Below are 110222 nucleotides of genomic sequence, written 5' to 3'. Positions count from 1 at the left end.
GACCATGCTCGTCATGCTGCTCTGGCGGCGCGCATCGGTTGGCGAGGCGCTCCAGTCGCCGCTGCTCGGCGCGATCTATCTGCAGGTGCTGGTGATCGGGGTGATCATCCACACGGCAATGTATCTGCTTTTCCGCCCCGCCGCCGATCCCGAACCGACGACGGCCCCGGTGGCTCCGCCCACGCCGAAACCCGTCGCCGCGAATGCCGGGGGCGGCGCTGCTGCACCGACGGCGCCGACATTGCCGCTCCCGCCCGGCTTCGGTCCAGTGCGCGCTCTGAAAGGCGAGGATCATTATGTCCGCGTCATCGGCGACGGTCGCGAAGAGCTGATCCTGATGCGGCTGCGCGACGCCATCGAGCGGCTCGGCCATGCCGACGGCCTGCGCGTCCATCGCAGCTGGTGGGTAGCGCGCGGCGGGGTGACCGCGGTGCGCCGCGACGGACGGACCGCGATCCTGACGCTGGCTGGCGGGCAGGAGGTGCCGGTATCGCGCGACATGATGCCGCAGCTTCGCGCCGCTGGATGGCTTTAAGCTCTTCCCCTATCGCCCCCCGCTGGCTAAGGGGCGCGCAATCCTATCCGCCGCGAAAGGGCCGCGCACCCCATGAAACTGATCTCCGGCAACAGCAACCTGCCTCTCGCCCGCGCCATCGCGGACTATCTGGAACTGCCGCTGACCGACACCAGCGTGCGCCGCTTCGCCGACGAGGAAGTGTTCGTCGAGATCCATGAAAATGTTCGCGGCCAGGACGTGTTCATCGTCCAGCCGACCAATTTTCCGGCCAACGACAATCTGATGGAGTTGCTGATCATCACCGACGCGCTCCGCCGCGCGTCGGCGAAACGCATCACGGCGGTCATCCCCTATTTCGGCTATGCCCGCCAGGATCGCAAACCCGGCCCGCGCACGCCGATTTCGGCGAAGCTTGTCGCCAATCTGATCACCACCTCGGGCGCCGACCGCGTCCTCGCGATCGATCTGCACGCCGGGCAGATCCAGGGCTTCTTCGACATTCCGACCGACAATCTCTACGCCGCGCCGGTGATGAGCGCCGACATCCAGGCGCGCTTCGGCGACCGCAATCTGATGGTCGTGTCGCCCGACGTCGGCGGCGTGGTCCGCGCCCGCGCGCTCGCCAAGCGGCTCGACAATGCGCCGCTGGCGATCGTCGACAAGCGCCGTGAACGTGCTGGCGAATCCGAAGTGATGAACATCATCGGCGACGTGTCCGGGCGCTTCTGCATCCTGATCGACGACATCGTCGATTCGGCGGGCACGCTGTGCAACGCTGCCGGGGCGCTGAAGGCTGCGGGCGCCGAGGGCGTCGTCGCTTATTGTACCCATGGCGTCTTGTCCGGCGGCGCGGTCGCGCGCGTCGAAGCGAGCGAGCTCACCGAACTCGTCATCACCGATTCGATCCAGCCGACCGATGCGGTCAACGACAGCAAGAAGGTTCGCGCGCTGACCGTCGCCCCGCTGCTCGGCGAAGCGATCAAGCGCATCGCCGACGAATCGAGCGTCTCGTCGCTGTTCGACTGATCGCATGACGCTCGAATCCGACATTGCCATCGCCCATCGCCTCGCCGATGTGGCGGGCGCGGCCATCCGCCCGCTGTTCCGTTCGGCCTGGGCGCACGAAGCCAAGGCCGACGCCTCACCGGTGACCGAGGCCGACCGCGCCGCCGAAGCCGCGATGCGCCGCCTGCTCGACGCCGAAGCGCCGCGCGACGGGATCATCGGCGAGGAATATGGGACGGAGCGCGCGGAAGCGTCGCGCCAATGGGTGCTCGACCCGATCGATGGCACCGTCAGCTTCATGGCCGGACGCCCGATCTTCGGCACCCTGATCGCGCTGCTGCAGGACGGCTGGCCGGTGCTGGGCATCATCGACCAGCCGATCGCGGGCGAACGCTGGGTCGGCGCGGTTGGACAACCGACCTTGTTCAACGGCCAGCCGGCGCGGGCGCGAAGCTGCCGCTCGCTCGGCGACGCGGTGCTCGCCACCACCGGCCCGCAATATTTCGACAATCATGACGCCGAACATTTCATGGCGCTCGCGGCGAAGACCGCGCACAAGCGCATGGTCTTCGGCGGCGACTGTTATAATTATGGCCTGCTGGCGAGCGGTCACATCGATCTGGTGGTCGAGGCTGGCCTCAAGCTCCACGACTTCGCCGCGCTGGCACCGATCGTCGAGGGTGCGGGCGGGACGATGTGCGACTGGAACGGCGACCCGTTGAGCGCCGACAGTGCGGGCCATGTCATCGCGCTTGGTGATCCGGCGCGGCTCGAGGATGTGATCGAAGGGCTCGCCTGCCATCATTGAATGCGCGCCCGGCGCTGCGACACCTGCAACGCTTGCATTTCCGCGCGAATCCCCCTAAGCGCGCCGCTTCCGATTGTACCGGCTGGCGACAAGGGCTGCCAGGCCGATACGCAAACGGACTTCAAAAGGAGACCAAAATGCCCAAGATGAAGACCAAGAGCGGTGTGAAGAAACGCTTCAAATTCACCGCCTCGGGCAAGGTGAAGCACGGCGTCGCCGGCAAGCGCCACCGCCTGATTTCGCATAACGCGAAGTATATCCGTACCAACCGCGGCACCAGCGTGCTCAGCGATTCGGACGCAGCCCATGTGCGCCTCTGGGCGCCCTACGGCCTGAAGTAAGGAGCGCTAGACCATGTCACGCATCAAACGCGGTACGACGACGCACGCCAAGCACAAACGGATTCTGGAACAGGCGAAGGGCTATTATGGCCGTCGCAAGAATACGATCCGCATCGCCAAGCAGGCGGTCGAAAAGGCCGGCCAATATGCTTATCGCGACCGCAAGGTTAAGAAGCGGAGCTTCCGCGGCCTGTGGATCCAGCGCATCAACGCGGCGGTCCGCGCCGAAGGCCTGACCTATTCGCAGTTCATGCACGGCGTGAAGCTGGCCGGGATCGAGCTCGACCGGAAGGTCATGGCCGACCTCGCGATGAACGAAGGCGCGGTCTTCACCGCCATCATCGCCCAGGCGAAAGCGGCGCTGCCCAAGGCAGCCTGACGCTTTTCGGCCGAACGGCACGAAACAAGGGCGGTCCCGGCGGGGCCGCCCTTTTTCGTTGGGGTTTGGGCGGCTGGGATGTCGGCGGGGGACAAAACTGGCCGTCGCCGCCGCTCAGGCGGGGGCCGCTGTCGGTTTACGCAGCAATGCAAGAGTAGACGACGAGCGGCCCCCGCCTGCGCGGCGGCGACGATTCCCATCAACGTCCGCTTCTCACCCCGAACGAAGAAGCGGCGCGAAGCTTTCGCCTCGCGCCGCTTCGACAATGGTTCCAGTGGGAAACCATCGCCCCCCCGCCCGTTCCGAAAAGCCGTGGGTCGCAGAAAGCTGCCGGCCGGGTGAAGTTTGCAAATTTTTGCCCGTCGGAGAGCACCTCCAAAGGATGATTGGCGCAACTATGAAGAAGTTGGAACGTAGAAAATTGTACAAACCCGACAGAGAATAGCGTCAAAATGTTGTTTTTCGTCGTTAATGCTCGTTAGATGGATGTCGATGCCCGAACGCAGCGCGCCCGATGCCACCCCGTCCGACGTCCGAATCGCCACCCGGTTTTTCGCGGTGTCGTCGGCGCTGCGCTCCTATCTCAGCACCATCTATCTCACCGAAGTGTCGGTGCCCGCCGGGACCCGCGTCGACGACTATCTTCACCCCGAATGGGCCAATTTGCGCTTCGTCGACGGCGACGTCCCGTTGGCGTCGGTCGGCGGCGCCCCGGCGGTCCCGACGCCGCACTTTATCGCGACCGGCCCTACGAGCACCGCCACCTATTTCGCCGTCGGCAATATGCGCGTCTGGGGCATCGGCATCGTGCCACTGGGGTGGGCAAAGCTCATCCCGCTGCCGGCCGACGAAATGGCCGACCAGTTCTGCGACGGTGCCGCGCACCCCGCCTTTGCCGCATTCGTGCCGCTGGGCGAAAAGTTGCGGGGGGTGAACGATGTCGATGCCGCCGCCGCCATGATCGACGCCCATTTCTGCGCTTTGTTGGGTGACGCCCCGCCCGACGATCCCGCGATCCTCGCGGCGCACCGCGCGCTTGTTGACGACGACCTGTCGACCGTCGCCGACCTGTCGGCCAAGCTGGGGCTGTCCGAACGCTCGATCGAACGCCTCAGCCATCGCGCCTTCGGCTTTTCGCCCAAGCTCCTGCTGCGCCGCCAGCGCTTTCTACGCTCGCTGGCGCGCTTCATGCTCGACCCGTCGATGGCGTGGATCGATACGATGGATCATCATTATTATGACCAGGCGCAATTCACCCGCGACTTTGCCAAGTTCATGGGAATGAGCCCGCGCGAATATGCCGCGCGCCCCAAACCGATCCTGGGCGCCGCCGCCAAGGCGCGCGCCGCAGCAATCGGCGCGCCGGTCCAGGGGCTGCACAAGCCCGGCGGATAGCCCCGGGGCTTGACCCACGCATTGCGTTCGGTGCAAGCGGCGGCGCGGCTTTTGGTCGCCGCTGCAGGACGAATGATGATGAGCGATATTCAGGCCGTTCAGGCCCGGCTGGTGGACGACATAAATGCGGCGAGCGACCTCGACACGCTCGAAGCGCTGCGCGTCGCCGCGCTCGGCAAGGCAGGCAGCATCACTGCGCTCCTGAAAACACTGGGGGGGATGAGCCCCGAAGAGCGACAGGCGCAGGGGCCGCAGATCCACGCCCTGCGTGAAAGTGTCACCACCGCGATTGCCAGCCGCAAGGCGGCGCTCGACGCAGCGGCGCTCGACGTCAAACTCGCCGCCGAAGCGATCGACATGACGCTCCCCGCCGCCGAAACCCCGCGCGGGAGCGTCCATCCGGTCAGCCAGGTGATGGACGAACTCGCCGAAATCTTTGCCGACATGGGCTTTGCCGTCGCGACCGGTCCCGAGATTGAGGACGACTGGCACAATTTCACGGCGCTCAATATTCCGGAGACGCATCCGGCGCGCGCGATGCACGACACCTTCTATTTCCCGGAAGTTGGCGAAGGTGCCACGCAGCGTATGTTGCTGCGGACGCACACATCGCCGGTGCAAATTAGGACGATGATGTCGGAAGCCCCGCCGATCCGCATTATCGCGCCGGGCCGCGTGTATCGCAGCGATAGCGACGCGACGCATACGCCGATGTTTCATCAGGTCGAAGGTCTCGTCATCGACCGCGGCATCCATATGGGGCATCTGAAGTGGACGCTCGAGACGTTCCTGAAGGCCTATTTCGAGCGCGACGACATCGTGCTGCGGCTGCGCCCGAGCTATTTCCCCTTCACCGAACCCTCGGCGGAAGTGGACGTCGGCTACCGCCAAGAAAAGGGCCGCCGCATCGTTGGCGGACACGGCGACGATGACGGCCATGCGTGGATGGAGCTGCTCGGTAGCGGGATGGTCAACCGCCGCGTCATCGCCAATTGCGGGCTCGACCCCGACGAATGGCAGGGCTTTGCCTTCGGGGTGGGGGTCGATCGGCTGGCGATGCTTAAATATGGCATGGATGACCTGCGCGCCTTCTTCGACGGCGACCTGCGCTGGCTCAGCCACTATGGATTCGGCGCGCTGAGTGTCCCGACGCTGAGCGGGGGGATTTCGGCATGAAGATCACCCTCGAATGGCTCCGCGAGCATCTGGACGGTGATTTCACCGTCGCCGATGTTGTCGATACCCTCAACCGCATCGGCCATGAGGTCGAAGGCGTCGAAAATCCGGCCGACAAGTTCGCGGGCTTCCGCGTCGCCAAGGTGCTGACCGCCGAGAAGCATCCGCAGGCCGACAAATTGCAGGTGCTCACCGTCGATAGCGGTGACGGCGGCGCGCCGCTGACCGTGGTGTGCGGCGCCCCCAATGCGCGCGCGGGGCTGGTCGGCGTGCTTGGACTGCCCGGCGCGGTGGTGCCTGCGAACGGGATGGAGCTGAAAGTCGCCGCGGTGCGCGGGGTCGAATCGAACGGCATGATGTGCTCATCGCGCGAGCTGGAGCTGGGCGACGACCATGACGGGATCATCGAGCTGCCCGCCGATGCGCCCGTGGGCACCAGCTTTGCCGATTACAGCGGCGCGGGCGATCCGGTCATCGACATTTCGATCACCCCGAACCGGCAGGATTGCATGGGCGTGCGCGGCATCGCGCGCGACCTGGCCGCCGCGGGGCTCGGCACGCTCAAGCCGCTCGCCGTTCCGACGATCGCGGGCGAAGGCGCCCCCGCAACCGAAATCCGGACCGACGATCCCGAAGGCTGCCCCGCCTTTTACGGTCGCACGATCAGTGGCGTCGCCAACGGCATCGCCCCCGAGTGGATGCGCCGCCGCCTCGAAGCGGTCGGGCAGCGCTCGATCTCGGCGCTTGTCGACATCAGCAATTATGTGATGTTCGACCTGGGCCGCCCCAGCCACATCTATGATCGCGCCAAGCTGACGGGCCCGCTCGTCGCGCGCCGCGCCAAAGCGGGCGAGACGGTCACCGCGCTCAACGGCAAGGATTATACGCTCACCGACACGATGACGGTGATCGCCGACGACATCGGCGTCCACGACATCGCCGGGATCATGGGCGGCGAGCATAGTGGGTGCAGCGAGACGACGAGCGACGTGCTGATCGAGGTCGCCTATTTCACCCCCGAGCGCATCGCGCTGACCGGACAGGCGCTGGCGCTGACCAGCGACGCGCGCAGCCGTTTCGAGCGCGGGGTCGACCCGGCGTTTCTGGACGATGCGACCGCGATCGTCACTGCGCATGTGCTGGCGATCTGCGGCGGCACTCCCTCGGCGGTGACCCGCGCCGGAACCCCGCCCGCCGAGGTGAAGACGGTCGATTACGATCCCACGCTGTCGGCGACGCTGGGCGGCATCGCCATCGCCCCGGACCGGCAAAAGGACATCCTGACCGCGCTGGGCTTCACCGTGATCGAACAGGGCAGCCGCTGGCAGGTCGCGGTGCCAAGCTGGCGCCGCGACGTCGACGGCGCGCCCGATCTGGTCGAGGAGGTCACGCGCATCACCGGTTTCGACGCGATCGCGTCGGTGCCACTGCCGCGCAGTGATGGCGTCGCCAAACCGACCGCGACCCCCGAACAGCTGACCGAACGCCGTATGCGCCGCGCCGCGGCGGCGGCGGGCTTCCATGAAGCCGTCACCTGGTCGTTCATCAGCGAGAGCGACGCGGCGCCGTTCGGCGGCGGCGACTGGTCGCTCGCCAATCCGATCAGCGAAGATTTGAAGGTCATGCGCCCGTCGCTGCTCCCCGGCCTGCTCGCCGCGGCGCAGCGCAACCAGAACCGCGGCGCGGACAGCATCCGCCTGTTCGAAATCGGGCGGCGTTATCTGGCGGGCGCCGAGCATCCGACGCTCGCCGTGCTGATGGCGGGCGACAAGCGCGCACGCGGGTGGCAGGCGGGCAAGGCGGCGCCGTTCGACGCGTTCGACGCCAAGGCCGTAGCGCTGGCGCTGCTCGAAGCCGCGGGCGCCCCCGCCGACCGCTTGCAGGTCATGGAAGCGGTGAGCGAAGGCAGCATCTGGCACCCCGGCCAGTCGGCGACGCTGCGGCTCGGCCCCAAGGCGGTGCTCGCCGAATTTGGCGCACTCCACCCGCTGCTGACACGCCATTTTGATGTCGACGGCCCGGTGATGGCGGTGCAGATCTTCCTCGATGCCAATCCCGCCAAGCGCGCGAGCGGTCCGGCACGCGCCGCCTTCACCCCGCCCGCACTGCAATCGGTGCGCCGCGACTTCGCGTTCCTGGCGCCGACCAGCCTGACCGCCGCCGACTTGGTCCGCGCGATCCGCGGCGCCGACAAGGCGAGCATTGTCGATGCTCGCCTGTTCGACCGCTTCACCGGCCAAGGCGTGCCCGAAGGTCAGGTGAGCCTGGCGGTCGAGGTCGAATTGCAGCCGGTCGAAAAAAGCTTCACCGACGCCGAGCTGAAGGCGATCGCCGACAAGGTGGTCGCAGCAGCGGCGAAGGTGGGGGCGGTGCTGCGCGGGTGATGCGCGCTTGGCCAACGGGTCTGCGATGAAGTTCACGGCCCGGATCGAGCTGCGGGGTATCAACCCCTATGTGATGGTCAGCGAAGCGCGGGCGCAGCAAATCCGGCCCGACTGGAAACGGCCGATCCCGGTTACGGTACAGGTCAATGGTCAGCCTGAGCCGCCCGCGCGCGTCAACATGATGCCCGCGGGGGACGGCGGCTTCCTGCTCTATCTCGATGGTTCCATTCGCAAGGCGTCGGGTACCAAGGTCGGCGACACCGTGGACGTCACGGTGGCGTTCGACGACCGTTATCGCGGTGGCCCCGCGCACGCGATACCGGCCGAATTTGCGGCGCGCCTTGATGCCAATCCGGTCGCCAAGGCGCGATGGGACCAGCTGGCCCCGAGCTTGCAGAAAGAGATTTTGCGTTATTTTGCAAGGCTGAAGTCCGATGCGGCCCGCACCCGGAATATCGACCAGGCGCTGAACGTGCTGAACGGCGCGAAGGCGCGTTTCATGGCGCGCCCCTGGAACTGACCGACTGTCCGGACGCGGACTGCGATCAATTTGACGCAACCTACCCTTTCTGAGCAGCCCACCGGCCCCGCCTTGACCGACCTGGGCGCGCAATCGCTGCGCCGTATCGCAAGCTGACCCATCGCTATCCAGCGATCGCGCTAGGTGATCGGGCGATAGCGGTATATTGAATTCCGATTGACGGCCTGGCGCCGCCGCCGAGCGGAGTTCCGCCTATGCGCATCACGATCTTTGCTCCCGGTAAGGTGCATCTGCTGGAGATCGCTGGCGTGCGCGACGCGCTGTTCGAGGCAAACTGCAAAATGGGGCCGGGCCACTCCTATCGCGTCCTGCTGGTGACCGAGCAGGGCATCGCCGAGGAAAGCGCCTCGGGCGTAACCTTTGTCCCCGACGCGGGGATCGCCGATGCGATCCAGGCCTGTGACACGCTGATCGTCGTCGGACCCTATGGCCTTCCCACCCGTCCGAGCGACGACGTCATAGGGTGGCTGCGCAAGCAGGCGCTGAGTTCGCGGCGCTACGGCTCGACCTGCACGGGCGCGTTCCTGCTGGCCCAGGCCGGGCTGTTGTCGGGACGCCGCGCGACAACGCACTGGCAATATGCCGAACGCCTGGCCAACGATTTTCCGGACATCCGGGTCGAGCCCGATCGCATCTTCGTTCGCGATGGACCCGTGTTCAGTTCTGCCGGGGTGACGGCGGCCATCGACCTCGCCTTTTCGCTGATCGAAGAGGATCATGGCCGCGCGCTGGCGTTGTGGGTGGCACGCCGGTTGGTCGTCTTTCTGAAGCGACCCGGCGGGCAGTCGCAATTCAGCGAGGCCTTGACCTCGCAGGGCGCGGGCACCGGCCCGATCGATCGGGTCAGGCTGCACATCCTGGAAAGCCCGCGCGCGAATCTGGGGCTCGAGGCGTTGTCCGACGTCGCCAGTGTCAGTCCCCGCCACCTCTCGCGACTGTTTCGGGCCGAACTGGGCATGAACCCGGCCGCCTATGTCGAATTGACCCGGGTCGATATGGCCCGGCACCTGCTGGAAAACAGCAGTGCGCCGATCAAGGCGATTGCCCACGCCGCCGGTTTTGGATCGACCACCACGCTCCGGCGGGCCTTTTTGCGCATCATCGGCGTCACCCCGGTCGATTATCGCCAGCGCTTTCAGACCACCGAGTCGGGGGATACGCGCGCGGACGAAAGTGACTCTGTTTTGTCCTGAACTGTCGCACGGCCGCCGTTGAAGCCTTGGCAGCGGTGCCGCATCGTCGCGCCGGGAGACGATGATGCGAGTGACCCCTGACGTACTTGGCGAAGTGAATATCGAACATCGGCTGACGGATCGGATCGGGCTGATCACGCCGCGAACGCCCCCCGCCGATCCATATCGGCAGGTCGCGCATTAGATGACGATTTGCGTAGGCGACCGTAAGTTGGTCGTTCGTTTGACGCTTCCCGGCGAACCGTCGCCGTTTACCGCGACGCTGGCAGTGCAGATCGACGCTACCAGCCCGATCGATCGGGTCAGACGCCACATTCTGGAAAATCCGTGCGGAGACCTTTGTCTGACGGCGCTGGCCAGTGTCGTCGGGGTCAGCCCCCGCCATTTGTCGCGCCTGTTTCGCGCCGAGCTGGGCATCAGTCCGACCGCCTATGTCGAATGCGCGCGGATCGACATCGCCAGGCGCCTACTGGAAGAATGTTCATTGCCGATCAAGGCGATTTCGCATGCGGTCGGATTCGGATCGACCGCGACGCTCCGGCGCGCGTTCCAGCGCCGGATCGGCGTCTCCCCAATGGACTATCGTCTGCGGTTCCAGGCGGCAGGATCGCCAGAAGTAGGGAAAGACTAAAGTGCCGCCATTTTGTCCTGAAATGCTGCCCAACCGACGTTGAAGCGCCGGGGAAGGGGCCGCATCCTCATATGCGGAGGCCATGACATGCGACTTGATCCTGCCGCACATCGAGCGGTGCAAAATCGGAAAAATGCGTTTGTTCTGCCCGCGCGCAGAACGTGGCCACACCATGACGCCTGAAATCGAGCCGGGCCGTCGCCCGGTCGGCAATGCCGGGGCATTCACTCCTGCGCGGTGGCCCCGGTTGGCGTGGCGCCCGAGCGAGCCGGCGGAACTTTCTCTCGTCTCCTTGCTCGCGCTCGACCATATCGGCGACGGGGTGCTGGTGGCCGACATGCGGCAGCGGGGACAGCCGATCGTCCAGGTGAACCCGGCGTTCGAGGCGATCACCGGCTATTCGGCGGCCGAGGCGATCGGCAAGAATTGCCGCTATCTGCAGGGCAACGACCGGCTTCAGCCCGAGATCACCGAAATGCGGGCCGCGCTGGCCGAAGGTCGCGAATGTTCGGTGACGCTGCGCAACTATCGCCGCGACGGGACGATGTTCCGAAACGCACTTCGCCTGATGCCGTTTCGCAATGGCGGCGGACCGGTAACACATTTTGTCGGGATCATCCGCGATGTGACGCACGCGCCCGGCATTGATCGCCTGACCGGCCTGCTCGATCGCTATGGCCTGCTCGACCGGCTCGCCGCGATCGACGTCCCGGCAAGTTCCCCGGTGCTGCTGGTCAAGCTCGACATCCTGCGGTTTCACGATGTCAACAACGGGTTCGGTTACGACGTCGGCGACGCGCTGCTGCGTTCGGTAGCGACGCGCCTTTCGACCCGCACGGCCGCGGCGATCGCCCGCGTCGGGACGAACAGTTTCACGCTCGCCTTCGAACTCGGCGATGTCGAACATGCGGGGAGCATCGTCGATGACATTCTCGCGCTGTTACGGCCCCGTTTCGTCCTGCCCGGCGCGTCGATTGCGGTCCAGTTCGCCGCCGGCTTTGCGCTCGGCTTCGCCGGTCTCGATCCGCTCCAGCTGGTGCGCCAAGCCGGCGCGGCGTTGCAGCGATCGAAGGCGATGCCCGGTCATCCGCCGCATCCCCTATGCCGCGGCGGACGAACGCGATGCGCACAATCGCATCCGGCTGGCGAGCGACCTGCAGACCGCCGTGGCGAACCAGGAACTGCTGTTTCATTATCAGCCGCAGATCGACCTGGCCTCCGGCGACGTGGTTGGCGCCGAAGCCCTGCTGCGCTGGAATCATGGCGCATTCGGGCTGCAGCCGCCCGACCGCTTCATCGCGGTGGCCGAAGAAACGGGCACAATTCTGGATATCGGCGCCTGGGGCTTGCACATGCTCACCGCGCAGGCCGCCAAGATCAACCGCGGTCGCCGCATCCCGATCCGCTTTTCGTTCAATGTCTCGGTCGTCGAGTTCACGCGGCGCGACATGGTGGCCTTTGTCGAGCGGGTGCTGGACCAGACCGGCTGTCGCCCCGAATGGCTGACGCTGGAGCTGACCGAAAATCTGATGGTCCCCGAACCGGGGCAGATTCGCTGCGTCTTCGAAAAGCTGCGGCGGCTGGGGGTCGGCATCTCGATCGACGACTTCGGCACCGGCTATTCCAACCTGCGCTATCTGGAAAGTTTCCCGCTCAGCGAAATCAAGGTCGATCGCAGCTTTGTCCACGATCTGGCGCATAGCGCGGCCAAGCGCGTCATCGTCGAAAGCATAGTCAAGCTGGGCGCGGCGCTCGACATTCGCGTTGTTGCCGAGGGGATCGAGACCGAGGCCGAGCGCGCCATCATGCGCGCGCTGGGGTGCTCGGTGGGCCAGGGCTATCTGTTCGCGGCGCCAATGGACGATGTGGCGTTCCAGCGGCTGCTCGACGACGGGCTGGCGCTGCGCGAGGGATGGGACGCGCGGCGCCTGCTGACCATGCTCGACGGCTCCGGCGCATAGGTCGGCACGGCAGATCGGGGTGAATGCGGACCAGAACGCCCGATCGCGAGCATCCTTTGAGGGATTTGGGTCGCATGGTTGGTCCCCTGCGACCCAATAGATGCCCCGGCGCCCCACCGCCGGGGCATCGCCACCCCCTAAGCCGCCACCGCCTCCTCGCTCGCGCTCGTCGCCGCTTCGAGCAGGCGTTTTTCCAGCGACTTTACCCGCGCGGCGCTGTCGATCTTGTCGCCGATCAGGTCGGTGACATAGAAGGTATCGACGGCGCGCTCGCCATAGGTGGCGACATGCGCGCTGTGCACCGTGACCTTCGACTGGAACAGCGCATAGGCCAGCTGGTTGAGCAGCGCGGGGCGGTCCTGCGCATTGACCTCGATCACGGTGAAGCGGTTCGACGCCTTGTTGTCGACGAAGACGCTGGGGGCGATACGGAACGCCTCGGCGCGGGTGCGCGGCAGTGCGCGGGCTTCGAGTTTGGGGAGCAGTTTCTGACGGTTGGCGAGCGCGTCCTCGATCGCCCGCGTCAGGCGGCCGATCTGCCCCGGCTCGTCGAACGGGCGGCCGATCGGATCTTGCACCAGGAAATTGTCGAGCGCGAGGCCGTCCCTTGTGGTGTGGATGCGCGCATCGATGATGTTGCCGCCCGCCAGATGGATGCCCCCCGCGATACGGTAAAAGAGCCCCGGATGGTCGGCGGCGAGCACCATCACCAAGGTCGCGCCGCGATCGTCGTCGGGGACTGCGGCGATGTGCAGCGGCGCATCGCCCGCCTGCCGGATATGAACAAGGTTCGCGGCGATGACTTCGATCGGCTCGGCGATCCAGTAGCTTTCGGGCAGCCGCTTCGCGACCTTGTCGAAGCTTTTCTGGTCGAAACCGAACTGCGCCGCGACGGCTTCCTTCTTGCTGGCAATGCGTTGTTCGCGGCCCTTTTGCTTGTGGCCGAGGCGCAGCACCTCCTCCGCCGCGTCATAAAGTTCGGTGAGCAACTGCCGTTTCCAGCTGTTCCACACGCCGGGGCCGACTGCGCGAATATCGACCACGGTAAGCACGAGGAGCAGGCGCAGGCGTTCGGGGCTTTGCACCTGTCCCGCGAAGTCGAGGATCGTCTTGAAATCGGCGAGGTCGCGCTTGAATGCGGTTGCGGACATCAGCAGGTGGTAGCGCACGAGCCACGACACGGTTTCGGTCTCGGCCTCGTTCAGTCCCAGCCGCGGGCAGACGCGCAGCGCGAGCTCGGCGCCGAGTACGCTGTGATCGCCGCCACGCCCCTTGGCGATGTCGTGGAGCAGCACCGCGGCATAGACGGTGCGGCGCGAATGGATCTGGCCCATGATCGCGGTCGAGAGGGGATGATCGTCCTCAAGCCGCCCTTGTTCGATGTCCGCGAGCAGGCCGATGGCGCGGATCGTGTGCTCGTCGACGGTGTAGTGGTGATACATGTCGAACTGCATCTGCGCGACGACGCGGCCGAAATCGGGCACGAAACGGCCGAACACCCCCGCCTCGTTCATCCAGCGCAGCACCGTTTCGGGATCGCGCGGAGACGTCAGCACGTCGAGGAACAGCGCGTTGGCGCGCGCGTTCCGGCGCACCCCCTGCGTCTCGATCAGCTTCGCATCATGGCGCGCCTGCCGCATCGCCTGCGGATGGATTTCAAGGCCGTGGCGATCGGCGAGCGCGAAAATCTCTACCAGCCGGACGGGGTCGGCCTGAAAAAAATCATCCGACGGCAGCGCGAGTCGTCCGCGGTCGAGAACGAAGCCGTTGAGCTTGCCCGGCCGCCGCCGGATCGTCGGCAGGAAGCGCCGCCCGCGCGCCGCGAGCTGTTCGTCGAGATGCGCGAGAAAGGTTCCTGTAACGTCGCCGACGCTTTTGGCGTGGAGGAAATAGAGCTGCATGAACCGCTCGACCGCGCTTTTTCCCGGCCGGTCGGCGAAATGCATCCGCCGCGCGATTTCGGGCTGGAAATCAAAGGTCAACCGGTCCTCGGCGCGCCCGGCGAGCGTGTGGAGGTGGCAGCGGACCGCGAGCAGGAAATTTTCGGCGCGCTCGAACTGGCGCAGCTCGCGCGCGCTGAGCAGCCCCGCGTCAACGAGCTCGGGGACGGTGCGCACGCGGTGGATGAACTTGCCGATCCAGAACAGCGTGTGAAGGTCGCGCAGGCCGCCCTTGCCCTCCTTCACATTGGGTTCGACGACATAACGCGAATCACCCATCCTTTTGTGGCGCTCGTCGCGCTCGGCGAGCTTTTCGGCAACGAAGGCGCGCGCATTGCCCGCGACGACTTCGGCATCGAAGCGCGCTGAGGCCTGGTCGTAAAGCTCGCGGTCGCCCCAGATGAAGCGGCCTTCGAGCAAGGCAGTGCGGATGGTGAGGTCGTCCTTGGCGGCGCGCACCATCTCGTCGAGCGAGCGCGAAGAATGGCCGACCTTCAGGCCCAGATCCCACAGCGTGTAAAGCTGTGCCTCGATCACCTGTTCGGTCCAGCTCGTCTGCTTGAACGGGGTGAGGAAGCCGATGTCGATGTCGCTGTGCGGCGCCATTTCGCCGCGGCCATAGCCGCCGACTGCGATCAGGGTGATGCGCTCGCCTGCCGAACGGTTGTTCGCGGGATAGAGATGGCCGACGGTGAAATCATGGCCGAGACGGACGATCTGGTCGATCAGGAAGGCGGTCGCCTGCGCCGCGACGCGCCCCGCCGAGGGGCGTTCGCGCAGGCGGCGTTCGACCTCTGCCCGGCCCGCCTCGAGCGCATCCTTGAGCAGTGCGACCATCGCGCGGCGGCGCGCGCCCGCATCGCTGGTTTTGGCGGCGATCTCGTCGAGCCGACCCGCAAGCGTGCGGCGATCGATGATCGCGCGGCGCTGGTCGAGATTGTCGAACAAATTGCTCATGCCTCGTCGGCCATCAGGCGCTTGAGCGTGTAGAGCGCGTCGAGCGCCTCGCGCGGAGCGAGCGCGTCGGGGTCGATGGCGGCAAGGGCGTCGCGAAGCGCGTCCTTTGCCGCGGCGGGAGCTTCGGCGAGGGTTGCGGCGAACAGCGGCAAATCGTCGAGTCCCGCGGCGAGCCCGCCGGTCGCCTCGCGCCCCGCCTCAAGCTTGGCGAGCACGGCCTCGGCGCGCTTCACGACCTTTGGCGAGACCCCCGCGAGCCGCGCGACCGCGAGGCCATAGCTACGGTCGGCGGGGCCGTCGGCGACTTCGTGGAGCAGCACCAGATCGCCCTGCCATTCGCGCGCGCGGACATGGTGGAGCGACAGCGCGCCCAGCGTTTCGGCAAGCCGCGTGAGTTCGTGATAGTGGGTAGCGAAGAGGCAGCGGCACCGGTTGACCTCGTGCACCGCCTCGACCACCGACCAGGCGAGCGCGAGGCCGTCGTAGGTCGAGGTGCCGCGCCCGACCTCGTCAAGAATGACGAAGCTTTGCGGGGTCGCCTGTGCGAGGATCGCCGCGGTCTCGACCATTTCAACCATGAAGGTCGAGCGCCCGCGCGCGAGATTGTCGCTCGCCCCGACGCGGCTGAACAGGCGGTCGACGAGCCCGAGCCGGGCTGCCGCGGCGGGGACGAAGCCGCCCGCCTGCGCGAGCACGACGATCAACGCATTCTGGCGGAGGAAGGTCGATTTGCCGCCCATGTTCGGACCCGTCACGAGCCAGAGGCGGTCGGCTTCCGACAGCGACACATCGTTGGGAACAAAGCGCTCGCCCGATTTGACGAGCGCGGCTTCGACCACCGGATGGCGCCCGCCGGTGACGTCGAGGCACGGCGTGTCGGCAAGGTCGGGGCGGCACCAGTTGTGGCTCATCGCATGATCGGCGAGCGCGGCGGCGACGTCGATGCGCGCAAGCACGTCGCACGACGCGGCGATCGCCTCACGCCGCGCGATCGCGGCGTCGGTGAGGGCTTCGAGATGCGCGGCCTCGGCGGCGACGGCGTGGACGCCCGCCTGCGTGACGCGGCTCGCGGCTTCGTGGAGATCGGACGAATTGAAGCGCACCACGCCCGCGAGCGTCTGGCGATGGGTGAAGCCCGATTCGGGCGCCATCAGCGCGTCGGCGTGTTTCGCGGGCACCTCGACATGATAGCCGAGCACGCCATTGTGGCGGATCTTGAGCGACGCGATGCCGGTGCGGTCGCGATAATCGGCCTCGAGCGCGGCAATCGCCTTGCGCCCGTCGCGCGCGGTCTCGCGCAAGGCGTCGAGCGCATGGTCATAGCCTTCGGCGACATAGCCGCCCTGCGCGGCATCGACCGGCGGGGTTTCGATGAGCGCGCGCGTCAGTTCGTCGACGAGCGCGCCATGCCCGTCGAGCCCGGGAAGCAGGCGCGCGAGCAAAGGCGGCAGGTCGGCGCGGCGCGCGAGGCGTTCGCGGAGCAGCCGCGCGCCGCCGAGCGCATCGCGAAGCTGCGCCAGGTCGCGCGGTCCGCCGCGTCCGGCGACGAGGCGCCCGAGCGCGCGACCGGCATCGGGAAGCGCGCGCAGCGCCGCGCGGAGCTCGCCGCGCCACAGCGCATCACGCGCGAGCGCATCGACGAGGTCGAGCCTGTCGAGGATCGCCGCCTTGTCGGTGAGCGGGCTCGCGATATCGTCGGCGAGCAGCCGCGCGCCAGCCGCGGTCACCGTACGATCGATCGTGCCGAGCAGGCTGCCGTCGCGCGTCCCTGTCATCGTGCGGACGAGTTCGAGGCTTTCGCGCGTCGCCGCGTCGATCGCCATGCGGCCCGACGCGAGGTGGCGCAGCGGCGGCTGGAGGAAGGTCGGCGAGCCGGTGCCGACATGGTCGAGATAGGCGACGAGCGCACCCATCGCCGCGACCTCGCCGCGCGAAAACGCGCCGAAACCGTCGAGCGTCTGGACGCCGAAAAAGGCCTCGAGCCGTTTCTGTGCGCTTGTGCTGGCAAAGTCCGACGGCGGGCGGCGCACGATCTGGCGTGCCGACGAAATCGGCAGGTCGCCCGCGCTCTCGCTGAGCAGTAGTTCGGACGGCGCGAGCCGCGCGAGTTCGGCATCGACCGCGTGCCGCGCGACCGCGACGACCTCGAATCGCCCGGTCGAAATATCGGCGGCGGCGATCGCGACCTCGCCATCGGTGCCGACCTCGGCGAGCGCCGCGAGCCGGTTGGCGCTACGCCCTTCGAGCAGGCTTTCCTCGGTCAGCGTTCCTGCGGTGACGAACCGCACGATGTCGCGCCCGACGAGCGCCTTCGACCCGCCGCGCGCCTTCGCTTCGGCGGGGGTTTCGACCTGTTCGGCGATCGCGACGCGGTGTCCCGCGCGGATCAGCCGCGCGAGATAGGCTTCGGCGGCGTGCACGGGAACCCCGCACATCGGCACCGGCTGTCCGCCATGTTCGCCGCGCGAGGTAAGCGCGATGTCGAGCGTCGCCGCCGCCGCCTTGGCATCGTCGAAGAACAGCTCGAAAAAGTCGCCCATGCGATAAAAGAGCAGACAGTCGCCCGCCTTGTCCTTCAGCGACCAATATTGCGCCATCATCGGCGTCGCGGCGGGGGCGGCGTTGTTGGAATTGGCAGCGGAGCGGGCAGTGGCGGGCATGCGCCCTGCTTAGTGATTGGGGGCAGCAAGGCAAGGTCGGAGCGGGAATGCGGGCCGAATGGCCGATATGGGGTGGTTTTAAGCCATTCCCCTCCCTTTCAGGGAGGGGTTAGGGGTGGGTGCGAGCGAAGCGAGCCGAGGCAGAATGCCGCCTTCGGCGGCTACCCACCCCCAGCCCCTCCCTGAAAGGGAGGGGAGAAGACACGTCCGCAATCGGTCGCATCCGGACACGCAGCATCTCGGACTCTATCCGGGATGCAAAAGCCGGAACCGTTCGGCGGACCGCCGCTCGATAACATTGGCGGGGTTACAATCGACGCCCGCGACGTTAGGGAAGGGCTCGGGCGCGCGTCTGATGCGATTGGATAGGGGATAGATGATGGACAGCGGCAGCAAGGTGCAGTTTTCGGACCGCGAGGCGTTGCTTTACCATGAATATGGACGCCCCGGGAAAATCGAGATCGTCGCGTCGAAGCCGATGGCGACGCAGCGCGATTTGAGCCTTGCCTATTCGCCCGGCGTCGCGGTGCCGGTGAAGGCGATCGCCGAAGATCCCGCCAAGGCCTATGACTATACGATCAAGGGCAATCTGGTCGCGGTGATTTCCAACGGAACCGCGATCCTGGGGCTCGGCAATCTCGGCGCGCTCGCCTCGAAGCCGGTGATGGAAGGCAAGGCGGTGCTGTTCAAGCGCTTTGCCGACGTCGATTCGATCGACCTTGAGGTCGATACCGAAGATCCGCAGCGCTTTATCGAGGCAGTCGAGCTGCTCGCGCCGAGCTTTGGCGGCATCAACCTCGAAGATATTGCCGCGCCCAACTGCTTCATCATCGAGGCCGCGCTGAAAGAGCGCATGAACATCCCGGTGTTTCACGACGACCAGCACGGCACCGCGATCATCACCGCGGCGGGGCTGATCAACGCCTGTTACCTGACCGGGCGCGACCTTTCGACGGTCAAGGTCGTCGTCAACGGCGCGGGGGCGGCGGCGATCGCGTGCACCGCGCTGATCAAGGCGATGGGCGTCCGGCACGAAAATGTCATCATGTGCGACCGCAAGGGCACCATCTATCAGGGCCGCACCGAAGGCATGGACCAGTGGAAATCGGCGCACGCCGTGCCGACCGAGGCGCGCGACCTAACCGAAGCGCTCGTCGGCGCCGACGTGTTCCTGGGCCTCTCCGCCGCCGGCGCGCTGAAGCCCGAGATGGTCAAGGATATGGCGCCCGCGCCGATCATCTTTGCGATGGCGAACCCCGATCCCGAAATCTCGCCGCCCGACGCCCGTGCAGCAAGACCCGACGCGATCATCGCGACGGGGCGGTCGGACTATCCGAACCAGGTCAACAATGTGCTCTGCTTCCCCTTCATCTTCCGCGGCGCGCTCGATGTCCATGCGACCGCGATCAACGAGGAGATGAAGATCGCGGCTGCATACGCCATTGCCGACCTCGCGCGCCAGCAGGTGCCCGAAGAGGTCGCCGCGGCCTATGGCGGCCGCGCGTCGAGCTTTGGCCCCGAATATATCATCCCCTCGCCCTTCGATCCGCGGCTGATGGAAATCGTGCCTGCGGCGGTCGCCAAGGCGGCGATGGAGACGGGGGTCGCGCAGCGGCCGATCGCCGATCTGGACGCCTATCGTACATCCTTGCGCGCGCGGCTCAACCCGACGACCTCGGTACTGACGCTCGCCTATGAAGCCGCGCGCAACAATCCGAAGCGCGTCGTCTTTACCGAGGGCGAGGAAGAAACGGTGCTGCGCGCGGCGATTCAGTTCCGCGACGGCGGCTATGGCACGCCGGTGCTTGTCGGGCGCGAAGGGCTGCACGACAAGCTCCGCGCGATGGGGGTCGCCGATGCCGAGAGTTTCGAGGTCCACAACAGTGTCAATTCGCCGCATGTGCCGGCGATGGTCGACATGCTGTACGAGCGGCTGCAACGCCGCGGATATTTGCGCCGCGACGTCGAGCGCATGGTCAACCGCGACCGCAATATCTTTGGCTCGCTGCTGCTCAAGATGGGGCTGGGCGATGCGATGATCACCGGCACGACGCGCACCTATTCGCAGACGATGCGCGAAATCCGCCGCGTGATTGACCATGCCGAGGGCAAGACGCCGTTCGGTATTCATGTGCTCGTCGACCAGCATCACACGATCTTCATGGCCGACACAACGGTCAACGAGCGGCCGTCGGCCGAAATGCTCGCCGACATCGCCGAGCGCACCGCGCAGGTCGCGCGGCGCATGGGCCACGAACCGCGCGTCGCTTTCCTGTCCTATTCGACCTTCGGCAACCCTGAGGGGAGCTGGCTCGAGAATATTCGTGAGGCGGTGGCGATCCTCGACCGGCGCCAGCCGGCGTTCGAATATGAAGGCGAAATGGCGCCCGACGTCGCGCTCAATGCCAAGGTGATGAAAAACTACCCCTTCTGCCGCCTGTCGGGCCCCGCGAATGTGCTGGTCATGCCGGGGCTGCAATCGGCGAACCTGTCGGCAAAGCTGCTGCGCGAGCTCGGTGGCGGCGCGGTGATCGGGCCGATGCTGGTGGGGATGGAGCATCCGGTGCAGGTCGCGACGATGGCATCGACCGCGTCGGACCTGGTCACGCTCGCGGTGCTCGCGGCGGGCGGGATCGCGCAGTAGAATAAGGGCGCGTCGCCCCCGCGAAGGCGAGGGCCGTTATCGGGGTAGCGCGAGGCCGCCAGCGGCCCCCGCCTTCGCGGGGGCGACGGCTCGAACCTATTTCCAAATATTACTGCCCGCTGGGCGCCCCCGCGCCCGGTGCGCCGACCGCGCCGATATTGCCGAAAATATCTTCGAAGAAGCTGCGTTCGCGGCCCAGCGTCGGGGTCTTGTCGCCTTCGGGGCTGATCTTGCTCACCAGTTCCAGTCCGGTGCGGTCGACCGCGGCGACATTGCCCGCGGCGTCGAAGCGGACGCGCAGCACCTGCTGGTCGACCGGGCGCGGCTTGGCGAAGGCGAGCTGGCGCGTTTCGCGCGAGACATAATAATATTCATTGTCACTGAACTGGCCGACGAAGGTCGGACGGCCGAGCGTCTTTTCGACCGATTCGCGGTTGTCGACGCCGGGGGTGATCGCGGTGGTCAGCAGCGGATCGACGACATAGCCCTGTCGGCCCTTGAGCTGCGCGCAGCCGCTAGCAGTCAGCGCGACGGCAAGTCCAAGAACGATCAGGCGCGCGCGCGGAGCGGCAGACGAAAGCTTGAAATTCGGCATCTATAATCTCCGTTGCGCCTGTCGCGGCCTTTGCCAGCGGTCGGCGCTCGCTCTCGCGCCTCTTAACCGCAAGCAGATGCGGCGCACAAGCTGCTTGTGGCGCGACGAAGCTTGCCAGAAGCTGACCGTGCGGCGGACCGGCGCCCCTTTTCGGCGGCACGAATTGCGCCTAAGCGGTGGGCATGTTCTCGCTCCGCAAACTCTTCCGTTCGCAGCCCGACCCGCGCGAGGCGCGTCGCCCGCTGTGGAGCGCCGTCGTCGCCGCCGCGCGCGCGCCGCACTGGTATGCTGAGGGCCTGGTCCCAGACACGCTCGACGGGCGTTTCGACATGGTCAGCCTGGTCCTCGCGCTCGTCCTCCACCGGATCGACGAAGATCCCGCACAGGCGCGCGCCGGAGTCGAACTGACCGAATTGTTCGTCACCGACATGGACGGCCAGATGCGCCAGATCGGGTTTGGCGACATGGTGGTCGGCAAGCAGATCGGCCGGATGGTCGGGGCGCTGGGCGGGCGATTGGGCGTTTATCGTGCCGCCGACGGGTCGGAGGAGCTCCGCGCCGCGCTGGTCCGCAATCTGTGGCGCGGTAGCGCACCCGATGCGGCGGGGCTGGCGCATGTGATGGCCGAAGTCGCCAAGCTGCGCGCGGCGTTGACAGCAACCCCGGTGGCCGAGCTGATCGTCGCGGACCGGCTGGGCGGAACGACGGCGTGAGCGCGGCGAGCGAATTTTCGCTGATCCTGACGCTGGCCGATGCGGCGCAGGGGCGCGCCGTGGCGGTCGAAGCCGATGCCGAGGCGCGCGCGCGAATCGCAAAGCGACTGGGGTTGATCGCGGTCGATCATTTTTTCCTCACCGCCGAAATCCGGTCCGTTGCGGGCGGAATCGGCGCCAAGGGGGCGGTGCGCGCGACCATCGTCCAGTCGTGCGCCGCGACCGGGCTGCCCGTTCCGGCGACGGTGGACGAACCGTTCGATCTGCGTTTCCTGCGCGATGTCGACGCGCCGGTCGACGCCGAGGAAGAGATTGAGATCAGCAGCGAGGATTGCGACCTGCTGCCGCTCGAAGGCGATCGGATCGACCTGGGCGAGGCCGCGGTGCAGACGCTGTCGCTGGCGCTCGATCCCTTTCCCCGGCACCCCGACGCCGACCGGATTCTGGCGGAGAAGGGCGTGTTGAGCGAAGAGGCGGCGGGACCGTTTGCGGCGCTGGCCAGGCTGCGCGGAACGCCGGACGCTTAGCGCCGACCCATTCATCTCAAACCGTTCGTGCTGAGCTTGTCGAAGCACCGTCCTTCTTCTCACGACGCCAAAAGAAAGGGCGGCCCTTCGACAAGCTCAGGGCGAACGGATCATATTTTGTCGTCTGCGCTTAGCGCCCGCCTTCGGGTTCAGCCTTCGGCGCGTCCTCGACCAGATCGGCGACCGCGGCGTCGAGGCCCGGCTCATCCTCAGCGGGCGGGGTTTCGGCGGCGGGCTTGGCAGTCGCAGCGGCCGCAGCGGCCTTTTCCTCGCGGCTCGGTGGCAGCGCGCCGCCGAGCGCATTCGCCAGTCCGATCAATTGCTCGCCGATCACCTTGTCGACCGCGGGCGCGATGTCGGCGACCTTGAAGCGCATATAGCCGCCGACGACATAGTCGAAGCGTAGCGCGCTGCCGGTGGGGGTGGCCTTGATCTGGATCGTCAACGTGCCGTTCAGCGCTTCGCCCTGCAGCGGACCGAAGGCGCCCGACAGGCGGAGCAGCTGGCCGGGCTTGGAAAACAGCACGCGCGCATGCTGGACGCTGCCAACCCCGGCGCCGGTGTCGGGCAATTTTTCACAGAAGCAGCCGCCCGCCTGCGAATCGAGCCAGAAGTTCGCGGCGTCGCCGGACCAGCTGTGATCTTTCGACCACCAGTTTTGCGGCATACGCAGCATTTTCCACACGTCGGCGGGGGTCGCGGCGACCTGGGCGGTGTGCGCGACGGTGAAGCCGGCCTCGCTCTGGTCGACGACCTTGGCAGTCGCGGCGGGCGCAAAGGTCAGCGCCGCAATCATCGTGGCGCCTGCGAAATATCCGGAAATTGCCATCAGCCTGTCCCCCCTTGGTGCCTCAATAACCGGCGCCGAGGGAGCTGACTAGCCAGCAGGGGCGAGGATCGCCTCGATCGCGTCGTTGACCTGATCGATCGGCGCCATCCCGTCGACCCGCGTCACGATGCCGCGCGCCTCATAAATCGGCAGGATCGGTGCGGTCTTGGCGCGATATTCGGCCATGCGGGTGCGCACGGTTTCTTCATTGTCGTCGGGGCGGCGCTTGAAGTCGTGACTGCCGCAAACATCGCAAACATCGGCCACCTTGGGGAGCTTGTAACGGTCGTGATAGCCCGCGCCGCAATTGCCGCACGAAAAGCGTCCGGTGATGCGGTCGACGAGCGCGTCTTCCTCGACCAGCAGCTCGATGACATGATCGAGCTTGCGACCGCGGTCCGACAGGATCTTGTCGAGCGCGTCGGCCTGTGCCGCGGTGCGCGGGTAGCCGTCGAAGATCACCGAGGTTTCGTTGCCGAGCGCATCGAGCCGTTCACCGATCAGCCCCGAGACGATTTCGTCCGACACCAGCTCGCCCGCGTCCATCACCGCCTTGGCCTGGACGCCGATCGGGGTTCCCGCCTTGACCGCCGCGCGCAGCATGTCGCCGGTCGACAGCTGAACCATGCCATGCTCGTCCTCGAGCCGCACCGCCTGCGTTCCCTTGCCCGCTCCCGGCGGACCGAGCAAAATGATATTCAGCGTCATGGAAGCCCCTGTTGCCTCTGCCGTGTCGCAGTTGCCGTAGCGGGCGCTTTAGCGCCGCGCAACGCCGCCTTTCAATTTCGCCTTTTTGATCAGGTCGCCATATTGATGCGCGAGCATGTGGCTCTGGATCTGGCTGATCGTGTCGATCGTCACGTTGACGATGATCAGCAGGCTGGTGCCGCCGAGCGCGAAGGGAAGCCCCGATTGCGCGATGAAATATTCGGGGACCAGACAGATCGCCGCCAGATAGGCCGCACCCAGCACGGTGATGCGCGTCAGCACATGGTCGAGATAGGCGGCGGTATTCTTGCCGGGGCGGATGCCGGGGATGAAGCCGTTCTGACGCTTCAGATTGTCCGCGGTTTCTTCGGGGTTGAAGACGACCGCGACATAGAAGAAGCAGAAGAAGATGATACCCGCGGCATAGAGCGCCATGTAGAGCGGCTGACCGTGCGCCAGATACTGGTTCAGCGTGATCAGGAAATCGCCCATCGCGGTATCGCCCTGGACATTATTGCCCATCATCTGGGTGATCGTCAGCGGCATCAGCAACAGCGACGAGGCAAAGATCGGCGGGATGACGCCCGCGGTGTTGACCTTGAGCGGCAGATGGCTGCGGTCGGCCTGCATCCCGCCGCGCTGCGTCGCGCGCTTGGGATATTGGACGAGCACGCGGCGCTGGGCGCGTTCCATGAAGGCGATGAAGGCGATGACGAGGATGGCGCCCGCGAACACCGCGACCACCGTGCCGCCGCCCATCGATCCTTCGCGGACCTGGGTGAACATCTGGGCAAAGCTGCGCGGCAGCTGGGCGAGGATGCCCGCCATGATGATCAGCGACACGCCATTGCCAATCCCGCGCGCGGTGATCTGCTCACCAAGCCACATCAGGAACAAGGTACCGCCGACAATGCTGATCACCGCGCCGATCCGGAACATCATGCCCGGATCGACCACCGCGGCGATGCCCTGGCTGGCGCCGAGGGTTTCGAGGCCGACGGCGATGAAATAGCCCTGGATCGCGGTCAGGAACACCGTGCCGTAGCGGGTATATTGGTTGAGCTTCTTGCGCCCGCTTTCGCCCTCTTTCTTGAGCGCGGCGAGGCTGGGCGACAGGGCTGCCGCGAGCTGCACCACGATCGACGCGGTGATGTAGGGCATGACGCCGAGCGCGATGATGCTCATGCGCTCCAGGCTGCCGCCCGAGAAGGTGTTGAAGATGTCGAGGACGCCGCCCGATGCCGCCTGGCTGTAGAGCGTCGACAGCGCGACCGGATCGACGCCGGGCAGCGGGACGAACGACAGGAAGCGGAAGACGATCAGCGCGCCGATCGTGAACCAGATGCGGTTCTTGAGTTCGGTCGCCTGACCGAATTTCGAGAAATTGAGGTTGGAAGCAAGCTGGTCGGCGCGAGAGGCCATGGGTAGTTTCCTCGAGGATATTCCGGACCGCGCCCCCCGCGACCCGGCGCCTATGTGCGTTCGCCGGTCACGAAGCGCAAGGGGAAAGGCCTATTTTGCAACGCAGCTGGTCGATACCGGCTGCTTCATCCGTTCGTGTCGAGCTAAGTCGGGACACGAACGGGGACAGGGTGTGTTCAAATGACAAAGGGCGGTTCCGGAGGAGCCGCCCTTGTCTGAATTATTCAGCCTTGGCTTTGGCCCGACGCTGGGCCTTCTTGCCTTCGGGCGCCGCTTCCTTGACTTCGGGAAGTTCGACCTTGCCACCGGCCTTTTCGACCGCTTCGATCGCGCCCTTCGACGCACCGGCGACCGCGAAGTTCAGCTTGGCGGTAAATTCGCCCTTGGCGAGGAGGCGGACGCCGTCCTTGCCGCCGCGCGCCACGCCAGCGGCCTTGAGCGCGGCGTGATCGACAACAGCCTTGGCATCCAGCTTCTTCGCGTCGACGAGCTTCTGGATCATGCCCAGATTGACGATCGCAAAGTCTTTGCCAAAGATGTTGTTGAAGCCGCGCTTCGGGATGCGCATGTGGAGCGGCATCTGGCCGCCTTCGAAGCCGTTGATCGCGACGCCGCTGCGGGCCTTCTGACCCTTTTGGCCGCGGCCGGCGGTCTTGCCCTTGCCCGAGCCGATGCCGCGTCCGACGCGCATGCGGCCCTTGCGGGCGCCGTTGTTGTCACGAAGTTCGTTAAGCTTGATCGTCATGTTGCACTCGCTTTCGCTGTGGTCGCGCTATGGACTGCCGTTTTTCCGAGGAAAGACGTTCAGTCCGGTTCAATTTCACTCGATGGCTGAAAACCGGGATAGGGTCCGGCCTTTTCCATCACGATGGCCTGGGCGACATAGCCGCGGCCATCGACTTGGGTGATCGAGGGGCTGCCATGAAGCTGCCACCCCCGGTTGAGCAATCCTTCGACCCGCGCACAAAAGGCGCTGTCGTCGGGACCGGTCAACAGGCGGTAGAGCTTCATCGCGCCTTTAGCCCTCGACGACTTCCACCATGTGCGGAAGCTTGCGGATCATGCCGCGCACTTCGGGGGTGTCGACCAGTTCGACCTCGCGGTGCATCTTGCCGAGGCCGAGGCCCGTCAGGATGGCGCGCTGGCCCTTGGGACGACGGATCGGCGAACCGATCTGGCGGATCTTGATCTTCTTGTCGGCCATGATCTTACTCCGTCACCGCTGCCGCTTCGGCTTCGGCTGCCCGGTCGGATGCACCGCCGCGCTTGATCAGATCCGACACCTTCTTGCCGCGACGCTGCGCGACCGACTTGGGGCTGGTCTGTTCGCCGAGCGCCTCAAAGGTCGCACGGATCATGTTATAGGGGTTCGAGGTACCGTTCGACTTGGTCACAACGTCGGCCACGCCCAGCGATTCGAACACGGCGCGCATCGGACCACCGGCGATGATGCCGGTCCCCGCGGGTGCCGAACGCACGGTCACCAGACCGGCGCCGAAATGACCGCGGCCATCATGGTGCAGCGTGCGGCCATCGCGCAGCGGAACGCGAATCATCGCCTTCTTCGCGGCAGCGGTCGCCTTCGAAATGGCTTCGGGCACTTCGCGCGCCTTGCCATGACCGAAACCGGCGCGGCCCTTGCCGTCGCCAACAACGACGAGCGCGGCGAAACCGAAGCGCTTGCCACCCTTCACGGTCTTCGAAACGCGGTTGATGTGGACGAGCTTTTCGATCAGCTCTTCGCCGCCATCCTCGTCGCGCGGGCGACGGTCGTCGCGGCGACCACGGCCACCTTCACGACCACCGCGGCCACCGTCGCGGCCGCCACGGCCACGGCGCGGCGCGCCGGTGTTTTCGGTCGCTTCGACAGCGCCTTCGGCGTTCTGTACTTCGTCAGCCATATTAGAACTCCAATCCGCCTTCGCGAGCCGCGTCGGCCAGCGCCTTGATGCGCCCGTGGAACAGGAAACCGCCGCGGTCGAACACGACCTGGGTCACGCCGGCCTTTTTCGCGGCAGCGGCGAGGCGCTTGCCAACGTCGGCAGCCGCCGCGGTGGTCGCGCCGGTCTTGCCGCGGACATCCTTGTCCAGCGTCGAGGCGGCAGCCAGCGTCTGGCCGGCGGCATCGTCGATAAGCTGGGCATAGATATGCCGGCCCGAACGGTGCACCGACAGGCGCGCGCGCCCACCAGCCCGCTTGCGAAGGGCAGTACGAACGCGCTGGCGGCGTTTTTCGAATGGGGTAAGATGTGCCATGGCTTACTTCTTCTTGCCTTCTTTGCGGAAGATGTACTCGCCGCGATATTTGATGCCCTTGCCCTTATAGGGCTCCGGCTTGCGCCAACGGCGGATTTCCGCCGCGACCTGGCCGACCTTCTGCTTGTCGATGCCGCTGATCTCGATCGTCGTATTGTCCGGCGTCTTGATCTCGATGCCTTCGGGCACCGCAAAATCGACATCATGGCTGTAGCCAAGCTGCAGCTTCAGCGTCTTGCCCTGCGAGTTGGCGCGATAGCCGACACCGGTGATTTCGAGCACCTTGGTGAAGCCCTCGGTCACACCGGTGACCAGGTTCTGCACCAGGGTGCGCTGCATGCCCCAGAACGCGCGCGCTTCGCGGGTTGCGTTCGCGGGCTGCACCGAGATGCTGCCTTCGCCGACTTCATAATTGATGAGGTCCGAAAGCGGCATCGCGAGGGTGCCCTTGGGACCCTTCACCGACAGCTGGCCGCCGTCGATCGCGGCGGTGACACCGCCGGGGATCGCTACTGCCTTTTTACCAATGCGCGACATCAGAACACCTCCGCCAGCACTTCGCCGCCGACATTTTGCTCGCGGGCTTCGGCGTCCGACAGGACGCCGCGCGGGGTCGACACGATGGTGATGCCCAGGCCGTTGCGCACGATCGGCAGGTCCTTCGACCCCGAATAGATGCGGCGGCCCGGCTTCGAAACGCGCGCCACATGGCGGATCGCCGGCTGCCCTTCGAAATATTTCAGCTCGATGCGGATGCCCTTGTGCTCGCCCTTGGCGCCCAGCGCTTCTTCGCTGTAACCGCGGATATAGCCTTCGCGCTGCAGAACATCGAGAACGCGGACGCGCAGGGTCGACGCCGGCGTCAGGACGCTGTCCTTCTTCGCCGTCTGGCCGTTGCGGATGCGGGTGAGCATATCACCCAAAGGATCGGTCATTGCCATCTTGTCTGTCCCTTACCAGCTCGACTTAACAACACCGGGGATCAGGCCCTTGTTGGCCAGATCGCGGAGCTGAATACGGCACAGCCGGAATTTGCGATAATAAGCGCGCGGGCGCCCGGTCATCTCGCACCGGTTACGGATGCGGGTCGGGTTACCATTGCGCGGGATTTCCGCCATCTTGAGGCGCGCGATCAGACGCTCGCCATCGTCGAGCGAGGTGTCCGCAGCAATCGCCTTCAGCTTCGCATAACGGCCGGCATATTTCTTCACCAGCTGCTTGCGACGCTCATTTTTGTTCGTCGAACTCAGTTTCGCCATGACTTAAGTTCTCTTTCCTTCTTGAAAGAGCCGGCCTGGTCCCGTCGGGGACTCAGGCGGCTGCCTTTTCTTCGGCTGCGATCGGGAACGGGAAGCCGAACAGCTTGAGCAGTTCGCGGGCTTCGTCGTCGGTACGCGCCGTGGTGGTCACGATCACATCCATGCCGCGCACCTGGTCGATGCGGTCATAGTTGATTTCGGGGAAGATGATCTGCTCTTTCAGGCCCATGGCATAGTTGCCACGACCGTCGAAGCTGGTCGCCGACACGCCGCGGAAGTCGCGGATGCGCGGCATTGCGATCGTGATCAGGCGATCGAGGAATTCATACATGCGTTCGCGGCGCAGGGTGACCTTGCAACCGATCGGCATGCCTTCGCGCAGCTTGAACTGGGCGATCGACTTCTTCGCCTTGGTCACGACGGGCTTCTGGCCGGCGATGAGTTCCATCTCGGCAGCGGCCGCTTCGACCTTCTTCTTGTCCTGCGTGGCTTCGCCGACGCCCATGTTGAGCGTGATCTTTTCGATCTTCGGCACTTCCATCGCATTCTTGTAACCGAATTTTTCGGTCATCGCCTTGACGATCACATCGTCATAGCGCTTGCGCATGCGGGGGGTGTAATTGTCAGCCACTGATGGTCTCCCCGGACTTCACGGCGACACGCACCTTCTTGCCGTCCTTGGTTTCAAAACGCACGCGCGTCGGCTTGCCGGTCTTGGGATCGGCCAGCGCAACCTTGCTCGCGAACAGCGGCGCTTCCTTGCGTTCCAGGCCACCCTGCGGGTTGGTCTGGCTCGGCTTGCGGTGCCGCGTGATGATGTTGACGCCCGCGACGACAACCTTGCCGTCTTTCGGCAGGCTCTGCGTCACTTCGCCGGTCTTGCCCTTGTCCTTGCCGGACAGGATGACAACCGTGTCGCCCTTCTTGATCTTGTTGGCCATGGTCAGAGCACCTCCGGCGCCAGGCTGATGATCTTCATATAGCCACGGCCGCGCAGTTCGCGGACGACGGGGCCAAAGATACGCGTGCCGATCGGCTCTTCATTCTTGTTGACGAGCACGGCGGCGTTGGTGTCGAAACGGATCACCGAACCGTCGGCGCGGCGCACATCCTTGCGGGTGCGGACGATGACGGCGCGATGCACGTCACCCTTCTTCACCTTGCCGCGCGGCTGGGCTTCCTTGATCGACACGACGATGACGTCGCCGACGCCGGCGGTGCGGCGCTTCGATCCGCCCAGCACCTTGATGCACTGGACGCGCTTGGCACCGCTGTTGTCAGCGACTTCCAATTGTGACTGCATCTGAATCATCGATGCACTTCCTTCTCTTTTGGCCTACCGGGCAACCCCGGCGGTTCCGTGAAACTCAGCTCAGGCGTCAGCAGCGGGAGCCGTCGGGCTCTGGGGCTTGCTGTGGGTGTCGACCTTGTCGAGCACCTTCCACGTCTTGAGCTTCGAAATCGGCTTCGTTTCCTCGATGCGGACGGTTTCGCCAGCCTTGATGGCATTGTCCTCATCATGGGCGTGATATTTTTTCGAGCGGCGGATGATCTTGCCGTACAGAGGGTGCTTCACCTTCCGTTCGACCTTCACCACGACGGTCTTGTCGCCCTTGTCGGACACCACCGTACCGGTCAGAATGCGCTTCGGCATCGATAGTCTCCTTACTTCGCGGCCGAGCGCGCGCGCTCGGTCTGCTGCGTCTTGATACGGGCGATCGAACGCCGGACTTCCTTGACGCGCGATGCTTTTTCAAGCTGGCCGGTGGCCGCCTGGAAGCGGAGGTTGAACGCCTCGCGCTTCAGTTCGCCAAGCTGTTCCGACAGTTGGTCGTCGGTCTTGGCCTTGAAATCTTCGGTCTTGGCCATGGCCCTTAACCCTCCAGGTGCGAGGTGTCGCCGAGACGGGCGATCACCTTCGTCTTGATCGGCAGCTTCATCGCCGCGCGTTCGAACGCCAGCGCGGCCACCGGGCCGGGAACGCCGTCGAGTTCGAACAGGATACGACCCGGCTTCACGCGCGCGGCCCAATATTCCGGCGAACCCTTGCCCTTACCCATGCGGACTTCGGCAGGCTTCGACGACACGGGGACGTCGGGGAAGATGCGGATCCACAAACGGCCCTGGCGCTTGATCGCACGGCTGATCGCACGGCGAGCCGCTTCGATCTGGCGCGCGGTGATGCGCTCGGGTTCCATCGCCTTCAGGCCGTAGGAGCCGAAGTTCAGGCTGGTGCCACCCTTGGCATTGCCGTGGATGCGGCCCTTGAAAGCCTTGCGGAACTTGGTTTTTTTCGGTTGCAACATGTCAGTTGTCCTTAGCGGCGATCTTCACGAGCCGGACGGACGCCGGTCGTCTGTGCATCGAGCATCAGACGGTCGGTCGCCATCGGGTCGTGGCCGAGAATCTCGCCCTTGAAGATCCACACCTTGATCCCGCACACGCCATAGGCGGTGTGCGCGGTCGATTCGGCATAGTCGACATTGGCGCGCAGCGTGTGCAGCGGCACCCGGCCTTCGCGGTACCATTCGGTGCGCGCGATTTCCGCGCCGCCGAGACGGCCGGCGCAGTTGATGCGGATGCCTTCGGCGCCCAGACGCATCGCCGACTGCACCGCGCGCTTCATCGCGCGGCGGAACGCGACGCGGCGTTCGAGCTGGTCGGCAATGCCCTGGCCGACGAGCTTGGCGTCGACTTCGGGCTTGCGGATTTCGACGATGTTCAGCGACACGTCGCTGCCCGTCAGTTCACCGAGCTTCTTGCGCAGCTTTTCAATGTCCGCGCCCTTCTTGCCGATGATGACGCCCGGGCGGGCGGCATAGATCGAAACGCGGCACAGTTTCGCCGGACGCTCGATCACGACCTTCGAGATCGCGGCCTGCGGCAGGGTCTTGAACACATATTGGCGGATCTTCAGATCCTCGACCAGCATGCGGCCATAGTCCTGGCCTTCGGCGAACCAGCGGCTGTCCCAGGTGCGGTTGACCTGCAGGCGCAGGCCGATCGGATTGCTCTTCTGGCCCATCTTACGCCTCTTCTTCCTGTTCGCGCACGACGATGCGGATGCGGCTGAACGGCTTGACGATCCGGGTCGACTTGCCGCGGCCACGCGCATGCCAGCGCTTCATCGACAACGACTTGCCGACGCTCGCTTCCTTGACGACGAGCGCGTCGACGTCGAGGTTGTGGTTGTTTTCCGCGTTGGCGACGGCGCTGGCGAGAACCTTGCGCACGTCAACCGCCATCGCCTTCTTCGAGAAAGCGAGGACGTTCATCGCGTCTTCGACCTTGCGACCGCGGATCAGCGCGGCGACGAGGTTCAGCTTCTGCGCCGACCCGCGGATCTGCGTGCCGACCGACAGCGCCTCGTTATCCGCAACGCGGCGGGGGGACTTTTCCTTGCCCATTAGCGTTTGCCCTTCTTGTCAGCCGCGTGGCCGGGGAAGAAGCGCGTCGGCGCAAATTCACCCAGCTTCATGCCGACCATGTCTTCGTTGACCGATACCGGCACGAACTTGCGGCCGTTATAGACGTTGAAGGTCAGCCCCACGAACTGCGGCAGGATAGTGGACCGGCGCGACCAGGTCTTGATCGGGGCAGAGCTGCCGCCGTCCTGGGCCGTTTCGGCTTTCTTGAGCAGATGGAGGTCCACAAAGGGACCCTTCCAGACCGAGCGAGCCATGGCTTACCTCTTCTTCTTCGCGTGACGCGACCGGATGATCATCTTGTCGGTCGACTTGTTGTGGCGGGTACGGGCGCCCTTGGTCGGCTTGCCCCACGGGGTCACCGGATGACGGCCACCCGAGGTGCGGCCTTCACCACCACCATGCGGGTGATCGACCGGGTTCTTCGCAACACCGCGCGTCAGCGGCCGCTTGCCGAGCCAGCGGCTGCGACCGGCCTTGCCGATGTTGGTGTTCTGGTTGTCGGGGTTCGACACCGCGCCAACCGTACCCATGCACTCGCCGCGGATGTAGCGCTGCTCGCCCGAACCGAGACGCACGATCACCAGGCCGCGGTCGCGACCAACGACCTGGGCGTAGGTGCCTGCCGAACGGGCGATCTGGCCACCCTTGCCCGGCTTCATCTCGATATTGTGGACGATCGTGCCGACCGGCATCTGCGACAATTCCATCGCATTGCCCGGCTTCACGTCGGTCTTCTTGCCCGCGACGATAGTGTCGCCGACCGCCAGACGCTGCGGCGCGAGGATATAGGCGAGTTCGCCGTCCTCATATTTCACCAGCGCGATGAAAGCGGTGCGGTTGGGGTCATATTCCAGACGTTCGACGGTGGCCGACATGTCCCACTTGCGACGCTTGAAGTCGATGAAGCGGTACTTCTGCTTGTGGCCGCCGGCGATGCCGCGCGAGGTCACATGACCCTTGTTGTTGCGACCGCCGGTCTTGCGCTTGCCTTCGGTCAGCGCCTTGACGGGCTTGCCCTTCCACAGCGCCGACTTGTCGACGAGGATCAGGCCGCGCTGTCCGGGGCTGGTCGGATTATAGGATTTAAGTGCCATTTTCTCTGCCTCTTCCTACAATCAGACGCCGGTCGTGACGTCGATCGACTGGCCTTCGGCCAGGCGAACGATCGCCTTCTTCACGTCGCTGCGGGTGTAGGGCTTGCCCTTCCAGCGCTTGGTCTTGCCCTTGGTGACGAGCGTGTTCACGCCGATCACCTTGACATCGAACAGCGCCTCGACGGCGGCCTTGATGGCGGGCTTGGTCGCGTCGTTCGCGACCTTGAACACCACCGCGTTGTTCTCGCTGAGCAGCGTCGACTTTTCGGTGATCACCGGAGCGAGGATCACGTCATAGTGACGCGCGTCGACTGTTTTTGCCTTAGCCATTGAAACGGGCCTCCAGCTTTTCGACCGCCGCGCGGGTCAGGACCAGCGTGTCGGCACGGATGATGTCATAGACGTTGGCGCCAGCCGCCGGCATCGAGTCGACACCGATCAGGTTGGCCGATGCCATGGCGAAGCTTTCATGGACCGCATCGCCGTCGATGAAGAGAGCGCGGTTGCCGAGTTCGAGCTTGCCGAGCTTGCCGGCGAGCGCCTTGGTCTTGGCATCCTTGAGCTCGAGCGTGTCGAGAACGACGATCTTGCCGCCCTTCGCCTTGTCGCTCAATGCCATCTTCAGGCCGAGCGCGCGGATCTTCTTGTTCAGCGAGTGGCCGAAGGTGCGGGCCCGGGGGCCGTGCGCCTTGCCACCGCCGATGAAGATCGGCGCCTTGCGATCGCCGTGACGCGCGGTACCGCCGCCCTTCTGGCGACCGAATTTCTTGCCGGTGCGCGACACATCGCTGCGTTCGCGGGCGGCGCGGGCCGGGCCACGGCGCTTTTCGAGCTGCCATGCGACAACGCGGTGCAGGATGTCGGCGCGGGCGTCGACGCCGAACACATCGTCGTTGAGATCGATGTCGGTGCCGGCTTTACCGTCGAGGGTTTGAACCTTGACCTTCATGATCAGGACTCCTGTGCGCCGTCGGTGGCGGCGGTGTCGACCACGGTTTCTTCGACCGGGGTTTCGACCGGCGCATCAGCCGGGGCTTCGTGATTGGCGTTCGCGGCGCTCTTGATGCCCGCCGGATAGGGGGCTTCGGGGTGGCGCGGCAGCTTGACCGCATCGCGGACCATCAGCCAGCCGCCCTTCGAGCCAGGGACCGAGCCCTTGACGAAGAGAAGGCCGCGCTCGGCGTCGGTGCGGACGATTTCGAGATTCTGCTGGGTGCGGTTGCGCGCGCCCATGTGGCCGGCCATCTTCTTGTTCTTGAAGACGCGGCCCGGATCCTGGCGGTTACCGGTCGAACCATGCGCACGGTGGCTGATCGAAACACCGTGGCTCGCGCGCATACCGCCGAAACCCCAGCGCTTCATCGCACCGGCAAAGCCCTTACCCTGGGTCACACCCTGGATGTCGACGATCTGGCCGGCGACGAAATGGTCGGCCGACAGTTCGGCGCCGACGTCGAGCGTCGCGTCGTCAGCGACGCGGAATTCAACGACCTTCGCCTTGGGTTCGACTTCGGCCTTGCCGAAAGCGCCACGCTGCGGCTTCGCAACATTCTTCGCCTTCGCCGAGCCGGCACCGAGCTGGACGGCAACATAGCCGTCGCGTTCTTGTTCGCGCACGGAAATGACCTGGCAGCCTTCGAGGCTCAGGACGGTGACGGGCACATGGCGGCCGTCGTCCTGAAACAGGCGGGTCATCCCCATTTTCTTCGCGATCACGCCAGTCCGCATGATCAATACTCCTCAACAGAGGCCGGGCGGACCATTCCGCACGGCTTGCGGGACCCATTGGGACATTGCCCCGACGGAACCCTCCCAGCCCAAATTTTTATGCATCGCCCCGTCCGGGCTGAGGTGCCGCCTTCCCGAAGGAGAAGCGGCGAGACGGGGGACGCAGCCCGGACCCTGATGCTTCGAAGAAGCGGTCCGGCGGTATCCACCCTATCGTCGGTCCGGATCACTCCGGACAAATGCAGCCACCGAAGCAGCTGCCGATAGAGACCCTCGCTATTGCGAGGGCTGCGTTGGCTTAGGCCAACTTGATTTCGACGTTCACGCCCGCGGCAAGGTCGAGCTTCATCAGCGCGTCGACCGTCTGCGGGGTGGGCTGCACGATGTCGAGCAGCCGCTTGTGGGTACGCACCTCGAACTGCTCGCGCGACTTCTTGTCGATGTGCGGGCCGCGGTTCACGGTGAATTTTTCAATGCGCGTCGGCAGCGGGATCGGGCCGCGAATAAGCGCTCCGGTACGACGCGCCGTGTCGGCGATGTCGGTGGTGGCCTGATCGAGCACGCGGTGATCAAAGGCCTTCAGGCGAATGCGAATATTCTGCGTTTCCATGACTGTTCCAGTCGAATCCCGTCTGACGATGCGAAAGAGCCGAAATGGCCTGTACCGGCCCCCTCGAGGAAGCCGGTCCGGCCATCAAAAATCTTTAAGCTACGAGCCGCGCGAATCGGTCCGAATCGCGCGGCTCGCGGCCCTATATTACTTTGTGATGGTCGCGACAACCCCTGCACCGACCGTGCGGCCGCCTTCGCGAATCGCGAAGCGCAGACCCTGGTCCATGGCGATCGGGGCGATCAGCTTGACCGACAGCTGGACGTTGTCGCCCGGCATGACCATCTCGGTGCCCTCGGGGAGGATGACCTCGCCGGTGACGTCGGTGGTGCGGAAGTAGAACTGCGGACGATAGTTCGCAAAGAACGGCGTGTGACGGCCACCTTCGTCCTTCGACAGGACGTACACTTCCGAGGTGAACTCGGTGTGCGGGGTGATCGAGCCGGGCTTCGCCAGAACCTGGCCACGCTCGACTTCTTCACGGCCAACGCCACGGATCAGCGCACCGATGTTGTCGCCAGCCTGGCCCTGGTCGAGCAGCTTGCGGAACATTTCGACGCCGGTGACGACGGTCTTCTTGGTGTCCTTGATGCCGACGATTTCGACTTCTTCACCAACCTTGACGATGCCGGTTTCGACGCGGCCGGTGACAACCGTACCACGACCCGAGATCGAGAACACGTCTTCGATCGGCATCAGGAAGGGCTTGTCGAGCGGACGTTCCGGCTGCGGGATCCATTCGTCAACGGCAGCCATCAGCTTCAGGATCGCGTCCTTGCCGATGTTGTCGTCGCGACCTTCGAGGGCGGCGAGCGCCGAACCCGGGATGATCGGAATATTGTCGCCGTCGAAGTCGCGCTTCGACAGTTCTTCGCGGATTTCCAGCTCGACGAGTTCGAGCAGCTCGGGATCGTCCAGCTGGTCGACCTTGTTGAGGAAGACGACCATGGTCGGAACGCCGACCTGCTTTGCGAGCAGGATGTGTTCCTTGGTCTGCGGCATCGGGCCGTCAGCGGCCGACACGACGAGGATCGCGCCGTCCATCTGGGCGGCACCGGTGATCATGTTCTTCACATAGTCGGCGTGGCCCGGGCAGTCGACGTGCGCATAGTGGCGGCCATCGGTTTCATATTCGACGTGCGCGGTCGAAATGGTGATGCCGCGCTCGCGCTCTTCCGGAGCCTTGTCGATGTTGGCGAAGTCGACGGCGGCGTTGCCGGCGACGTTTTCGGCGAGCACCTTGGTGATCGCTGCGGTCAGCGAGGTCTTGCCATGGTCGACGTGACCGATGGTGCCGATGTTGCAGTGCGGCTTCGTCCGCTCAAATTTAGCCTTGGCCATGATGGTATAACCTTCTTGTTCAATGTTTGCGTTGATCAGTCCTGGACGAGCCTGCTGAATCAGGCGCCGCCCTTAGAGGGTCTTGCCGCGCGGTGCAAGCCCGCGCGGCTTCAACCCCATCAGGCCATCTTGGCCTTCACTTCTTCGGCGACGTTGGTCGGCACTTCTTCATAATGCGAGAATTGCATCGAGTAGCTTGCGCGACCCTGGCTGAAGCTGCGCAGCTGGTTCACATAACCGAACATGTTCGCCAGCGGCACGATCGCTTCGACGACCTGGGCGATACCCCGGCTGTCGGTGCCCTGAATCTGCCCGCGACGGCTGTTAAGGTCGCCGATCACGTCGCCCATGAATTCCTCAGGGGTAACGACTTCGACCTTCATCACCGGTTCGAGCAGCTTGATGCCGGCCTTTGCCGCCACTTCGCGCATCGCCGCACGGCCCGCGATTTCGAACGCCAGCGCCGACGAGTCGACGTCGTGATACGCGCCGTCCGTGAGCTTGATTTCGAAGTCGATGATCGGGAAGCCGATCATGTGACCGTTTTCGGCCGACTCGCGCATGCCCTTTTCGACCGACGGGATATATTCGCGCGGAATGTTACCGCCCTTGATCTCGTCGATGAAGGTGATGCCCGCGCCGCGTTCGCCCGGCGAAACGGTGACCTTGACGCGGCCGAACTGGCCCGAGCCGCCCGACTGCTTCTTGTGGGTATAGTCGACGTCGACCGCCTTCGCGAGCGATTCGCGGTACGCCACCTGCGGCGCGCCGACGTTCGCTTCGACCTTGAACTCGCGCTTCATGCGATCGACGAGGATGTCGAGGTGAAGCTCGCCCATGCCCTTGATGATCGTCTGGCCCGATTCATGGTCGGTCGACACGCGGAACGAGGGATCCTCGGCGGCCAGGCGGTTGAGCGCGATGCCCATGCGTTCCTGGTCGGCCTTGGTCTTCGGTTCCACCGACAGCTCGATCACCGGCTCGGGGAATTCCATCCGCTCGAGGATGATCGGCGCGTTGGTCGCGCAGAGCGTGTCCCCGGTGGTGGTTTCCTTGAGGCCGGCCAGCGCAACGATGTCGCCCGCATAGGCTTCTTCGATGTCTTCGCGGCTGTTCGCATGCATCAGCAGCATGCGGCCAACCTTTTCCTTCTTGTCCTTCACCGAGTTCAGATACGTGCCCTTGTTGAGCGTACCCGAATAGATGCGCGCGAAGGTGAGCGAGCCGACGAACGGGTCGTTCATGATCTTGAACGCGAGCAGCGACAACGGCGCCGCGTCCGACGTCTCACGCGAGTCGGGCTGGTCGGTGTCGGGGTTGATCCCCTGAACGTCAGGAATGTCGAGCGGCGAAGGCAGATAGTCGACAACCGCGTCGAGCAGCGTCTGGACGCCCTTGTTCTTGAACGCCGAACCGCAAAGGACCGGAACGAACGCCTGCGCCAGCGTCCCCTTGCGGATCAGCTTCTTGAGCGTCGCGACGTCGGGGACGGTGCCGTCGAGATAGGCTTCCATCGCCTCGTCGTCCTGTTCGACGGCGAGTTCGACGAGCTTTTCGCGATATTCGGCAGCCTTGTCGGCGAGGTCGGCGGGGATGTCTTCATAGAAGAATTCGGCGCCGAGGCTTTCGTCCTTCCAGATGATCGCGCGTTCGTTGACGAGGTCGACGAGCCCCTTGAAGCCGCCTTCCGAACCGATCGGCAGATACAGCACAGCCGGGGTCGCACCGAGGCGATCGATGATCGTCTGGACGCAATAATAGAAATCGGCGCCGGTGCGGTCGAGCTTGTTGATGAAGCACATCCGCGGAACCTTGTACTTGTCCGCCTGGCGCCACACGGTTTCCGACTGCGGCTCGACGCCGGCAACGCCGTCGAACGCGGTGATCGCGCCGTCGAGCACGCGCAGCGAGCGCTCGACTTCGATGGTGAAGTCGACGTGGCCGGGGGTGTCGATGATGTTCAGGCGGTGTTCCGGACCCTGACCTTCGTCGGCTTTCCACAGGCAGGTGGTGGCGGCCGACGTGATCGTGATGCCGCGTTCCTGCTCCTGCTCCATCCAGTCCATCGTCGCAGCGCCGTCATGGACTTCGCCGATCTTGTAGGACTTGCCGGTGTAGTAAAGGATACGCTCGGTCGTGGTGGTCTTGCCGGCGTCGATGTGCGCCATGATACCGAAATTGCGATAGCGTTCGAGCGGATGGCTGCGTGCCATGGTCTTTTCCTTGGATTTGGGGGGAGGCCTTTGGAGCCACCCCCGATATAGGAACGATTGTTACGATTGCGAGACGTCCCCTTACGCAGGGAGCGCCCCCGCAATTACCAGCGGTAGTGGCTGAAAGCGCGGTTGGCTTCGGCCATGCGGTGCGTGTCTTCGCGCTTCTTGACCGCATTGCCGCGGTTGTTCGACGCGTCGAGCAGTTCGCCCGACAGACGTGCGGCCATCGTGGTTTCGCTGCGGTTGCGCGCGGCGGTGATCAGCCAGCGGATCGCGAGCGCCTGCGCGCGGTCGGGGCGGACTTCGACCGGAACCTGATAGGTCGCACCGCCGACGCGGCGGCTGCGGACTTCGATGTTCGGGCGAATGTTCGCGAGCGCTTCGTGGAACACGCCGAGCGGTTCCTTCTTGGCGCGGGCTTCGACCGATTCGAGCGCACCGTAAACGATGCTTTCGGCGACGGACTTTTTCCCGTCCAGCATGACGCTGTTCATGAATTTCGACAGCACGACATCCCCGAAACGGGGATCGGGCAGGATTTCGCGGCGTTCAGGACGACGACGACGAGCCATGGGTAATTCCTTTTACAACAGCATCCCGGCGCATAGGCGGCTCGGGATGATCAAATAGCCGAAAAAGCGGTCCTTACTTCGGACGCTTCGCGCCGTACTTCGAACGGCTCTGCTTGCGGTCCTTCACACCCTGCGTATCGAGCACGCCGCGCAGGACGTGGTAACGCACACCGGGAAGGTCGCGGACACGACCGCCGCGGATCAGCACGACGCTGTGTTCCTGGAGGTTGTGGCCTTCGCCGGGGATGTAGGTGATGACTTCGCGGCTGTTGGTCAGGCGGACCTTGGCAACCTTGCGGAGCGCCGAGTTCGGCTTTTTCGGGGTCGTCGTATAGACACGGGTGCAAACGCCGCGCTTCTGCGGGTTCGCGTCCATCGCCGGGACTTTGGACTTCACCTTCTGGGGAGTCCGGCCCTTGCGGACCAGCTGGTTGATCGTGGGCATGAATGCTTCACCTTTACATGTCCGCCCATCGGGGCGAACGGTTACTGTACCGCGGTGGATGAAGCATCGGTCCGAAACCCGCAGAATTCTGCGGAAAACAGGCGACCTTGTAACAGCAAAAGACCCCGGTCGATCGCAATTGATCCCCGGAGGCTCCATCCGCGCCAGCAATGTTCAAGCGCTGTTGCAACTGAAAAAGGCGGCAAACCGCCCTTTTCGGTCGAGCGCGCCCCTAGACCCGATTCCCGTCGCGGTCAAGGGGTGGGCAATATTGTTGCGCCGGTTCGCGCGAGCTATCGACCGCGCATGACCCTCACCCGCCACGCCAGCTTCGCTCCCCATGTCGCGCCGGACACGCGGCTGCTGATCCTCGGCAGCCTGCCGGGCGCACGGTCGCTCGCCGCGCGGCAATATTATGCCCATCCGACGAACCAGTTCTGGCGCCTGCTCGGTGCGGTGATCGAGCAGCCACTTGCCGACCGGAGCTACGACAACCGGCTTGCCGCGTTACGCGCGGCGAAAATCGGGTTGTGGGACGTGATCCGTTCGGCGGCGCGCCGGTCGAGCAGCGACAGCGAGATTCGCGAGGTCGAAGCGCACGACCTTGCGGCGCTGATCGCCGGGCTGCCTGAGCTGCGCATGATTGCGTTCAATGGTGGCAAGGCCGCGGCGATCGGGCGGAAGCAGTTCCCGGTGATCGACGACCTCGCGCTCGTCGATCTGCCGTCGAGCAGCGCCGCGAATACGATCGGCTATGCGGCGAAGCAGGAGCAGTGGTTGGCGTTGCGCGCGGCGTTGGCGAATTAGACGATCCTCCCTGTCGCGCAGCGATGGGGAGGTGGCAGCGCGAAGCGCTGACGGAGGGGCCATGGCGCGACGTTGCCGCCCCTCCACCACCCGTTTCACGGGCGGTCCCCCTCCCCACCGCTACGCGGCAGGGAGGATTTTGGGCGGTCACTGGACCACCGCTCCCCGCGCCATCACGAAATCGACCTTTTTCAGCACCCGCACGTCGGCCAGCGGATCGCTCGCCACCGCGATGATGTCGGCGCTCTTGCCCACGGCAATGCTGCCGATCTCGTTCGACAGGCCGAGCAGGTCGGCGGCGTTGACCGTCGCCGCCTTGAGCGCTGCGACCGGGGTCATGCCGTGCTGGACCATCAGCTCGAACTCGTCGCCGTTGCGGCCGTGCTTCGACACCCCGGCGTCGGTTCCGAAGGCGATCTTCACCCCGCGCGGGACAAGCTGTTCCAGGCTCTTGCCGGTGATGCCGATGCGCCACTGGATCTTCGCCAGCACATCGGGTTCATACGCCGCGGCATTGGCGGCGATGCGTTCCTTGTAGCCGTTCACGGTCGACAGCGTCGGGACATAATAGGTCTTCGATTTCGCCCACGCAGCGATCGTCGCTTCATCGAGGATCGTGCCATGTTCGATCGAGTCGGCCCCGGCATCGATCGCAAGGCGAATACCGTCGGCACCATGCGCATGGACCGCGACCTTTTTCCCGAACAATTGCGCGGTTTCGACGATCGCCCTCGCTTCATCATCGAACATCTGTTTGCCAAGGCCCGCGCCGATGCGGCTGTTCACCCCGCCGGTCGAGGCGAATTTGATGACGTCGGCGCCGCGCCCGACCTGGAGCCGCACCGCGCGGCGGCAATCGTCGGCGCCGTTGCAGGTGTTGCCCGCGCCTGCGAAAAAGGGCCGCAGCTCGCCGCGATAGCCCAAGGAGCCGTCCATATGCCCGGCGCTGCCCGAAATGCTGGCGCCCGCATCGACGATGCGCGGCCCCTGCACCTTGCCCGCCAGGATGGCATCGCGCAGCGCGAGGGTCGCGCCGTCGCCATCGCCAAGATTGCGGACCGTGGTGAAACCGGCGCGCAGCGTCTTCATCCCGTTGACCTGCGCATTGAACGCCTGCGCTGCGGGGCTGAGCGTGACATCCTCAAGCTGCCCGGCGATCCCGCCTGCATCGCTGGTCAGATGGACATGGCTGTCGATCAGGCCGGGCAGGACATATTTGTCCTTGAGATCGATCAGCGTCGCGCCGGGTTCGGCGGGTTGATAGCCGTCGGTTACCGCAATGATCCGGCCATTTTCGACGACAATCGTCGAGGCGCCGCGCACCGGCTTGCCCGGTTCGGCGAGCAATTGTCCAGCGTGAATCACGGTGCGCGCGGGCGTCTGCGCCGCAAGCGGCGACGCGAGCGCGGCGCCGAGCAGCGCGAGCGGAAGGCAATGGATCGGTTTCATTCTGGCATCCCCTGATTTGCGTTTGGGGAGTGTTAGAGCCGATCAGAAGCCCAGCGTAAAACGCAGCGCCGCGCCCTTGTCGTCGGGCAGCGCCGCGATGTGGCCCGGATCGCGGCGGATCCATGTGTTGGCGATCAGGTCGCCGCCGAGCAGCGACAGCGCATAGCTCGCCTCGACGACCAGTTCACGCCCGGTGGGCGCGAGATTATAGGGGCGACGGGCGAAGTCGGTGCGCCCGCTGGCATAATCATGCGCGACCGGCAGCATCAGGTCGACGCCGCCGCGCGCGACACGCAGCGGCTGGGCCATGCGAAGCGCGGCGCGGTCGCCGGGGCGGAACAATCCCGCCTTGGCGATGTCGACCGAGAAGGCCGACGACCACAGCGCCCCGCCCGCAACCAGCCCGGCGCGATCGGGACGGGTCCACATTTGTCGCCAGGCACCCGTCAGGCTCCAGCCCTTTGTCAGTGTGACGCCCAGGCTGGCATCGCCGACCAGGCTGGTTGCGCCGCGAGACCCAAACACCGGGCCGAGCCGCGCGCCGAGCAGGCTGTCCGATTCGCGCAGCCAGCTGCCGCCGAGCACGGCGCGAGCGGAACCGAAGCGGGCGTCCCACGCGGCGCCGACCCGCTGGTACCGGCTGTCGCGAGCAGAACGGTAACGGAGCAGCGGATCGTCCTGCCAGCGCGAACCCGATACCCAGCCGTCTTCCAAGACGATGCTGACATGGTGATTGGCCGCGATATTGTGGCGCAGCATCGATCCGATACCCGGGCTGGCGGCAAAGCCCAGCCCATCGTGCGCGCCGTCGCCGATCAGCATCGCATGGCCGCTTTCACCGCGTTCGCCCGCGAGCAATCCGCTCGTCCCGCGCCCCGCCGCAAAGCCGATGCGCGTCCGCGCGTCGAGGGGCGTCACCACCGATGCGGCAAGGGTGCGCGCCGCCTGCGCGTCGTGAAACGACAGCCCGGCGAGCGCGTCGCCCCTGCCCGTCCCCGTCGCGGTCACCAGCGACAAGGCAGTGGCCCGGCTGGCGGCGCTTTGCTGGCGGATCAACCCGCCAAGCGCGCCCGACAATTTGAAATCGGGGCGGCGCGGCGCCAGCGACTGGCCGAAATCGACGTTGAAGGCGCGGCCGAAACCGTCGGTGACCAGTCCGACCGTCGCCCCGGTGCCGACCGCCCCCGCGTCGCCCATCGGCCCGCCAAGCACCCCCAGCGCGCTGCCCAGATTGACCGCCGTCGCGGTCCCCGCCAGTGCCGTCGCCCCCATCGGCTGGAACGCGCGCGCGATGTCGAGAATGCCCTGCCCGTACACGGCGTCGTCGCCCGCTGCGCCCACATCGCGCGCCGATTGATAGAGCAATTGCACGATCTGTTGGCTCGACAGGTTCGGAAATGCCTGCGCCAAGAGCGCCACCGCGCCCGCGACTTGCGGCGCCGCAAAGCTGGTCCCGCTGATGACGAAGACAAAATTGCCCTCGGTTTCGATCACGCCATCCTTGTAGGCGCAGCAAACATCCTCGCCTAGCGCCGCCAGATAGGATCCGGCGTAGATCCCGGCCCGGTTGCTGAAGTCCGACCGGACGCCATTTTCGTCGACCGGGCCGACGATGATGACCAGGCCGCCACCGGCATCGCGCATCCCCTGCGCAAAAGGTTCCGGGTTGTCGGGATCGTTGCCGCCCGCGGTGGTGTCGCCTTCATTCCCCGCCGAAAGGACGACGATGATGCCGGCGGCGGTGGCGCGTTGCACCGCACCGCGCAGCGTTGCGCCGGGCGGATCGTCGCCCCCCAGCGAGATATTGACGACGCGCGCGCCCGCGCTGATCGCGCGGTCGAGCCCCGCGGCAATCGCGCTTTCGGGAAACTGGCATCCGCTTTCGTCGTTGGCCGGATCCTCGGTGGCGCAGCTTCCCGGCCGGTCGGCGCGCAGCACGAGCAGATTGGCGTTGTAGGCGATGCCCATCGTCCCCGCGTCGTTTTTCGCCCCGAGCAGGATCTGCGCGACATTGGTGCCATGCGTGCCTTCGCCATTGATTCCGCGCGATCCGGCAAGATCGGCCGAGAAGGACGAAATGCGCCCGGCGAATTCCGGGCTGTCTTCGTCGATACCGTCGTCGATGACCCCCGCCAAAATGCCCTGCCCGCTCGCCCCCGCCTGATAGGCCGTGATCGCGCCGTGGAAATTCACCCCATCCGATCGCCGCGTTTCGGGGGTGTTGAAATTACCCGTCGGCGGCGTGGTCGGGGTGGGTGCGGGCGTCGGAGTCGGCACGGGGGTTGGGGTCGGTGCCGGAGCCGCGGGCGGCGCCGGGGTCGGCGCAGGCCGCGCCCCGCCCCCGCCGCCACAACCGGCGAGCGACAGCGCAGCGATGCTGAGCAAGGCCGACAAGGGACGGCCAGACATCCGCCGGATATTTTCGGGTCGGTTCGCTTGGGCCATCGCCATTCCCCTGACTTTCGTCATCCCGGCGAAGGCCGGGATCTCGCCCTCTGACTTCGACGCGTCGTTGCGATTCCGGCCTTCGCCGGGATGACGGTCAAGCTAGCATCGTCCCATCTATATCTACAGATATTGCAGTCCGGTAAAACGCTCGCGCTTGCCGCCGCCCACCCCAGCCCTTATGCGCCGCCACGCCATGTCCGTTCCCCTCGATCATATCGACGCTTGGGTCTTCGATCTCGACAACACGCTCTATGCGCCGTCGGCAAAGCTGTTCGACCTGATCGACGCGCGGATGGGCGCGTTCATCATGCGCTTGCTGAATGTCGACGCGGTCGAGGCGCGGCGGGTGCAAAAGCAATATTTTCATGATCATGGCACGACGATGGCGGGGCTGATGCGCCACCATGACGTCGATCCCGAGGATTTTCTGGTCGACGTCCATGACATCGCGCTCGACCGGATCGCGCCCGATGGGCGGCTTCGTGCAGGGCTTGAGCGCCTGCCGGGTCGCAAGCTGGTCTTCACCAACGCCGACGCCGATTATGCCGCGCGCGTGCTCGACGCGCGGGGCATTGCCGACCTGTTCGACGGCATCTGCGACATTCGCGCCACCGCCTATACGCCGAAGCCCGATCCCGCGGCCTATGCCATGATGACCACCCATCTGGGTATCGACCCGGCGCGCAGCCTGTTCGTCGAGGATATGGCGCGTAACCTGACCCCGGCGAAGGCGCTGGGGATGACCACCGTCTGGCTGGACAATGGCAGCGAAAGCGGCCATCGCGACCACCTGCCGGATCAGGTCGATTTTCATGTGAACGACATCACCGACTGGCTCGACAGCCTGCCTTTACCATGGGGAATTTCATGACCAGCGACCTGCAAAGCACGATCGAAGCCGCGTGGGACGCGCGCGACACGCTGGGCCTGACGACGACCGGCGCGGTGCGCGAGGCGGTGGACACCGCGATCGCCGGGCTCGATGACGGCAGCTATCGCGTTGCGACACGCGACGCGGACGGCGCGTGGCAGGTCAACCAGTGGCTGAAAAAGGCGGTGCTGCTGTCGTTCCGCCTCAACGACATGGCAATCATCGATGGCGGCCCCGGCGGCGCGACCTGGTGGGACAAGGTGCCGTCGAAATTCGCCGGCTGGTGCGAGAATCGTTTCCGCGACGCCGGCTTTCGCGCCGTCCCCGGATCGATCGTCCGCCGCGGTGCCTTTATCAGCAAGGGTGCCGTGCTGATGCCGAGCTTCGTCAATATTGGCGCCTATGTCGGCGAGGGGTCGATGGTCGACGCCTGGGCCACCGTCGGCAGCTGCGCCCAGATCGGCGCCAACGTCCATCTGTCGGGCGGCGCCGGCATCGGCGGGGTACTGGAACCTCTTCAGGCCGGCCCGGTGGTGATCGAGGACGGCGCCTTCATCGGCGCGCGCGCCGAAGTCGCCGAGGGGGTGATCGTGCGCGAGGGCGCGGTGCTGTCGATGGGGGTCTATCTCGGCGCCTCGACCAAGATTATCGACCGCGCGACGGGCGAGGTCTTCATGGGCGAGGTTCCGGCCTATTCGGTCGTCGTGCCCGGATCGCTGCCCGGCAAGCCGCTGCCCGACGGGACGCCGGGGCCGTCGCTTTACTGCGCCGTGATCGTCAAGCGCGTCGATGCCAAGACGCGCGCCAAGACCGGGATCAACGAGCTGCTGCGCGATTGAGTTTCGCGGCACACCAGCCATCGCGCGCTGTGTACGTCGAGGTACCGGTGCAACGTGCTCGTCGAAATTCGCGCGGCGTTGGTGGATAAGCTTTTGACTTCCAGCCCCTGAAAACGATCGCCGCGGGTGCTGTGTCGAAGCGACAGCGCCGAGGGAGGGATTATGATGCGGATGACCGCAGGGGCATCGACGTTAGCGATGGCCATGGGATTGTTGGCGCCTCAACTTGCGGTTGCGCAGAGCGCCGAGCCGGTGGCCGGAGACGCTACCGCTACCGCTACCGCTGCCACTGCGGTTCCGGCTCCGGCCGACGGCGCGCAGCGTTACACCCCCGGCGATTTCGCCAGCTTTTCGCCGCGCACCGCTCTCGACATGGTCGAAAAGGTGCCGGGATTCGTGATCGTCACCGGCACCAACGGGGGCGCCCGCGGGCTGGGTGCGGCGACCGAGAATGTCCTGATCAACGGCGAGCGTATCGCCAATAAATCGACCGACGCGCGCAGCGCGCTGCAACGCATTGCCGCCTCGCAGGTCGCCTATGTCGATATTGTCGACGGGGCCAGCCTGAATGTTCCAGGCTTGACGGGCCAGGTCGCCAATGTCGTCCTGGTCGCGGGCACGGCACAGGCGCGGTTCACGACCACAATCCGCTGGCAACCCGACTGGCGCCCACGGCTCGACGACAATTGGCTGAACGGCGAGGTTTCGACGACCGGCACGATCGGCGGCACCCATGTGACGCTCAGCCTGAAGAATGAAGCCAACCGGAATGGCCATTGGGGTCCGGAGCAACGGTTTGACGGCAACGGCGTGCGGCAATCCACGCGCGACGAGTTGGCCAGCTACCGCGGTGACAGGCCGCGTCTCGCCCTGGCTCTCGCGCGCACGACGGCCGGCGGCGACAAGTGGAATTTCAATCTGGGCGGCCAGTTGCAGAAGCTCGTCGATGCGGCGAGCAGCGTCGCGGTGGGGCCAACAAACGGCACTTTGCGCGAGACGTTCAAATCGGTCGAAGACGAGCATAATTTCGACGTCGGCGGCGATTATGAATTCGGGCTCGGCCAAGGACGGCTCAAACTGATCGGACTCTACCGGTTCGAACATAGCCCCAATGTCGACACGTTCATCGTCGACAGGGCGATTGGCGGGCGCAGCGGCGAGCGGTTCACCCAGACCGCCGACGAGGGCGAATCGATCCTGCGCGGTGAATATGGCTGGCGCACCGCAGGCGGCACCGACTGGCAGGTCGCGCTGGAGGGGGCGTATAATACACTCGACGTCGATGCCGAGTTCGCGACGCTCCAGCCCGACGGCAGCTTCCTGCCCGTCATCTTCGGCGGTGAAAAGACCAGGGTCGAGGAAAAGCGCGGCGAAGCATCGCTGACTTGGGGGCGCGCACTGGCGCCGAACCTCACCGCGCAGATCAACCTTGGCGCCGAATATAGCGCGCTGTCGTCATCGGGTCCCGATGGCCTGACGCGCCGCTTTGTGCGGCCGAAAGGCAAGCTTGCGCTGGCGTGGAAGGTCGGGCCGCGGACCACGATCAACTATCAGCTCCAGCGCCGCGTCGACCAGCTCAACTTCTTCGATTTTGCGAGTTCAGTCGATGTCGCCAACGGCCAGGGCAACGGCGGCAACGGCCTGCTGGTGCCGCCGGTGGTCAACCGCACCGAGCTGGAGTTCGTCCAGGACCTGAGCGCATGGGGCAACGCCTCGGTCGCCTTCGCTTATGCCTATGCGCAGGATCTGGTCGACCAGATCCCGCTGTCGCCGACCACCGAAGGCCGCGGCAATCTGCCGGGTGCGCATCTTTATCGCATCAGTTCAAAGGCGACGCTGCTGCTCGACCGGCTGGGCTGGAAAGGCGCGCGCATCAACAGCGACCTGACCTGGCGCCGCAACCGCGTGCGGGATCCGCTGACGGGCAGTTGGCGCGATCAGAGCGAGGGGCAGGAGTATCTGGTCGATGTCAGCCTGCGCCACGACATCCCGGGTTCAGAGCTCGCTTGGGGAGCCAGTTATTTCGACGAACATTTCAGCCCCAATGTGCGGCTCAATGCGATCGAAAATGAATATAATGACGGCGCGTTTGTTGCCGCCTTTGTCGAGCATAAGGATGTCGCGGGTTTCACGGTCAGGCTGACCTACCGCAATCTTGCCGGACAAAAGAACCGGTTCGATCGCACGGTCTTTGTCGACCGGCGCAACGGGCCGATTGCGTTCAGCGAAAGCCGTCGGCGCGAGTTCGGACGATATTTCCAGCTCACCGTGACCGGGACGCTTTGAGCACCGTCATCCCGGCAGCGCCGGGATGACGAGAGAAGGGCGTGAGGCCGCCTTTTACCGCTCGCTCAGATAATAGCGTTCGCGCGCGGTCAAATCGGCGTTCAGCTCGTAAACGATCGGCTGGCCGGTCGGGATTTCGAGGCCGGTGATGTCGGCGTCCGAAATGCCCGACAGATGCTTGACCAGCGCGCGCAGGCTGTTGCCATGCGCCGAGATCAACACCGTCTTGCCGGTTGCAAGCTGGGGCGCGATCGCGCTTTCATAATAGGGAAGGACGCGTTCGATCGTGTCCTTCAGGCTTTCGGTCGACGGGATCGCGATGCCGGCGTAGCGCGGGTCGCTCGCCAGATCCCACGGTGAGCCGGCTTCGAGCGGCGGCGGCGGAATGTCGAAGCTGCGGCGCCAGATCTTGACCTGTTCATCGCCATGCTTCGCCGCGGTCTCGGCCTTGTCGAGCCCGGTCAGCCCGCCATAATGGCGCTCGTTCAAACGCCAGTCCTTGGTCACCGGCAGCCACAGCCGTCCCATCGCTTCGAGCGCAAGGTTGAGCGTCTTGATCGCGCGCGACTGGACCGAGGTGAAGCAGGTGTCGGGCGCGATCCCCTTCGCCTTCATCAATTCGCCCGCTGCCCAAGCCTCGGCCGCGCCCTTTTCGGTGACATCGACATCCCACCAGCCGGTGAAGCGATTTTCGAGGTTCCATTGCGACTGGCCGTGACGAATGAGGATGAGCTGGGGCATTTCGGATCCTTGCGCTGGAGGGTTTCGCAGCCCCTTAGCGCGGCTTTTCGGCGAACGCCAATCGCCCCCTTGAATTGGTTTCAAGCGCACCCAGATTTGCAGCATCCGGTCGCCGATACGGGGCCGGGTGGCGATCGCGGCGCGCCGCCGCGGTCCCTGACTTCGCTTTTGAGAAAGGAAGAAAGACCATGCGTAACAGCTTTGACTGGACCCCCTATCGCCGTTCGACCGTCGGCTTCGACCGGTTGTTCGATTTTCTGGAAACAAGCGGTTCGGGCGCCGAAAATTATCCGCCGTTCGACATCGAGAAGGTCGCCGACGACCATTTCCGGATCACCGTCGCGGTTGCCGGGTTCAAGAGCGACGAAATCGAGATCGTTGCGCAGCAGAATATGCTGACCGTCAGCGGCCGCAAGGCGCCGGTCGCCGAAGGCGAAGGCCGTCAGCTGCTGTATAGCGGCATCGCGACGCGCGCGTTCGAGCGCCGCTTCCAGCTCGCCGATTTCGTGCGCGTGAGCGCTGCCGACCTGGCTGACGGGCTGCTGATCATCGACCTGGTGCGCGAAGTGCCCGAGGCGATGAAGCCGCACAAGATCGCGATCGGCGGCAATGCGACCCCGACGTTGGTCGAGGACAAGCAGGCGGCGTAATCTGGCCGCAGTCCATACCCCGCACGGGGTATATGAGCGGGGTCCGGAGTCCCTTCCGGACCCCTTTTTCGTTTGGGCAGCTTGCCCGACAAGCGGAGCATCTTGAGCGAGGTCGATTTGACCAGTTGTTTCGCACGAAGACACGAAGATGTCGGCCTTTCCGCGAAGCGGCCTTTTCCTTGCCAAGTTGCAGCAAGGCGCAGCGCCGCCAAAAACGGGGAGCCTGACGACCGATCGCTGTTTCTTCGTGTCTTTGTGTCTTCGTGCGAAACTATTGTCTCAGACCACCCGCGTCATGAAGCGGCTGAACGGGTCGGGTTTATAGTCCGCGAAGGGCGCGCAATCGTCGAAGCCATAGCGGCGGTAGAGCGCGATCGCGGGCTCGAACGCCGCGCCCGATCCGGTTTCGAGGCTGAGCCGCGCCAGTCCCCGCCGCCTCGCTTCGTCGATTATATGGTCGAGCATCCGCGCTGCCACGCCGCGGCGCAGGAAGGCATCGGCGGTGCGCATCGATTTGATCTCGCCATGCGCGGCATCAAGTTGCTTCAGCGCCCCGCATCCCGCCAGCGTATCGCCGTCGTGGATCGACCAGAAGGTCACATTGCCCGCGCGCAATCCGTCAAAGTCGAGGAAGTGACAGCTGCCCGCGGGCGAATTGGCGAGCATCCCCGCAAAATGCTGTTCGAGGAGCGCGCGGATGGCGGCGCCCGACAGATCGTCTTCGACGATCCGCCAGTCGCCCTCCCCCGCGCCGGTCGTCACAGCATCTGATCGAGCGTCGCGAGGCACGCGTGCGCCAGCAATTTTGATCGTTCGGGCGACCAGCCGACCGCCGGATCGGGCAGGTCGTCATTGTCCTTGAACGGCATTTCGATCGTCATCGACACCGCGCCGAAACGCTCGGCGAGCTGGGTCGTCGACATCGACAGATTGGCCTTGCCCGGCGCCGCTTCGCTATAGCCGAGCGCGACCTGAAAATCGGGGCTGTTCGCGGCGAGCGCGGCCTGGAACGCCTTATACTTGTCCATCTGTCCGGGCTTCAGCGAAGGGATCCCCTCGAACCCGGCGAGGAACACCGCGGGGATGGCTTCATCGCCATGGACGTCCATCGCCCAATCGACGCCCGTTTCATCCATCGCATTGCGGACGCACAGGACTTCGGGGCTGCGTTCGGCGGTCGGATTGTCCCATTCGCGGTTGAGGTTCACGCCCGCAAAATTGGTCCGCAAATGGCCGCGACACGACCCGTCGGGATTCATGTTCGGGACGATGTGGAAGCGGCATTTCCGGAGCAGCGAGCGCGCGTGCGGATCGGCGGGGTCGGTGAGCTTTTCGAGCGCACCCTCGACCCACCATTCGGCCATGCTCTCGCCCGGATGCTGGCGGGCATAGAGCCAGACCTGCGTGTCGCCGCTGCCCATTTCGAGGCAGTCGATCGGCTGGCCTTCGAGACTGGTGCCGAGGCAGCGATAGGTGACGCCCTCGCACTCTGCAACGCTGGCGACCAGATCATGATGGCGCTCCATCGAGAAGGGCGCGAAATAGGCGATGTAGAGGATCGGGCTTTCGGCGGTGTGACGGATCGTCAGCGTGCCGGCATCATAGCTGGTGTCGAGACGGAACCAATAGTCGCGGTCGTAGCTCGCGCACGCCGCATAGCCCGGCCAGCCGTCGGGATAGGCCGAGCTGTCGAGCCCGGTGATCGCCAGATCGAGCGCGTCGCCGATCGCGCACGACACGCGGAAATGAAACCATTGGAAGAAATCGGATTCGCGATCCTTGCGAATCGAAAGGCGCGCCGCGGTGCCGTCGATCGAATCCACGACGATGTTGCCGCTGTCGAACGCGGCGTTGATGGTGATGGTCATGGGACGCTGATAGTGCGTCCCGATTCGCCGGGGAAGTCCTTGAATAAGGCCTCGGCCAATTTTGCCGCGGCGAGCGAGGGTTGCGCGGCCGGTGCCTTCACCGGAATCGCGGTAAGCGCGCGGCCTTCCCACAAGGCCTGCCCGGTCGCGGCATCGTCGATGCGCACCGAAAGCTGCAGATCGGCCATCCGCTTCGGACCGCCGCCCAGGTTGACCCCGATACCGAGCCCGACCCCCGACCCATAGCTGCCGGTCGAACCGCCGACCCCGACCGATACCGGCGAGCGCCGCGCCGCCATCGGCTGTTCGCTCCGCTCAAAGACGATACGGACAAGCAGCGGCGCGCGTTCGTTGCTGCCCGCAGCGACCAGCCCCAGCCGCTGCAACTGCTGGTCGACGGCGGCGCGATAGCTGTTCCATTCGAGCGACGGCATGCTCGCCGCCGGGCCATCGAGCGGCGCGGTCGCGATCGCGTAACGCGTTCCGGGCGCCCAGCCCGGCGCGGCATTGTGGAAGCGCGTGACCTCGACCGGCGGGACCGCGGTGGCACAGCCGCCGAGCGAAAGCGCCGCTGCGCAAAGCAGGGCGACAGAAATTTGACGCGTCATCCCGTCATCATGCGCCAGCAAATATGGCTTGGCAATGAATGGGATGCCGCCGCGGCGCGGCGGCGTCCGGTTCAGCGATAAAAGATGTGGTTGTCGATCTGCGCGATGCGCGTCTTGCGCCAGCCCGGCGAGACATAGCGGGCGTGAAAGAACAGCGCGCCCGGCGCATGATTCTTCCAGCTGCCGTCGCGCGCGATCTGCGCGATCGCAAGGGCGTTGTTCCACTGGGCGCCTTCGCGGATTGCCGGCATCTTGCCGCCGCGCACAAAGCTGAACTGGCTTTTCTGATGGACGACACCGCACAGGCTTTTGGGGAAGCGGCCCGACTCGGCGCGGTTGATCACGACATGCGCGACCGCAAGCTGGCCGGGAAGCGATTCGCCGCGCGATTCGAAATAGACCGCACCGGCGAGGCAGCGCAGTTCGGGGTCGATGTCGGCGGGGCGCGGGGTCGCGGCGACAAGCGCGGCGAGCGATTCGGCGGTCACCGGGGTCGGCTTCGCTTCCGGCGCGGGGGTCTGGTCGTCGTTCTTGCTGATGTCTGCGACCGGCGCATTGGCCTCGATCGACAGATCCGCCTGATCGGTCGCGACCGGCGCAGGTGCGCTCGGGGCGAGCAGGGCGGGAAGATTGGCGTCGGCAGCAAGATCGCTCGCAAAACCGGGTTCCGCCAAAAGCAGCATGGTCGCGGCAGTCATGCCGACGGCAGCCACGCTGGCTGTATTCAGGATACGACTCATATTGTCCGTCAAAAGTGCGGCCGATGAACCGAACCTCTCAAAACAAGCGGGGGACTATGGTCCAGTATCGCCGCTTGCGGTCATCGTCCGACTGCGTGTCCAGCCCGTTCTGCCGGGGCATCGTCAAGACAATGCAACCCGCGGGCCGACCTACGCGTTATCGAATGCGCGCCACCTATTGTGCGCTGCAACAGAGTCAAGTTAACGCAGCCCACTCCGCGACGAGTCGTGGCGCATCTGCGATATCCAGTTCGACGATCCATAGATCAGGATCGGCCTTTTGCCGACGGTCCTGGTAGTTGGCGCGCGATTCACCATCTTTGGGGTCGGCGGGGCCGACCGCCTCCCATATATAGTCGCCAGTCGGGGAAAAGCGCCGTTCAAGCAGCGGCCCGGGCTGGCCGCGCTCGGCGCATTGGACAAGGATGATCCCCGAATGCTCGTCGCCCTTGACGAGGATCGTCGCAAATCCGCCCGCCGATTCGGTGCGGCGCAGCAGCAGGTCGACAAGGAAGCGGCTGGTCAGCCGCGTCATGCGCCAGTTCGCGCCGCGGCGTCAGGCCGCGTCACGCGTTTCGGTATCGGCGAGCAGCGCATAGAGCGCTTCGTCGCTTTTGGCCCCGCGCAGCCGTTCGGCGATCGCTTCGTTGCGCAGCATCCGCGACACCCCGGCCAGCGCCTTGAGATGGTCGGCACCCGCGTCGAGCGGCGACAGCAGCACGAACAACAGATCGACCGGCAGGCCATCGACCGCGTTGAAGTCGATCGGGCGCGACAATTGCAGAAACAGCCCGCGCACCCCGGTCAGATCGGCCATCTTGGCGTGCGGCAGCGCGATTCCGCGCCCGAACCCGGTCGAACCGAGACGCTCGCGTTCGAGCAGCGCTTCGCTGACTTCGCCCGCGTCGAGCCCGAGCGAGCGGCTGGCGAGGTCGCCGACAAAGGGAAAAAGCGCCTTTTTCGAATCGAGCTGGACGTGCGCGCGCACGGTCGCGGGATAGAGAAGGGAAGAAAGGTTCATGGTTCTGGTCAAATCTGTGTAGCCGCCGGGCAATTGGGCCGGGCACTCCGCAAGGACGATCGCGGCGAGGTCATACCGGAGCCCCGCCATACCGGCATAGGACGTATTGGGCGCGGCCCTTATGCCGGTTGGCGAAGAAAATCCAGCCCTATCGTGGTTCGACCCAGCCGATCGTCCCGTCGTCGCGGCGATAGACCATATTGTGCGAACCCGTCTTGCTGTTGACGAACAGCAAGGCGTTGGTGTTGCGAAGGTCGAGCATCATCACCGCGTCGGACACGCTGCTGTTGGGGATGTCGACGCGCGTTTCCGCGATGATCGCGGGGGCGTCGCCGGCATCTTCCTCGCCGCCACCGTCAAAGACGATATAGCTCGCATTGTCGTCGATCTCGTCGACCGTCGGTGAAGGCTGCGCCGGACCGCTATTCCGGTCTTTCAATCGTCGCATATAGCGGCGCAGCTGCTTTTCGATGCGCTCGGCCGCCCCTTCGAACGCGACATGCGCGTCCTGCGCCTGGCCATGCCCCTTGAGCACCAGCCCCTGCATCACATGCGCGACGATGTCGCACTGGAAACTGTCGTGCGGCCCTTTGCCAAAGGTCGCGTGCGCCCCGATCGCGCGCGAAAAATATTTGTCGGCAATCGCGTTCATCCGGTCCGACACATGCGCCTGCAGCGCTTCGCCGGTTTCGATCTGGTGGCCAGAGACGCGGATTTCCATTTTTCTTCTCCTTCTTGGCCGGTGCGATGACTTATGCGATCACCATCACACCGTATCGAGCCACAGCGGCTGGTTCAGCCCTGCGACAAATTCGGCATGGCGTGCCAGATCGGCGGCCGATGCCATATGGGGTCGGGGTTCGCGGAACGGACGATCGCCGCCGCGCGGTACCGCAGGGGCCGCGGCGGCGAGCGTCGGGACGTTCGTCGCCGACGCCGCGAGTCCCAGCCCGATCTGCCGGCCGCCGGTCATTTCGATGTAGAGGTGCGCGAGCAGTTCCGCATCGAGCAGCGCGCCATGCTTGACGCGGTGGCTGCGGTCGATGCCGTAGCGCGTGCAGAGCGCGTCGAGGCTGTGCTTGGCGCCCGGATGGAGCTTGCGCGCCATCTGCACCGTGCAGCACATCCGCGCCATGTCGAGCGCGGGACGGCCCGCGCGCGCGAGTTCGGCGTTGACGAAACCGAAGTCGAACGCGGCATTGTGCGCGACCAGCGGCGCGTCGCCGAGAAATTCGAGCAGATCGTCGACGCGGGTTGCGAACAACGGCTTGTCCGACAGGAACTGGATCGACAGGCCGTGCACCGCTTCGGCGGCGGCGGGCATGTCGCGTTCGGGGTTGAAATAGGCGTGGAAGGTCTGGCCGGTTTCGCGGCGGTCGACCAGTTCGATGCACCCGATTTCGACCAGCCTGTCCCCGGTCTTGGGATCGAATCCCGTGGTTTCCGTATCGAAGATAATCTCGCGCATTGAGCGGTTAATCTGGACCCTATCGGGCGCGGAAACAAGAGGCGATGGCGCGAATCTGGCGATGCGTCTCGCTTTTCGGTCCGCCCGTTTCGATAATGAAATCGGCGCGCGCGCGCTTGACGCGGTCGGGCACCTGCAGGCGGCGAATCGCCTTCAGACGGTCATAGGTCATTCCCGGGCGGCGCATGACGCGCTTGGTCTGCATCCAGGTCGGCGCCGACACCACCGCGATCGCACCGACGCGGCGCCAGCCGCCCTTTTCGAACAAGAGCGGGATGTCGAGGACCACGACGTCGCGCGCGCGGTGGCGGGCGAGGAATTTTTTCTGCGCCCGGAACACCGCAGGATGGACGATCGCCTCGAGCGCGGCGAGTTCATGGCGGTTGCCGAGCACCAGCCCGCCCAGTTTCTGGCGATCGACGCCGCCGGGTCCGGTGGTGCCCGGAAAGCGCGCCTCGATCGCCGCGACGAGCGCGCCGCCCGGCCCCTGCAACCGGTGGACTTCGGCGTCGGCGTCGAACACCGGCACGCCTTCATGCTCGAACATCGCCGCCGCGGTCGACTTTCCCATGCCGATCGATCCGGTGAGGCCGAGGATGAAGGGTCGCCGCAGCCGCGAACCGGGACGCGGATGGTGCCTCATGCGGTGAGCAGCCCTCGCAGTTCGTCGTCGCGGCCTTCGGGCGGCGGAGCACCAAAAAATAGCTCGAACGCAAGCGCCGCCTGCCCGATCAGCATGTCGAGCCCGTCGACGGTGTCAAGCCCGCGCGCCTCGGCGGCCCCCAACAACCCGGTCTGGAGCGGCGCATAGACGAGGTCATAGACAATCGCATCGTCCGGGAGCGGCGAAAGGTCGAGGTCGAGCGGCGGCTGGCCGGTCATCCCGAGGCTGCTCGAATTGACCAGCAGCGATACCGGCGGAAGCGATGAATCGAGCCCGACAACCTCGCCCTTGAGGCCAAAGGTCGCGAGCAGCCCCATGGCTTTCAATGGACTGCGATTGAGGATTGTCACATGTCCGACCCCCGCGCGCGCGAGCGCGAACAGCACCGCCCGCGCCGCGCCGCCCGCGCCCACCACGGCGACCGGCGCACCCTCCAGATCGAGATCGGCGAGCGGCGCATAAAAACCCGCGGCGTCGGTGTTGGTGCCGATGACCGACCCATCGGACTGGCGAACGATCGTGTTCATCGCGCCGATCGTCCCGCGGATATTCCCCGGATCATCGACCAGATCCATGACCGCCACCTTGTGCGGGATCGTGACATTGCAGCCGCGCCAATCGGGGTCGGCGCGGCGCTGTTCGACAAAGGCGGCGAGCGCGTCGGGCGTGACGTGGGAACGGCGATAATCGCCCGCGAGGCCCAAGGCGTCGAGCCAGAATTTGTGGATCAGCGGGGATTTCGATTGCGCGATCGGATCGCCGATCACCTCGGCATAGGATGGCCCGCTCATGACGATGCCAGCCCGGTCGTGCGGAGCCACGACAAGAGCGGCAGCATCGGCATCCCGACGATAGTCCAGGGATCGCCTTCGACCCGGTCGAACAATTGCACGCCCGCTCCTTCAATCTCGTAACAGCCGACGGTCCAGCGGATTCTGTCCCAATGCTCCGCGACATAGGCGGTGATGAACGCGTCCGACAAGGGACGCATCCACAGCTTCGCCTCGCCCACCGCGCGCCACACCGGCGACCCATCGCGCGCCGCGACCACGGCGCTGAACAGCCGGTGGCGCGTCCCCGCCATGCGGCGCAAATGGTCGGCGGCCTCTTCGGGACTGGCGGGTTTGGACAGCATCGCGCCATCGTCGAGGGCGAGCGTCGAGTCGGCGCCAATCACGGTGACGCCGGGCAGGCGCGACGAGATTTTGATCGCCTTGGCCTCGGCGAGCGCGTCGGCGATATTGCGCGCGGTCTGACCGGTGGCGAGCAACGACGCGGTGAGCGCTTCTTCATCGACATGCGCGGCGGTGGTTTCAAATTCCAGCCCGGCGGCGCGGAGCATTGCCGCGCGGCCGCTGCTTTGCGAGGCGAGCAGCAACGTCATGCGCTCGCCCGATCCTCGACCAGCTTGATCACCGCCGCGGCGGTTTCCTCGATCGAACGCCGGGTCACGTCGATCACCGGCCAGCCGTTGTCGGCGAACATCCGCCGCGCATAGGCAAGCTCGGCCTTCACCCGTTCGTCGTCGACATAGGAGGTTTCGGGCGCTTGGTTGAGCGAGAGCAGCCGGTTACGCCGCACCTGCACGAGCCGGTCGAGCCCGGTCGTCAGCCCGACGACCATCGGACGCTTCAAATTATAGAGCGCTTGCGGAGGCGGCGATTCGGGGACGATCGGGATGTTGGCGGTCTTGAAGCCGCGGTTGGCGAGATAGATGCTCGTCGGAGTTTTCGAGGTGCGTGACACGCCGGCGAGGACGATGTCGGCCTGTTCCCAATTTTCCCAGCCGATGCCGTCGTCGTGCGCAACGGTGAACTGGATCGCCTCGACGCGCGCAAAATAGGCCGCGTCGAGCTGATGCTGGCGTCCCGGCCGCGCCTTGGCTTCCTGGCCCAGCATCCGCGACAGGGCGTCGGTCACCGCATCAAGCGCGGGGACGAGCGGCAAGTTGAGCGCGCCGGCGCGGCGTTCGAGACTGGCGCGCAGCTCGCCGTTCACCAGCGTGAACAGGATCATCCCCGGGCTTGCCTGAACTTCGGCCATGATCCGGTCGAGATGCGATTCCGATCGCACCATCGGCCAGAAATGGCGCACCACCTCGACATCGTCGAACTGCGCGATCGCCGCCTTGGCGATATTTTCCAGTGTCTCGCCCGTGGAGTCGGATATGAGATGAAGGTGAAGTCGGCCCATCGCGCCACTTGGGCCAAAGGCGTGGAAAAAGGCAAGCAGGGAGGTGGAGGGGAGGATCGGGCGATCTCCAGATCATCCCCATTTCGGTTCGTGTCGAGCGAGGTCGAGACACACTTGGAGAGCGCACGGCTACGGGGTGTTTCGACATCGCTCGACACGAACGGGATATGGCGTGCGGCTCGTCGAAAACGCTCCACGGCACCGTCTGTGGATAAGTTTGGGGCAAGCGCCGGGAGCAAATCGGGACGATGGATTCATCCCCGACGCTGCCGATTCCGCTCCACCTGTTTTCCACAAGGGACGAATCTTATCCACAGGCTGTGAATTAGGGGGATCATGCCTTGCGACTCTGGCCGCCGACGTATCGATCGGGGAGTCAAGCTGTTGGCAAAAGGGACGCCCCGGCCTAAAGCCGCGCTTGTCCGGCGACCAACAAACCACCACAATCCTATTTAAATATTTATGAAGAGAGAAAGAGGGGCCGCGTGAAGGCGTCATCGAAAAACCTGCTCGCAACGCTGCGCGGGGCACGGCAGGAACGTCCAGCGCTGTGGCTGATGCGCCAGGCTGGGCGCTATCTGCCCGAATATCGCGCGCTGCGGGAAACCAAGGGCGGCTTTCTCGAGCTTTGCTACGATCCCGAAGCCGCCGCCGAAGTGACGTTGCAACCGATCCGGCGCTTTGGTTTCGACGGCTCTATCCTCTTTTCGGACATCCTCGTTGTCCCGCACGCGCTTGGCCAGCATTTGTGGTTCGAGGCGGGCGAGGGGCCGCGGCTCGCTCCGCCGCTGGTGGACGCAACCTTGGCATCGCTCGAGGCCGCGCCCGAGCGGCTTGACCCCATTTATGCAACCGTCGCGCGCGTCGCGTCGGCGCTTCCGCCCGAGACGACCTTTCTGGGCTTTGCAGGGAGTCCCTGGACGGTCGCCACCTATATGGTGGCGGGGCAGGGGTCGAAGGACCAGGCCGCCGCGCGGCGCATGGCATTCGGCGATCCGGACGGCTTCCAGACCATCATCGATGCGATCGTCGATGTTACGGTAAATTACCTCGCGGGCCAGATCGAACATGGCGTCGAAGCCGTGCAATTGTTCGACAGCTGGGCGGGCAGCCTCAGCCCGGCGCAGTTCGAACGCTGGGTCATCGCGCCCAATGCCGAAATCGTCCGCCGTCTGAAGGCCATCCATCCCGACACCCCGGTGATCGGCTTTCCCAAGGGGGCAGGCGGGAAACTCCGCGCCTATGCCGACGAAACCCGCGTCGACGCGATCGGGCTCGACGAGACGGTCGATCCGGTGTGGGCCGACGCGGCGCTGCCGCCGCACCTTCCCGTGCAGGGCAATCTCGACCCGCTTGCGCTCGTCGCGGGCGGCGAAGCGCTCGACGCCGCGATTGACCGCATCCTTGCGGCCTTCCCGGCGCGTCCCCATATCTTCAATCTCGGCCACGGGATCGTGCCCGACACGCCGATCGCGCATGTCGAGCATCTGATCAGGCGCGTTCGCGGCGGGTAGTTATGGCAGACTGGGCAGGATTTTTGGGGGCGACGATGCTTTGGGTCAAAGCCGCGCATATCATTTTTGTGATTTTCCTGATGGCCGGCCTGTTCATGATGCCGCGCTTCTTCGTCTATCACCACCAATGCCCGGTCGGGTCAGACGAAGATAAGAAATGGATCGAGCGCGAGGACCGGCTCCGCCGGATCATCCTGAACCCGTCGCTGACGATCGTCTGGCTGCTCGGGCTGCTGCTCGCCTTCAACGGCAATTATTGGGGTGAAACCTGGTTCATCGCCAAATTCATCCTGGTGCTTGCGCTGTCGGGCTATCATGGCTGGATGATCGGTTATTTCAAAAAGCTGCAACAGGGTTTGCGGCCGCTGACCGAAAAGCAGCTCCGGCTGCTCAACGAAGTCCCCGGCGTCGCCGCGGCGATCATCGTGATCCTGGCTGTCATTCGTCCCTGATCGCGCGCCGCTGGCGCGGGGATCGAGGCCAGCCCGATTGACTTGGCATGGCGCGAGGGATAGGGGCCATGGCAATCCCGCCAGTCGGGCGGCGCTTCCCCAGCGTCGGAGCTATCGCAAACGGTCGTCCCACGGCCGGATAGGCACCCTTGCGGTGCAATGAAAAACAACGGCATTTTTTCCTGAATATCACCCGGAATCCATCCCATGCATCTTAAAGAACTCAAAACCAAAGCGCCCGCCCAGCTCGTCGAAATGGCGGAAGAACTGGGCGTCGAGGGCGCATCGACGCTGCGCAAGCAGGACCTGATGTTCTCGATCCTGAAAGAACTCGCCGAAGAGGGCGAAGAAATCATCGGTTCGGGCACGATCGAGGTTCTCCCCGACTCGTTCGGGTTCCTGCGCTCGTCGGATGCCAATTATCTTGCCGGTCCCGACGACATTTATGTCTCGCCGAACCAGGTCCGCAAATATGGCCTGCGCACCGGCGACACGGTTGAGGGCGAAATCCGCGCGCCGCGTGATGGCGAACGCTATTTCGCGCTGACCAAGCTGATCAGCGTCAATTTCGACGATCCCGACGTCGTTCGCCACCGCGTCAATTTCGACAATTTGACGCCGCTCTATCCGAACCAGAAGCTGTCGCTCGATACCGTCGATCCGACGGTGAAGGACAAGTCGGCGCGCGTCATCGATCTCGTCAGCCCGCAGGGCAAGGGCCAGCGCGCATTGATCGTTGCGCCGCCGCGTACGGGCAAGACGGTACTGCTGCAGAATATCGCCAAGGCGATCACCGACAACCATCCTGAGGTTTATCTGATCGTCCTGCTAGTCGACGAACGCCCCGAGGAAGTCACCGACATGCAGCGCAGCGTGAAAGGCGAGGTCGTCTCCTCGACCTTCGACGAACCCGCGACGCGCCACGTCCAGGTCGCCGAAATGGTGATCGAAAAGGCCAAGCGCCTCGTCGAGCACAAGAAGGATGTCGTCATCCTGCTCGACTCGATCACCCGCCTCGGCCGCGCCTACAACACGGTCGTTCCGAGCTCGGGCAAAGTGCTGACCGGCGGTGTCGACGCCAATGCGCTCCAGCGTCCGAAGCGCTTCTTCGGCGCCGCGCGCAACATTGAGGAAGGCGGTTCGCTGTCGATCATCGCGACCGCATTGATCGACACCGGCAGCCGCATGGACGAAGTCATCTTCGAAGAATTCAAGGGCACCGGTAACTCGGAAATCGTGCTCGACCGCAAGGTCGCCGACAAGCGCATCTTCCCGTCGCTCGACGTCGGCAAGTCGGGCACCCGCAAGGAAGAATTGCTCGTCGAGAAGGACAAGCTGTCCAAAATGTGGGTGCTGCGCCGCATCCTCATGCAGATGGGCACGATCGACGCGATGGAATTCCTGCTCGACAAGATCAAGGATTCGAAGACCAACGAAGATTTTTTCGATTCGATGAATCAATAGTCGCGCCCCGGCGGGATGATCGTCGAACAGGCCTTGTTGCAGGTTCGGCCCGGGCAGGGCGCCGCTTTCGAGCGCGCCCTTGCCACCGCCCGCCCACTGATCGCCGCCTCTCCCGGTTTTTTGGGCATGGAAGTGCGGCGTGGGTGCGAAGCGGTGGAAACCTACTTGCTGATCGTGCATTGGGACCGCATGGAAGACCATCGCGATGGTTTCCGCCGCTCCGAACGATATGAGCAGTGGCGGGCGCTGTTGCATCCCTTTTATGACCCCATGCCGGTCGTGCTTTATTTCGGAGAGCCTGTGTGATTGACCTTTTGTTGACCGCCGCCACCACGGCCGCACAGGGCTTTGGCGGCCCCAGCGAAATCTGGGGCCATATCGTCAATGATTTTTCGAACATCACCGAACCCGCCGCGATGGCGGCGTTTTTGCAGGTGTTGCTGATCGACCTCGTGCTGGCGGGCGACAATGCGATCGTCGTCGGCGCGCTCGCCGCGGGCCTGCCGCCCGAACAGCGCCGCAAGGTGATCCTGATCGGCGTCCTCGCCGCGCTCGTCTTGCGCATCGCCTTTGCGCTGGTCGTCACCCAGCTGCTGCAGATTGTCGGGCTGATCTTCATCGGCGGCCTGCTGCTCGCCTGGGTGGCCTGGAAAATGTGGCGCGAATTGCGTGATGGTGCGCATTCGGCCGGTTCGCCCGAAATTGTCGGCGACGAACATTCGGGGCTGAAGCCTGCCAAGAGCTTCGCCGGTGCCGCTTGGGCGGTCGCCATCGCCGACGTCAGCATGAGCCTCGACAATGTGCTCGCGGTCGCCGGGGCGGCGCGCGATCATCCGGGGATCATGATCGTCGGCCTGATCGTTGCGGTCGCGCTGATGGGCCTCGCGGCGAACATCATCGCCAAATATATCGAGCGTTATCGCTGGATCGCCTACATCGGTCTCGCGGTCATCGTCTATGTCGCGGTGAAGATGATCTACGACGGCTGGGTCGACCCGTCGGTCGGGCTCGGGACGCTGCTGGGCTAAACCCGGCCCGCGTGCTTGTTCGCGCGATCGGCTGCGGCCGGTCGCGCGACAGGCTCTGCCCCAAACGACTTGGTTTTCGCGGTCGCCGCCCCATTTATTGCCGATGGCGTTGCTTCATCTCACCAAGGTTGCGGTCGGCTGTGCGCAGGTCGAAACCTTTGCGCGCCGGGTCGCGGCGCGGGCGAGCGAAGGCGAATTGCGCGTACCGACACGGATGCGGCCGAAGCGGATGGACGAGCTGGTCGGCGGTTATCTGCACTGGATCATCAAGCACCGGATCGTCGCGCGGCAACGGATCTTGCGCTTCGACGATCGCAAGGATGGCCGGGTCGATATCGTCTGTTCGGACGATCTGGAAATCCTGCCGCCGCTGCCCAAGCGCGCGCATCAGGGGTGGCGCTACCTCGCCGATGAGGATGCGCCGAACGGTATGGCGGATCGGGACGGCGCCGCAGACCTGCCGCCGCACCTTTACCGCGAACTCGCCGCCCTGATGCTGATCTAGCGCGTCATCCTTGCGCGGCGAGCATCGCGCCCATCTTCTCCCACACCTTGTTGATCGCCTTGAGCGGGCGGACCATCACCTTGAAATCGGATATTTTTGCGTCGCCGTTCCAACGGATGATGTCGACGCCATTGATGTGGATGCCGTCGAGCGTCGTCGCAAACTCCAGCATCGCCTGATCGCCATCGATGATTTCGCGTTCGTAACGGAAATCGTCGCTTCCGAGCACATGGCTCGCCGCATGAAGGTAAGCGAAAACCTTGTCGCGCCCTTCCTGCGGGGTGTGGACGACGGGGGAGTGGAACACGGCATCGGCGGCGAGCATGTCGCGCAGCGCCTGCGGATCGCCGCCGCCATCCATATAGGCGTGCCAGGCTGCGACGCCCGCGTGGGCCGTTCCGCCGCCGCTCATGCCAGATGCTCGGCGAAAAAGGCCTTGGTGCGGCCATCGGCAAGCTGCGCGCCCGCTTCATCGCGGCGGTTCCCGCTCGTCGCGGCAAAGCCGTGGTCGAGCCCGGGATAGTCGTGGAGCGTGACCTTGGGATGCGGGTCGAGCCCTTCGTGCATCTTCGCCTGCGCTTCCGGCCCGACAAGATGATCGCTGGTGGGAATATGCAGCATCAGCGGATGCGCAATCGCGTGGCTTTCGTTCAGCATCTGGTCGATCATCACCCCATAATAGCCGACCGATGCGCTGATGTCGGTGCGCGCCGCCGCCATATAGGCCAGCCGTCCGCCAAGGCAGAAGCCGACGCAGCCGACCTTGGCGGCGCCCTGAGCGTGAAGCCAGCGGATCGCCGCCTCGATGTCCTTGACCCCGTCGTCGGCATCATATTGACCGAAATAGCCGAAGGCTTCCTGCAGTTCGGCCTCGACATCGGGGTCAAGCTCGACCCCGGGAGCAAAACGCCAGAACAGGTCGGGAGCGATTGCCAGATAGCCCTGCGCGGCCCAGTCTTCGCATTTTTCGCGAATCCCGGCGTTCACGCCGAAGATTTCGGGGATGACGATGATCGCCCGCGACCCGTCGGCGTCGGGACGCGCGACATAGGCGGGGATAGCGTTGGTCCCATCGAGCGCGGGGATGGTGGTGTTCGTCGCGGCCATATGGGAGCTCTCCTGTCTCTTGCTTCTTTGCTGTGAAAGCGCGAAGCTAGCGGGGCCGCGAGCATGGCTCAAGCGGCTAACCGGCATTTTGGGGCGGAGACAGGCGATGAAGTTCAATATCGAGATCGATTGCACCCCCGAAGAGGCGCGGCGCCTGTTCGGGCTTCCCGACCTCGAACCGCTGCACGACATCTATCTTTCGCGCGTCAAGGAATTGATGGCGAAGGGGATCACGCCCGACATGGTGCAGTCGATGGTCAAGACCTGGGTGCCGATGGGTGGCAGCGGGCTCGAGCTTGTCCAGTCGCTGCTCGGCCAGTTCGGCGGCGGATTGATGGGCGGATCGAAGTCGGCAGACGAGAGCGGCGACGACAACCCCGCCAAGGGGCGCAAGAGCTGAACCAAAGCCTGGTGAACGACACGATCTTTGCGCTGTCGAGCGGGATGCCGCCGGCGGCGATCGGTGTCGTGCGCGTCAGCGGGCCCAACGCCGCAGCGGCGCTTCAGGCGCTGGCGGGACGCTTGCCCGCGCCGCGTCGCGCGTCGCTGGCGGAGCTCAGCGACGGGGAAGGTGCCCCGCTCGACCGGGCGCTTGTCCTGTGGTTTCCGGGGCCGGCGACGGCGACGGGCGAGGATCTCGCCGAACTGCACCTTCACGGCGGTCGCGCGGTCGTCGCGGCGGTCGAGGCCGCGCTGGGCGCGATGTCCGGGCTGCGGCGCGCCGAGCCGGGCGAGTTTACCCGGCGCGCGTTTGACAATGGCCGGATCGACCTCGCCGAGGCCGAGGGGCTGGCCGACCTGCTCGCGGCCGAGACCGAGAGCCAGCGGGTGCAGGCGCTCGGTATGGCTAGCGGACATGTATCGCGCGCCGTCGCGGGGTGGCAGGAGCGGCTGCTGACGCTGATGGCGGGAGCCGAGGCCGAGCTCAATTTTGCCGACGAAGATGATGTGGAAGTTGGCGAAGTTGTGGCGCAGCGCTTGATTGCGGGGATGGCAGCGCTGGCGGGCGAGCTGGACGAATGGCTGGCGCGGCCCGCGGCCGAAGTGATCGCCGACGGACTTTCGGTGGTGATCGCAGGGCCGCCAAATGCCGGAAAATCTACTTTAATCAATGCCTTGGTGCAAAGGGAACTCGCGATCGTATCGCCTGTCGCGGGAACGACGCGCGATGTGATCGAAACGCCGCTGGCGCTGGACGGCATCGCGATGCGCTTTTCGGATACCGCCGGGATTCGCGGCGAAGGGGCCGATGCGATCGAGGCGATCGGAATCGACCGTGCGAAGGCGGCGATCGACGCCGCCGACATTTTGCTCTGGCTTGGGCCGCCGAAGGCAGTGCCTGACCATCCGCGCGCGATCCTGATCGCGGCGCAAGCCGATCGCTGGAAGGGCGATGCCGCTGCCGAAGCCGACGCGGCGCGGTGCGACCTGACGCTGTCGGCGGCGACGGGCGAGGGGATGGACAGGCTCCACCGCATGATCGTCGAGATGGCGCGGACATTGTTGCCGCGCGAGGGCGAGGCGGCGCTGCGCCAGCGTCAACGTGCAGCACTTTCCGAGGCAAAACAATGGCTTGAGATTGAATCCGGGTCGCGCGAGGCTGGCGACCTGATCCTGCTCGCCGAACGGATGCGCCTCGCGGCGACAGCGCTCGACCGCATCACCGGACGTGCCGGGGTCGAGGATATGCTCGACACGCTGTTCGGGCGTTTCTGCATCGGCAAATGATGTTCCACGTGAAACGGCGGTTTCCGATACGGCGGACGTGAGCCCCATTTCGTCTCACACGAACATACACAGATGGCGTGTAGGCCTGCTGGCGGACGCGCGATCTTTGTATGTTCGTGTGAGATATTTCATGACCTACGCGCTGATGGATTCGAGCGGCGGTTTCGGCTATGCGCCCCACGATCATGCAGGATTCAGCGATTTTTGATGTCATCGTCGTCGGCGGCGGGCATGCCGGAACCGAGGCGGCGGCCGCGGCGGCGCGGCTCGGCGCGCGCGTCGCGCTCGTCAGTTTCGACCCCTCGCTGATCGGGACGATGTCGTGCAACCCCGCGATCGGCGGGCTCGGCAAGGGCCATCTGATGCGCGAAGTCGACGCGCTCGACGGCTGGATGGCGCGCGCGGCCGACGCTGCGGCGATCCATTACCGGATGCTCAACGCGTCGAAGGGTGCCGCGGTACAAGGGCCGCGGATCCAGGCCGACCGCAAATTATATCGCGACGCGATCCAAAATTTGCTCGCCACGGAGAAGGGCATCACGGTGATTGCCGGCGAAGCGGCAGCACTGCGATTGTCGAATGCAGGACGCGTCGAGGGGCTCGAGCTAGCTGATGGCACGGCGCTGACCGCGAGCGCGGTCGTGCTCGCAACGGGCACGTTCCTCGGTGGAAAATTGTTCCGCGGCGAGGAGCGCATGGAGGGTGGCCGCATCGGCGAAGCTGGCGCACACCGGCTCGCCGAACAATTGCGCGCCGCCGACCTGCCGATGGCGCGGCTCAAGACAGGAACGCCGCCGCGGCTCGATGGACGCACGATCGACTGGGCGCGGCTCGGCGAACAGCCGTCGGACAGCGCCGAAGGGGCAAGCTGGACCTGTTCCACGTGGAACAGGGAACGCACGGTCCCGCAGATTTTCTGCGCGATCACGCGCACGAACAGCGATTCGCATGCAATCATCGCGGCGAACCTCGATCGCTCGCCGCTATTCACCGGCGCGATCGGCGCAGCGGGGCCGCGCTATTGTCCGTCGATCGAGGACAAGATTCATCGCTTCGCCGACCGCGACGGGCATCAGGTTTTCCTGGAGCCCGAGGGGCTCGACACGCACCTTGTCTATCCGAACGGGATTTCGACCTCGCTGCCCGCCGATGTCCAGCTCGCGATGCTGCGGACGATGGACGGGCTCGAATCGGTCGAGATGGTTGTTCCGGGCTATGCGGTCGAATATGATCATATCGACCCGCGTGCGCTTGACCGGACATTGCAGGTGCGCGCGATGCCCGGCGTCTGGTGCGCGGGGCAGATCAACGGCACGACCGGATATGAGGAAGCCGCGGCTCAGGGGCTCGTCGCGGGCGCCAATGCGGCGCTCGCCGTTCAGGGGCGCGATCCGCTGGTCCTCGATCGAAGCGAATCATACATCGGCGTGATGGTCGATGACTTGGTCCTGCAGGGAGTGACGGAACCGTATCGGATGCTGACGGCCCGCGCCGAATATCGGCTGCGGCTGCGCGCCGACAATGCCGCGACACGGCTGACCCCGAAAGGGATCGAGTTGGGGCTGGTGCGCCGGGCGACCTCGGCGCTTTTCGCGGCGCGGATGGCCCAGCGGGCGCGGGCCGAAGCTTTGCTCGATGTCGTGGTGAGCACCGCCGACTATGCCACGGTCGAGCTGACGCTGCCCGGCGACGGGATCGCGCGCAAGCGGATCGACCTGCTGCGCTATCCCGAGATGACGATGGCGCGGCTCGCGCGGCTTGCGCCCGAACTCGACGCGATCGACCCCGCAATTCTGTTGGAGGTCGCCGAGGATGCCCATTATGCACCCTATATCGCGCGGCAGGACGCCGAATTGCGGTCCTTGGCGGCGAATGAGGCGATATTGCTCGACCCGGCGCTCGACTATGCCGCTATCGGCGGGCTGTCGCGCGAGATGGTCGAGCGGCTGACCAAGGCGCGGCCCGAAACGCTGGGGCAGGCGGGGCGGATCGATGGGGTGACGCCCGCGGCGCTCACCGCGATCATGGTGCATAGTCGGCGGCGGGCGGCTTGATTTCCTGGCGGCGTGTTTTCGACAATCTCACGCAAAGGCGCAAAGAAGGATAAGCCCGCGTTGCGGGGAAGGTGAAAGAACGACAGTGGCGGACGCCGAGCTATTGCATGATGAAGGCGCTGCGCGCGACTGGCTGGATCGGGCGTTCGCGCCCACGGCGGAGCAATGGGCGCGCTTGGAGCGTTTTGCGGCGCTGCTGGTGGCCGAGAATGATCGGCAGAATCTGATCGCCGCGTCGACGATTCCGACGCTCTGGGTGCGGCATATCGCCGACAGCGCGCAATTGTTGGCGCTCGACAGGGGCGGCGAGGGGCTTTGGATCGACCTGGGGAGCGGGCCGGGGTTGCCCGGGCTGGTCGTCGCGATACTGTCCGACCGCCCGATATTGCTCGTCGAATCGCGCAAACGGCGGTGCGAGTTTCTGCGCAGCGTCGCGGCTGAGCTGCGGTTGGATCATGTCGACGTCGCCGAAGCGTCGCTCGAGCGGGTCGCAACGCGGCCCTCGGCGACGATCAGTGCGCGGGCGTTCGCGCCGCTCGACCGGCTGATCGACTTATCCGCGCGTTTTTCCACCGAATCGACGCACTGGCTACTGCCAAAGGGCCGAAACGCAGTTAAGGAACTGGCGTTGTTGCCGCAGCCGTGGCAGAATCTGTTTCACGTGGAACAAAGCCGTACCGACGCCGAGAGCCAGATTCTGGTTGGTGTCGGGAAAATCCCGGCAAAACAGCGAGGAAAAGCATGATCCGCATTGCCGTGGCGAACCAGAAGGGCGGGGTTGGCAAGACGACGACGGCGATCAACCTGGCCACCGCGCTTGCGGCGACGGGCTGGCGAACGCTGATCATCGACCTCGATCCGCAAGGCAATGCTTCGACCGGGCTCGGGATCAAGCAGGCGCAGCGCGAATATTCGAGCTATGAGTTGCTGCGCGGCGATGCGCCGCTCGCCGATTGCGCGGTGCCGACGGCGGTGCCGCGGCTGGACATCGTTCCGGCAACGGTCGACCTGTCGGGCGCCGAGATCGAGCTCATCGAATTTGCCGATCGGCTCCACAGGCTCGAACAGGCGCTGACCGGTGCCGAGGCGGGGCAATGGGACATCTGCCTGATCGATTGCCCGCCATCGCTGGGGATGCTGACGCTCAACGCGCTGATCGCTGCCGAATCGCTGATCGTGCCGCTGCAGTGCGAGTTTTTTGCGCTCGAGGGGCTGAGCCAGCTGCTCACCACGGTCGAGCGGGTGCGCGAGCGCTTCAACCAGAAGCTGTCGATTTTGGGGGTCGCGCTGACGATGTTCGATCGTCGCAACCGGTTGACCGACCAGGTTTCGGACGACGTTCGCGAAGTGCTGGGACCAGTGGTGTTTCAAACCGTCATTCCGCGCAACGTCCGCCTGTCCGAAGCGCCGAGCCACGGCCTTCCGGCGCTGATCTATGATCATCGCTGCGCGGGGTCGGCGGCGTATATCGCGCTGGCGCGCGAGCTGATCGATCGCCTGCCCAACGTCCGCAAGGCTGCATAAATGGCTGATAATAAAGATGAAAATCCTCCTTCTCCGGCGCGGAAGCGCCCCTCGGGGCTGGGGCGCGGCCTGAACGCGCTGTTCGGCGACGTCGCCGCCGAAGCGCCGGTGCTGGCGACGGCGGGAAGTGCAGCAAAGGCAGCGCCGACGGCGTCGGGCGATGCGGTGCAGCATGTCCCGCTGGGGTCGATTCGCCCGCTGCCTGGCCAGCCGCGGCGCCATTTCGACGAGGCGGCGATCGCCGAACTCGCCGATTCGATCGGACTTCGCGGATTGCTCCAGCCGATCATCGTCCGCCGGTCACCCGATGGCGAGGGATATCAGCTCGTCGCGGGTGAGCGTCGCTGGCGCGCGGCGCAGCGCGCCGGACTGCACCAGATACCCGCGCTGATCCGCGAGCTCGACGACGCCGCGACCTATGAGATTGCGCTGGTCGAGAATATTCAGCGGCAGGACCTGAACGCGATCGAAGAAGCCGGCGCCTATCGCCGCCTGATCGACGATTTCGGACATAATCAGGAGGCGCTGGCGAAGCTGGTCGGCAAGTCGCGCAGCCATGTCGCCAATCTGATGCGGCTGCTCGAACTGCCCGACGTGGTGCAGGCGCTGGTCAGTGACGGATCGCTCGCGATGGGGCATGCGCGCGCGCTGATCGGCGCCGCCGATGCCGAAGCGATCGCGCGGCGGATCGTCAAGGAAGGGTTGTCGGTGCGCGCGGTTGAGGCGCTGGTGCGCGAGGACAAGGGCGGCCGCCGCAAGGCGCCGCTGGAATATAAGAGCATGGACGGGGTCGGGCGCGATCCCGACATCGTCGCGGTCGAGCGCCATCTGTCCGAGCTGCTCGGGATCGGGGTGGCGATCCAATATGGCGGCGGCGGCAAGGGCCAGCTGACCCTGAAATTCGCCTCGCTCGATCAGCTCGACATGATTTGCCAGCGGCTGAGCGGCGAGGGGATCTGAACTTTGCCCGTCATCCCGGCCTTTGCCGGGATGACGAATAGGTGGTGCGAATCAGGCGCGGTCTTTGCTCCGGTATTCGATTCTCTCCGCGGCGCTAAATTTGTGCCACTCCGGGCCGTTAAAGTTGGGCGGAGGGTCCCCACGACCCGCTCGATATCAGGATAAGCCCCTGATTTATCTCGCTTACCAAGGGTAAGGCGGGTCAATTCCTACTGCGCTGTTAACCAAGCTTGCTGGCAAAAGCTGAACCTGTCGCCCGCTAAAGAGGTCGGCGAATGGGGTGGGATATCCATTCGCGTTTCGACAATCAGTTTTCGAATTAAGGGACCAAACATATGCGCAAATTTGGAATGAAGCGCGCCGTCGTCGGCGCCGCGATTGCTGCCCTCGCCCTGAACGCCCCGGCGGCGCATGCGGCTTCGGCAACGGCAACGGCCACCGCCAAGATCCTGCGTCAGATCACGCTGACCAACACCAGCGCCCTGCAATATGCCACGATCATCAGCGGCGCCACCGCTTCGACCGTTCAGGTCAGCACGGCGGGCGCCCGCATCTGCGGCGCGGGCCTGACCTGCACCGGCACCACGACCGCTGCCAACTTTGACGTGCAGGGCACCGACGGCGCGGTCGTGCTCGTCGGCGGCGACCCGAGCGTGACGCTCAACGGGTCGCTGGGCGGCACGATGACGTCGTCGCTGACCTATTCGGTCCCGAACATCACGCTCGGCGCGACCGGCGGCAATTTCCAGGTCGGCGGTACGCTGAGCGTCGGCGCCAACCAGACCGCGGGCGACTATACCGGGACGTTCAATGTCACCGCCAACTATCAATAAGGTGGGGGGTATGGCGGGCTGAATGGCCCGCCAGCCAGACAAGGGGTCGCCGGGCGCAGGTCAGGCGACCCCTTTTTCATGCGCGATGCGCAAGCGACGGACATGGTTAGCGAAATATCAACCATGTTGGCGCAGGCAGGGTGCGACCAGCGGAGGGGTGTGGGCCTTTCCGGACAAACGATTGTGGGGATCGTATCGATGTTGCGCTTTTTCAAGGGCTTCGGCCTGCTTTCCGTATTTTTGCTTGGCTCGGTCGCGACGCCTGCCCAGTCGGCGGGGGACCTGCTCGTCGCGCCGACGCGCGTCGTCCTCGACGGTTCGCGCGGCACCGAGGTGGTGCTGAACAATATCGGTTCCGAACCGGCGACCTATCGTATCAGCCTCGAGATCAAGCGGATGACCGCCGCGGGCGGGCTCGACGAGATTGCCGAGGCGGACGTCACCCCTGCCGAGCGGCTGGCGCTCGACATGATCGCGTTCAGCCCGCGCCGCGTCACGCTGCCGCCCAACCAGCCACAAGTGATCCGCGTCGGGGTGCGCATTCCCGAAGGCACGCCGCCGGGCGAATATCGCGCGCACATGCTGTTCCGCGCGGTCCCCGATGCGGCGCCAGTGGTCGCCGCCGATCCGGCCAAGCCCGCGGGCAACGGCGTCTCGATCGCGCTCATCCCGATCTATGGCATTACCATCCCGGTCATCATCCGCGTCGGCGACCTTGGCGCTGAAGCGACGATTGGCGACGCGTGGGTGGGCGACACGCCCGACGGCCCCGCGTTCAATTTCGGACTGACGCGCACGGGCAACCGCTCGGTCTATGGCGATATCGAAGTGACGCGGCCGGGGGTCAGCGAGCCATTGCTGGTGGCGCGCGGCATCGCCGTCTATCCCGAAGTGGGCGCGCGCGAGGTCTCGCTGCGCGTGCCGCCGGAACTCGCCGCCCGGCTCAAGGGGCCGGTGCGCATCCGCTACAGCGAGGATCGCGACATTGGCGGCGGGACGATCGACGAGGCCGAGCGGGTGGTGAAGTGACGGCGTAAGGGCGGGGCGAAAGCCGAACAGCCGTGATCCGCGCGGCGCTGACCCGATGGAAACCGGCGATCCTGGCCGGGCTCGCGCTGGTGGGACTGGTTCCCGCCGGCGCCGAGGCCGTTGATAAAGCGCCGGTTTCCTTGACGAGCGACGGGTGGGCGCCGAACGAGGACGACAGCTGGCTATTTGACATGCGGTCGGGCCAATATCGGCTGGGCGACGGGGTGCGCGGCTATCAGACGCCGCAGGGCGTGTGCGTCGACCTCGCCGATGTCGTGCTCGCGCTCGATCTGGCGGTGCGCGTCGACAAGAAGTTGCGCCGCGCAACCGGCTGGGTGTTCGACGAACGGCGCAGCCTGACGATCGACCGCGAGGCGGGCGAAGTGCGCGCGGGTAGCCAGAGTTTCCGGCTTTCCGCAACGATGATCCGCGATACCCCCGCAGGCTGGTGCGTCGATCTCGACAGCCTCAACGCATGGCTGGGGGTACCGATTGTCGCCGACCTGTCGAACGCGGTGCTGCGCATCGACAGCAAGGACAAATTGCCGTTCCAGCTCGCCGCCGAGAGGCGCGCGCGCGCGGCGGCCATCCGGCCCGCGGCGCGGTTCGACCTCGCCAGCCTGCCGCAGGCGTCGCGGCCCTATCAGGGCTGGGCAACACCCTCGGTCGATGTCGTCGCATCGGCCGGGTTCGTGTCCGACAAGCGCGGCGGCTCCTACGTCCAGGGCCGGTACGAGATTTTCGCCGCGGGCGAAGTGCTGAAACAGAGCTTCGACGCGCGGCTGTCGTCGGACAATGAGGGCGTGCCCGACAGCCTGCGGATGCGGCTGTACCGCACCGACCCCGAAGGGCGGCTACTCGGGCCGCTGAAGGCAACGCATTATGCGGTGGGCGACGTCAGCCTGTTGTCGACCGGGATCGTCGCCTCGTCGGCGCCAGGGCGCGGCGCGGTGGTCACCAACCGTCCGATCGAGCGCCCCGACAGCTTCGACAAGACGAATTTTCGCGGCGACCTGCCCGCCGGGTGGGATGCCGAATTGTATCGCAACGGCCAGTTGCTGGCATTCACCAGCCCCAATGGCGACGGCCGCTACGAATTTCTCGACGTACCGCTGCAATATGGCGCGAACCGTTTCGAGATCGTGCTCTATGGTCCGCAGGGGCAAATCCGGCGAGAAATCAAGCAAGTGCAGGTGGGGATGGATTCGATCCCGCCCCAGCAGACCTGGTATTGGGCCGGATTTGCGCAGGAAAACGCCGACCTGGTCGAATTTGGCGGGCGCGGGCGTGGGCCGTTCCGGCGTGGCTGGCGCGGGACGCTGGGCATCGAGCGCGGGCTCGATGCGCGCACATCGGTCGCCGCCTATGCGCACAGCCTGATGATCGAGAATGTGCGGCGCAATTACGCCGAGGCCGCGCTGCGCCGTTCGATCGGGCCGACCTTGCTCGAGGTCGGCGCCAGCTATGCGGATGCTCCTAAAGGCTTTGGGGGCGGCGGCGCGGTGCGTGCGAGCTGGCTCGCGGCGTTTGGCGAAACCTATGTCCGCGCCGATGCGATGCGCGGCTGGAACGGCTTTGTTTCCGACCGTTTTCTCAGCAATATCAATGGCCTCTATTCGATTTCGATCGACCAGTCGGTCAAGCTGGGGCAGACCGTACTGCCGCTGCATTTCGACATTCGCCAGATTGATCGGCGCGCCGGAATTTCCAGCCTGGAGGCCAGCGCGCGGGCGTCGGCGAGTTTCCGGGCGCTGACCTTTACCGGCCAGCTCGACTGGAGCCGCACCAAGGTGCCGGTCGGCCCCGACCCGCCCGACAATTTGACCGCCACCCTGCTCGCCAATGCCCGCATCGGGCGCGTCCGTCTCCGCGGCGAGGCGCGCTTTGCGCTGTCCGGCGACAGCAGCGATAAGCGGGTGGCGTTGATCGGCGAATGGGCCGGGAAGGGTGACGCGGAATGGCGCGCCGAGCTCGGCTATGACCGCGGGCTGGAGCGAGCGCGCGTCGGCGCCGGATATACGTGCCGTTTCAACCGCTTACAGCTGAGCGGCTTTGGCGAAGTGGCGAGCGACGGATCGGTCGCCGCGTCGCTGTCGCTCGCCTTCAGCTTCGGACCGAAGCCGAGCGGCGGCTGGCGCGTGTCGAGTGAAAAGCTGGCGAGCCGCGGGCAGGTGATCGCCGACGTGTGGATGGACGACAATGGCGACGGCATTCGCCAGCCGGGCGAGGCGCCGCTGGTGGGCGTGCCGCTGACCGCAGGCCACGCCTATATCGAGCAAGCAACCGGCAAGGATGGTCAGGGGGCGATCGACGGGCTCGAGCCGTTCCGCCCGGTGCTGATCGGCATCGACGCCGGCAGCCTGCCCGATCCCTATGTGCAACCCGCGCTGCCGGGCGTGGTGGTGACGCCGCGCCCCGGCGTCGCGACGCGAGTTGCCTTGCCGATGGTCGCCGCAGGCGAAATCGAGGGAAGTGTGCGCCGCGATGGCGGTAATCCGATCGAGGGGCTGGCGCTCGAACTCGTCGATGCCGAAGGCCGGGTACGCGCGACGACGCTGACCGAATTCGACGGATATTTCCTGTTCGAAGGCGTCGCTTACGGGCGCTACACAGTGCGCCCGGGCAAGGCATCGGCGGCGGCGCTGCGGATCGACGGCAGTTTTGCGGTTGCCGCCGTGCCGGGCAAGGCGACGCCGCGGGTGCGGCTGGGCACGCTGGCGCTGAAGCCGCTGATGCGCGATGTGGCGGTACAGGGCGAGGCGGTGACGGGTGAGGGCAATGGCGCGCGCGGGCCGCCCGATGCGGGGGATGGGGGAGCGTAAAGGGTCATTGTCGGCTTTGGGGTGGGGAGCTGACGTTCAATTCTTATCGTCACCCCGGCGAAGGCCGGGGTCTCACCCTATCATCGCAACGCAACGGCGAGATCCCGGCCTTCGCAGGGATGACAATAAGAAATAATCCTCCCTGTCGCGCAGCGATGGGGAGGGGGACCGTTCGCGAAGCGAATGGTGGAGGGGCAGCGACGGCGGCGTCAAAGCCCCTCCGTCAGCGCTCCGCGCTGCCACCTCCCCATCGCTACGCGACAGGGAGGATCGATGACAGCCTCCGGTCGCAAACGGCCGTTCGCATCTCTCAACTCAAAAGCGGCTCCAACGCATCCCACTCGCGATCAACGGCGCGACGCCCGGCGTCGATCGCGGCGCGGATCTTTGCCGGGTCGAATTCGAGCGTTTCGGAAACTTCTTCCTCGGGCTCGATGATGCGGATCGGCGCGAAACGGTAGCGCGCGATCTGGACGTCGAGCGGGCGCAAAATGCGCGCCGCCTGCGCGCCGCCGATGCCTTCGTTTTGCAGCGCGCGCAGCTGCGCTTCGCGCGCGGCGATCAGGTCGTTGATCAAGGCGGCGTTCGCCACGTCGTTGGCCGAGACTTCGGACTGGAGGATGTCGACGGCGCGCAGGCCGATCTTGATCAAATTGGGGAAGGTGCGCACCCGTCCGGGGCGCGGCGCGGGTGAGGCGCGCACCACGATCACCCCGCGCGGGTTCATGTCGAGCGCAGCGCTGAGCGGGGTCACGTCGCGCACCCCGCCGTCGACCCATTGCTCCTCGGTCCCGTCGCTCGCGCGCGTCTTGAGCGGATCGAAGAACAAGGGCATCGCGCAGCTGGCATAGACCCAATTGTGAATGCCGGGGACGCTCTCGTCGATGCTGCGATAGGTGCCGGTGCCGAGATTGACGACGCCGAGCAGCAATTTGCGCCCGCTCGCGCGCAGCCTGGCATCGTCGGCGAAATTCTTGAGCAGGCGTTTGAGCGGCGCGGTGTCGTAGATCGCATCCTCGCCGAGCAGTCCGCCGACGACGCCGAGCGGGCGCGACTTGTAGATCGAGCTGTTGCCGCGGATGGCGAGCCACGCGTCGAGCAGCCCCGGAACATCATCCTGGGCCACACCCAGCGCCTGGATCGCGCCGGTCGATACCCCGGCGACAATATCGAGCCGGACGCCGCGATTAACGACCAGTTCGTGGACGACACCAATCTGAAACGCCCCCTTGGCGCCGCCGCCGCTCAAAACGATTGCCAGGCCGCCTGCCATGCCGTGCGCCTCCTTGATGTCCCCGACACTACCGCAAGACCGGCGGCGCCCCAAGCCGCGAACGTCCGTTTCGGAGGGAATCGCGCTGCGAAATTAACCGGTCTTTAGCCATGTTTGGTCACAGCGGAATGCAGTCTTGGGCCTGCGATCGGACGCGGGGCGATCCGGGCGACCGCCGAAAGATAGGGTGACTGGGCAATGCAGCAGACCGCGAAGACGGCCAGGATATATGGTGCTCTCGGCGCCAGCGGGTTCGCGGTGATCCTCTGGCTCGTTCTGATCGCATTCTATATGATCGCCCAACGTGACCTGGTCGCTGCCATGCGTTTTCCGGACGCCGATGACGAGATGCGATTGGCGCAGGTCCGCGACTTGATCGCCGGGCAGCACTGGTTCGACATCATGCAATATCGCGTCGATCCGCAGGAAGGCGGCGGTCTGATGCATTGGTCGCGCTTTGTCGACGCGCCGCTTGCCGGCTTCATCCTCCTTTTGCAGTCGTTGCTCGGCGAAGCGTCGGGCGAGCGCTGGGCCGTGGCGCTTTATCCGCCGTTACTGATCCTGCCGCTGTTCCTGATATTCGGCCGGATCCTCACCGCGCTTGGCGACCGCCATCTGGTCGCCACCGGGCTTTTGATCGCCTTTTCGGGTGCCACTTTCCTGCAATATTTTACGCCGATGCGGATCGATCACCATGGCTGGCAGCTGCTGCTATCGGTCGCGATGGCGAGGATCGCGCTGCGATCGCCAAGTCTGGCGAATGGCTTGGCTGCGGCGGCCGTCATCACCCTGCATGCCGAGATTTCGTTGGAAGCCTTGCCCTATCTGGCAATTTTTGGCGGCCTGTTCGCTTGCGAGTGGCTCCGCGATCCGCAAACGGGGCGGCGCTTGTTGGGGTTTGCGTTGGGTTTGATCGGATTTCCAGCCGTGTGGTTGCTGGCGATGCGTGGGCCAATGTCGACCCTCACCGTCTATTGTGACGCCTTCTCTTTACCCTATGGCGCCGCCGTCGCTGCAGGAGGGCTGGTGCTCGCTGCCAGTCTGCTGGGACCAACCGGACTGTTGCGTTCGCCGTTACGCCGTCTCTTGGCACTCGCGATCGCGGCCCTTGCTGGCGGACTCGTCTTTGTTCTCACGGGGCAGGAGTGCCTGGGCGGTCCTTTCGGCGCGCTTGATCCGCTGGTACGCCAGCATTGGTACGAATGGGTGTCCGAGGGGCGACCGATCTGGTCGCACGCGAACACCTATGGTGTCGTCTACATCGTGCCGACGCTGATTGGCTTAGGGGCGCTAATGTTTGCGTGGCGGCGGAACCGGAACGGGCCGTTCGCGGAGAATTGGACGCGGCTTGCGGTGATCGCTGTGGGCAGCGCGGTAGCGTCGGCATTCGTGACCCGCATGGGCGCGACGACCCACGCCTTTTTGCTCCCAGGTTTTGCGGTGATGGCGCTCGCGCTGTGGCGCTGGAGCCGGACGCGGTCGTCATCGCTGGGCAGGGTCGGGTCGGCGCTATTGGTGCTTACGGCTCTTCCCGCAGTCGATGCGGCGATCGCCATCCAGATCGCGCGCACGCTAGTCGGCCAGTCCGCACCGACCAAGGCCGAGGCGAGCGACTGTCCCAGCGTCGACAGCGCCGCCGCATTGGCCGATGAGCCACGCGCGCAACTGTTCGCTCCGATCGACATTGGTCCGGCGCTGCTCGTGCGAACCCCGCATAGCGTTGTGGCCACCGGGCACCACCGCAACGAAAAGGCAATGCGGCGCGTCATTTCGGCTTTTTTGGCCAAGCCCGCCGTGGCTGAGCAGGTTGTTCGTACCGAGGGAGCCGACTTTCTGGTCTTCTGTCGCGGCTTTTACGAAGTGCAGCGCTTTGCTGTCGCAGCGCCTGATGGACTGGCCGCGAGGCTTGCCCAGCGAAAACCGGTGGCGTGGTTGCGGCACGACCCTCGCCTCTCGTCCGAGTCGCTCAGTGTGTATCGCATCCTGCCTCCAACAGGGCGGTCGGCGACGAACTAGGCGGCGCATGGGAGGATTTCTTAGTGTGTGATTAACCATTTTTTAGCGCGTCTTGCGCCAGTTAGAGCCCAATCTGTCTGTGGGGGAATATTCAGTGACCGACGCCCGTATTTCGAAAAGCCGCCCGACCAGCGCCGATGTCGCGATCATTGGTGCGGGGCCGGCGGGGCTCACCGCTGCCTATCAGCTGACCCAACAGGGTTATAATGTGACGGTGATCGAGAAGGATCCGGTCGATGTCGGCGGGATCAGCCGGACGGTCGAGCATGAGGGTTTTCGCTTTGACATTGGCGGCCACCGCTTTTTCTCGAAAAGCCAGGAAGTTGTCGATCTGTGGAACGAGATTCTGCCCGACGACTTCATCCAGCGCCCGCGGATGAGCCGCATCTATTATGAGGGCAAATTCTATTCCTACCCGCTGCGCGCGTTCGAAGCGCTGTGGAATCTCGGCGTCGTGCGCTCGACCTTGTGCATGATCAGCTATGCGCAGGCCAAGCTGCTGCCGAACAGGAATGTCCGCAGTTTCGAGGATTGGACGATCAACCAGTTCGGGCGGAAGCTCTATTCGATCTTTTTCAAAACCTATACCGAAAAGGTGTGGGGCATGCCGTGTGACGAAATGTCGGCAGACTGGGCGGCGCAGCGCATCAAGGGGCTGAGCCTCGGTGCCGCGGTGCTCGACGGGCTGAAGCGCAGCCTCGGGCTCAACAAGAAGCCCAACGACGGCATGGCGACCAAGACCTTGCTCGAAACCTTTCGTTATCCCCGGCTTGGCCCCGGCATGATGTGGGATGCGGCGCGTGACAAGGTGGTCGCGGGCGGCAACCATGTGCTGATGGGCCACAGCTTCAAGCAGCTGACGCAGGACCAGGTCAGCGGACGCTGGCGGCTGACCGCCAATGGTCCCGATGGCGATGTCGTGATCGACGCGGCGCATGTCATCAGCTCGGCGCCGATGCGCGAGCTGGCGGCGCGTATCCATCCGCTGCCTGCCTGCGCACTGTCCGCGGCGCCGTCCTTGAAATATCGCGACTTTCTGACCGTCGCGCTCAAGATTCGGTCGGAGGATCTTTTCCCCGACAACTGGATCTATATCCACGACAGCAAGGTGCAGGTCGGCCGGGTGCAGAATTTCCGCAGCTGGTCGCCCGAAATGGTGCCCGATCCCGAACTGGCGTGCGTTGGCCTCGAATATTTTTGTTTTGAGGGCGACGGATTGTGGGCGTCGAGCGACGACGACCTGATTGCGCTGGCGACGAAGGAAATGGCGATCCTCGGCCTGTGCGATCCCAAGGATGTCGTTGGCGGCGCCGTCGTGCGGCAGGAAAAGGCCTATCCGGTCTATGACGATGATTATGCCGCGCATGTCGAGACGATGCGCAGCGAGCTGGAAGCGCGTTACCCGACGCTGCACATGGTCGGGCGCAACGGCATGCACCGTTACAACAACCAGGATCATGCGATGATGACCGCGATGCTGACGGTGCGCAATATTGTCGCGGGCGAACGGGTGTACGACATCTGGGGCGTCAACGAGGACGCCGAATATCATGAGAGTGGCACCGAGGGTGAGCAGGCGGCGCTGGCGTCGGTGCGCGACGTCCCCGCGCGCGTGACCAAGGCCGCCTGAAGCCTTGGCCGGAGGGGTTCTTGCCATGCTCCCTGTCACCAAACTGGTTGGAGCGATTCGCCGCGGCGAGATTCGCTGGCTGAACTATCTGCTCGCCAGCGTGCTCGCGCTGGGCAGCGATGCCGCGCTGTTCCTGTTGCTGCTCGATTCGGGACTGTCGCCGATGGCGGCGTCGGCGGTCGGCTATTGCGCCGGGATCTTGGTCCATTGGCTGGTCTCGAGCCGCCTCGTCTTTGCCGACGGCGCCGCGGCGCGCGGTACGGGTGAGCGGCATCGCCAGAAAATGCTGTTCGTCGGGTCGGCGCTGGTCGGTCTTGCCGTCACGACGGCGATTGTCGGCACCGGCAGTGCGCTCGGGCTCGATCCGCGGCTGGCCAAACTGGCGGCAATCGTCGTCAGTTTCCAGACTACCTATCTGCTGCGCCGGCATATCGTTTTCCGGACCGCCGCGGCGTGACCGATGCGGCCGCGCCTGATGCGGGCGGCGCCGTGGAGCCGAAGCCTGCCCCGCTTTCGGACGGCTTTGCACTTAACGGCTGGCTGACGCCGGTACGGATCGCGCTGATCCTGTGGGCGGCGATGAGCCTGATCGCGATTGTCGTGAACTGGCAGGCGATCGACGCGATAGACCTGTCCGACACCGACGACGCGATGCGGATGGCGCAGGTGCGCGACCTGCTGGCGGGGCAAGGCTGGTGGGATCTCACGCAACATCGCGTCAATCCGGCGGGCGGCGGGGTGCTGATGCACTGGTCGCGGATCGTCGATGCGCCGCTCGCGCTCGGCATTCTCATCCTCGAGCCGCTGGTCGGGCAGGTCGCGGCTGAACGCATCGTGATGACGCTATGGCCGCCCATGTTGGGCGCGGCGCTGTGCGCCGCCTGTGCCCTGGGCTATCGCAACCTGTCCGATTGGCGGATCGCCTATGTCGCGCCGCTGTTCCTGATCATGGCCGGCTTCATCGTGATCCAGTTCCGACCGCTGCGGGTCGACCATCATGGCTGGCAGATCCTGCTGGCGATGCTGATCATGGCGCAGGCGCTGCGGCCAGCGAGCTGGCGGGCGGGGCTCTGGGGCGGCTTGTTCGGCGCGGCCTTGCTGGCGGTCTCGATCGAAGGATTGCCGATGGTTGCGCTGTTTGCGGGGCTGGCCGCGCTGCGCTGGGCGTTGCATGGCCGCGCGAACGATCGCGACCGCTTGTGCGGCTTCATGCTTGCGCTGGCGGGTGGGGCGATCCTGCTCCAGTTCGCCACGCGTGGTCCCGTCGGGCTGGTCGGAAACTGGTGCGATTCGCTCTCGGCGCCCTATATGGCCGCGTTCGTAGCCGCGGCGGCGTTGATATTCGCCGCAGCGCGGGCGGATCCCAAATTATTTTGGGCGCGCCTCGGTCTGCTGGGCATTGCCGGTCTGGCGGCCGCGGGCGCCCTGGTGTGGACCGAGCCAAGCTGCGCCAACGGACCCTTCGCTTCGCTCGATCCGATCGTGGTCAAATATTGGTACAAGAATGTGCTCGAAGGTCAGCCGCTGTGGGCGTCGAAGGCGCCCGATGCGGTGCACGTCCTCGTGCCATCGCTCGTCGGCCTTGCCGGATCGGTGCTGGCTTGGCGCCAATGCCGGGAGGTCGCCGATCGGCGCAATTGGGCGACGGTGATCGCCGCACTGTTGGGCGCCGCAGCCTTATCGCTGCTCGTCCTGCGCAGCACGGCGACCGCGCATCTGTTTGCCCTGCCTGGCTGCGCATGGCTGGGATTGCGTCTGTGGACATGGGCGCGGTCGATTTCATCGACTGTCCCGCGCATTCTGGGTTCCGCTGCTGCTGCGCTGACCCTGCCACTGATCGGCAGTACAGCGGTGCTGGTCGTGCTGATGGCGCTCGCGCCGTCGCTCAAGGCAACGACCGAATCCGCGGCGGCCGGCAATGCGGCGACCAACCGGTATCAGACGACATGCCTTGATCCGGCGGCGATTGCCGCGCTCGATGGTTTGCCACCGACGACGGTCCTGACCCCGATCGACCTCGGCGCGCCGGTGATATTCTGGACGCGTCACAGTCTGGTCGCGACCCCGCACCATCGTAACAAGGATGCGATGGCGGATAGTATTCGCGTCTTTGCGGGCGATCCGGCGGAGGCCGAGGCATTGGTGCGCAAGCAGCAGGCGACATTGATCGTCTTTTGCCGAACCGCCAATGATCTGACCGAGTATCGCGAGGCGCGCAAGGACGCGCTGGCCGCGCAGTTATACAGGCAAAAGCCGCCCGCGTGGCTCGAACCGGTGCCGATCGCCTCGCGCGCGGGACTGTCGGTGTGGCGGGTGAAATCCGCAGCCAATTGACGCTACGACGTCATTCGAGCGGCGTCAGGCGGGGCGGAAACTCAGCGCGGTACCATTCATGCAGTAACGCTTGCCGGTCGGTTTCGGGCCGTCGTTGAAGACATGGCCAAGATGGCCGCCGCAGCGCTTGCAATGCACTTCGGTGCGCGCATAGCCCAGATCATAGTCGGTCGATGTCGCGATCCCGCCCTTCAGCGGCGCCCAGAAGCTCGGCCAGCCGGTCTTGCTGTCATATTTGGTCTTGCTGGAATAGAGCGGTAGTGCGCAGCCCGCGCAGACGAAGGTGCCGGCGCGCTTTTCCTTGTCGAGCGGATGGCTGAACGGGCGTTCGGTGCCCGCCTCGCGCAGCACATAAAATTGCTGCGCGGTCAGCCGCTTTTTCCATTCGGCTTCGGACAGGCGCCAGCCGGGGGCGGCCTGTGGCCGCGCCGACTTGGCCATCAGCATCGGCGCGGCGATGATGCCGCCGCCGAGGGCGAGGCCAGCAAGGACATAACGGCGATCGATCATGGCGGACTCCTGACCCGGGCGCCGGGCCTTCACGTCAGATACGTGATCTTGTGGCGCCAGGTTTCATCGCGCGTCAATATTTCTCCAGCTCGACCTGCATATGGCGATAGCCGTGGACGAAGCTGGCATGCACCCGCTCGGGTTCGGCCAGCACATTGACGCGCAGGCGGCGCTTCTGCATTTCGGAAATCAGCGTCGTCAGCTGCAATTCGGCGACACGCGCGCCGACGCAGCGGTGGATGCCGTAACCAAAGGCAAGGTGGCGGCGCGCGTTCTCGCGATCGACGATAATGCGGTCGCCATCGGGGAACACGCTTTCGTCGCGGTTGGCCGAGGCATACCAGAGCGCGATCTTGTCGCGCTTCCTGATCTGGTGGCCGAACAGCTCGGTATCCTCCATCGCGGTGCGGCGCATATGCGCCAGCGGGGTCTGCCAGCGGATGATTTCGTGCATCGCGTTGACCGCGAGTTCGGGGTCGTGGTTCGTCTCGAGTTTCGCGCGTTCTTCGGGGAAACAGTGCAGGCCATAGGCATAGGCCGACATCGAATTGCGCGTCGTGTCGTTGCCGCCGACGATGAGCAGGATGAGGTTCCCCATAAACTCATGCTCGCTCATATGCTTCATCGCGTCGGATTGCAGCATGATCGAGATGAGGTCATGTTCGCCCGGGTTGAGTGCCTTGCGGTCCCACAATTCCTTGAACGCGGCGCCCATCTCGAACGCCTTGGCGGTGCGCGCCTGCCGCTGTTCGGTGGTATCGAAGGATTCGATGTCGCCCAGCGCGTCGGACCAGGCGGTCAGCCGGTGGCGTTCCTCCCACGGGAAATCGAACAGGATGGCGAGCATGTCGGTGGTGAGTTCGATCGACAGCTTTTCGACCCAGTCGAACGCTTCGCCGATCGGCAGCGTGTCGATCAGCGCCGCGGTGCGCGCGACGGTGTCGGCGCGCATCCGCTCGATTTCGGACGGGCCGAAGGCGGGGGCGACGGTGCGGCGCTGCGCGGTGTGCTGCGGCGGGTCCATCGCGATGAACATCGGCAGCGGGATTTCGCCCTCTTTCAGATGCTCGACGCCGTCGCCGGCGACGGTGATCCCGCCATATTCCCACGACGAGGAGAAAATCTTGGGCAGCGCCTCGATATGCTGGATCGGCTTGTAGGTGGTGACCGACCAATAGGGGCCGAATTTCGAATCTTCGCAATAATAGATGGGCGATTCGGCGCGCAGCTGGCGCATCGGTTCCTGCCAGCGGTCCTCGCTCCAAAGTTCGGCGCGGCTGACGTCGAGCGGGTTGGCGATTTCGGGAGCGGTGCGAATTTGGGTGGCCATGGCTATCCTCCGTCCAGCCGTCATCGCGCGGCCGATTCAGTTGCAGAATGCCACTATTTACAACTTTGTCAATGAGGGGTGAGGCGGTCGGCGTTTGGCGCGGGGAGCTGATGTACCCACCACGTCGCCCCCGCGAAGGCGGGGGCCGCTGGCGGCTTTTTCGTGCCGCGCTGCGTAAACCGCAGTCGGCCCCCGCCTTCGCGGGGGCGACGACTAGATTTGATCACCCGCGCGTCGTCTTCCGCCAGAATTTCCAGCTGCTGCCGCCGCTGAGCACCCCGGCGCGGAAGAGGCGGACGGAGACGAAGATGACCAGCGCGACCCAGATCGCCTGCCAGCCGAGCGCGAGGAGATGGACCACCTTGCTGTCGTCGGTCGCGGCGCGGGCGGCCATGGCGAGCGGCGACGAGAGAGGGAAGATCTGCGCGATCGTCGACAGGCTGCTCCCGGGCGCGCTGGCGGCGGCGGTCGACAGGCTGAACATGCCGACCTGGAAGATGGTGATCGGCAGGCTGAGCATCTGGATTTCGCGCACCGTCGCCGCCTGCGCCCCGACGCCGAGGAACACCGCGCCGAGCAGCAGGAAGGACAGGATGAAATAGACAAAGCCCATGCCAAGGAAGAAGGGCCAGCCGGTTGCGGGCGCCGCGGTCAGGGCGGCCGCCGCCTTGCTGGCGTTTTGCATCGACGCGAGCGCCGCAGGGTCGATCTGCAAGGCCGCGATCAGCCCGCCGGCGAGCGCCATCACCAGCCAGAAGGCGATGAACAGCACCGCGACGCCCAGGAAACCGAGCAGCTTGCCGAGGAAGACGCTTTCGAGCGGGACTGCGGCGGCAAGGATTTCAATGACCTTGTTGCCCTTTTCCTCGGCGAGCGAGCTGACCGTCTGTCCCGCGAGGAGCAGGGTGAGCAGGAAGATGATGAAGACCGCGCCAAAGCCCAAGGATTGCTGGAGCGCGATGCTCGAGCCGCCGCTCGCCAAGGCTTCATATTTGGGAGCGACCGGGGGTAACGGCCCGGCAGCCTTTGATCGCAGCACATCGTCGGCGAGCAGCGCGAGATAGCGGCCGGCGTTGCTGTCCGCCTCGCGCTCGACGATGCGCGGGGCGGTGAGCGGGCCGCTGAGCACGGCGTAGGTGTCGCTGCCTTTTTCGCGCGCGATGGCGACCGGGTCGGTGTTGGCGGGGCTGGCGATTCGGACCTCGAGCACCGGCACCCGGCGCGCGACGCTGGCGCGCAGCCGCGCGTCGGCGGCGCGCAGCGCTTCGACATCGTCGGCGCCAACCACCGCGACGATGCGCCCGGCGCCGCGCGCGCTGTCGGCGAGCTGCGAGGCGCCCATGCCCCCCGCGAGGCCCATGCCGACCATGAAAAGGGGCGCGAGCAGGAACAGCAGGAAGGTCGGGGTGGCGACGATCGCGAGGAAGTCGCGGCGCGCGATGACGAGCATGTTTTTGAGGAAGGGGGTCATGCCAGCGCCTCCTCGACCGCGTCGGTTCCGGCATCGGCGTCGAAACTCGCATCGACCTGGCGGACGATGTGGACGAACGCGTCGTGGAGCGCAGGGCGGGTGATCGACAGGCCGGCGACGCCGAGGCCGCTGCCGGTGATCCGCGCCAGCAGCGGTTCGACGTCGGCATCCTCGATCGGGAAGAGCCAGCTGTCGCCGCGCGGTTCGGCGCCCGTTGGCAGAAGCGCGGCAATCGAGCCCGCATCGGCGTCGGCGCGCGCCGTATAGCGAACCTGCATCGGCAGCAGGCTGCGCGCGTCGTCGACCGTTCCTTCGAAGCGGCGCTGCGAGCGCGCAATGATCGCGAGCCGATCGCAGAGGCGCTCGGCGTGCGCCATGACATGGGTCGAAAACAGCACGGTGGCGCCGCGGTCGCGTTCGCGGCGGACGAGCATTTCGAGCCGTTCCTGGTTGACCGGGTCGAGCCCTGAAAAGGGTTCGTCGAGGACGATGAGGTCGGGGGCGTGGACGATCGATCCGATCAGCTGGATCATCTGCGCCATGCCCTTCGACATCTTGCGGATTTTCTCGTCGATCACGCGTTCGAGCCCGAGTTCGGTCATGAAGGTGGCAGCGCGGCGGCGGCCTTCGGACCAGTCGAGCCCACGCAGCGCGCCCATGAAGGCGATCGCCTCGCGCGCCTTCATCCCGGGATAGAGCCCGCGTTCTTCGGGGAGGTAGCCGATGCGGTGGCGCACCGATTGGGGACGCGCGCCAAAGATGCGGCTGGACCCTTCGTCGGGATCGATGATGCCCAGCGTCATGCGCAGGCTGGTGGTCTTGCCCGCGCCATTGGGGCCGAGCACGCCATAGATGCTGCCGGTCGGCACGGTTAGGCTGACATCGTCGACCGCCTTGAAGTCGCCGAAATATTTGGTGAGGCCGATCGCCTCGACGCTGAAATCGTTCAAGCTGCGGTCCCTGATAAGATCATCCACACGCTATGGCACGGGCGGGCGGCTCGCGTATAGAGCGGCAATGGTTGCCGAAGCCTTGCCTGCTGAAACCTCATCGCTCGAACACCGCCTGGAGGCGGTGGCGCGCGCGCAAGGATTCGTCGCGTTCGGGATCGCCGACGCCGATGCCGCGCCGCAGACCGCCGCGCGGTTGAATCAGTGGCTTGCCGAAGGACGCCACGGCGACATGATCTGGATGGAAAGCCGCGCGGCGCAGCGGGGATCGCCGAAAGGGCTGTGGCCTGAGGTCAAATCGGTGATCGCGCTGGGGATGAGCTATGCCCCGGCGCACGATCCGCTGGCGCTCGCCGATCATCTGGGTCGCGGGCGCATTTCGGTCTATGCGCAGGGCGGCGACTATCATGACGTCGTCAAAAAGGCGCTCAAGGCGGTGGCGCGCTGGCTGGTCGCCGAAGTCCCCGGAACCGAGCTCAAGGTGTTCGTCGATACCGCGCCGGTGATGGAAAAGCCGCTGGCGGCGGCTGCTGGGCTCGGCTGGCAGGGCAAGCACAGCAATCTGGTCAGCCGCGATCATGGCAGCTGGCTGTTTCTGGGGGCGATCTACACCACGCTGGCGCTGGCGCCGAATGTCGCGGCGCGTGACCGTTGCGGCAGTTGTTCGGCGTGTCAGGATGCGTGTCCGACGCAGGCGTTTCCCGCGCCCTATCGGGTCGATGCGCGGCGCTGCATCTCGTACCTGACGATCGAGCATGACGGGCCGATCCCGCTCGACCTGCGGCGCGGGATCGGCAACCGCGTCTATGGCTGCGACGATTGCCTGGCGGTGTGTCCATGGAACAAATTTGCCGAGACGGCGCACGCGCACCGGGCTTTTTTGCCGCGCGGCGAACTCGTCGCGCCGTCGCTCGCCGATCTGCTCGCGCTCGACGACGCCGGGTTCCGGCAGGTCTTTGCAGGGTCGCCGATCAAGCGCATCGGACGCGGTCGGATGGTGCGCAACGCCGCGATTGCGGCGGGGAACAGCGGCGATCCGGGGTTTCGGCCAGTGCTCGAACGGCTGGCAGCGGATGAAACGCCGATGGTCGCGGACGCGGCGCGGTGGGCGCTGGATGAGCTGGCGTCGTGACGTCAGTATCGATTTCAACACCGTAGCCCTGAGCTTGTCGAAGGGCGCTTGTCGGCGACGGGCGCCCTTCGACAAGCTCAGGGCTACGGTTGGTCTGGTCGGCGCCTGCTCTAGCGGCGCAGCGCTTCGATGCAGCTCGGCACATTGGCATCGCGGCCGTCGGGAGTGCGTGCGTCGACGTGGGTGGCGAGTGGATCGGCGCCTTGGCGTGGCGCGTAATAATAGATGTCGAGGATGCAGGCGGTGCCAGCGAACTGCAATTTGCGCGCCACCCCCTCGGCGACGTCGAGGCGCGGCTTGCCGAACATTCCGAGCGCGGCGTTGGCGGGGCGCCCGATCAGGCTGTTGTTCTGCGTCGGACGCGGCGCGGTGATCGGGCCTGCCGCGGGCGGCGCCTTGGGCGGGGTGGCGCGCGGAATCGCGTTGCCGGCGCAGCCGCCGAGCAGCAGGGCCAGCCCGGTGAGAATCGCCAGGCGATTGTTTTTGATCATCTGTTCGGGTCCCCGCTCGCCAAATGGAGCATGTGGACGGCCATAGCGGCGCTGACGATCGGCGCCAACAGATTGGCGACGGGTACCACAAAGCTTGCGGCGGACAGCAGCCCGAGCGACCAGCGAGCGGGCCGGCCCAGTCGCGGCCGGTCGGGATGGCGCGCCAGCACCATCGCCTCCAGATCGCGGCCGAGCAGCAGCGCGTTGACGAACAGTGCAAAGATCGGGGTGCCGATGCCGGTAACCAGCAGCAGGATATAGATCGGCAGCGCGAGCAGATTGCCGCCGATCAGCCGCACCAGCGACGCGAGCGCGAGGCGGATATTCTGCGCCCAGCCGACATCGACAGCGCGCGCCGCGGCGGCGGGATAATGGCGTCCTTCGACATCGGCGACGATCGCATCGGCGAACAGCCCGACGACGACGATCGCGACGGCGCGGAACAGCAGCCAGCTGCCCGCGATGATCAGGAGGACGACCAAGATGCCTGCCATGTCCTGTTCGGCAGCACCCAGCCACCCCCAATAATCCATCGCCCAGCGCGCCGCGAAAAACAGTGCGGCGCCCGCGACGACCAAGAGCAACAAGGTCAGCGCGAGGCTTTGCAGCAGGATGCGCAGCACGCGGGGGTTCGGCAGATCGCGAAGCGCGAGGAAAAAGGCATGCAAGGCACGGGTCATTGCCCGGGGATGCTGGGCAGCAGGGCGTGCGTCAAGCGTCGCGCTTGCCTTGACCCGCCGGCATCCCTAAAGCGCGGCAACTTTTTCCCACGCATCACAGGATTTTTCATGGCCGCCACCGCCCGTTTCGACGTTGTTGCCATCGGCAATGCGATCGTCGACGTCCTCGCCCGCGCTGACGATGCGCTGATCGAAAGCGAAAATCTGGTCAAGGGATCGATGCGCCTGATCGACGCTGACGAGGCCGAACGGCTTTATGCCGCGATGGGCCCGGCAATCGAGATGTCGGGCGGCAGCGCGGCGAACACGCTCGCCGGAATGGCGGCGCTCGGGCGCCGCTGCGGGTTTATCGGCCAGGTGGCTGAGGACCAGCTCGGGCAGGTCTTCACGCACGACCTGACCTCGCTCGGCGTTGCGTTCGACACACCGCCGTCGGACGCCGGCGCGCCGACCGCGCGCTGCCTGATCCTGGTCACCCCCGACGGCCAGCGGACGATGAACACCTTTCTGGGCGCGTCGCAGAACCTGGGGCGCGCGTCGCTCGACGCGGCGCTGATCGCCGATGCCGATATCCTCTATCTCGAAGGCTATTTGTGGAACGCCGACGCGTCGCGCGCGGCGATGGCGGAGGCGATCGGGATGGCCAAGACCGCGGGTCGGCGCGTCGCTTTCACCTTGTCGGACACCTTTGTCGTCGCGGGGCATGGCGAAGATTTCCGCCGCATGATGGCGGCGGGTGAGATCGACATCCTGTTCGCCAACGAGGCCGAGCTGCTCGAACTGGCACAGCAGGGCGATTTCGAGGCGGCGCTCGCCCAGGTCGCTGCCCAGGTGCCGCTGCTCGTCGCGACGCGCGGCGAAAAGGGTGCGGTTGCGATGACGGGCGGCGAACGCACCGAAGTCGCCGCCGAGCCGATCGACGACGTGGTCGATACGACGGGAGCGGGTGACCTGTTCGCCGCCGGTTTCTTGGCGGGACTGGCCGAGGGCCGCCCGATTGCCGACTGCCTGACGATGGGCGCGGTGTGCGCGCGCGAAATCATCGCGCAGGTCGGCCCGCGCGCGCAAACTGACCTGGGCGCCAAGGTCGCCGCGCGTCTCGGCTAGGAACTTTCGGTCAGCCGACGCGTCCTATGCGCCAGAAGAATGGCACAGGAGGATGGCATGGCCGACGAGATTCATGAAACGCGCGCGCCCGACGGGACGACGCACACGACGACGATCATCGATCGCGAACCGCGGCGCAGCGGCGGATTGGGCATGGGCCTGATCCTGCTCGTCGTGCTGGCGGTCGCGGGCTTTTTTGCGTTCCAGTTCCTCGCCAACGACAGCGCCGAGACTGGTGCGATCACCGAAGCGGCGCAGAAGGTCGGCGATGCGGCGCAGGACGTCGGCGATGCCGCGCAGGAAGCGGTGAAGTAGTCGAAGCCAGACGCTAGGTGGCGGCGGGCTCTGCCCCCGCCGCTTCGGGGTGTTTCTTGAACAGCGCGCGATCGGCGGGGCCGAAGCCGCGCGTCCAGATCAGCCATGAATAGATGCCGAGAATCACCGGCACGCCGATCAGGAGCTCTGCCCATTCGGGCAGCTGCGTCGCGCCCCAGCCAAGAATCGCGGCGCCTGCGGTCGCCCACACGAGCGCCCAGCGCAGGCTGTTGACCGGTGCGCCAAGGACGCGCGCGAGCAGCCGCGCCTTGACCACCGAAGCAAAGCCCAGCGCGAGCATCAGCGCCAGCGCGACCGCGGCGGCGTAGGTGATCGGGGGCAGGCCCATCGACTGTGCGACCAGGATCAGCGTGACGCTGAGCACCGCCTGCAACGCCAGCGTCGCGACGCTGATCAAAAGGTTGCGGTGGCGCGCGACATAGACCAGCGCGGCTTCGCTGACGACCGCAGTCGCGGCAACGACTTCGGCGGCGAGCAGGAAGGCGAGCGCGGCGGTGCCGCTGACGAATTCGGGGCCGACGAGGCCCATCACCGCTTCGCCGGGAATGCCGAGCGCGAGCGCGACCCCGGCCTGCGCGGCAATGATCCAGAAACCGACCTGGCTGACTTGTGCCGCCACGGCGGCAAGCCGCTTTTCGGCGAGGTTGCGGGTGATGACGGGGCCGAGGATCGGTTCAAAGCTCGTTTTCAGCTTTTGCGGCAGCGATGCGACCTGCTGCGCCATGTAATAGATGCCGTAGATGGTCGGCGAGGTGAACTGGCCGAGGATGAACAGGTCGAGGCGGCGCGTGCCCCATTCGATCGCATCGGCGGCGGCGAGCGGCGCGTTGCGCCGCGCAACTGCGATCAGCGTGGCCGGATGCGGTTGCCAGCCGCGCGGCCCGCCATAGTGGCGCAGCATCGGGATCAGCGCCGTCAGGAACGCCCCGACCATCGCGGCGGCGTAGGACAGCATCAACCCGTCGCGGACCGACACGAACCAGAATCCCGCCGCCGCCGCGCTGATCACCCAGGGTTCGACGATCGCGCGCGCGCGCACCGTTGTGCCGATGTCAAAGCGATAGGCGCAGGCGGCGAGCGCGATGTCAGTTCCCGCAATCGCGAAGACGAGCAATGCCATCCAGCGATCGCTGCCGCCGACATCGCCGGCGGGAAACATGAGCTGCGGCAACAGGAACAGCAGCGCCGAGCCCGCCGCCGACGCGAGAAAGGCGACGAACATGCCGTCCCAGACGACCGTGCGATGATCGGCGCCGGGAACGCTGAGCTGTTCGGCGAGCCCGCGCTTCAGGCCGAGCGTCGCGAGCTGGGCGACCAGCTCGATGACGAGCACGGCGAAGGCGAAGCGCCCGACGGCTTCGGGGCCGTACCAGCGGCCGGCGACATAGAGGAAAGGCAGGCGCGCGACCAAGCGGAGGATGAAGCCGAAGAAGTTGGTCCGCCCGCCCTTGGCAAGCGCGGCGGTGTCGGCATCGCCCGATGGGGCTGCGGTCGATGCGGGCGCGGCTGCGCTATCCGTCTGGCTCAAGCCCGCCGCCCCTTCTGCTGATCCCCGGCGCGCAGTCTAGCGCGGTGCGGGGGCGCAGGCAAATCCGTACAATCGATCACCGGCCCTCGGATCGCAGTGGGCGGCTGAGCAGGGCGTGAATGGCATCGGCGACGCGGGTTTCGCCCGCGACCAGTCGCGCGACGGTGTCGCAGATCGGCATGTCGATGCCGTCGGCACGCGCCGCGGCGGCAACGACCGGGGCGCTGAACGCCCCCTCGGCAACGGTGCGGCGGTCGGCCATCAGCGTGGCGGCATCCTCGCCGCGTCCGAGCCCTTGGCCGAGGGCGAAGTTGCGCGAATTCGACGAGGTGCAGGTGAGGACAAGGTCGCCGAGCCCGGCAAGCCCCGCGAGCGTTTCAGCCTGCGCGCCGCGCGCGAGGCCGAAGCGCGTCATTTCGGCAAAGCCGCGGCTGATCAACGCGGCGCGCGCGTTGAGCCCGAGCCCGGCGCCGTCGACGATACCGCAGGCGATCGCGAGGATATTCTTGATCGCGCCGCCAATTTCGGCACCGATGACGTCGGTCGACACATAGGGGCGGAAATGCGGGCGCGCGATCGCTCCGGCAATCGCGGCGGCGAGGTCGGGATCGGCGGCGGCGAGGGTGATGGCGGTCGGCAGCCCGGCGGCGACTTCGTTGGCAAAGGTTGGCCCCGACAGCACCGCGTGCGGACGCTGCGGCGCGAGGTCGCGCGCCATGTCGATCGGGAAGGCAAAGCTGCCCGCCTCCATCCCCTTGCTGCAAAAGATAAGCGGCGCGTCGCCCGCGGGCAGATCGGCGAGCACGGCGCGCAGGAATGGCACCGGTACGACGATGAGTAGCGCGTCAAGCTCAGCCATGTCGACGAGGGAGCCGGTCGCGGTCAGCGAGGCCGACAGCGCGGCGCCAGGCAGGAAGCCCGGGTTGCGATGCTCGGCATTGATCGCTGTCACGACCTCGGCTTCGCGCGCCCACAGGCGCACCGGGGCACCGTCGGCGGCGAGCAGCTGGGCGAGCGCCGTTCCCCAGGCGCCGCCGCCGACGACGCCGAAATTCTTGTATGACGTCATGCTTTCACGCGTCATGCCTTGACTCCGGCGCCGCGCACGGTTTCGGCCGCGGGATCGAGCGGCCAGCGCGGGCGAGCGGCGACCGACAGGTCATCAAACAGGCCCGCGGCGAAGCGCTCGGCCCCCGCCCAGGCGATCATCGCGCCATTGTCGGTGCACAGCCACAAGGGCGGTGCGACGAAGGGGCGATCGAAGCGCGCGGCAAGATCGGTTAGCGCCGTGCGGATCGCGCCGTTGGCCGCGACACCGCCCGCGACAACGAACGCGGTCGCGTCGGGACAGGCGGTCAGCGCAATGCGGCTGCGATCGACGAGGCAGTCGACAACCGCCTGCTGGAACGAGGCGGCGAGGTCGGGAATGCTGTGCGCGCCGGTGGCGGCGGCGCGGGCGACCGCGCTTTTGAGCCCAGCAAAAGAGAAATGCGGCTCGGCGCTGCCGACGAGCGGGCGCGGCAGTGGCACCGCATGGGGGTTTCCCTCGCGCGCGATGCGCTCGACTGCCGGGCCGCCCGGATAACCGAGGCCGAGCAGTTTGGCGGTCTTGTCGAACGCCTCGCCCGCGGCGTCGTCGATCGTGGTGGCGAGGCGGCGATAGTCGCCGACTCCGTTGACGAGCAGCAATTGGCAATGGCCACCTGAGACGAGCAGCAGCAGATAGGGGAATTTCAGATCGGGGTCGGCGAGGCGCGGGCTCAGCGCGTGGCCTTCGAGGTGATTGACCGCGATCAGCGGCTTGCCTGCGGCATGGGAAAGCGCTTTGCCGGTGACCAGCCCGACCATCACCCCGCCGATCAGCCCGGGGCCGGCGGTCGCGGCGATGGCATCGACATCGGCGAGCGACACGCCCGCATCGACCAGCACCCCGGCGACGATCGGCGCGAGCCGGTCGACATGCGCGCGCGCGGCGATTTCGGGAACGACGCCGCCGAACGGGCTATGCTCGGCCTCTTGCCCCGCGACCCGATGCGCCAAAATGCGCCGGTCGCTGTCGACGAGCGCTGCCGCGGTTTCGTCGCAGCTCGATTCAAGGCCGAGGATCAGAGTCATTATCTTGCGCGTTCCTTTACCCGCCCCTTTATCGGCAGGGCAAGCCGCGCTAGCAGCTTTGCGATGATCGACCTTCCGACCCCCGAAAACCCGCTTCGCATCGGCACCCGCGCATCGCCGCTGGCGATGGCGCAGGCGCATATGACGGTTGCGGCGCTGATCGTGGCGCACGGCCTTGCGCCCGAGGCGCTCACCATCGTGCCGATGACCGCCACCGGCGACCGGATCCAGGACCGTGCGCTGGCCGAGGTGGGCGGCAAGGAATTATGGACGCGCGAGCTCGACGCGGCGCTTGATGCCGAGCTGATCGATATTGCGGTCCATTCGCTGAAAGACGTCGAAACCATCCGCGATGCGCGCTTTGCCCTCGGCGCGATGCTCGAACGCGCCGATCCGCGCGACCGGCTGGTCGTGCGCGAAGGGATGGCGGCGACGACGATCGCCGATCTGCCGCACGGCGCGCGGCTGGGCACGAGCAGTCCGCGCCGCGCGGCGCAGGTTCGGCGGATCCGGCCCGATCTCGAGCCTGTGCTGCTGCGCGGCAACGTCGCGACGCGGCTGGCGAAGCTCGCGGCGGGCGAGGCCGACGCAACCTTGCTCGCGGCGGCGGGGCTCGACCGGCTGGGGATGCACGCGGTCGGCACGGCGCAGGACACCGCGATGCTCCTCCCGGCAGCGTCGCAGGGCGCGATCGGAGTCGAATGCCGCGCCGCCGATGGCGATACGCTGGCCTTGCTCCTCGCAATCGATCATGCGCCGACCCATCGTGCGGTCGCGGCAGAGCGCAGCTTTCTGGCGGCGCTGGGGGGCGATTGTCGCTCGCCGGTTGCCGCGCATGCGCATTGGCGCGATGACGGCATGCTGCAAATGGAAGCTGAAATTTACTCCGACGACGGCGCCGATCATGCCGCGGGGCATGCGCTGATCGATCATGACGATGCGGCAGCGGCGCTGGCGCGGCGATTGCTCGACGACGCTCCCGATACGGTGCGGCGGCTGTTCGCCGCATGAGCGGCGGCCTGCCGCTCGTCGTCACCCGCCCCGAACCGGGCAACAGCGCCACGATCGCGCGCGCCGCCGCGCTTGGTCTCGACGCGCGTGCAATGCCTTTGTTTGCCGCGTACCCGATCGACTGGGCGCTCCCGGCGCCGACCAACTACGACGCGCTGCTGCTGACCAGCGCGCAGGCGGTGCGGCTTGCGGGCGTGCAGCTTGCCGAGCTGGCGGCGCTGCCCGTCCACGCGGTGGGAAAGGCAACCGCCGACGCGGCGCGGGCGGCGGGGTTGACCGTGGTGCAGACCGGCACGGCCGATGGCCAGAGTTTACTTGACGCCATGGCGTCAGAAAAAATCGCCCGGATATTATGGCTTTGCGGCCGCGAACGGTCCGAATTCGATCCGCGTGGTGCGCTGCTGGACCCGCGCGCCTGCTATGGTGTCGAGCCGGCAGAACCGCCGGGCGACTGGGCCGAGGTCATCGCCGCGCCTGCCGTGCTGCTCGCCCATTCTGCGCGCGCGGCGCGGCGGATCGGCGACCTCGTCGGCCCATCGCGCGCGCATCTGGCGCTCGTCGCGATCAGCCCTGCCGTCGCCGCGGCGGCGGGCGCGGGATGGGCCGAACGGGTCGCGGCGGCAGCGCCCACCGACGCGGCAATGTTGGCACTGGCGCATGCTTTGTGCCACAAGGGCGGAAAATAGGGTCGTTCGAAAGAGAAATATGGCAATCGATAGCATCGACACCCCCTCGCCTGCGGTCGAGGCGGTCCCGGCCAGGGGACCATCGTTTCGGCTGCTCGCCATCGCTGCCCTGCTCCTGCTGCTGATCGGTGTTGCCGGGGGCGGCTGGGCGGTGAATCGCTGGCTGACCACTACCGATAGCGCCCCTGCGGCGAACGTCATCGCGCCGCCAGCGGTTCGCGATATGGCCGATCCGGTGCGGATCGCCGATGCGGTACCGAAAGGCGCGCCGCTGGTTGTCGCGCCCGTCGATGGCGCCAATGCGCTGGCGGCGCGCGTGGCGGAGCTCGAACAGCGGCTGTCGCGGATTACGCTGGAGGCCGAATCGGCGTCGGGCAACGCATCGCGGTCGGAAGGATTGCTCGTCGCCTTCGCCGTGCGCCGCGCGCTCGATCGCGGCCTGTCGCTCGGCTATCTCGACGCCCAGCTGCGTCTGCGCTTCGGCGACGACCAGCCCAACGCGGTCAAGACGATCATCGAAACGTCGCGCGATCCAGTGACGCTCGAACAATTGCGCGCCGAACTCGACACGCTGGCGCCGCAGCTGGTTGGGCGCGGCGGTGACGACAGTGGCAGCCTGTGGACCGGCTTTCGCCGCGAGCTGAGCGAGTTGTTCGTGGTCCGCGCGGCGGGAACGCAGTCGCCGCGCGCTTCCGAACGGCTCGATCGCGCCCGGCGTTATTTGGGTGCGGGGCAGGCTGATCTGGCGATTGCCGAGGTCGAGGCGCTGCCGGGGGCCGCTGCGGCCAATGATTGGCTGATCGATGCGCGGCGCTATCATGAGGCACGGCGTGCGCTTGACCTGATCGAGACCGCCGCGATATTGGAGCCGCGCGACAGTCCCGCTGCCGCAATCGCCCGCAGCACCGCGGCCCCGACCCCCTAGCGCGCGTCCCGAAAGGGCTGCTCGCCATATAGAGAAAGCCCGTTTCCATGGCCCTCGCCGATCCGCAGCGCATCGAAGCGCTCGACCCGCTCGACCCGCTCGACCCGCTTCAGCTTGACGCCGAACTCAGCGAAGAGGAGCGGATGGTCCGCGACACCGCGCGCGCTTACGCCACCGATGCGTTGCTGCCGCGCGTCACCTCGGCGTTTCTGGATGAGCGCTTCGACCGCGAGATCATGTCGGAAATGGGCGCGCTCGGCTTGCTCGGCGCGACGATCGACCCGGAATATGGCGGCGCCGGGCTGAACTATGTCAGCTACGGGCTGATCGCGCGCGAGGTCGAGCGCATCGATTCGGGCTATCGTTCGGCCTGTTCGGTGCAGAGCAGCCTCGTGATCCATCCGATCAACGCCTACGGCAGCGAGGAACAGAAGCGCAAATATCTGCCCGGGCTGACCTCGGGCGAACTCGTCGGTTGTTTCGGGCTCACCGAGCCCGATGCGGGCAGCGACCCCGGCGGGATGCGCACCCGCGCCGAAAAGATCGAAGGCGGCTATCGCCTGAAGGGCGCAAAGATGTGGATCACCAACTCGCCGATCGCCGACGTGTTCGTCGTGTGGGCGAAGTCGGAAGCGCATGGCGGCGCGATCCGCGGATTCATCCTCGAAAAGGGCATGAAAGGCCTCTCGGCGCCGAAGATCGAGGGCAAGGTCAGCCTGCGCGCGTCGGTGACCGGCGAGATCGTGATGGATAGCGTCGAGGTTGGTGAAGACGCGCTGCTGCCGCATGTGTCGGGGCTCAAGGGTCCCTTCGGCTGTCTCAACCGGGCGCGCTACGGCATCGGCTGGGGCGCGATGGGTGCGGCGGAATTCTGCTACGAAGCGGCGCGGGGTTACACGCTCGAACGCCAGCAGTTCGGGCGGCCGCTCGCGGCGAACCAGATCGTCCAGCTGAAGCTCGCCAATATGCTCACCGAAATCACGCTCGGGCTGCACGCGGCGCTGCGCGTCGGGCGGTTGATCGACGAAGGGCGCCTGATTCCCGATGCGATCAGCTTCCTGAAGCGCAACAATTGCGGCAAGGCGCTCGATATCGCCCGCGTCGCGCGCGACATGCACGGCGGCAACGGCATTTCCGCCGATTATCACGTCATCCGCCACGCGGTGAACCTGGAAACGGTAAACACCTATGAAGGGACGCACGACGTTCATGCGCTGATCCTGGGCCGTGCGATCACCGGTATTTCGGCCTTTGGTGGCTGACGGCGCGAAACCGCTCGCGGGCATTCGCGTCGTCGAACTGGCGCGGGTGCTCGCGGGCCCGTGGTGCGGGCAATTGCTCGCCGATCTGGGCGCCGAGGTGATCAAGGTCGAGCGGCCGGGGGTCGGCGACGATACGCGCAGCTGGGGCCCGCCGTTTGTCACGGGGACCGACGGCGAAAATCTCGGCGCAGCCTATTATCACAGCACCAATCGCGGCAAGTTGGGGGTGGCGATCGATATTGCCACCTCGGCGGGGCAGGCGGCCGTACGCGATTTGATCGCGGGCGCCGATGTGGTGATCGAAAACTACAAGGTCGGCGGGCTGGTCAAATATGGTCTCGACCCCGCGACGCTGCTAGCCGATTTCCCGCAGCTGATCGTCTGTTCGATCACCGGCTTCGGCCAAACCGGCCCCTATGCCCACCGCGCGGGCTATGACTTCATCATCCAGGCGATGGGCGGCGCGATGGCGTTGACCGGCGAACCCGACGGCGCGCCGCAAAAGGCGGGGATCGCCTATGCCGACATTTTTACCGGGATGTATTCGGCGGTCGCGATCCTCGCAGCGTTGCGGCGCCGTGACGCCACGGGTCGGGGCGCGCATATCGACATGGCGCTGCTCGATTGTCAGGTCGGGGTCCTCGCCAATCAGGCGGCTAATTATCTGGCGAGCGGCGTGTCGCCGCGGCGGTTGGGCAATGGCCACGCCAATGTCGTTCCTTATCAGGCGTTCGCGACCGCCGACGGCCAGCTGGTGATCGCGGTCGGCAACGACGGGCAGTTTCGTAAATTATGCACCATCTTGGGCGAGCCGCGCTGGGCCGATGACGTGCGCTTTGCGAACAATGCGGCGCGGTTGGCCAATCGCATGACGCTGATTCCGCTGCTCGCGGCGAAGGTCGCGGGTTGGGATGCGCAGCCGCTGGCGTTGGCGCTGGAGGCGGAGGGCGTCCCTGCGGGGCCGATCAACGATATTGCAGGGGTGTTTGCTGACCCGCAGGTGATCGCGCGCGAAATGCGGTTCCGGCCGGAAGGGGGTTTCGTTGATGGGCTCGCCAGCCCGATCGTCATCGATGGCGAGCGGATGGTCGCGGCGGGCGGAGCGCCGGTTCTGGGCAGCTGATTTCGCGCGGGAGCTAACAAACTGTCCTTTGTATTCCGTTCGTGTCGAGCGAAGTCGAGACACGCTGAGCTCTTGCCCGCCTGCGCGTGTCTCGACTTCGCTCGACACGAACGGGGTGGGGGATTGGTCTAGAAACCATCCCACTTCACCATAGTGTCCGCGCAACGAAAAAGGGGCGCCGTCGCCGACGCCCCTTTCCCCCTTTTTGTCGATTGCCGGTGGCTCAGAACTTGACCGTGCCGGTGACGAAAATCTGCCGCGGGTTGCCGTAGAAGGCGGTCAGCGTTCCTTCGGTGCCGAGCGCCGAGGTGGGCAGGCCGTTGCCGCCGAGGATCGGGGCGCCGGTCGTCGGGTTGACGTTGATGAAGGTATAGCCTGAGGTCTTATAGTCCTTGTTGGTCAAATTCTTGCCGAACAGCCCGATGCTCCAGCGATCGTCGGGGGCGGTATAGACGACGCTCGCGTCGAGCAGCGCAAAGCCCTTTTGATCGATGTAGGGGTTCGGGATTTCGAACTGATAGGTCTTGCTGCGGTACGACAAGGTTGTGCCAAAGCTGAGGTCGCCGTCGCCGATCGGGGTGGCATAGGCGAGGGTGCCACTGGCGGTCCATTTGGGGGTGTTCTGCACCTCGCGGAATTCGGCGACGTCGGTCGGGCGACCGCCGATGTTCGACACATATTCCTTATATTGCGCATCGATGTAGCCGAGCGCGGTCGACAGCGTCAGCCGATCGCCCGCCGCGGCGAGATCCTCGCCCAGCCGGATGCGACCTTCGAATTCGACCCCCTTGAAGGTCGCCTTGCCGGCGTTCGACACGATGCCGCAGAAGCTGGGCAGGCCGCTGACGGTGCAGGCGACCGAGCCCGGGATCTGGACGTCGGTATAGTCGGCGTAGAAGCCGGCGATCGCGACATTGACCGCGCCGTCCATCAGGCTGCCCTTGTAGCCGACTTCATAGCTTTCGACCTTTTCAGGACGGAAGCTCAGGAAAGCGGCGATTTCGGCGTCGCTGCGGATGCCATTGCCATCGGTATCGGGGGCGTTGACGCCAACGCCGCGCGGATCGAAGCCGCCGCCCTTGAAGCCCTGCGAATAGCTGGCGTAGAGCGTATGGTCGGGGGTCGGCTTGAAGGTGAGCGACGCGCGCGGGGTGAATTTCTTGAAGCTGCGCTTGCCGTCGAAATCGGTACCGGGGGCGCCAAAAGCGACTCCCGCGCCGCCAAACACCGGCGACCCGCCGCCGAGATAGTTCTGGCGCAGGATCGACGCTTCGCGCGTGTCCCAGGTGTAACGACCACCGAGCGACAGGCTGAGCTGGTCGCTGAAATCGAAGGTCGCGTCACCGAACACGGCATAGGTCGTGGTATCGACATCGGCCTCGGTAAAGGCGGTCAGCCCGGCGAGGGTGTTGAAGATGCGGACGTCGAATAGGGTGTCGGCGGTCGCGTCGAGATAGTAGAAGCCGAGCAGACCCTTCAGCCGGTCGCCTTCGTAGAGCAGCTGGAATTCCTGGCTGATCTGTTCGTTGAAGTAAAAGCCGGGAACATCGACATCGACCGCGGGCAGCGCGTCGAAATCGATCGGGGTCGCCGAGGTATCCTTGCGCCAAGCGCTGATCGAACGCAGCGTCACCGTGTCGGTCAGTTCGGCGGTGACATTGAACGCCAGGCCATAGGATTCGATCTCTTGTTTGGGATCGTTGAGGCCGCCGCGGCTGTCGAACACATTGTCGAGCACCGGCGCGTTGGTGCGCAGCGACGGGATCAGGCGGTGGCCGCCGCGCGGCGCGCTCTTGTCCTTGGTATAGTCGCCCGAAATGCGGATCAGCACCGGCGCGCCATAGCCGCCGAGCTCGACCGTGCCGCGGCCCGCCCAGACGTCCTTGTTGTAATTTTCAAGGCCGGTGGTGAGATTGTCGCCGAAGCCGCCGCGCGACAGCCGCGCAATCGAGCCGCCGACGCGGACGATGTCGCCGATCGGCGCGCTGGCGGTAACGACCAGGTCGGCTTGGTCATAGGTGCCGAGCGTGCCCTTGAGCTTGAGCGAAAATTCTTCGGGCAGCTGTTTGGTCACATATTTGACCGCGCCGCCGATGGTGTTGCGGCCGTAGAGCGTGCCCTGCGGCCCGCGCAGGATTTCGATGCGTTCGACGTCATAGATGTCGAGCACCGCGGCCTGCGGGCGGTTGAGATAGACGTCGTCAAGATAGAGGCCGACCCCCTGTTCGAAACCCGACACCGGATCCTGCTGGCCGACGCCGCGGATGAAGGCGCTGAGCGTCGAATTGGTGCCGCGCGACACTTCGAGCGTGGTGTTCGGCGTCGTCTGCCCGACGTCGGTGATATCGATCGCGCCCGCCTTGGTCAGCGCTTCGCCCGAATAGGCGGTGATCGCGACCGGAACGTCGATCAGGCGTTCGTCGCGGCGGCGGGCGGTCACGATGATTTCGTCATCGCCGGCGTCGCTGCTCGCCTCGTCGAGCGGTGCGGCGGCATCCTGCGCAAAGACGGCCGGGGTGAAGGCGAGCATGGACAGCGCGCTCGAAGCAAGGACGGCGCGGCGCAGCGGACGAGCGAAAGGACGCATGTAGGACTCTCCCATGTAAGGAGCGACCGCTTGCCGCCCCTGTCGTTTTTTTGGGCCCGGTGCTTGCCAAGCCGCGACGCACCCAATAATGAAACATGAACCAAGTTTCAACTTGGAATATGACTTCGTCGTTTTTTGCTTGCCAGTGGTGCGAAAAAGCCACGATGCAGCGGGGGCGTGCGGAGGGGAGACGGAAGATAGCCATGGATCAGCCGCAAGAAGCAGCACCGATCGCCGCGGGTGAGGCGCGCGACAAGACCCCGCGCACCGATCGCGGGCGCCGCACCCTGCGCAAACTGCTCGACGCCGCAGCGGTGGAGTTTGGCGAGCGCGGCTTTCACGAAGCATCGATCAGCGGCATCACCCGCCGCGCCGGGACCGCGCTCGGCAGTTTCTACACCTATTTCGATTCGAAAGAGGAAATCTTCCAGGCGCTGGTCCGCTATATGAGCGAGCAGCTACGCGATCATGTTACGCCGCTCGTGCAGGCGGCGCCCGACGAGATCAGCGCCGAGCGCATCGGGCTTGAATCCTTCCTGGGGTTCGTGCGCGAGCATAAGGAAATCTACCGGATCATCGACGAGGCCGAGTTCGTCGATTACGCCAGCTACCGGCGTCACTATGAAACCACCGTTGCACGCGTGCGCCAGCGGCTCGAGGACGGCGCGGCGCGCGGCGAGATTCGCGCCGACGTCGGCGAGATTCACGCCTGGGCGATCGGCGGGATGAACGTGTTCCTGGGCATGCGTTACGGCCTGTGGGACGCCGATGCCGATATTTCGGAGATTGCCGCCATCGCGAATGATTTTATCGCCAACGGGCTGAAAAAGCGGGATTGAATGCCATCCGCTGATAGCGCAACGTGGCAAACCGAAAGCTGTAGAGGTTAGAAATGGCTTACGCCCGCTCGGCTCTGACAATCTTCCATGACATGCTCGGAACGCTCGATCGCCTTCTGCACAAAGCAGAGGAGGCGGGCCTGGCGGACGATGTGCTGGCGGCCAAGCTGACCGACGACATGTTTCCGCTCGAACTGCAGATACGCGTCGCGATCAATCAGGTCTTGCTGGCACTGAATCAGGTGGGAGGACTTGCAGTCTCGCTTGAGGAGGCAGTCTATCGTTCGCTTGCGCAAGCTCGCGAACGCGTCGCGGTCGTTCGCGCGCTTGTCGAGCGTGCCAATGGCGATGACTGGGCTGCTGCGGACTCGACGGTCGACCTGACGTTGCCAAACGGCGTCCGTTTCCTGATGTCGTCGGAGGAGGATATTCGAGACTGGATCATGCCGAATTTCTATTTTCACATAACGATGGTGTACGCTCTCCTGCGCAATGCGGGGTTAGCCATCGGAAAAATGGACTTCATCCCCCACATGGATCGTTACAAGGTGCCGGTTGCGGAGTAGCGGCAGCACCGCGTCGCGCCTGATGTTGGCGCGAGCGTCGCCGATCAGCGACGCGAAATCAGAAAAATCGCATGTTCGGCGCGCCAGCTTGCCGCCGCATCGCTTGTCGGCCTGTCGCCCGACAGGTGCCACACGCGCTCGACCCGGATGCCTTTCGCGCGGACGAGATCGCGAAAATCGCTGACCGTGACATGGTGGATGTTCGGGGTTTCATACCAGGCGACGGGCAGCAGCCGCGTTACCGGCATGCGGCCATTCCAGAGCAGCGCGAGCCGGACGCGCCAATGCGCGAAATTGGGGAAGCTGACGAAGGCGCGCGGCGCGATGCGCAGCAGTTCGTCGACCACCCTGTCGGGGCGCTCGGTGGTTTGCAGCGTCTGCGACAGGATCGCATAGTCGAAAGCGTCATCGGGATAGTCGGCAAGGTCGCGGTTCGCATCGCCCTGCACCACCGACTGGCCGCGCGCGATCGCAGCGGTCACGTTTGCCGGGTCGATCTCGAGCCCGCGCGCATCGACGCCCTTGGCGCGCAGCGCCGCGATCAGCTCGCCATCGCCGCAGCCCACGTCAAGGACGCGCGCGCCGGGCGGCACGGCGTCGGCGATGATCGCAAGATCGGGGCGGAGAGCCATTAGAACCCGGAACCCAGGGCGCCCGCAACGAGGCGGTCGAGCGCCGGGACGTCGAGCAAAAAGGAATCATGACCGAAGGGCGCCGACAGTTCGACAAAGCTCGCCGCCGCACCGACGCTTTGCAGCGCCTGCACGATGCGGCGCGACTCCGAGGTCGGGTACAGCCAGTCGGTGTCGAAACTGACGAGGGTGAAACGCACGTCCTTTGCGCGGGCAAAGGCACCGGCGAGCCGCCCGTCGTGCGGGTCGGCAAGGTCGAAATAATCCATCGCGCGGGTGATATAGAGATAGGCGTTGGCGTCGAAGCGGTCGGTGAAGGCCAGCCCCTGATGCCGCAGATAGGATTCGACCTGGAAATCGGCGTCGAAACCAAAGCTCTTGATGTCGCGCGCCTGCAGACGGCGGCCGAACTTCTCGGTCAGCCCGGCTTCGGACAAATAGGTGATGTGCGCCGCCATGCGCGCGACCGCGAGCCCCTTGGTGGGCGCGCGCGCGCTGCCATAATATTGGCCGCCCTGCCAATCGGGGTCGGCCATGATTGCCTGCCGTCCGACTTCGTGGAACGCGATATTCTGCGCCGAATGGCGCGCCGCGCTCGCGATGACGAGCGCCGAGCCGAGGCGCTGCGGATAGGTCGCCGCCCAAGCGAGCGCCTGCATCCCGCCCATCGACCCGCCAACGACGGCTTGAAGCCGCGCGATGCCCAGATGGTCGAGCAGCAGCGCCTGCGCCCGCACCATGTCGGTGATTGTGATGACCGGGAACGCCATGCCCAGCGGCGCACCGGTCGCGGCGTCGGGGGTCGCGGGTCCGCTCGACCCCATGCAGCTACCGAGTACATTGGCGCAGATGACGTGAAAGCGGTCGGTGTCGATCGGCTTGCCGGGACCGACCATGCGCGCCCACCAGCCGGGCTTGCCGGTCGCCGGATGGTCGCTCGCGACATATTGGTCGCCGGTCAGCGCGTGGCAGATCAGCACCGCGTTCGACTTGTCGTCGTTGAGCGCGCCATAGCTTTGATAGGCGATCGTCGTCGCGGGCAGGCTCTGGCCGCTGTCGAGCGCGAGCGGCGCCGCGATCGTCACCCTCTGGTGCTGAATCTGGTGGAGCAGGCTCGCCATGATGGGCGCGGGGCTAAGCGGGTGCAGCCACCCTGTCAACGTACTGGACTCAGACGGCTGACGCGCTAAACGGCGCGGCATGACCGACACGACGCAAACCCTTGAGCCGAAGCCGTGGATCAGCGGCATCGCTCCCTATGTTCCCGGCAAATCGGCGGGAGCCGACGGTCGCCCGCTGATCAAGCTGAGCGCCAACGAAAATCCACTCGGGACGGGTGCCAAGGCGCGCGCGGCATTTGCGGCGGCGCAGGGCGCGGCCGACGCGCTGTCGCGCTACCCCGATCCGGGCTCGAACGAGCTGCGCGCCACGATCGCGGCGAAGTTCGGGCTCGATCCGGCGCGGATCATCTGCGGCAACGGGTCGGACGAACTGCTGCATCTCGCGGCGGGCACCTATGCCGGCGCGGGCGACGAGATCCTGTATGTGCGCTATGGTTTCGCGGTTTACGAGATTGCGGCGCGGCGCGTCGGAGCGGTGCCGGTCGAGGCCGATGACCGCGACTATGCGACCGACGTCGATGCGTTGCTCGCAGCGGTGACCGACAAGACGCGCGTCGTCTATCTCGCCAATCCGAACAATCCGACCGGCACGCTGGCGTCGCGCGACGAGGTTGCGCGCTTGTACGCGGGCCTGCCCAAGAATGTGCTGTTCGTCATCGACCAGGCCTATTCGGAATATCTGTCGGATGCCGAGGATGACGGCGGGCTCGAGCTTGCGAAGGCGCAGCCGAACGTGTTCATCACCCGCACCTTTTCCAAGATCCACGGGCTCGCCGCCGAACGCATCGGCTGGGGCTATGCCGCGGCCGAGGTGATTTCGGCGCTGCACCGCATCCGCCTGCCGTTCAACGTCACGCGCGCGGGGCAGGCGGCGGCGATCGCGGCGATCGGCGACGAAGACTTTGTGACCGCCAGCCGCGAGCATAACGCCAAATGGCGCGCCTGGCTGGCGCAGGAGATCGAGAGCCTGGGCAATCACGGGCTGCGCGTCGTGCCGTCGGCGTGCAATTTCCTGCTCGTGCTGTTCGAGGGCGACGTCAGCGCCGAGACGGTGTACAACCGGCTGATGGAGGCGGGCTATATCGTCCGCTGGCTGCCGGGGCAGGGCTTGCCGCATGCGCTGCGCATGACGATCGGCACCGAGGACGAGACGCGCGGGCTCGCCGCGGCGATCCGCGCCGCGCTGAACGGCTGATCGATGGCGCGTCCGGTCGAGCGATTGGCGATCATCGGCCTCGGCCTGATAGGATCGTCGATTGCCCGCGCGGTCAAGACGCGGCTGCCGGGCGTGAGCGTGACAGGCTATGACGCCGACGCGGACGTGCGCGACGTCGCGCAGCAACTCGCACTGTGCGACATCATCGCCGACCGCAACGACGCGGCGGTCGCGGGCGCCGATCTTGTCATATTGGCGGTGCCGGTTGGCGGCATGGCCGCCGCCGCGCGCGCGATCGCGCCCGGTTTGGCAGCGGGTACCATCATCTCCGACGTCGGATCGTCGAAAGCGAGTGTAGCCGAGGCGCTGGCGCATGCCTTGCCCGGGCATATCGTCATCCCCGCGCATCCGGTCGCCGGCACCGAAAACAGCGGTCCTGCCGCGGGCTTTGCCAGCCTGTTCGAGGGGCGCTGGTGCATCATCACCCCGCGTGCGGGCGCGCCCGAGGATGCAGTGGCTGCGCTCACAACCTTCTGGGAAGCGCTGGGGGCCAAGGTTGACGTCATGGACGCTGCGCACCACGACATGGTGCTCGCCGTGACCAGCCACCTGCCGCACCTCATTGCCTATACGATCGTCGGCACGGCGAGCGAGCTGGAAGAGGTCACCGAGAGCGAGGTGATCAAATATTCGGCCGGGGGCTTTCGCGATTTCACGCGCATCGCGGCGAGCGACCCGGTGATGTGGCGCGACGTGTTTCTGGCGAACAAGGACGCGGTGCTGGCGACGCTCCAGCGGTTCAACGAAGATCTGACGGTGCTGCAACAGGCGATCCGCCGCGGCGATGCCGACAAGCTGGAGGACTGGTTCACGCGCACCCGCGCGATCCGCCGGTCGATCATCGAGCAGGGGCAGGATGACGCAGCGCCCGATTTCGGGCGGAAGCATTAAACCACACGCCCAACCGCCGTTCGTATCGAGCGAAGTCGAGATACGCTCGCCCTGCCGGCGCTTCCACGTGTCTCGACTTCGGCCTGCGGCCGAAGTTTATCCTGAGCGCCTGCCAAGGCAGTCGAAGGGCTCGACACGAACGGGAATTAGGGGGCGCTATAGCCTTCGAGCAACGCCTCGGGCGGGTTCAGCGCATTGATCGCGCGCCAGACGCGCTCCTCGGCCTCCTCGCGCGGCAATCCGGCGGGGATTGTCGCGCCGACCTTATAGGTGATCGTCCCGGGCCATTTGACCCAGCGGCGCGGCGGATAGGCGATGCCGCTGTTCACCGCGACCGGGATCACCGGCACGCCGAGCAGGCGGTAGATGCCGGCAAATCCCGAGCGGAGCGGCGGTGCCAGCCCGTGCGGAATCCGCGTTCCCTCGGCGAACAGCACCAGCGGGCGATCCTTGGCCAGCGCGGCCTTGGCGGCGTTCAGCATCGCGCGCATCGCCTTGCCGCCGCCGTCGCGATCAACCGGAATCAGGCCATAGAAGCGCGCCGCCTGCCCCCAGACCGGGATGTTGAACAGCTGTTCCTTGGCAAAGACCGCCGGATGCTTGAACAGGCCGGGCTGCTCGATCGTCTCGAACGCGCCCTCATGCTTGAACACATAGAGCACCGGAATGTCGGGCATCTCGCCTTCGACGACGATTTTCTGGCCCAGCACGAAGCGGCAGGTCAGCCGGTGGAACTGCGCCCAGATCCGCACGAACCAGATCGTCGCGCGGTGCGAGATCGGCAGCGAAATCACCGCACCGATCGAGCTGAAACTGCTCATCAGCACGAACAGGATCCAGAACAGGATCGAACGAACCAGGGCCAAGATGTAACGCATCGGCCTTGCGCTTACAGACCGAGCAGGCCGCCCGCCAGCCCTGCGAGATATTTGTGATATTCGCGAAACAGCGTGGCGAAATTGGGCTCGCTGCGCACCGCGTCGGGCAGGATCGTCACCTTGTCGCCAACCGCGCGGGCGATCTCATATTCGGCGCGGCGCATATGCCAGTCGGTGGTCACCAGTCGCACGCTTTTATAGTTGCGCCGCGCAACCCAGGTCGCGACCTCGGTCGCGTTCGAACGCGTATCCTCGGCCTCGAACCCCAGCGCAATGCAGCAATCGAACAAGGCCTGCGGGCGTTTATATTCCGCCGCCAGCTCGCGCGGTTTCACCTCGCGCGCGACGCCGCTGATCAGCAGCCGCTTGGCGTCGCCTGCCTCGAGCCGTTCGAGCGCCCGGTCGATGCGCCCCGGCCCACCGGTGAGTACGACGATGGCGTCGGTTTTTTGCGCCGCAGCGGGGAGCGGCGGCAGCAGCGCAAACCACGCAAAGCCGAGCACCCAAGCCAGAAACAGAAGGGAAAGCAGGCGCTTGATCATAATATCTTCTTGAGCGCGGCGAGCAACGTCTGGCGCGCCGTCAGGGCTGCGAGGGCGATAGCCAATAGCGGCAGCGCCAGCAAGAGCGCCCAGCCGCCCGGACCCAGCGACGCGGTCGCCGCCAGCCCCGAGGTGACCCCCGCCCATTGCCAGCCGATCAGGAGCAACAGCGCCGCGGCGACCGCAGTGCCCAGCGCGATGCCATAGGCGGTGTCGATCGCGATCCGCCGCTGGAACAGCCGGGTGATCTGGCGGTCGGTGGCGCCGATCAGGTGGAGCATCTCGATCGTCGCGAAATGGGTTCCAAGCGCCGCACGCGCGGTCATGATCACTACCGCGGCGCTGGCGAGCGTCATCAATATGACGAGCGCGCCGGCGATCCATGCGAGCGAACCGATTAACTGGGCGACCGGCCCCAGCCATTCGGCATGCGGAATGATCCGCGCGCCGGGGGCTTCGGCGGCGACCAATGCGCGCAGCTCCTGCATGTGGCGGCTACGGTTTTCGCCGACAAAATCGATATCGACGAGCGCGGGAAGCGGAAGTGAATTCAGTACCGGATCGTCGCCATCAGCGCTGCCAAACCATTGTCCGAGCGTCGCCTGCAGCTCCTCGCGATCGACCGCGCGCGCCGACAGGACGAAGGGCTGGGCGGCGGCGGCGCGGCGCAGCGCCGCGGCCTGTTCGGCGCGGGTGACCGGGTTGGGGGTGACGATCTGCACCGTGACCCGTCCGGCGATGGCGCTGCCGATCGCATTCGCCGATCGCGCCAGCCCGACACCGGCCGCCGCGGCGAGCAGGGTCAGCATCATCAGGATCGCGATCACCCACGGGGTCGGGCCCGACAGGCGGCGATCGGGAAGCAGGCGGCGGTGCTGGACGGGAACGCGGGGGATGATCATCGGCGGCCCGTCATGCCCGGTTCGCCGGCGGATAGCGCAGCGCGCCGGTGGGGTCGGCGAGGCGGCCCTTTTCCAGCCGCATCATCTGGGCATTTTCGATGCGGCTGATCAGGTGAATGTCGTGCGTGGCGACCACGACGGTGGTCCCGAGGCGATTCAGCGCCTCGAACAATCCCAACAGGCGCGTCGC

The 110222-nt window shown here is 65.6% G+C and carries 117 protein-coding genes and 1 pseudogene (2 of these 118 running past the window's edge); 52 read left to right on the top strand and 66 right to left on the bottom strand.

Annotation, left to right across the window (positions count from 1 at the left end; all coding sequences use genetic code 11):
- From FFS18_RS17345 to FFS18_RS02825, 13 genes and pseudogenes are all read left to right on the top strand, one after another.
- Positions 1 to 535 carry the 3' portion of a LytTR family DNA-binding domain-containing protein gene (locus tag FFS18_RS17345; protein WP_171005200.1) on the top strand. The gene continues 248 nt to the left of window position 1, outside the view, so the window shows 535 of its 783 coding nt (coding positions 249-783); the start codon falls outside the window, past its left edge; it ends in the stop codon at positions 533 to 535.
- A 72-nt stretch (positions 536 to 607) separates the two neighbouring features.
- Positions 608 to 1543, top strand: a complete 936-nt coding sequence (locus FFS18_RS02880) for a ribose-phosphate pyrophosphokinase (protein WP_120217724.1) — start codon at positions 608 to 610, stop codon at positions 1541 to 1543.
- Between the two features lie 4 nt (positions 1544 to 1547).
- Entirely contained in the window at positions 1548 to 2330 is a 783-nt protein-coding gene (gene hisN / locus FFS18_RS02875) for a histidinol-phosphatase (RefSeq protein ID WP_137869673.1), read from the top strand.
- 137 nt (positions 2331 to 2467) lie between these two features.
- Positions 2468 to 2671, top strand: coding sequence for a 50S ribosomal protein L35 (gene rpmI, locus FFS18_RS02870; protein ID WP_120217722.1), 204 nt, complete (start codon positions 2468 to 2470; stop codon positions 2669 to 2671).
- A 13-nt stretch (positions 2672 to 2684) separates the two neighbouring features.
- Positions 2685 to 3050, top strand: a complete 366-nt coding sequence (gene rplT / locus FFS18_RS02865) for a 50S ribosomal protein L20 (RefSeq protein WP_120217721.1) — start codon at positions 2685 to 2687, stop codon at positions 3048 to 3050.
- A gap of 492 nt (positions 3051 to 3542) precedes the next feature.
- Positions 3543 to 4445 (top strand): helix-turn-helix domain-containing protein, encoded by a 903-nt coding sequence (locus FFS18_RS02860; protein WP_137869672.1) that lies wholly within the window; start codon positions 3543 to 3545, stop codon positions 4443 to 4445.
- A 78-nt stretch (positions 4446 to 4523) separates the two neighbouring features.
- On the top strand, positions 4524 to 5621 hold the full coding sequence (gene pheS, locus FFS18_RS02855) for a phenylalanine--tRNA ligase subunit alpha (RefSeq protein ID WP_137869671.1): 1098 nt from the start codon (positions 4524 to 4526) through the stop codon (positions 5619 to 5621).
- Positions 5618 to 8005 carry a phenylalanine--tRNA ligase subunit beta gene (gene pheT / locus FFS18_RS02850; protein WP_137869670.1) on the top strand — a complete coding sequence of 796 codons (2388 nt, stop codon included), beginning with the start codon at positions 5618 to 5620 and terminating at the stop codon, positions 8003 to 8005. Before pheS ends, pheT begins: the two co-directional genes overlap by 4 nt.
- Before the next feature lie 25 nt (positions 8006 to 8030).
- Entirely contained in the window at positions 8031 to 8525 is a 495-nt protein-coding gene (locus tag FFS18_RS02845; RefSeq protein ID WP_137869669.1) for a YdeI/OmpD-associated family protein, read from the top strand.
- A 215-nt stretch (positions 8526 to 8740) separates the two neighbouring features.
- The gene (locus FFS18_RS02840; RefSeq protein WP_137869668.1) at positions 8741 to 9739 is read left to right on the top strand and encodes a GlxA family transcriptional regulator; all 999 of its coding nucleotides are present in this window, start codon (positions 8741 to 8743) and stop codon (positions 9737 to 9739) included.
- Positions 9740 to 9950: 211 nt separating this feature from the next.
- Positions 9951 to 10370 carry a helix-turn-helix domain-containing protein gene (locus FFS18_RS02835; protein ID WP_249340262.1) on the top strand — a complete coding sequence of 140 codons (420 nt, stop codon included), beginning with the start codon at positions 9951 to 9953 and terminating at the stop codon, positions 10368 to 10370.
- Positions 10371 to 10452: 82 nt separating this feature from the next.
- Positions 10453 to 11385 (top strand): annotated as a pseudogene (locus tag FFS18_RS17875) (GGDEF domain-containing protein); the annotation flags it as partial.
- A complete protein-coding gene (locus FFS18_RS02825) occupies positions 11267 to 12331 on the top strand; it encodes a putative bifunctional diguanylate cyclase/phosphodiesterase (protein ID WP_502704165.1) in 1065 nt (354 codons plus the stop codon). The pseudogene FFS18_RS17875 and the gene FFS18_RS02825, both read left to right, overlap by 119 nt.
- Before the next feature lie 137 nt (positions 12332 to 12468).
- Here FFS18_RS02825 and FFS18_RS02820 read toward each other — a convergent pair whose 3' ends face one another.
- Both FFS18_RS02820 and mutS read right to left on the bottom strand, forming a co-directional pair.
- On the bottom strand, positions 12469 to 15228 hold the full coding sequence (locus FFS18_RS02820) for a [protein-PII] uridylyltransferase (RefSeq protein ID WP_137869665.1): 2760 nt from the start codon (positions 15226 to 15228) through the stop codon (positions 12469 to 12471).
- The gene (gene mutS / locus FFS18_RS02815) at positions 15225 to 17888 is read right to left on the bottom strand and encodes a DNA mismatch repair protein MutS (protein ID WP_137869664.1); all 2664 of its coding nucleotides are present in this window, start codon (positions 17886 to 17888) and stop codon (positions 15225 to 15227) included. Before mutS ends, FFS18_RS02820 begins: the two co-directional genes overlap by 4 nt.
- A 379-nt stretch (positions 17889 to 18267) precedes the next feature.
- Between mutS and FFS18_RS02810 the strand changes: the two genes are divergently transcribed.
- A complete protein-coding gene (locus FFS18_RS02810) occupies positions 18268 to 20532 on the top strand; it encodes an NADP-dependent malic enzyme (protein WP_137869663.1) in 2265 nt (754 codons plus the stop codon).
- 109 nt (positions 20533 to 20641) lie between these two features.
- On the opposite strand, the gene FFS18_RS02805 is transcribed toward FFS18_RS02810, so the two are convergent.
- Complete coding sequence (locus tag FFS18_RS02805) at positions 20642 to 21127, bottom strand: outer membrane protein assembly factor BamE (RefSeq protein WP_120217713.1); 486 nt, start codon at positions 21125 to 21127, stop codon at positions 20642 to 20644.
- A gap of 182 nt (positions 21128 to 21309) precedes the next feature.
- Between FFS18_RS02805 and FFS18_RS02800 the strand changes: the two genes are divergently transcribed.
- Entirely contained in the window at positions 21310 to 21840 is a 531-nt protein-coding gene (locus FFS18_RS02800) for a ubiquinol-cytochrome C chaperone family protein (protein ID WP_137869662.1), read from the top strand.
- Entirely contained in the window at positions 21837 to 22367 is a 531-nt protein-coding gene (locus FFS18_RS02795; protein WP_137869661.1) for a YceD family protein, read from the top strand. Before FFS18_RS02800 ends, FFS18_RS02795 begins: the two co-directional genes overlap by 4 nt.
- A 130-nt stretch (positions 22368 to 22497) precedes the next feature.
- On the opposite strand, the gene FFS18_RS02790 is transcribed toward FFS18_RS02795, so the two are convergent.
- The 29 genes from FFS18_RS02790 to rpsL form a co-directional block, all read right to left on the bottom strand.
- Positions 22498 to 23196 carry an RlpA-like double-psi beta-barrel domain-containing protein gene (locus FFS18_RS02790; protein ID WP_137869660.1) on the bottom strand — a complete coding sequence of 233 codons (699 nt, stop codon included), beginning with the start codon at positions 23194 to 23196 and terminating at the stop codon, positions 22498 to 22500.
- A gap of 48 nt (positions 23197 to 23244) precedes the next feature.
- A complete protein-coding gene (locus tag FFS18_RS02785; RefSeq protein WP_171005197.1) occupies positions 23245 to 23904 on the bottom strand; it encodes an adenylate kinase in 660 nt (219 codons plus the stop codon).
- Positions 23905 to 23952: 48 nt separating this feature from the next.
- Positions 23953 to 25326, bottom strand: a complete 1374-nt coding sequence (gene secY, locus FFS18_RS02780) for a preprotein translocase subunit SecY (RefSeq protein WP_120217709.1) — start codon at positions 25324 to 25326, stop codon at positions 23953 to 23955.
- 220 nt (positions 25327 to 25546) lie between these two features.
- Positions 25547 to 26071: a 50S ribosomal protein L15 gene (rplO, locus tag FFS18_RS02775; RefSeq protein ID WP_120217708.1), complete on the bottom strand. Its 525-nt coding sequence runs from the start codon at positions 26069 to 26071 to the stop codon at positions 25547 to 25549.
- 59 nt (positions 26072 to 26130) lie between these two features.
- Positions 26131 to 26337: a DUF1737 domain-containing protein gene (locus FFS18_RS02770; RefSeq protein WP_067180143.1), complete on the bottom strand. Its 207-nt coding sequence runs from the start codon at positions 26335 to 26337 to the stop codon at positions 26131 to 26133.
- A 7-nt stretch (positions 26338 to 26344) separates the two neighbouring features.
- Complete coding sequence (gene rpmD, locus FFS18_RS02765; RefSeq protein WP_120217707.1) at positions 26345 to 26530, bottom strand: 50S ribosomal protein L30; 186 nt, start codon at positions 26528 to 26530, stop codon at positions 26345 to 26347.
- A gap of 4 nt (positions 26531 to 26534) precedes the next feature.
- Positions 26535 to 27227 (bottom strand): 30S ribosomal protein S5, encoded by a 693-nt coding sequence (rpsE, locus tag FFS18_RS02760; protein ID WP_120217706.1) that lies wholly within the window; start codon positions 27225 to 27227, stop codon positions 26535 to 26537.
- A 1-nt stretch (position 27228) separates the two neighbouring features.
- Positions 27229 to 27582: a 50S ribosomal protein L18 gene (rplR, locus tag FFS18_RS02755; RefSeq protein ID WP_120217705.1), complete on the bottom strand. Its 354-nt coding sequence runs from the start codon at positions 27580 to 27582 to the stop codon at positions 27229 to 27231.
- Between the two features lie 3 nt (positions 27583 to 27585).
- Positions 27586 to 28119 carry a 50S ribosomal protein L6 gene (gene rplF, locus FFS18_RS02750; protein ID WP_120217704.1) on the bottom strand — a complete coding sequence of 178 codons (534 nt, stop codon included), beginning with the start codon at positions 28117 to 28119 and terminating at the stop codon, positions 27586 to 27588.
- A complete protein-coding gene (rpsH, locus tag FFS18_RS02745; protein ID WP_120217703.1) occupies positions 28119 to 28523 on the bottom strand; it encodes a 30S ribosomal protein S8 in 405 nt (134 codons plus the stop codon). Before rpsH ends, rplF begins: the two co-directional genes overlap by 1 nt.
- A gap of 12 nt (positions 28524 to 28535) precedes the next feature.
- Positions 28536 to 28841 carry a 30S ribosomal protein S14 gene (rpsN, locus tag FFS18_RS02740; RefSeq protein ID WP_120217702.1) on the bottom strand — a complete coding sequence of 102 codons (306 nt, stop codon included), beginning with the start codon at positions 28839 to 28841 and terminating at the stop codon, positions 28536 to 28538.
- Positions 28842 to 28893: 52 nt separating this feature from the next.
- Positions 28894 to 29472: a 50S ribosomal protein L5 gene (rplE, locus tag FFS18_RS02735; protein ID WP_120217701.1), complete on the bottom strand. Its 579-nt coding sequence runs from the start codon at positions 29470 to 29472 to the stop codon at positions 28894 to 28896.
- Positions 29465 to 29782 (bottom strand): 50S ribosomal protein L24, encoded by a 318-nt coding sequence (gene rplX / locus FFS18_RS02730; RefSeq protein WP_120217700.1) that lies wholly within the window; start codon positions 29780 to 29782, stop codon positions 29465 to 29467. Before rplX ends, rplE begins: the two co-directional genes overlap by 8 nt.
- 2 nt (positions 29783 to 29784) lie before the next feature.
- The gene (gene rplN, locus FFS18_RS02725) at positions 29785 to 30153 is read right to left on the bottom strand and encodes a 50S ribosomal protein L14 (protein WP_120217699.1); all 369 of its coding nucleotides are present in this window, start codon (positions 30151 to 30153) and stop codon (positions 29785 to 29787) included.
- Positions 30154 to 30213: 60 nt separating this feature from the next.
- Positions 30214 to 30495, bottom strand: a complete 282-nt coding sequence (gene rpsQ, locus FFS18_RS02720; RefSeq protein WP_120217698.1) for a 30S ribosomal protein S17 — start codon at positions 30493 to 30495, stop codon at positions 30214 to 30216.
- A gap of 11 nt (positions 30496 to 30506) precedes the next feature.
- Entirely contained in the window at positions 30507 to 30710 is a 204-nt protein-coding gene (rpmC, locus tag FFS18_RS02715; protein ID WP_120217697.1) for a 50S ribosomal protein L29, read from the bottom strand.
- Positions 30711 to 30715: 5 nt separating this feature from the next.
- A complete protein-coding gene (gene rplP, locus FFS18_RS02710; RefSeq protein ID WP_011543081.1) occupies positions 30716 to 31147 on the bottom strand; it encodes a 50S ribosomal protein L16 in 432 nt (143 codons plus the stop codon).
- 11 nt (positions 31148 to 31158) lie between these two features.
- The gene (rpsC, locus tag FFS18_RS02705; RefSeq protein ID WP_120217696.1) at positions 31159 to 31866 is read right to left on the bottom strand and encodes a 30S ribosomal protein S3; all 708 of its coding nucleotides are present in this window, start codon (positions 31864 to 31866) and stop codon (positions 31159 to 31161) included.
- Between the two features lies 1 nt (position 31867).
- A complete protein-coding gene (gene rplV / locus FFS18_RS02700; protein ID WP_011543083.1) occupies positions 31868 to 32248 on the bottom strand; it encodes a 50S ribosomal protein L22 in 381 nt (126 codons plus the stop codon).
- Positions 32248 to 32523, bottom strand: a complete 276-nt coding sequence (gene rpsS / locus FFS18_RS02695; RefSeq protein WP_037556370.1) for a 30S ribosomal protein S19 — start codon at positions 32521 to 32523, stop codon at positions 32248 to 32250. Before rpsS ends, rplV begins: the two co-directional genes overlap by 1 nt.
- Positions 32524 to 32526: 3 nt before the next feature.
- On the bottom strand, positions 32527 to 33363 hold the full coding sequence (gene rplB, locus FFS18_RS02690) for a 50S ribosomal protein L2 (RefSeq protein WP_120217695.1): 837 nt from the start codon (positions 33361 to 33363) through the stop codon (positions 32527 to 32529).
- Positions 33364 to 33384: 21 nt separating this feature from the next.
- Positions 33385 to 33693: a 50S ribosomal protein L23 gene (locus FFS18_RS02685; protein ID WP_058806667.1), complete on the bottom strand. Its 309-nt coding sequence runs from the start codon at positions 33691 to 33693 to the stop codon at positions 33385 to 33387.
- Positions 33686 to 34312, bottom strand: a complete 627-nt coding sequence (rplD, locus tag FFS18_RS02680) for a 50S ribosomal protein L4 (protein ID WP_120217694.1) — start codon at positions 34310 to 34312, stop codon at positions 33686 to 33688. Before rplD ends, FFS18_RS02685 begins: the two co-directional genes overlap by 8 nt.
- Before the next feature lie 2 nt (positions 34313 to 34314).
- Positions 34315 to 35091: a 50S ribosomal protein L3 gene (gene rplC, locus FFS18_RS02675; protein WP_137869659.1), complete on the bottom strand. Its 777-nt coding sequence runs from the start codon at positions 35089 to 35091 to the stop codon at positions 34315 to 34317.
- A 298-nt stretch (positions 35092 to 35389) separates the two neighbouring features.
- The gene (rpsJ, locus tag FFS18_RS02670) at positions 35390 to 35701 is read right to left on the bottom strand and encodes a 30S ribosomal protein S10 (RefSeq protein ID WP_011543089.1); all 312 of its coding nucleotides are present in this window, start codon (positions 35699 to 35701) and stop codon (positions 35390 to 35392) included.
- Between the two features lie 147 nt (positions 35702 to 35848).
- Entirely contained in the window at positions 35849 to 37042 is a 1194-nt protein-coding gene (gene tuf, locus FFS18_RS02665; RefSeq protein ID WP_120217693.1) for an elongation factor Tu, read from the bottom strand.
- A gap of 119 nt (positions 37043 to 37161) precedes the next feature.
- Positions 37162 to 39255, bottom strand: coding sequence for an elongation factor G (gene fusA, locus FFS18_RS02660; protein WP_120217692.1), 2094 nt, complete (start codon positions 39253 to 39255; stop codon positions 37162 to 37164).
- A gap of 104 nt (positions 39256 to 39359) precedes the next feature.
- Positions 39360 to 39830, bottom strand: coding sequence for a 30S ribosomal protein S7 (gene rpsG / locus FFS18_RS02655; RefSeq protein ID WP_033074359.1), 471 nt, complete (start codon positions 39828 to 39830; stop codon positions 39360 to 39362).
- A 73-nt stretch (positions 39831 to 39903) separates the two neighbouring features.
- A complete protein-coding gene (rpsL, locus tag FFS18_RS02650) occupies positions 39904 to 40275 on the bottom strand; it encodes a 30S ribosomal protein S12 (RefSeq protein WP_058805196.1) in 372 nt (123 codons plus the stop codon).
- 306 nt (positions 40276 to 40581) lie between these two features.
- Between rpsL and FFS18_RS02645 the strand changes: the two genes are divergently transcribed.
- Positions 40582 to 41082: a DNA-deoxyinosine glycosylase gene (locus tag FFS18_RS02645; RefSeq protein ID WP_137869658.1), complete on the top strand. Its 501-nt coding sequence runs from the start codon at positions 40582 to 40584 to the stop codon at positions 41080 to 41082.
- A gap of 147 nt (positions 41083 to 41229) precedes the next feature.
- On the opposite strand, the gene FFS18_RS02640 is transcribed toward FFS18_RS02645, so the two are convergent.
- Complete coding sequence (locus FFS18_RS02640) at positions 41230 to 42531, bottom strand: metal-dependent hydrolase family protein (protein ID WP_137869657.1); 1302 nt, start codon at positions 42529 to 42531, stop codon at positions 41230 to 41232.
- Positions 42532 to 42573: 42 nt separating this feature from the next.
- Positions 42574 to 44940 carry a S8 family peptidase gene (locus FFS18_RS02635; RefSeq protein ID WP_137869656.1) on the bottom strand — a complete coding sequence of 789 codons (2367 nt, stop codon included), beginning with the start codon at positions 44938 to 44940 and terminating at the stop codon, positions 42574 to 42576.
- 232 nt (positions 44941 to 45172) lie between these two features.
- Here FFS18_RS02635 and FFS18_RS02630 point away from each other — a divergent pair, with 232 nt between their 5' ends.
- The 3 genes from FFS18_RS02630 (at position 45173) to FFS18_RS02620 (ending at position 48975) form a co-directional block, all read left to right on the top strand.
- The gene (locus FFS18_RS02630; RefSeq protein ID WP_120218359.1) at positions 45173 to 45850 is read left to right on the top strand and encodes a pyrimidine 5'-nucleotidase; all 678 of its coding nucleotides are present in this window, start codon (positions 45173 to 45175) and stop codon (positions 45848 to 45850) included.
- The gene (gene dapD, locus FFS18_RS02625) at positions 45847 to 46689 is read left to right on the top strand and encodes a 2,3,4,5-tetrahydropyridine-2,6-dicarboxylate N-succinyltransferase (protein ID WP_137869655.1); all 843 of its coding nucleotides are present in this window, start codon (positions 45847 to 45849) and stop codon (positions 46687 to 46689) included. The genes FFS18_RS02630 and dapD overlap by 4 nt, the downstream gene beginning before the upstream one ends.
- Positions 46690 to 46851: 162 nt before the next feature.
- The gene (locus FFS18_RS02620; RefSeq protein WP_137869654.1) at positions 46852 to 48975 is read left to right on the top strand and encodes a TonB-dependent receptor; all 2124 of its coding nucleotides are present in this window, start codon (positions 46852 to 46854) and stop codon (positions 48973 to 48975) included.
- Between the two features lie 54 nt (positions 48976 to 49029).
- On the opposite strand, the gene gpmA is transcribed toward FFS18_RS02620, so the two are convergent.
- Positions 49030 to 49716 (bottom strand): 2,3-diphosphoglycerate-dependent phosphoglycerate mutase, encoded by a 687-nt coding sequence (gene gpmA / locus FFS18_RS02615; RefSeq protein WP_137869653.1) that lies wholly within the window; start codon positions 49714 to 49716, stop codon positions 49030 to 49032.
- A gap of 188 nt (positions 49717 to 49904) precedes the next feature.
- On the opposite strand from gpmA, the gene FFS18_RS02610 reads away from it, so the two are divergent.
- Complete coding sequence (locus FFS18_RS02610) at positions 49905 to 50366, top strand: Hsp20 family protein (RefSeq protein WP_120217686.1); 462 nt, start codon at positions 49905 to 49907, stop codon at positions 50364 to 50366.
- A gap of 279 nt (positions 50367 to 50645) precedes the next feature.
- Here FFS18_RS02610 and FFS18_RS02605 read toward each other — a convergent pair whose 3' ends face one another.
- The 12 genes from FFS18_RS02605 to FFS18_RS02550 form a co-directional block, all read right to left on the bottom strand.
- Complete coding sequence (locus FFS18_RS02605) at positions 50646 to 51128, bottom strand: GNAT family N-acetyltransferase (RefSeq protein WP_171005196.1); 483 nt, start codon at positions 51126 to 51128, stop codon at positions 50646 to 50648.
- The gene (locus FFS18_RS02600) at positions 51125 to 52234 is read right to left on the bottom strand and encodes a M14 family metallopeptidase (RefSeq protein ID WP_137869652.1); all 1110 of its coding nucleotides are present in this window, start codon (positions 52232 to 52234) and stop codon (positions 51125 to 51127) included. The genes FFS18_RS02605 and FFS18_RS02600 overlap by 4 nt, the downstream gene beginning before the upstream one ends.
- Entirely contained in the window at positions 52231 to 52842 is a 612-nt protein-coding gene (locus FFS18_RS02595; RefSeq protein WP_137869651.1) for a DUF4136 domain-containing protein, read from the bottom strand. Before FFS18_RS02595 ends, FFS18_RS02600 begins: the two co-directional genes overlap by 4 nt.
- A gap of 71 nt (positions 52843 to 52913) precedes the next feature.
- Positions 52914 to 53582, bottom strand: coding sequence for a cell wall hydrolase (locus FFS18_RS02590; protein WP_137869650.1), 669 nt, complete (start codon positions 53580 to 53582; stop codon positions 52914 to 52916).
- A gap of 196 nt (positions 53583 to 53778) precedes the next feature.
- Positions 53779 to 54117 (bottom strand): DUF1491 family protein, encoded by a 339-nt coding sequence (locus tag FFS18_RS02585; RefSeq protein ID WP_120217683.1) that lies wholly within the window; start codon positions 54115 to 54117, stop codon positions 53779 to 53781.
- A gap of 21 nt (positions 54118 to 54138) precedes the next feature.
- A complete protein-coding gene (locus FFS18_RS02580; protein ID WP_088439859.1) occupies positions 54139 to 54603 on the bottom strand; it encodes a PTS sugar transporter subunit IIA in 465 nt (154 codons plus the stop codon).
- 148 nt (positions 54604 to 54751) lie between these two features.
- Positions 54752 to 55324, bottom strand: coding sequence for a ribosome hibernation-promoting factor, HPF/YfiA family (gene hpf / locus FFS18_RS02575; RefSeq protein WP_120217682.1), 573 nt, complete (start codon positions 55322 to 55324; stop codon positions 54752 to 54754).
- A gap of 45 nt (positions 55325 to 55369) precedes the next feature.
- Positions 55370 to 56071 (bottom strand): DNA polymerase III subunit epsilon, encoded by a 702-nt coding sequence (gene dnaQ / locus FFS18_RS02570; RefSeq protein ID WP_120217681.1) that lies wholly within the window; start codon positions 56069 to 56071, stop codon positions 55370 to 55372.
- Positions 56072 to 56090: 19 nt separating this feature from the next.
- Complete coding sequence (gene coaE / locus FFS18_RS02565) at positions 56091 to 56714, bottom strand: dephospho-CoA kinase (RefSeq protein ID WP_120217680.1); 624 nt, start codon at positions 56712 to 56714, stop codon at positions 56091 to 56093.
- The gene (gene aroE / locus FFS18_RS02560) at positions 56711 to 57526 is read right to left on the bottom strand and encodes a shikimate dehydrogenase (RefSeq protein WP_120217679.1); all 816 of its coding nucleotides are present in this window, start codon (positions 57524 to 57526) and stop codon (positions 56711 to 56713) included. The genes coaE and aroE overlap by 4 nt, the downstream gene beginning before the upstream one ends.
- A complete protein-coding gene (locus FFS18_RS02555; protein ID WP_137869649.1) occupies positions 57523 to 58119 on the bottom strand; it encodes a Maf family protein in 597 nt (198 codons plus the stop codon). The genes aroE and FFS18_RS02555 overlap by 4 nt, the downstream gene beginning before the upstream one ends.
- Positions 58116 to 58928, bottom strand: a complete 813-nt coding sequence (locus tag FFS18_RS02550) for a pyruvate, water dikinase regulatory protein (protein WP_137869648.1) — start codon at positions 58926 to 58928, stop codon at positions 58116 to 58118. Before FFS18_RS02550 ends, FFS18_RS02555 begins: the two co-directional genes overlap by 4 nt.
- Positions 58929 to 59413: 485 nt before the next feature.
- Between FFS18_RS02550 and hemE the strand changes: the two genes are divergently transcribed.
- From hemE to FFS18_RS02515, 6 genes are all read left to right on the top strand, one after another.
- On the top strand, positions 59414 to 60442 hold the full coding sequence (gene hemE, locus FFS18_RS02540) for a uroporphyrinogen decarboxylase (RefSeq protein WP_137869646.1): 1029 nt from the start codon (positions 59414 to 59416) through the stop codon (positions 60440 to 60442).
- Positions 60443 to 60444: 2 nt separating this feature from the next.
- Complete coding sequence (locus FFS18_RS02535; RefSeq protein ID WP_137869645.1) at positions 60445 to 60894, top strand: CopD family protein; 450 nt, start codon at positions 60445 to 60447, stop codon at positions 60892 to 60894.
- Between the two features lie 207 nt (positions 60895 to 61101).
- Positions 61102 to 62358: a transcription termination factor Rho gene (rho, locus tag FFS18_RS02530; protein ID WP_120217674.1), complete on the top strand. Its 1257-nt coding sequence runs from the start codon at positions 61102 to 61104 to the stop codon at positions 62356 to 62358.
- Positions 62359 to 62373: 15 nt separating this feature from the next.
- On the top strand, positions 62374 to 62664 hold the full coding sequence (locus FFS18_RS02525; RefSeq protein WP_137869644.1) for an antibiotic biosynthesis monooxygenase family protein: 291 nt from the start codon (positions 62374 to 62376) through the stop codon (positions 62662 to 62664).
- Entirely contained in the window at positions 62661 to 63386 is a 726-nt protein-coding gene (locus FFS18_RS02520) for a TerC family protein (protein ID WP_120217672.1), read from the top strand. Before FFS18_RS02525 ends, FFS18_RS02520 begins: the two co-directional genes overlap by 4 nt.
- A 103-nt stretch (positions 63387 to 63489) precedes the next feature.
- Positions 63490 to 63891 carry a DUF1489 family protein gene (locus FFS18_RS02515; protein WP_137869643.1) on the top strand — a complete coding sequence of 134 codons (402 nt, stop codon included), beginning with the start codon at positions 63490 to 63492 and terminating at the stop codon, positions 63889 to 63891.
- 4 nt (positions 63892 to 63895) lie between these two features.
- Here FFS18_RS02515 and FFS18_RS02510 read toward each other — a convergent pair whose 3' ends face one another.
- Complete coding sequence (locus FFS18_RS02510; protein ID WP_137869642.1) at positions 63896 to 64303, bottom strand: nuclear transport factor 2 family protein; 408 nt, start codon at positions 64301 to 64303, stop codon at positions 63896 to 63898.
- Positions 64300 to 64998 (bottom strand): dienelactone hydrolase family protein, encoded by a 699-nt coding sequence (locus FFS18_RS02505; RefSeq protein ID WP_137869641.1) that lies wholly within the window; start codon positions 64996 to 64998, stop codon positions 64300 to 64302. The genes FFS18_RS02510 and FFS18_RS02505 overlap by 4 nt, the downstream gene beginning before the upstream one ends.
- 106 nt (positions 64999 to 65104) lie before the next feature.
- Here FFS18_RS02505 and FFS18_RS02500 point away from each other — a divergent pair, with 106 nt between their 5' ends.
- The 9 genes from FFS18_RS02500 (at position 65105) to FFS18_RS02460 (ending at position 75948) form a co-directional block, all read left to right on the top strand.
- Complete coding sequence (locus tag FFS18_RS02500; RefSeq protein WP_137869640.1) at positions 65105 to 65398, top strand: DUF6489 family protein; 294 nt, start codon at positions 65105 to 65107, stop codon at positions 65396 to 65398.
- A gap of 11 nt (positions 65399 to 65409) precedes the next feature.
- A complete protein-coding gene (gene mnmE, locus FFS18_RS02495; RefSeq protein WP_137869639.1) occupies positions 65410 to 66726 on the top strand; it encodes a tRNA uridine-5-carboxymethylaminomethyl(34) synthesis GTPase MnmE in 1317 nt (438 codons plus the stop codon).
- Between the two features lie 185 nt (positions 66727 to 66911).
- Positions 66912 to 68780, top strand: a complete 1869-nt coding sequence (gene mnmG, locus FFS18_RS02490) for a tRNA uridine-5-carboxymethylaminomethyl(34) synthesis enzyme MnmG (protein ID WP_137869638.1) — start codon at positions 66912 to 66914, stop codon at positions 68778 to 68780.
- Positions 68781 to 68865: 85 nt separating this feature from the next.
- Positions 68866 to 69525, top strand: a complete 660-nt coding sequence (gene rsmG / locus FFS18_RS02485; RefSeq protein WP_249340259.1) for a 16S rRNA (guanine(527)-N(7))-methyltransferase RsmG — start codon at positions 68866 to 68868, stop codon at positions 69523 to 69525.
- Positions 69522 to 70304 carry a ParA family protein gene (locus tag FFS18_RS02480; RefSeq protein WP_120217666.1) on the top strand — a complete coding sequence of 261 codons (783 nt, stop codon included), beginning with the start codon at positions 69522 to 69524 and terminating at the stop codon, positions 70302 to 70304. Before rsmG ends, FFS18_RS02480 begins: the two co-directional genes overlap by 4 nt.
- Entirely contained in the window at positions 70305 to 71264 is a 960-nt protein-coding gene (locus FFS18_RS02475) for a ParB/RepB/Spo0J family partition protein (protein WP_137869637.1), read from the top strand. It begins immediately after the preceding gene.
- A 335-nt stretch (positions 71265 to 71599) separates the two neighbouring features.
- Positions 71600 to 72097 carry a DUF4402 domain-containing protein gene (locus tag FFS18_RS02470; protein ID WP_137869636.1) on the top strand — a complete coding sequence of 166 codons (498 nt, stop codon included), beginning with the start codon at positions 71600 to 71602 and terminating at the stop codon, positions 72095 to 72097.
- Positions 72098 to 72295: 198 nt separating this feature from the next.
- Positions 72296 to 73126: a fimbrial biogenesis chaperone gene (locus FFS18_RS02465; RefSeq protein ID WP_137869635.1), complete on the top strand. Its 831-nt coding sequence runs from the start codon at positions 72296 to 72298 to the stop codon at positions 73124 to 73126.
- A gap of 32 nt (positions 73127 to 73158) precedes the next feature.
- A complete protein-coding gene (locus FFS18_RS02460) occupies positions 73159 to 75948 on the top strand; it encodes a carboxypeptidase-like regulatory domain-containing protein (RefSeq protein WP_137869634.1) in 2790 nt (929 codons plus the stop codon).
- 310 nt (positions 75949 to 76258) lie between these two features.
- Here FFS18_RS02460 and FFS18_RS02455 read toward each other — a convergent pair whose 3' ends face one another.
- Positions 76259 to 77221, bottom strand: coding sequence for a patatin-like phospholipase family protein (locus FFS18_RS02455; RefSeq protein ID WP_137869633.1), 963 nt, complete (start codon positions 77219 to 77221; stop codon positions 76259 to 76261).
- Between the two features lie 198 nt (positions 77222 to 77419).
- On the opposite strand from FFS18_RS02455, the gene FFS18_RS02450 reads away from it, so the two are divergent.
- From FFS18_RS02450 to FFS18_RS02435, 4 genes are all read left to right on the top strand, one after another.
- Positions 77420 to 79237 carry a hypothetical protein gene (locus FFS18_RS02450; RefSeq protein WP_137869632.1) on the top strand — a complete coding sequence of 606 codons (1818 nt, stop codon included), beginning with the start codon at positions 77420 to 77422 and terminating at the stop codon, positions 79235 to 79237.
- A gap of 94 nt (positions 79238 to 79331) precedes the next feature.
- Positions 79332 to 80867, top strand: a complete 1536-nt coding sequence (locus FFS18_RS02445) for an NAD(P)/FAD-dependent oxidoreductase (protein ID WP_171005195.1) — start codon at positions 79332 to 79334, stop codon at positions 80865 to 80867.
- Positions 80868 to 80892: 25 nt separating this feature from the next.
- Positions 80893 to 81324: a GtrA family protein gene (locus FFS18_RS02440; protein WP_137869631.1), complete on the top strand. Its 432-nt coding sequence runs from the start codon at positions 80893 to 80895 to the stop codon at positions 81322 to 81324.
- Positions 81321 to 83201 (top strand): hypothetical protein, encoded by a 1881-nt coding sequence (locus FFS18_RS02435; protein WP_137869630.1) that lies wholly within the window; start codon positions 81321 to 81323, stop codon positions 83199 to 83201. The genes FFS18_RS02440 and FFS18_RS02435 overlap by 4 nt, the downstream gene beginning before the upstream one ends.
- A gap of 24 nt (positions 83202 to 83225) precedes the next feature.
- On the opposite strand, the gene msrB is transcribed toward FFS18_RS02435, so the two are convergent.
- From msrB to FFS18_RS02415, 4 genes are all read right to left on the bottom strand, one after another.
- Positions 83226 to 83711, bottom strand: a complete 486-nt coding sequence (gene msrB, locus FFS18_RS02430; RefSeq protein WP_137869629.1) for a peptide-methionine (R)-S-oxide reductase MsrB — start codon at positions 83709 to 83711, stop codon at positions 83226 to 83228.
- Between the two features lie 73 nt (positions 83712 to 83784).
- Positions 83785 to 85041, bottom strand: coding sequence for a cytochrome P450 (locus FFS18_RS02425; RefSeq protein WP_137869628.1), 1257 nt, complete (start codon positions 85039 to 85041; stop codon positions 83785 to 83787).
- 223 nt (positions 85042 to 85264) lie between these two features.
- Positions 85265 to 86512 (bottom strand): ABC transporter permease, encoded by a 1248-nt coding sequence (locus FFS18_RS02420; protein WP_137869627.1) that lies wholly within the window; start codon positions 86510 to 86512, stop codon positions 85265 to 85267.
- A complete protein-coding gene (locus tag FFS18_RS02415; protein WP_137869626.1) occupies positions 86509 to 87462 on the bottom strand; it encodes an ABC transporter ATP-binding protein in 954 nt (317 codons plus the stop codon). The genes FFS18_RS02420 and FFS18_RS02415 overlap by 4 nt, the downstream gene beginning before the upstream one ends.
- Before the next feature lie 67 nt (positions 87463 to 87529).
- Between FFS18_RS02415 and queG the strand changes: the two genes are divergently transcribed.
- Positions 87530 to 88594, top strand: coding sequence for a tRNA epoxyqueuosine(34) reductase QueG (queG, locus tag FFS18_RS02410; protein ID WP_137869625.1), 1065 nt, complete (start codon positions 87530 to 87532; stop codon positions 88592 to 88594).
- 110 nt (positions 88595 to 88704) lie between these two features.
- Here the strand turns inward: queG and FFS18_RS02405 are convergent, their stop codons facing one another.
- Both FFS18_RS02405 and FFS18_RS02400 read right to left on the bottom strand, forming a co-directional pair.
- On the bottom strand, positions 88705 to 89085 hold the full coding sequence (locus FFS18_RS02405; RefSeq protein WP_137869624.1) for a hypothetical protein: 381 nt from the start codon (positions 89083 to 89085) through the stop codon (positions 88705 to 88707).
- Positions 89082 to 89765, bottom strand: a complete 684-nt coding sequence (locus FFS18_RS02400) for an EI24 domain-containing protein (protein ID WP_137869623.1) — start codon at positions 89763 to 89765, stop codon at positions 89082 to 89084. The genes FFS18_RS02405 and FFS18_RS02400 overlap by 4 nt, the downstream gene beginning before the upstream one ends.
- Before the next feature lie 108 nt (positions 89766 to 89873).
- Here FFS18_RS02400 and FFS18_RS02395 point away from each other — a divergent pair, with 108 nt between their 5' ends.
- A complete protein-coding gene (locus tag FFS18_RS02395; RefSeq protein WP_137869622.1) occupies positions 89874 to 90872 on the top strand; it encodes an adenosine kinase in 999 nt (332 codons plus the stop codon).
- Between the two features lie 57 nt (positions 90873 to 90929).
- Positions 90930 to 91187: a hypothetical protein gene (locus FFS18_RS02390; RefSeq protein ID WP_120218352.1), complete on the top strand. Its 258-nt coding sequence runs from the start codon at positions 90930 to 90932 to the stop codon at positions 91185 to 91187.
- Between the two features lie 13 nt (positions 91188 to 91200).
- Here FFS18_RS02390 and FFS18_RS02385 read toward each other — a convergent pair whose 3' ends face one another.
- The 3 genes from FFS18_RS02385 to tsaD all read right to left on the bottom strand — a co-directional run bounded on the left by FFS18_RS02385 (position 91201) and on the right by tsaD (position 94851).
- Positions 91201 to 92736: a lipopolysaccharide biosynthesis protein gene (locus FFS18_RS02385; RefSeq protein WP_137869621.1), complete on the bottom strand. Its 1536-nt coding sequence runs from the start codon at positions 92734 to 92736 to the stop codon at positions 91201 to 91203.
- 76 nt (positions 92737 to 92812) lie between these two features.
- Complete coding sequence (locus FFS18_RS02380) at positions 92813 to 93820, bottom strand: NAD(P)H-dependent glycerol-3-phosphate dehydrogenase (protein ID WP_249340258.1); 1008 nt, start codon at positions 93818 to 93820, stop codon at positions 92813 to 92815.
- Positions 93817 to 94851 (bottom strand): tRNA (adenosine(37)-N6)-threonylcarbamoyltransferase complex transferase subunit TsaD, encoded by a 1035-nt coding sequence (gene tsaD / locus FFS18_RS02375; RefSeq protein WP_137869620.1) that lies wholly within the window; start codon positions 94849 to 94851, stop codon positions 93817 to 93819. Before tsaD ends, FFS18_RS02380 begins: the two co-directional genes overlap by 4 nt.
- Positions 94852 to 94914: 63 nt before the next feature.
- Between tsaD and hemC the strand changes: the two genes are divergently transcribed.
- The 5 genes from hemC to FFS18_RS02350 are packed head-to-tail and all read left to right on the top strand — an operon-like array spanning position 94915 to position 99858.
- Positions 94915 to 95862, top strand: coding sequence for a hydroxymethylbilane synthase (gene hemC, locus FFS18_RS02370; protein WP_137869619.1), 948 nt, complete (start codon positions 94915 to 94917; stop codon positions 95860 to 95862).
- The gene (locus tag FFS18_RS02365; RefSeq protein WP_137869618.1) at positions 95859 to 96548 is read left to right on the top strand and encodes a uroporphyrinogen-III synthase; all 690 of its coding nucleotides are present in this window, start codon (positions 95859 to 95861) and stop codon (positions 96546 to 96548) included. The genes hemC and FFS18_RS02365 overlap by 4 nt, the downstream gene beginning before the upstream one ends.
- Before the next feature lie 19 nt (positions 96549 to 96567).
- Complete coding sequence (locus tag FFS18_RS02360) at positions 96568 to 97473, top strand: mitofilin family membrane protein (protein ID WP_120217644.1); 906 nt, start codon at positions 96568 to 96570, stop codon at positions 97471 to 97473.
- A gap of 47 nt (positions 97474 to 97520) precedes the next feature.
- The gene (locus tag FFS18_RS02355; RefSeq protein ID WP_137869617.1) at positions 97521 to 98735 is read left to right on the top strand and encodes an acyl-CoA dehydrogenase; all 1215 of its coding nucleotides are present in this window, start codon (positions 97521 to 97523) and stop codon (positions 98733 to 98735) included.
- A complete protein-coding gene (locus FFS18_RS02350; RefSeq protein ID WP_137869616.1) occupies positions 98728 to 99858 on the top strand; it encodes a CaiB/BaiF CoA transferase family protein in 1131 nt (376 codons plus the stop codon). Before FFS18_RS02355 ends, FFS18_RS02350 begins: the two co-directional genes overlap by 8 nt.
- Positions 99859 to 100081: 223 nt before the next feature.
- Here FFS18_RS02350 and FFS18_RS02345 read toward each other — a convergent pair whose 3' ends face one another.
- Positions 100082 to 102445 carry a TonB-dependent receptor gene (locus tag FFS18_RS02345; protein ID WP_137869615.1) on the bottom strand — a complete coding sequence of 788 codons (2364 nt, stop codon included), beginning with the start codon at positions 102443 to 102445 and terminating at the stop codon, positions 100082 to 100084.
- A 203-nt stretch (positions 102446 to 102648) separates the two neighbouring features.
- Here FFS18_RS02345 and FFS18_RS02340 point away from each other — a divergent pair, with 203 nt between their 5' ends.
- Positions 102649 to 103284 (top strand): TetR/AcrR family transcriptional regulator, encoded by a 636-nt coding sequence (locus FFS18_RS02340; protein ID WP_137869614.1) that lies wholly within the window; start codon positions 102649 to 102651, stop codon positions 103282 to 103284.
- 53 nt (positions 103285 to 103337) lie between these two features.
- The gene (locus FFS18_RS02335) at positions 103338 to 103850 is read left to right on the top strand and encodes a DUF1993 family protein (protein ID WP_137869613.1); all 513 of its coding nucleotides are present in this window, start codon (positions 103338 to 103340) and stop codon (positions 103848 to 103850) included.
- Between the two features lie 44 nt (positions 103851 to 103894).
- Here FFS18_RS02335 and metW read toward each other — a convergent pair whose 3' ends face one another.
- Together metW and metX are read right to left on the bottom strand one after the other, a co-directional pair.
- A complete protein-coding gene (metW, locus tag FFS18_RS02330; RefSeq protein WP_137869612.1) occupies positions 103895 to 104482 on the bottom strand; it encodes a methionine biosynthesis protein MetW in 588 nt (195 codons plus the stop codon).
- Entirely contained in the window at positions 104482 to 105603 is a 1122-nt protein-coding gene (metX, locus tag FFS18_RS02325; protein WP_137869611.1) for a homoserine O-acetyltransferase MetX, read from the bottom strand. The genes metW and metX overlap by 1 nt, the downstream gene beginning before the upstream one ends.
- 79 nt (positions 105604 to 105682) lie before the next feature.
- Here metX and hisC point away from each other — a divergent pair, with 79 nt between their 5' ends.
- Together hisC and FFS18_RS02315 are read left to right on the top strand one after the other, a co-directional pair.
- The gene (hisC, locus tag FFS18_RS02320) at positions 105683 to 106798 is read left to right on the top strand and encodes a histidinol-phosphate transaminase (RefSeq protein ID WP_137869610.1); all 1116 of its coding nucleotides are present in this window, start codon (positions 105683 to 105685) and stop codon (positions 106796 to 106798) included.
- 3 nt (positions 106799 to 106801) lie between these two features.
- Positions 106802 to 107710, top strand: a complete 909-nt coding sequence (locus tag FFS18_RS02315; protein ID WP_137869609.1) for a prephenate/arogenate dehydrogenase family protein — start codon at positions 106802 to 106804, stop codon at positions 107708 to 107710.
- A gap of 146 nt (positions 107711 to 107856) precedes the next feature.
- Here the strand turns inward: FFS18_RS02315 and FFS18_RS02310 are convergent, their stop codons facing one another.
- The 4 genes in view from FFS18_RS02310 to ftsE are tightly spaced (at most 11 nt apart) and all read right to left on the bottom strand, a layout consistent with a single transcriptional unit that may run on beyond the window.
- On the bottom strand, positions 107857 to 108588 hold the full coding sequence (locus FFS18_RS02310) for a lysophospholipid acyltransferase family protein (RefSeq protein WP_120217635.1): 732 nt from the start codon (positions 108586 to 108588) through the stop codon (positions 107857 to 107859).
- Between the two features lie 11 nt (positions 108589 to 108599).
- Positions 108600 to 109130 (bottom strand): YdcF family protein, encoded by a 531-nt coding sequence (locus FFS18_RS02305; protein ID WP_120217634.1) that lies wholly within the window; start codon positions 109128 to 109130, stop codon positions 108600 to 108602.
- The gene (locus FFS18_RS02300) at positions 109127 to 110032 is read right to left on the bottom strand and encodes a cell division protein FtsX (protein WP_137869608.1); all 906 of its coding nucleotides are present in this window, start codon (positions 110030 to 110032) and stop codon (positions 109127 to 109129) included. Before FFS18_RS02300 ends, FFS18_RS02305 begins: the two co-directional genes overlap by 4 nt.
- 10 nt (positions 110033 to 110042) lie before the next feature.
- A protein-coding gene (ftsE, locus tag FFS18_RS02295) for a cell division ATP-binding protein FtsE (protein WP_120217632.1) crosses the window boundary here: on the bottom strand, positions 110043 to 110222 show its final stretch. Its footprint extends 552 nt past the window's final position; only the last 180 of its 732 coding nucleotides appear in the window; the start codon falls outside the window, past its right edge — the gene reads right to left on this strand; it ends in the stop codon at positions 110043 to 110045.

This window comes from Sphingopyxis sp. 2PD (assembly GCF_005503695.1).
Taxonomy (GTDB): domain Bacteria; phylum Pseudomonadota; class Alphaproteobacteria; order Sphingomonadales; family Sphingomonadaceae; genus Sphingopyxis.
This window is presented reverse-complemented; position numbering and strand designations above follow the sequence as displayed.

What these genes read in the sequence shown, in the direction of transcription:
- rplB (WP_120217695.1), bottom strand. Translation starts at nt 33,363, where the DNA reads ATGGCACTTAAATCCTATAATCCGACCAGCCCCGGACAGCGCGGCCTG.
- FFS18_RS02420 (WP_137869627.1), bottom strand. Translation starts at nt 86,512, where the DNA reads ATGACCCCCTTCCTCAAAAACATGCTCGTCATCGCGCGCCGCGACTTC.
- FFS18_RS02505 (WP_137869641.1), bottom strand. Translation starts at nt 64,998, where the DNA reads ATGGCCGCGACGAACACCACCATCCCCGCGCTCGATGGGACCAACGCT.
- FFS18_RS02395 (WP_137869622.1), top strand. Translation starts at nt 89,874, where the DNA reads ATGGCCGCCACCGCCCGTTTCGACGTTGTTGCCATCGGCAATGCGATC.
- rpmI (WP_120217722.1), top strand. Translation starts at nt 2,468, where the DNA reads ATGCCCAAGATGAAGACCAAGAGCGGTGTGAAGAAACGCTTCAAATTC.
- FFS18_RS02425 (WP_137869628.1), bottom strand. Translation starts at nt 85,041, where the DNA reads ATGGCCACCCAAATTCGCACCGCTCCCGAAATCGCCAACCCGCTCGAC.
- rplT (WP_120217721.1), top strand. Translation starts at nt 2,685, where the DNA reads ATGTCACGCATCAAACGCGGTACGACGACGCACGCCAAGCACAAACGG.
- FFS18_RS02620 (WP_137869654.1), top strand. Translation starts at nt 46,852, where the DNA reads ATGATGCGGATGACCGCAGGGGCATCGACGTTAGCGATGGCCATGGGA.
- FFS18_RS02790 (WP_137869660.1), bottom strand. Translation starts at nt 23,196, where the DNA reads ATGGCAATTTCCGGATATTTCGCAGGCGCCACGATGATTGCGGCGCTG.
- FFS18_RS02500 (WP_137869640.1), top strand. Translation starts at nt 65,105, where the DNA reads ATGAAGTTCAATATCGAGATCGATTGCACCCCCGAAGAGGCGCGGCGC.
- rplF (WP_120217704.1), bottom strand. Translation starts at nt 28,119, where the DNA reads ATGTCGCGCATTGGTAAAAAGGCAGTAGCGATCCCCGGCGGTGTCACC.
- FFS18_RS02535 (WP_137869645.1), top strand. Translation starts at nt 60,445, where the DNA reads ATGGCAGACTGGGCAGGATTTTTGGGGGCGACGATGCTTTGGGTCAAA.
- gpmA (WP_137869653.1), bottom strand. Translation starts at nt 49,716, where the DNA reads ATGCCCCAGCTCATCCTCATTCGTCACGGCCAGTCGCAATGGAACCTC.
- FFS18_RS02550 (WP_137869648.1), bottom strand. Translation starts at nt 58,928, where the DNA reads ATGGGCCGACTTCACCTTCATCTCATATCCGACTCCACGGGCGAGACA.
- dapD (WP_137869655.1), top strand. Translation starts at nt 45,847, where the DNA reads ATGACCAGCGACCTGCAAAGCACGATCGAAGCCGCGTGGGACGCGCGC.
- rplV (WP_011543083.1), bottom strand. Translation starts at nt 32,248, where the DNA reads ATGGGCAAGGAAAAGTCCCCCCGCCGCGTTGCGGATAACGAGGCGCTG.
- FFS18_RS02380 (WP_249340258.1), bottom strand. Translation starts at nt 93,820, where the DNA reads ATGACGCGTGAAAGCATGACGTCATACAAGAATTTCGGCGTCGTCGGC.
- FFS18_RS02315 (WP_137869609.1), top strand. Translation starts at nt 106,802, where the DNA reads ATGGCGCGTCCGGTCGAGCGATTGGCGATCATCGGCCTCGGCCTGATA.
- rplD (WP_120217694.1), bottom strand. Translation starts at nt 34,312, where the DNA reads ATGAAGGTCAAGGTTCAAACCCTCGACGGTAAAGCCGGCACCGACATC.
- FFS18_RS02365 (WP_137869618.1), top strand. Translation starts at nt 95,859, where the DNA reads ATGAGCGGCGGCCTGCCGCTCGTCGTCACCCGCCCCGAACCGGGCAAC.
- FFS18_RS02510 (WP_137869642.1), bottom strand. Translation starts at nt 64,303, where the DNA reads ATGAGCGGCGGCGGAACGGCCCACGCGGGCGTCGCAGCCTGGCACGCC.
- hisN (WP_137869673.1), top strand. Translation starts at nt 1,548, where the DNA reads ATGACGCTCGAATCCGACATTGCCATCGCCCATCGCCTCGCCGATGTG.
- tuf (WP_120217693.1), bottom strand. Translation starts at nt 37,042, where the DNA reads ATGGCCAAGGCTAAATTTGAGCGGACGAAGCCGCACTGCAACATCGGC.
- pheS (WP_137869671.1), top strand. Translation starts at nt 4,524, where the DNA reads ATGAGCGATATTCAGGCCGTTCAGGCCCGGCTGGTGGACGACATAAAT.
- FFS18_RS02600 (WP_137869652.1), bottom strand. Translation starts at nt 52,234, where the DNA reads ATGACCATCACCATCAACGCCGCGTTCGACAGCGGCAACATCGTCGTG.
- FFS18_RS02345 (WP_137869615.1), bottom strand. Translation starts at nt 102,445, where the DNA reads ATGCGTCCTTTCGCTCGTCCGCTGCGCCGCGCCGTCCTTGCTTCGAGC.
- FFS18_RS02455 (WP_137869633.1), bottom strand. Translation starts at nt 77,221, where the DNA reads ATGGCAGGCGGCCTGGCAATCGTTTTGAGCGGCGGCGGCGCCAAGGGG.
- rpsL (WP_058805196.1), bottom strand. Translation starts at nt 40,275, where the DNA reads ATGCCCACGATCAACCAGCTGGTCCGCAAGGGCCGGACTCCCCAGAAG.
- FFS18_RS02480 (WP_120217666.1), top strand. Translation starts at nt 69,522, where the DNA reads ATGATCCGCATTGCCGTGGCGAACCAGAAGGGCGGGGTTGGCAAGACG.
- pheT (WP_137869670.1), top strand. Translation starts at nt 5,618, where the DNA reads ATGAAGATCACCCTCGAATGGCTCCGCGAGCATCTGGACGGTGATTTC.
- rpsG (WP_033074359.1), bottom strand. Translation starts at nt 39,830, where the DNA reads ATGGCTCGTCGTCGTCGTCCTGAACGCCGCGAAATCCTGCCCGATCCC.
- fusA (WP_120217692.1), bottom strand. Translation starts at nt 39,255, where the DNA reads ATGGCACGCAGCCATCCGCTCGAACGCTATCGCAATTTCGGTATCATG.
- FFS18_RS02840 (WP_137869668.1), top strand. Translation starts at nt 8,741, where the DNA reads ATGCGCATCACGATCTTTGCTCCCGGTAAGGTGCATCTGCTGGAGATC.
- FFS18_RS02590 (WP_137869650.1), bottom strand. Translation starts at nt 53,582, where the DNA reads ATGAGTCGTATCCTGAATACAGCCAGCGTGGCTGCCGTCGGCATGACT.
- rpmC (WP_120217697.1), bottom strand. Translation starts at nt 30,710, where the DNA reads ATGGCCAAGACCGAAGATTTCAAGGCCAAGACCGACGACCAACTGTCG.
- FFS18_RS02645 (WP_137869658.1), top strand. Translation starts at nt 40,582, where the DNA reads ATGACCCTCACCCGCCACGCCAGCTTCGCTCCCCATGTCGCGCCGGAC.
- FFS18_RS02340 (WP_137869614.1), top strand. Translation starts at nt 102,649, where the DNA reads ATGGATCAGCCGCAAGAAGCAGCACCGATCGCCGCGGGTGAGGCGCGC.
- hpf (WP_120217682.1), bottom strand. Translation starts at nt 55,324, where the DNA reads ATGGAAATCCGCGTCTCTGGCCACCAGATCGAAACCGGCGAAGCGCTG.
- FFS18_RS02515 (WP_137869643.1), top strand. Translation starts at nt 63,490, where the DNA reads ATGGCGTTGCTTCATCTCACCAAGGTTGCGGTCGGCTGTGCGCAGGTC.
- FFS18_RS02525 (WP_137869644.1), top strand. Translation starts at nt 62,374, where the DNA reads ATGATCGTCGAACAGGCCTTGTTGCAGGTTCGGCCCGGGCAGGGCGCC.
- rpsH (WP_120217703.1), bottom strand. Translation starts at nt 28,523, where the DNA reads ATGGCAATGACCGATCCTTTGGGTGATATGCTCACCCGCATCCGCAAC.
- dnaQ (WP_120217681.1), bottom strand. Translation starts at nt 56,071, where the DNA reads ATGCGCGAGATTATCTTCGATACGGAAACCACGGGATTCGATCCCAAG.
- hisC (WP_137869610.1), top strand. Translation starts at nt 105,683, where the DNA reads ATGACCGACACGACGCAAACCCTTGAGCCGAAGCCGTGGATCAGCGGC.
- FFS18_RS02585 (WP_120217683.1), bottom strand. Translation starts at nt 54,117, where the DNA reads ATGACGCGGCTGACCAGCCGCTTCCTTGTCGACCTGCTGCTGCGCCGC.
- metW (WP_137869612.1), bottom strand. Translation starts at nt 104,482, where the DNA reads ATGGCTCTCCGCCCCGATCTTGCGATCATCGCCGACGCCGTGCCGCCC.
- FFS18_RS02640 (WP_137869657.1), bottom strand. Translation starts at nt 42,531, where the DNA reads ATGAAACCGATCCATTGCCTTCCGCTCGCGCTGCTCGGCGCCGCGCTC.
- mutS (WP_137869664.1), bottom strand. Translation starts at nt 17,888, where the DNA reads ATGCCCGCCACTGCCCGCTCCGCTGCCAATTCCAACAACGCCGCCCCC.
- FFS18_RS02405 (WP_137869624.1), bottom strand. Translation starts at nt 89,085, where the DNA reads ATGATCAAAAACAATCGCCTGGCGATTCTCACCGGGCTGGCCCTGCTG.
- rpsN (WP_120217702.1), bottom strand. Translation starts at nt 28,841, where the DNA reads ATGGCGAAACTGAGTTCGACGAACAAAAATGAGCGTCGCAAGCAGCTG.
- FFS18_RS02440 (WP_137869631.1), top strand. Translation starts at nt 80,893, where the DNA reads ATGCTCCCTGTCACCAAACTGGTTGGAGCGATTCGCCGCGGCGAGATT.
- rplX (WP_120217700.1), bottom strand. Translation starts at nt 29,782, where the DNA reads ATGGCCAACAAGATCAAGAAGGGCGACACGGTTGTCATCCTGTCCGGC.
- FFS18_RS02800 (WP_137869662.1), top strand. Translation starts at nt 21,310, where the DNA reads ATGTTCTCGCTCCGCAAACTCTTCCGTTCGCAGCCCGACCCGCGCGAG.
- hemC (WP_137869619.1), top strand. Translation starts at nt 94,915, where the DNA reads ATGATCGACCTTCCGACCCCCGAAAACCCGCTTCGCATCGGCACCCGC.
- FFS18_RS02770 (WP_067180143.1), bottom strand. Translation starts at nt 26,337, where the DNA reads ATGAAGCTCTACCGCCTGTTGACCGGTCCCGACGACAGCGCCTTTTGT.
- FFS18_RS02825 (WP_502704165.1), top strand. Translation starts at nt 11,267, where the DNA reads ATGTCGAACATGCGGGGAGCATCGTCGATGACATTCTCGCGCTGTTAC.
- FFS18_RS02475 (WP_137869637.1), top strand. Translation starts at nt 70,305, where the DNA reads ATGGCTGATAATAAAGATGAAAATCCTCCTTCTCCGGCGCGGAAGCGC.
- FFS18_RS02580 (WP_088439859.1), bottom strand. Translation starts at nt 54,603, where the DNA reads ATGAACCTTTCTTCCCTTCTCTATCCCGCGACCGTGCGCGCGCACGTC.
- rplC (WP_137869659.1), bottom strand. Translation starts at nt 35,091, where the DNA reads ATGCGGACTGGCGTGATCGCGAAGAAAATGGGGATGACCCGCCTGTTT.
- FFS18_RS02310 (WP_120217635.1), bottom strand. Translation starts at nt 108,588, where the DNA reads ATGCGTTACATCTTGGCCCTGGTTCGTTCGATCCTGTTCTGGATCCTG.
- msrB (WP_137869629.1), bottom strand. Translation starts at nt 83,711, where the DNA reads ATGATCGATCGCCGTTATGTCCTTGCTGGCCTCGCCCTCGGCGGCGGC.
- FFS18_RS02805 (WP_120217713.1), bottom strand. Translation starts at nt 21,127, where the DNA reads ATGCCGAATTTCAAGCTTTCGTCTGCCGCTCCGCGCGCGCGCCTGATC.
- metX (WP_137869611.1), bottom strand. Translation starts at nt 105,603, where the DNA reads ATGGCGAGCCTGCTCCACCAGATTCAGCACCAGAGGGTGACGATCGCG.
- FFS18_RS02785 (WP_171005197.1), bottom strand. Translation starts at nt 23,904, where the DNA reads ATGACGCTGAATATCATTTTGCTCGGTCCGCCGGGAGCGGGCAAGGGA.
- FFS18_RS02335 (WP_137869613.1), top strand. Translation starts at nt 103,338, where the DNA reads ATGGCTTACGCCCGCTCGGCTCTGACAATCTTCCATGACATGCTCGGA.
- FFS18_RS02355 (WP_137869617.1), top strand. Translation starts at nt 97,521, where the DNA reads ATGGCCCTCGCCGATCCGCAGCGCATCGAAGCGCTCGACCCGCTCGAC.
- FFS18_RS02390 (WP_120218352.1), top strand. Translation starts at nt 90,930, where the DNA reads ATGGCCGACGAGATTCATGAAACGCGCGCGCCCGACGGGACGACGCAC.
- FFS18_RS02630 (WP_120218359.1), top strand. Translation starts at nt 45,173, where the DNA reads ATGTCCGTTCCCCTCGATCATATCGACGCTTGGGTCTTCGATCTCGAC.
- FFS18_RS02685 (WP_058806667.1), bottom strand. Translation starts at nt 33,693, where the DNA reads ATGGCTAAGGCAAAAACAGTCGACGCGCGTCACTATGACGTGATCCTC.
- queG (WP_137869625.1), top strand. Translation starts at nt 87,530, where the DNA reads ATGGTTGCCGAAGCCTTGCCTGCTGAAACCTCATCGCTCGAACACCGC.
- FFS18_RS02860 (WP_137869672.1), top strand. Translation starts at nt 3,543, where the DNA reads ATGCCCGAACGCAGCGCGCCCGATGCCACCCCGTCCGACGTCCGAATC.
- rpsC (WP_120217696.1), bottom strand. Translation starts at nt 31,866, where the DNA reads ATGGGCCAGAAGAGCAATCCGATCGGCCTGCGCCTGCAGGTCAACCGC.
- FFS18_RS02635 (WP_137869656.1), bottom strand. Translation starts at nt 44,940, where the DNA reads ATGTCTGGCCGTCCCTTGTCGGCCTTGCTCAGCATCGCTGCGCTGTCG.
- rpsS (WP_037556370.1), bottom strand. Translation starts at nt 32,523, where the DNA reads ATGGCTCGCTCGGTCTGGAAGGGTCCCTTTGTGGACCTCCATCTGCTC.
- rplR (WP_120217705.1), bottom strand. Translation starts at nt 27,582, where the DNA reads ATGGCACATCTTACCCCATTCGAAAAACGCCGCCAGCGCGTTCGTACT.
- tsaD (WP_137869620.1), bottom strand. Translation starts at nt 94,851, where the DNA reads ATGACTCTGATCCTCGGCCTTGAATCGAGCTGCGACGAAACCGCGGCA.
- FFS18_RS02595 (WP_137869651.1), bottom strand. Translation starts at nt 52,842, where the DNA reads ATGACGCGTCAAATTTCTGTCGCCCTGCTTTGCGCAGCGGCGCTTTCG.
- FFS18_RS02810 (WP_137869663.1), top strand. Translation starts at nt 18,268, where the DNA reads ATGGACAGCGGCAGCAAGGTGCAGTTTTCGGACCGCGAGGCGTTGCTT.
- FFS18_RS02555 (WP_137869649.1), bottom strand. Translation starts at nt 58,119, where the DNA reads ATGACGTTGCTGCTCGCCTCGCAAAGCAGCGGCCGCGCGGCAATGCTC.
- FFS18_RS02610 (WP_120217686.1), top strand. Translation starts at nt 49,905, where the DNA reads ATGCGTAACAGCTTTGACTGGACCCCCTATCGCCGTTCGACCGTCGGC.
- FFS18_RS02450 (WP_137869632.1), top strand. Translation starts at nt 77,420, where the DNA reads ATGCAGCAGACCGCGAAGACGGCCAGGATATATGGTGCTCTCGGCGCC.
- FFS18_RS02400 (WP_137869623.1), bottom strand. Translation starts at nt 89,765, where the DNA reads ATGACCCGTGCCTTGCATGCCTTTTTCCTCGCGCTTCGCGATCTGCCG.
- rplP (WP_011543081.1), bottom strand. Translation starts at nt 31,147, where the DNA reads ATGTTGCAACCGAAAAAAACCAAGTTCCGCAAGGCTTTCAAGGGCCGC.
- FFS18_RS02465 (WP_137869635.1), top strand. Translation starts at nt 72,296, where the DNA reads ATGTTGCGCTTTTTCAAGGGCTTCGGCCTGCTTTCCGTATTTTTGCTT.
- mnmG (WP_137869638.1), top strand. Translation starts at nt 66,912, where the DNA reads ATGCAGGATTCAGCGATTTTTGATGTCATCGTCGTCGGCGGCGGGCAT.
- rpsE (WP_120217706.1), bottom strand. Translation starts at nt 27,227, where the DNA reads ATGGCTGACGAAGTACAGAACGCCGAAGGCGCTGTCGAAGCGACCGAA.
- rplN (WP_120217699.1), bottom strand. Translation starts at nt 30,153, where the DNA reads ATGATTCAGATGCAGTCACAATTGGAAGTCGCTGACAACAGCGGTGCC.
- FFS18_RS02845 (WP_137869669.1), top strand. Translation starts at nt 8,031, where the DNA reads ATGAAGTTCACGGCCCGGATCGAGCTGCGGGGTATCAACCCCTATGTG.
- FFS18_RS02305 (WP_120217634.1), bottom strand. Translation starts at nt 109,130, where the DNA reads ATGATCAAGCGCCTGCTTTCCCTTCTGTTTCTGGCTTGGGTGCTCGGC.
- FFS18_RS02300 (WP_137869608.1), bottom strand. Translation starts at nt 110,032, where the DNA reads ATGATCATCCCCCGCGTTCCCGTCCAGCACCGCCGCCTGCTTCCCGAT.
- FFS18_RS02470 (WP_137869636.1), top strand. Translation starts at nt 71,600, where the DNA reads ATGCGCAAATTTGGAATGAAGCGCGCCGTCGTCGGCGCCGCGATTGCT.
- secY (WP_120217709.1), bottom strand. Translation starts at nt 25,326, where the DNA reads ATGGCCTCTCGCGCCGACCAGCTTGCTTCCAACCTCAATTTCTCGAAA.
- rho (WP_120217674.1), top strand. Translation starts at nt 61,102, where the DNA reads ATGCATCTTAAAGAACTCAAAACCAAAGCGCCCGCCCAGCTCGTCGAA.
- rplO (WP_120217708.1), bottom strand. Translation starts at nt 26,071, where the DNA reads ATGACGATCAAGCTTAACGAACTTCGTGACAACAACGGCGCCCGCAAG.
- coaE (WP_120217680.1), bottom strand. Translation starts at nt 56,714, where the DNA reads ATGAGGCACCATCCGCGTCCCGGTTCGCGGCTGCGGCGACCCTTCATC.
- FFS18_RS02880 (WP_120217724.1), top strand. Translation starts at nt 608, where the DNA reads ATGAAACTGATCTCCGGCAACAGCAACCTGCCTCTCGCCCGCGCCATC.
- rpsQ (WP_120217698.1), bottom strand. Translation starts at nt 30,495, where the DNA reads ATGCCGAAGCGCATTCTGACCGGTACGGTGGTGTCCGACAAGGGCGAC.
- FFS18_RS02820 (WP_137869665.1), bottom strand. Translation starts at nt 15,228, where the DNA reads ATGAGCAATTTGTTCGACAATCTCGACCAGCGCCGCGCGATCATCGAT.
- rpmD (WP_120217707.1), bottom strand. Translation starts at nt 26,530, where the DNA reads ATGGCCGACAAGAAGATCAAGATCCGCCAGATCGGTTCGCCGATCCGT.
- aroE (WP_120217679.1), bottom strand. Translation starts at nt 57,526, where the DNA reads ATGAGCGGGCCATCCTATGCCGAGGTGATCGGCGATCCGATCGCGCAA.
- FFS18_RS02360 (WP_120217644.1), top strand. Translation starts at nt 96,568, where the DNA reads ATGGCAATCGATAGCATCGACACCCCCTCGCCTGCGGTCGAGGCGGTC.
- rpsJ (WP_011543089.1), bottom strand. Translation starts at nt 35,701, where the DNA reads ATGGAAACGCAGAATATTCGCATTCGCCTGAAGGCCTTTGATCACCGC.